66 protein-coding genes are annotated in these 101067 nt (G+C 36.0%); 27 read left to right on the top strand and 39 right to left on the bottom strand.

Annotated features, from left to right (window positions below):
- Positions 1-472: 472 nt before the first annotated feature.
- From JML65_RS07060 to JML65_RS07045, 4 genes are all read right to left on the bottom strand, one after another.
- Positions 473-1615 carry a 1-acyl-sn-glycerol-3-phosphate acyltransferase gene (locus JML65_RS07060; protein ID WP_202270363.1) on the bottom strand — a complete coding sequence of 381 codons (1143 nt, stop codon included), beginning with the start codon at positions 1613-1615 and terminating at the stop codon, positions 473-475.
- Positions 1616-1875: 260 nt separating this feature from the next.
- The gene (locus JML65_RS07055; RefSeq protein WP_202270362.1) at positions 1876-2724 is read right to left on the bottom strand and encodes a GIY-YIG nuclease family protein; all 849 of its coding nucleotides are present in this window, start codon (positions 2722-2724) and stop codon (positions 1876-1878) included.
- Between the two features lie 15 nt (positions 2725-2739).
- Positions 2740-3882, bottom strand: a complete 1143-nt coding sequence (locus tag JML65_RS07050) for a hypothetical protein (protein WP_202270361.1) — start codon at positions 3880-3882, stop codon at positions 2740-2742.
- Positions 3879-5972: a restriction endonuclease subunit S gene (locus JML65_RS07045; protein WP_202270360.1), complete on the bottom strand. Its 2094-nt coding sequence runs from the start codon at positions 5970-5972 to the stop codon at positions 3879-3881. Before JML65_RS07045 ends, JML65_RS07050 begins: the two co-directional genes overlap by 4 nt.
- Positions 5973-6299: 327 nt before the next feature.
- On the opposite strand from JML65_RS07045, the gene JML65_RS07040 reads away from it, so the two are divergent.
- Positions 6300-6662, top strand: a complete 363-nt coding sequence (locus JML65_RS07040) for an XRE family transcriptional regulator (protein ID WP_237390804.1) — start codon at positions 6300-6302, stop codon at positions 6660-6662.
- Positions 6663-6710: 48 nt separating this feature from the next.
- Here JML65_RS07040 and JML65_RS07035 read toward each other — a convergent pair whose 3' ends face one another.
- The 12 genes from JML65_RS07035 to glsA form a co-directional block, all read right to left on the bottom strand.
- Positions 6711-8015 carry a restriction endonuclease subunit S gene (locus JML65_RS07035; protein ID WP_202270359.1) on the bottom strand — a complete coding sequence of 435 codons (1305 nt, stop codon included), beginning with the start codon at positions 8013-8015 and terminating at the stop codon, positions 6711-6713.
- On the bottom strand, positions 8015-9475 hold the full coding sequence (locus tag JML65_RS07030) for an N-6 DNA methylase (RefSeq protein WP_202270358.1): 1461 nt from the start codon (positions 9473-9475) through the stop codon (positions 8015-8017). The genes JML65_RS07035 and JML65_RS07030 overlap by 1 nt, the downstream gene beginning before the upstream one ends.
- Before the next feature lie 9 nt (positions 9476-9484).
- Positions 9485-12703: a type I restriction-modification system endonuclease gene (gene hsdR, locus JML65_RS07025; RefSeq protein ID WP_202270357.1), complete on the bottom strand. Its 3219-nt coding sequence runs from the start codon at positions 12701-12703 to the stop codon at positions 9485-9487.
- A gap of 186 nt (positions 12704-12889) precedes the next feature.
- Positions 12890-13423, bottom strand: coding sequence for a hypothetical protein (locus tag JML65_RS07020; RefSeq protein WP_202270356.1), 534 nt, complete (start codon positions 13421-13423; stop codon positions 12890-12892).
- Complete coding sequence (locus JML65_RS07015; protein ID WP_202270355.1) at positions 13420-14670, bottom strand: condensation domain-containing protein; 1251 nt, start codon at positions 14668-14670, stop codon at positions 13420-13422. Before JML65_RS07015 ends, JML65_RS07020 begins: the two co-directional genes overlap by 4 nt.
- Entirely contained in the window at positions 14667-15950 is a 1284-nt protein-coding gene (locus JML65_RS07010; protein WP_202270354.1) for a condensation domain-containing protein, read from the bottom strand. Before JML65_RS07010 ends, JML65_RS07015 begins: the two co-directional genes overlap by 4 nt.
- A gap of 3 nt (positions 15951-15953) precedes the next feature.
- Positions 15954-18356, bottom strand: coding sequence for a glycosyltransferase (locus JML65_RS07005; RefSeq protein ID WP_202270353.1), 2403 nt, complete (start codon positions 18354-18356; stop codon positions 15954-15956).
- Positions 18349-19131 carry an alpha/beta fold hydrolase gene (locus JML65_RS07000; RefSeq protein ID WP_084087197.1) on the bottom strand — a complete coding sequence of 261 codons (783 nt, stop codon included), beginning with the start codon at positions 19129-19131 and terminating at the stop codon, positions 18349-18351. The genes JML65_RS07005 and JML65_RS07000 overlap by 8 nt, the downstream gene beginning before the upstream one ends.
- On the bottom strand, positions 19122-19421 hold the full coding sequence (locus JML65_RS06995) for an acyl carrier protein (protein ID WP_047486771.1): 300 nt from the start codon (positions 19419-19421) through the stop codon (positions 19122-19124). Before JML65_RS06995 ends, JML65_RS07000 begins: the two co-directional genes overlap by 10 nt.
- Entirely contained in the window at positions 19409-23647 is a 4239-nt protein-coding gene (locus tag JML65_RS06990) for a type I polyketide synthase (protein ID WP_202270352.1), read from the bottom strand. Before JML65_RS06990 ends, JML65_RS06995 begins: the two co-directional genes overlap by 13 nt.
- Positions 23648-23666: 19 nt before the next feature.
- The gene (locus JML65_RS06985) at positions 23667-30731 is read right to left on the bottom strand and encodes a type I polyketide synthase (RefSeq protein WP_237390803.1); all 7065 of its coding nucleotides are present in this window, start codon (positions 30729-30731) and stop codon (positions 23667-23669) included.
- Between the two features lie 983 nt (positions 30732-31714).
- Positions 31715-32728: a glutaminase A gene (gene glsA / locus JML65_RS06980; RefSeq protein ID WP_202270351.1), complete on the bottom strand. Its 1014-nt coding sequence runs from the start codon at positions 32726-32728 to the stop codon at positions 31715-31717.
- Between the two features lie 755 nt (positions 32729-33483).
- On the opposite strand from glsA, the gene JML65_RS06975 reads away from it, so the two are divergent.
- The 5 genes from JML65_RS06975 to JML65_RS06955 all read left to right on the top strand — a co-directional run bounded on the left by JML65_RS06975 (position 33484) and on the right by JML65_RS06955 (position 42642).
- On the top strand, positions 33484-35571 hold the full coding sequence (locus JML65_RS06975; RefSeq protein ID WP_410668994.1) for a type VI secretion system Vgr family protein: 2088 nt from the start codon (positions 33484-33486) through the stop codon (positions 35569-35571).
- Position 35572: 1 nt separating this feature from the next.
- Complete coding sequence (locus tag JML65_RS06970; protein WP_202270350.1) at positions 35573-36964, top strand: hypothetical protein; 1392 nt, start codon at positions 35573-35575, stop codon at positions 36962-36964.
- A 3-nt stretch (positions 36965-36967) separates the two neighbouring features.
- Positions 36968-41359: a DUF6531 domain-containing protein gene (locus tag JML65_RS06965; RefSeq protein ID WP_202270349.1), complete on the top strand. Its 4392-nt coding sequence runs from the start codon at positions 36968-36970 to the stop codon at positions 41357-41359.
- 15 nt (positions 41360-41374) lie between these two features.
- Complete coding sequence (locus tag JML65_RS06960) at positions 41375-41743, top strand: DUF4240 domain-containing protein (RefSeq protein ID WP_047486761.1); 369 nt, start codon at positions 41375-41377, stop codon at positions 41741-41743.
- Positions 41744-41943: 200 nt separating this feature from the next.
- Entirely contained in the window at positions 41944-42642 is a 699-nt protein-coding gene (locus JML65_RS06955; protein ID WP_202270348.1) for a DUF1826 domain-containing protein, read from the top strand.
- Between the two features lie 132 nt (positions 42643-42774).
- On the opposite strand, the gene JML65_RS06950 is transcribed toward JML65_RS06955, so the two are convergent.
- Positions 42775-43479, bottom strand: coding sequence for an NADPH-dependent F420 reductase (locus JML65_RS06950; RefSeq protein ID WP_202270347.1), 705 nt, complete (start codon positions 43477-43479; stop codon positions 42775-42777).
- A 113-nt stretch (positions 43480-43592) separates the two neighbouring features.
- Here JML65_RS06950 and JML65_RS06945 point away from each other — a divergent pair, with 113 nt between their 5' ends.
- From JML65_RS06945 to JML65_RS06930, 4 genes are all read left to right on the top strand, one after another.
- Positions 43593-43949, top strand: a complete 357-nt coding sequence (locus JML65_RS06945) for a winged helix-turn-helix transcriptional regulator (protein ID WP_202270346.1) — start codon at positions 43593-43595, stop codon at positions 43947-43949.
- Between the two features lie 135 nt (positions 43950-44084).
- Entirely contained in the window at positions 44085-44552 is a 468-nt protein-coding gene (locus JML65_RS06940; protein WP_202270345.1) for a cupin domain-containing protein, read from the top strand.
- Between the two features lie 120 nt (positions 44553-44672).
- On the top strand, positions 44673-45275 hold the full coding sequence (locus tag JML65_RS06935; protein ID WP_202270344.1) for a hypothetical protein: 603 nt from the start codon (positions 44673-44675) through the stop codon (positions 45273-45275).
- A gap of 609 nt (positions 45276-45884) precedes the next feature.
- Entirely contained in the window at positions 45885-46514 is a 630-nt protein-coding gene (locus tag JML65_RS06930) for a DUF6134 family protein (RefSeq protein ID WP_202270343.1), read from the top strand.
- A 752-nt stretch (positions 46515-47266) separates the two neighbouring features.
- Here JML65_RS06930 and JML65_RS06925 read toward each other — a convergent pair.
- From JML65_RS06925 to JML65_RS06890, 8 genes are all read right to left on the bottom strand, one after another.
- Complete coding sequence (locus JML65_RS06925; protein WP_202270342.1) at positions 47267-48175, bottom strand: carbohydrate kinase family protein; 909 nt, start codon at positions 48173-48175, stop codon at positions 47267-47269.
- A gap of 6 nt (positions 48176-48181) precedes the next feature.
- Positions 48182-49702 (bottom strand): glycoside hydrolase family 32 protein, encoded by a 1521-nt coding sequence (locus JML65_RS06920; protein ID WP_202270341.1) that lies wholly within the window; start codon positions 49700-49702, stop codon positions 48182-48184.
- Positions 49703-49730: 28 nt separating this feature from the next.
- Positions 49731-51122: a DUF4960 domain-containing protein gene (locus JML65_RS06915; RefSeq protein ID WP_202270340.1), complete on the bottom strand. Its 1392-nt coding sequence runs from the start codon at positions 51120-51122 to the stop codon at positions 49731-49733.
- Positions 51123-51132: 10 nt separating this feature from the next.
- Entirely contained in the window at positions 51133-52833 is a 1701-nt protein-coding gene (locus JML65_RS06910) for a RagB/SusD family nutrient uptake outer membrane protein (RefSeq protein ID WP_202270339.1), read from the bottom strand.
- 16 nt (positions 52834-52849) lie between these two features.
- Positions 52850-55945, bottom strand: coding sequence for a SusC/RagA family TonB-linked outer membrane protein (locus tag JML65_RS06905; protein ID WP_202270338.1), 3096 nt, complete (start codon positions 55943-55945; stop codon positions 52850-52852).
- A 10-nt stretch (positions 55946-55955) separates the two neighbouring features.
- Positions 55956-57518 (bottom strand): glycoside hydrolase family 32 protein, encoded by a 1563-nt coding sequence (locus JML65_RS06900; RefSeq protein ID WP_202270337.1) that lies wholly within the window; start codon positions 57516-57518, stop codon positions 55956-55958.
- A gap of 5 nt (positions 57519-57523) precedes the next feature.
- Positions 57524-58834 (bottom strand): sugar porter family MFS transporter, encoded by a 1311-nt coding sequence (locus tag JML65_RS06895; protein WP_202270336.1) that lies wholly within the window; start codon positions 58832-58834, stop codon positions 57524-57526.
- Between the two features lie 240 nt (positions 58835-59074).
- A complete protein-coding gene (locus JML65_RS06890) occupies positions 59075-61795 on the bottom strand; it encodes a substrate-binding domain-containing protein (protein WP_202270335.1) in 2721 nt (906 codons plus the stop codon).
- A 1004-nt stretch (positions 61796-62799) separates the two neighbouring features.
- On the opposite strand from JML65_RS06890, the gene JML65_RS06885 reads away from it, so the two are divergent.
- On the top strand, positions 62800-63600 hold the full coding sequence (locus JML65_RS06885; RefSeq protein WP_202270334.1) for a hypothetical protein: 801 nt from the start codon (positions 62800-62802) through the stop codon (positions 63598-63600).
- A 546-nt stretch (positions 63601-64146) separates the two neighbouring features.
- On the top strand, positions 64147-64479 hold the full coding sequence (locus JML65_RS06880) for a helix-turn-helix domain-containing protein (protein ID WP_202270333.1): 333 nt from the start codon (positions 64147-64149) through the stop codon (positions 64477-64479).
- A 205-nt stretch (positions 64480-64684) separates the two neighbouring features.
- Here the strand turns inward: JML65_RS06880 and JML65_RS06875 are convergent, their stop codons facing one another.
- Positions 64685-65602, bottom strand: a complete 918-nt coding sequence (locus JML65_RS06875) for a helix-turn-helix domain-containing protein (RefSeq protein WP_237390801.1) — start codon at positions 65600-65602, stop codon at positions 64685-64687.
- A 695-nt stretch (positions 65603-66297) separates the two neighbouring features.
- Between JML65_RS06875 and cas13b the strand changes: the two genes are divergently transcribed.
- Positions 66298-69756, top strand: coding sequence for a type VI-B CRISPR-associated RNA-guided ribonuclease Cas13b (gene cas13b / locus JML65_RS06870; RefSeq protein WP_202270331.1), 3459 nt, complete (start codon positions 66298-66300; stop codon positions 69754-69756).
- 433 nt (positions 69757-70189) lie between these two features.
- Here cas13b and JML65_RS24100 read toward each other — a convergent pair whose 3' ends face one another.
- Complete coding sequence (locus JML65_RS24100; RefSeq protein ID WP_410668986.1) at positions 70190-70321, bottom strand: hypothetical protein; 132 nt, start codon at positions 70319-70321, stop codon at positions 70190-70192.
- A gap of 432 nt (positions 70322-70753) precedes the next feature.
- Here JML65_RS24100 and JML65_RS23990 point away from each other — a divergent pair, with 432 nt between their 5' ends.
- The gene (locus tag JML65_RS23990) at positions 70754-70957 is read left to right on the top strand and encodes a low affinity iron permease family protein (protein WP_262896490.1); all 204 of its coding nucleotides are present in this window, start codon (positions 70754-70756) and stop codon (positions 70955-70957) included.
- A gap of 37 nt (positions 70958-70994) precedes the next feature.
- Positions 70995-71192 (top strand): low affinity iron permease family protein, encoded by a 198-nt coding sequence (locus tag JML65_RS23985; protein WP_317194038.1) that lies wholly within the window; start codon positions 70995-70997, stop codon positions 71190-71192.
- 1952 nt (positions 71193-73144) lie between these two features.
- On the opposite strand, the gene JML65_RS06860 is transcribed toward JML65_RS23985, so the two are convergent.
- The 6 genes from JML65_RS06860 to JML65_RS06835 all read right to left on the bottom strand — a co-directional run bounded on the left by JML65_RS06860 (position 73145) and on the right by JML65_RS06835 (position 79059).
- Positions 73145-73993, bottom strand: coding sequence for a nuclear transport factor 2 family protein (locus JML65_RS06860; protein WP_202270330.1), 849 nt, complete (start codon positions 73991-73993; stop codon positions 73145-73147).
- A 128-nt stretch (positions 73994-74121) separates the two neighbouring features.
- A complete protein-coding gene (locus JML65_RS06855; protein WP_202270329.1) occupies positions 74122-74697 on the bottom strand; it encodes a TetR/AcrR family transcriptional regulator in 576 nt (191 codons plus the stop codon).
- A gap of 652 nt (positions 74698-75349) precedes the next feature.
- Positions 75350-76225, bottom strand: a complete 876-nt coding sequence (locus JML65_RS06850; RefSeq protein ID WP_202270328.1) for a helix-turn-helix domain-containing protein — start codon at positions 76223-76225, stop codon at positions 75350-75352.
- Positions 76226-76493: 268 nt separating this feature from the next.
- Positions 76494-77396, bottom strand: coding sequence for a helix-turn-helix domain-containing protein (locus tag JML65_RS06845; protein ID WP_202270327.1), 903 nt, complete (start codon positions 77394-77396; stop codon positions 76494-76496).
- A 208-nt stretch (positions 77397-77604) separates the two neighbouring features.
- Positions 77605-78072 (bottom strand): VOC family protein, encoded by a 468-nt coding sequence (locus JML65_RS06840; protein ID WP_202270326.1) that lies wholly within the window; start codon positions 78070-78072, stop codon positions 77605-77607.
- A 60-nt stretch (positions 78073-78132) separates the two neighbouring features.
- Positions 78133-79059, bottom strand: a complete 927-nt coding sequence (locus JML65_RS06835) for a Dyp-type peroxidase (RefSeq protein ID WP_202270325.1) — start codon at positions 79057-79059, stop codon at positions 78133-78135.
- 303 nt (positions 79060-79362) lie between these two features.
- Here JML65_RS06835 and JML65_RS06830 point away from each other — a divergent pair, with 303 nt between their 5' ends.
- On the top strand, positions 79363-79515 hold the full coding sequence (locus tag JML65_RS06830) for a winged helix-turn-helix transcriptional regulator (protein ID WP_202270324.1): 153 nt from the start codon (positions 79363-79365) through the stop codon (positions 79513-79515).
- 66 nt (positions 79516-79581) lie between these two features.
- Here JML65_RS06830 and JML65_RS06825 read toward each other — a convergent pair whose 3' ends face one another.
- Complete coding sequence (locus tag JML65_RS06825; RefSeq protein ID WP_202270323.1) at positions 79582-79953, bottom strand: winged helix-turn-helix transcriptional regulator; 372 nt, start codon at positions 79951-79953, stop codon at positions 79582-79584.
- 95 nt (positions 79954-80048) lie between these two features.
- Between JML65_RS06825 and JML65_RS06820 the strand changes: the two genes are divergently transcribed.
- Positions 80049-80873: an alpha/beta hydrolase gene (locus tag JML65_RS06820; RefSeq protein ID WP_202270322.1), complete on the top strand. Its 825-nt coding sequence runs from the start codon at positions 80049-80051 to the stop codon at positions 80871-80873.
- Between the two features lie 2061 nt (positions 80874-82934).
- Here JML65_RS06820 and JML65_RS06815 read toward each other — a convergent pair.
- On the bottom strand, positions 82935-83747 hold the full coding sequence (locus JML65_RS06815; protein WP_202270321.1) for a hypothetical protein: 813 nt from the start codon (positions 83745-83747) through the stop codon (positions 82935-82937).
- 1008 nt (positions 83748-84755) lie between these two features.
- Here JML65_RS06815 and JML65_RS06810 point away from each other — a divergent pair.
- Complete coding sequence (locus tag JML65_RS06810; RefSeq protein ID WP_202270320.1) at positions 84756-85343, top strand: NAD(P)H-binding protein; 588 nt, start codon at positions 84756-84758, stop codon at positions 85341-85343.
- Positions 85344-85442: 99 nt separating this feature from the next.
- Here the strand turns inward: JML65_RS06810 and JML65_RS06805 are convergent, their stop codons facing one another.
- Positions 85443-86969, bottom strand: a complete 1527-nt coding sequence (locus JML65_RS06805; RefSeq protein WP_202270319.1) for an AraC family transcriptional regulator — start codon at positions 86967-86969, stop codon at positions 85443-85445.
- A gap of 279 nt (positions 86970-87248) precedes the next feature.
- On the opposite strand from JML65_RS06805, the gene JML65_RS06800 reads away from it, so the two are divergent.
- From JML65_RS06800 to JML65_RS06765, 8 genes are all read left to right on the top strand, one after another.
- On the top strand, positions 87249-88052 hold the full coding sequence (locus JML65_RS06800; RefSeq protein WP_202270318.1) for a T9SS type A sorting domain-containing protein: 804 nt from the start codon (positions 87249-87251) through the stop codon (positions 88050-88052).
- Positions 88053-88172: 120 nt separating this feature from the next.
- Positions 88173-88433: a SemiSWEET family transporter gene (locus JML65_RS06795; RefSeq protein ID WP_202270317.1), complete on the top strand. Its 261-nt coding sequence runs from the start codon at positions 88173-88175 to the stop codon at positions 88431-88433.
- Between the two features lie 137 nt (positions 88434-88570).
- Positions 88571-89440, top strand: a complete 870-nt coding sequence (locus tag JML65_RS06790; RefSeq protein WP_202270316.1) for a 3-hydroxyacyl-CoA dehydrogenase family protein — start codon at positions 88571-88573, stop codon at positions 89438-89440.
- 4 nt (positions 89441-89444) lie between these two features.
- The gene (locus tag JML65_RS06785; protein ID WP_202270315.1) at positions 89445-90323 is read left to right on the top strand and encodes a hypothetical protein; all 879 of its coding nucleotides are present in this window, start codon (positions 89445-89447) and stop codon (positions 90321-90323) included.
- Positions 90324-90493: 170 nt separating this feature from the next.
- On the top strand, positions 90494-91045 hold the full coding sequence (locus tag JML65_RS06780; RefSeq protein ID WP_202270314.1) for a hypothetical protein: 552 nt from the start codon (positions 90494-90496) through the stop codon (positions 91043-91045).
- A 6-nt stretch (positions 91046-91051) separates the two neighbouring features.
- Entirely contained in the window at positions 91052-92407 is a 1356-nt protein-coding gene (locus JML65_RS06775; RefSeq protein ID WP_202270313.1) for a Dyp-type peroxidase, read from the top strand.
- Positions 92408-92721: 314 nt separating this feature from the next.
- A complete protein-coding gene (locus JML65_RS06770; RefSeq protein ID WP_202270312.1) occupies positions 92722-93552 on the top strand; it encodes an AraC family transcriptional regulator in 831 nt (276 codons plus the stop codon).
- A gap of 675 nt (positions 93553-94227) precedes the next feature.
- The gene (locus JML65_RS06765; RefSeq protein ID WP_202270311.1) at positions 94228-94614 is read left to right on the top strand and encodes a DUF3060 domain-containing protein; all 387 of its coding nucleotides are present in this window, start codon (positions 94228-94230) and stop codon (positions 94612-94614) included.
- A 361-nt stretch (positions 94615-94975) separates the two neighbouring features.
- On the opposite strand, the gene JML65_RS06760 is transcribed toward JML65_RS06765, so the two are convergent.
- Complete coding sequence (locus JML65_RS06760) at positions 94976-95515, bottom strand: hypothetical protein (RefSeq protein WP_202270310.1); 540 nt, start codon at positions 95513-95515, stop codon at positions 94976-94978.
- Positions 95516-95532: 17 nt separating this feature from the next.
- Positions 95533-97017, bottom strand: coding sequence for a DUF11 domain-containing protein (locus tag JML65_RS06755; protein WP_202270309.1), 1485 nt, complete (start codon positions 97015-97017; stop codon positions 95533-95535).
- 411 nt (positions 97018-97428) lie between these two features.
- On the opposite strand from JML65_RS06755, the gene JML65_RS06750 reads away from it, so the two are divergent.
- Positions 97429-98271 (top strand): hypothetical protein, encoded by an 843-nt coding sequence (locus JML65_RS06750; protein ID WP_202270308.1) that lies wholly within the window; start codon positions 97429-97431, stop codon positions 98269-98271.
- Between the two features lie 1769 nt (positions 98272-100040).
- On the opposite strand, the gene JML65_RS06745 is transcribed toward JML65_RS06750, so the two are convergent.
- Positions 100041-100232 carry a cold-shock protein gene (locus JML65_RS06745; protein WP_202270307.1) on the bottom strand — a complete coding sequence of 64 codons (192 nt, stop codon included), beginning with the start codon at positions 100230-100232 and terminating at the stop codon, positions 100041-100043.
- Between the last annotated feature and the right edge of the window lie 835 nt (positions 100233-101067).

The raw sequence follows: 101067 nt of genomic DNA, 5'->3' as shown, positions 1-101067 counted from the left end.
AAAATCGATTGGAAATCGATTTACTCTTAGCTCACTTAACAGTAAGCGCAATAAAATTAAAGCTTTGCGTTAAAAAAAATTATGTATTCAATTAGAGTTGGATGGATTTTTAAACGCAAAGGAATAGTGATTCGAGTGCTTTATTTTAAGAATGCAAAGTAGGGCGACTTTGTCGCTGAATAAGCTGTATGAAAAAACATCAGTTCCATTAAAATCGAGTGGTATAAAGTCAATTTACCTGAGTTGCCGGGAGAAAACTATAACAACAAAAGTCACAAAAGTTTTAGGAACACTTTAGGAGAATGGAGTTACAAATAAACTGCTGAGAAGTTCACATAAGTTTTTTTGAAACCCTCTGATTTTCTTTTGAAATGAAGGGGTATGTTTTAAAAATGGCAAAAAAATATGCTAAATCTATGGTTTAAAAAAGATTTTCAAATTGACAAAATAAACAATGCCCTACTAAAGTCTGTTATCCTGAAAAGCTTTCTTCAATCTTTATTTTATTGATTAACGGATTGGCATACATCGATAGGAAATATTCTTTAGAAACGGGATCAGAAGGATCAATACGCATTTCCAGTCTTCGGATAAACAGCTGTTTTTCCTGTTCGGTATACTGTGAAGTATAGGTCTGGGTATTATGAAGCAGATCATAGGCTATAAATTTCGTTGGCCATAGCTTATAATTCCTGATAATGGAATCATCAACGATCTGAGCAACAGCTTGCAGCTGCTTATTTTTATTCTCAATGGTAGCTGCAATATCATCCAGTTCTTTGTCAATGACATGACCGGCATGCAGATGAATTCTCTTCTTTTGACCCAATATACCACTAAGCATGGTGGTAAAATCTTCATTTTTACCTTTTATGTATTCCTCTTCTCTGTGTTTGGCCAGCAGTTGGGGCATTTTTAAAGAATCGGTAGGGTCATATTCATAAGAGATGGAGATGGGAACAATCTTTAAGGATTTAAAATAATCCGTCAGGGATTGATCTCCAGCTGCCATTGCCAGCATTTTTAAAACGCCTTGCTGAGTAGCATCATTACCGTCTTTAGCGCGGCCTTCACGCTGAGCAATCCATACGGAACGCTTTTCCTGGTGTAATTGCTGCTCAATATACTCGGACATGATTTGTGAGCTTTTAAGCTGGTCACGCAGCGACAGCCCTCTCTGAACTAAAAAGTTACGGTTCAGCTTGGCCAATACATTCAGGAACTTTCTCCCAACAAGGTTGTCACCAATGGCCGAAGCGGTCATAATGTGGCCGCTCTCCAGTAAAGCAAGGTTAAGTAGGGAAGTGTCCAACACAATATCCCTGTGATTCGAAATGAAAAGGTAAGGGGTATTTTTATCCAGCTGATCGAAACCTGAGGTCGTCAAACCGTCAGAACTTTTTGTAAGGATCTGACGAACGGTCTGTGCTATAAAATGCCTCTGAAAATCACTGATGGAATGAATATTTTTAAACTGTTCCAGCCAAATTTGCTCATCCGTATCTGGAAAAGTAAAATTCATCAGCGCTTTCATCATAGGGTCGCGGGATACACTCCCTAACGCTTCATTCACCTCCTGATCATGGAAATACCGGATTTCATCAAACTTCGACATGCAATTATTTAAAATTTAAAACCTTTTTGCAAAAGAACAAAAATTATATGAGAATGCCGTAGAATGTAGATGAAAGTATTATGATTGGCTTAGAAGTTAGATAAATAATATGATATTGAGGAGTTAATTCACCCGACGTAAGCTATATCAGTGAAATTGATTAGAGGTTTTATGCTTAGATTCCTGCGGAATGACAAAAAAATGGAAAGATTAAGCGTGCTATTTGTCATTCCGTGGGAATCCCAACTGTATTATTCAAATTATATTTCTAAATACTTGAGTTGAGTTCCCGCCTCTGTTTTCCATTCTAAGGGACCACTTGCTGATCTGGCCAATGTAGCAGATGCAGCTCTTGAAGATGAGGTGAAAATATAGTCTTTTGTCAACTTATAAAATCCATCTTCAATTTGTAGTATTCCTTCTGATATCATTTTTCTTCGCTCTGTCACGATACCATCTGCTAATGATGGTTGTTCTGTTATCATAAAAAGAGAATCTTTATATACAATAAAACCCTCAGTGGAAGGACTTCCTTTACTGTTTGCTCCGGCTCCATTTTTACAGAATAAAATCAGTTGACTAGTTTCATCTTGCTCAATAGTTTCTTCCAGCGATTCAAATATTTTATGGCCTAATGATGCAGTCAATATTTTGATATTGGATAAAAATTCCTCTAGTTCAGCTTGTTCAGCTTCAGAAAGTTCCGGTCGAGTAGGGATGTTTTGATTGATAGCATAACGACCTGCGTTTACAGCTAGTTCATACAGCCCATTTTCTAAATATTTAACACCAGCCTTATTCAGGTATTGATCTTTGCTCCCAAAGAATAAGACTTCGTTCCAAAAGTCTCTGTTAGCAATATGGTGGGCAATGCGGTCAGCAATGACTTCTGCTTCCCCAATATAGGCCATATCCTCATTGTTATCTCCTTTACCAATCAAAATATATACACCAGGTTTTCTAAACTCAGGGCGGATGCTGTATTCTCTTACTTTAATACGGGGAACTCTGATGCCTATTCCCGTCCAGTTGCTGAGTTCTGCGGTGGTGAGACTGTTTGGGGTGCCATCTACGAAGAATAGGCGTATGGTTTTTCCGAAGGTGTTCATGTTGATTTTATTTTTTTATAGTGTTCTGTCTGCAATTCTATTATATAGCATATTAATTGAGTTACCAATAGTACATACAGCATCAAAAACTCGATTTCTATCAATTAAGAATTCTTTTAATGTAATATCGTTTCCTACAGTATCCTGTTGGACAACTTCTGACATCGAATTGCCCGATAAGTGAATTAAATTATTTCTTACTGCCTGTATTGGTCTATCTAAATCTTCTGGAATATCTATAGGGGTTATAATTCCTAATAAATTTCTTCCAATGTTTATTGCTGCTCCAAGACCACTAACTTGTGCGGTTCCTGTCGTAGTAATTTGATCCGATGACCAATAATCAAATAAATCACCTATATTTTTAATTTCAAGAATAAAATTTCCATCAGGCTGTTTTACTCGTTTAATTCTAACTCTTTTATAAGTAGGGTCTCCGGGGTTAGACAAATAATCACTGTGTACTCTAGGCATTGAATGGGGAAACGTTACTTTATAACCCGTAGGGTCTTTATGAATATCCATATTAACTCTTTCATAAACATCTTGTGAAGGAGTTCCATATTGATAACTATATCCTTTTGTTTCCAATGCATCTCGAAGAGTACCTTCTAAACCTATTGTCATTAATGCCATTGCAACTGCAGGCTTGCCTGACTTAAAGGCTGCCACACCTTGTTGTATGTATTGTAGGATATACTCAGGTACAATTTCTCCAGGAGTATTATTACCGATTCTTATATCCAGATCAACTAAGCCAGGGTTACCGTCCACTTCCAGATTCCATACCCAATGCCATTTTTTTACTGCTTTATATTGTAACTGACTTCCATCTTGAAGAGTGATTTTGCTACAAGCTAAGAAATCAGTATTTGTTACTCCAATTGCACCGTTTATTTGTAAATCCTCATACAAGCATTCTATAATTTTTATCAGCAGTTTTTGTCCATAACTGTCTGCTATTCTTTTAATTCTCGTTTCGATTATATCAATCTGTTGATTTGTATCACCTGGACCCACAACAAAAGCTGATCGTTCACCTAACGTGGCTGTTTGTGCTGCTTGTAACAATTTTATTAAATCATTGCTATAAAGTGTTCGAAGTTTGAAAAAGCAAGCAGCAATCAAATCGTTTGTAATTTTAGGAAAAGAATTCATAGCTTATCTCCTTCTTTACTGAGGTTAGACAATCTTTTAGTTATTTCTCCTTTGAGGATTGCAGCCTTTGTTTGAATGGCAGCTAATTCATCTAGCTGTAGAGCAAATTCTTGATAAATTTTTTGCTGTATTTCCAGGCTTGGAACAGGTATGATTATGTGATCAAAACTTGATAGATTTAAAGCAGGTATAACTGTACCAGAAGTTTGGTCATGAAATTGTGCCTGAACAAATTGACTATTTAATGCTATGGCCAAATAGCCAGGTAAAATAAACTCATGATTGGGCTTAATAATAGCTATATGTCGATTTACAAGCATTTCTTCGAAATCTTTGGATACCAATGCAGCTTTTCCACGATACGGCCCAATTATATTGACCAATATATCATTTGCAACAACTCTGTATATTTTGCCATGAGGTAATTTTTCTTTAGAAGTAAAAGATAACTCTTCTTTGTTTAATTGCAGCTCTCTGATAACAGCAGGATTGATACAAGGAATATCACCGTCTATATCGTTCACAATTGTATTACCACGAGATATACTCTTCATAAGTTCCTTTAAAGGGAGTATGGAAAAATCTGATTTTACATTATCTGAAGGTTGGGCATGCTGATCAAGCCAATATTTGGTTACGTGAAAATTTTCTGCATTTAATTTTTCTACTGTGAACCCATTTTGTGAAGAAATAATCTTTTTTTCTGTTCTGTATAAAGCAAGATTTTGTAAAATAGCTTCCATGGAAGAATCATATTCTTTGTACAAAGGATTACAAACAGGTACTTTATCGAGAGCGGCCATAAAAACTTTTTCTTGTTTTTTTGAATCGCTTTTTCTTAATAATACCAAGCTGGTTTTTACCAAAGAATAAGGTTTAAAAGCATCATCTGGTAAACTAATAATAGCTTCAATTTGAGACTGAAAATAGCTCCTGGCTTTTTTATATTGTGCTGATAAAAGAAAACCATCAGGTACAATAGCTATAACCTGTCCATTCTGATTAGTTGTATTTAATGCGGCTTCCAGAAATAATGTATTACCATCTTTAAGACCTTGTCTCCCGAGATAACTATCGATATGTTTTTCAAATTTTAGATTAAAAGGAGGAGCCAATAAAACAGCATCCATACTATTTTGAGATAATACTTCGAAATTACCTTGTAATAAGCCAGGCTCAAACTTCACCTCAGATTCTTTCTTTCTTCCTAAAATTTGCTGAATTTTTATCCAATATAACTCGTTGTGAGAAGTATAATAGGCCGTAATGTTTTGGAATTCTCTTAAATAAGCTGAAGATATGAATATACCATTTCTGGAAAATAAATCCAGTAGATTAGTTTGTTTATCTTTGTTAATTAAGGCTACCATTAAATCGGCCATCCATCTGGGTACATTCCATTCTTTTCGTGAGGCTTCAAAAAAAGAATCAATAAATTCAAATACTGTAATTCGATTTTCTAACAAATCGATATCTTTCAAACGTTCTAAAGCTTCTTTCAATATGGCATCCGGAGAATAACTGCTAGGTGATTTTTCGTGAATATGATGTGTTCCAATGAGATTCTGAAAATTAATAGCATTATGTTTTTCTCCGTCGAGATCCTGTATTAGTTTAGCATACAGTACTATTGATACATCATATAAATGGTCTCCAGTTAAAGGAAAATTTCGGATGTATTCTGTAATGTGTATTAAAAGTTCTTTAGTAAATTCAAATTCAGACAGTGTATGGGTATGGAATTGATTATACTGTACAGCTATTGTTTTTTCCGGTCGCCCATTTTGCCCTGTTTTAAGCCATAAATGTTGTTTTCCATCAGACAGTAAATAATATTTTGCGTTTAGTTCAATAGCTACCTTTTGTAAGCTTCGGGTAATAGGATGATATCCTATTTCATCCGTAGCGATTGATTTTATAGCAGCATTTTTTTTTATTTCAATAGCAATTAGAATCCTATCTTTAGATCTAACGACTGCATCAATTTTTGAATTCAGCAAATCATACTCTGGGAAAATTGATGAATGGGGATAGCCTAAGCTTTCCAAATATTTTTTGAGGCTGTTATACGCTTGTGTCTCAAACTCCATATCAAATTTGTTTTTTCACATTAGTTTTTTATCTGGTATTCCATTTAAAAGTTATTCCAACCAAGTTACTTGATTTAGTAATAATTCTTCTAAATGCTCTGAATTTAAAATTTCAGAGTATGTTTGCTGTAAATATAGGTAAAATGGTAACTTTAGTCAATATAACAACCCGTAAAGATTATTTTTATTAAAAAAATATAGATTTAATTATTTGGTTTTAAATGTTATTAGTAGAAGTGTTTTTTATAATTTAGCACTTCATAAAGTTTTGGATTTATTATTTAACACAAAATATCTTAGGGACGCAATGTAAAACGATTCAGGGAAATGCTGGGCATCAAGCAGGAAGCATTGGCTCTTGACCTTGGGGACGAATGGAACCAGAAGAAAATTTCTCTGCTGGAACAGAAAGAAATTATTGAAGACCCTTTACTGAAAAGAATTTCTGAAGTATTGAAAATTCCGGTGGAAGCGTTTCAGAATTTTGATGAGGAGCAGGCAGTGAATATTATTTCTAATACGTTTGGGGAGAATGCTTTCAGTAATTCATTTAATTACGGTACAATTAATTTTCACCCTATTGAAAAAATAGTGCAGTTGCATGATGATAAGATTGCTCTTTATGAGAGGATGCTGAAGGAGAAGGATGAGATGATGGGAAGATTGGAGAGGTTGATTGAGAAGAGATAAGTTAAGATATAGAAAAAGGTTCAGCATCTGCTGAACCTTTTTAATGTTTTATTTCTTCTTTATTTCTTTTTTCAGTTTTAGAATTTCTTCTAACAGGTCTTTTGCATCTCCATCACTAGGGAGTTGAGGAACTAATTCTCCTTTAAAAGCTTTATGTAGAATGGCTTGTGGAAGACTATCTATTTTTTCTTTTAAAGTTTTGTACCGCTCTTCTATAATATCTGCTTTGGCAAAGAGATTTTCTACTCGATTAGTAATCTTCTCTTGTTCTATAATTAATTTCGGAATAGTAATTTCCCAATTTTTAATTTTTGAAAGATTTAAATTTGGCTGGTTTCCACCTTCAGCTTTAGCCCTAATTTCATTATATTGACTTAAACAATATAAATAGATATATTTTCTTGTTATTAACTCTAAATTTTCATTAACTAATGCAGCGATAGCTTGATTCGTTGCGGCTTCAATTTTCATCCATCCAATTTGTCCCCTTGTTTTACCTTCCCCATACATTGCAATTAAGATAGTATCTTTCGGAAAAATTTTTGCATTTGTTGTCTTTACAGCTAGTTCAGTAATGAGTTCTTCAGTTTTATATATGTATGAATTTTTTACTTCGCCAGATTTAATCCAATATATATTTGCATTTTCATAAAATTTCTTTTCTCCTTTTTTCGGAGTAGCTCCTGTTTTAACATCAAAAAAATCACTCATTAATCTCATTTGCATATCAGGTACGTTAGTCAATTTTCCGGTAATAGCTTGTGTTAAAACTTGCTGACGAAAATCTTTAAGCAACTGAGGAATACGCCCCAAAGCTTTTTTCATTGTTTCATGTTGTGCAAATAAAGAATCTAACTTTGCTACAATACGCTCTTGTTCTGGTAATGGAGGAAGAGGAAAAGGTATTTCATTTATACTTTTTGATGATAGATGTTTTACTGTTGTTGATGAAGTATTTTCATTTATTATTTTAAGGAATTCACCAATGCCATAAAAAATAAATTTTTTCAATATAAAATTCTCATTGGGTTTGATCCTGCAAACCCTTTGATTTAATAAAGTAGGTTTGTTTTTCCAGAGGGCATGATTAAAATCTCCATCCATACCAATAATTAAATCATCAGCATTAACTATATATTCTTCGGAGAAATCACCTGAATAGTATGTTTCAATTTTACTTTCTAAAATATCTCTAATTCTAAGCAGTGGAAATCCTTCTGTTGAATTAAACAATCTTGATTTAAAAGCATATCCATTTTGAATAGTTGCAACTGTATTTAATGTTGTAATTTGCCATCTTTCTGGATACTTTTTATCTTTAAATAAATCTTCAACTCTATGGACTAAACTCATTATTTCAATTCTTTAATTAAGTTTTCCAATTCAGTTTGTATAAGTAAAAGTTCTTTTAAAGCATCATTAGCAATATCTAATGGCTCACCTATATCAGAGGACTTTGTTAAACTTTCATCAGCAATCAATCCTAAATCTAAAGAATCATTTTTCTTTGCAATTTCTTCACGGGAAATGCATTGCCAACGTTCGTCTTTTATTTGCTTTCTTTTTTCTTCATCTATTGCTCCTTCATACTCTTTTACTACATTTTCTGCGGTTAATCCTCCGGTATAAGCTGTGATAAAATCTTCAAATGCTTTTTCTGTAAAAGGTGTTCTTTTCCCAAAACTTGGCATATTGGTTCTCATATCGTAGAACCATACATTTTTGGTATTTCCTTCTTCTTTTTTACCCCTTGTAAAGAAAAGAACATTGGTTTTTACCCCTGCTGCATAGAAAATACCTGTTGGTAAACGTAAAATAGTATGCAGATTGCATTTTTCCATCAAATCTTTTCGGATGCGTTGTCCGTCACCATCTTCAAACAGAACGTTATCTGGTAATACTACAGCAGCACGACCTGTTCCGTCAGTAATAATGCTTCTGTAAATATGCTGTAAGAAATTAAGCTGTTTGTTGCTGGATATATGTTTTAAATCTGTTCTGGTAGGTTTTTCTCCTCCCTTTTTTGTACCAAAAGGAGGATTGGCTAATACACCATTAAAGCCTTTTAGATTTTCACCTAAACTTGTTAATGTATCACCTAAAAGAATGTTACTCTCCATTTGATGCAACCTGGCATTCATTAGAGCTAAACGATGGGCATCAGCAACAAGTTCTACTCCAGAAAACGCTTCTTCTTCCTGAAATTTGATTTTTTCAGAAGAGAGAACGTAACGGTAATCGTATTTTTCTTTCAGATAATGATCTGCAGAAATCATAAAACCAAAGGTTCCACAGGCAGGATCATTCCACTTTTCACCTAATTTGGGAGCCATTAGTTTTACCATTACATTAATTAATGGACGTGGAGTAAAATATTGCCCTGCACCACTTTTTTTCTCACCTGCATTTTTCTCCAATAAACTTTCGTAGATATCTCCCATGACATCACGGTCAGATTCCTCATACCAATCCAGCTTATCAATAGCCTGAACCAAAGTATTAAAGTTTACAGGCTTAGTAAGTGTAGTAGAAGCATTAGTATAGATGTCTTTGATAGATGGACTGTCTGTTTTGCTGCTTACATTAGCTAAAAAATCACGATATAATCTAAAAGCTTCTACATTATCTGTTTCCTCTACAAATTTATTCCATCTGTACTCTTCAGGAATTTGATCTGAAAATCCTTTTACCTCAGATAATTTAAGGAAAAGGATGAAAGTAAGTTCGTTAAGATATTGGTGGTACGTTACGCCGTCATCGCGCAACACATTACATAAATTCCAAAGTTTATTGGCTATTTCCTGTGCGCTCATTTTACATTTCTATGCTGAATAGAGTTCATTATTCAGCTCTGTTATCAATTCTTCTAATTCGTTATTAAATATCTTATTTAGCCTTGTAAAACCTCCTTCATCTACAAAAGGTCTTAAATCTAAGTCCTGTTTTGTAAGAATGGTTTCTGCCATCAATTGTTTTTCAAAACGGTCTATCCATCTTAATTGCACAGCAGTCCATTGATGTTTTGATTTTAACTTGCTAATGGTTTTCTGAACACGTTCCTGAGGGGTTATTAGATCAATTCCCATAGAAAGTGTCCTGATATAAGCTATAATATCGGCCGCAATATCCACATTTTTTGTGGATTTCCAAGCGGTATTCAGAGAAGTTTCATTAAAACCTTTTTCATCTAAAAGTAACTTTAATTCTTTTAATGACTTACGGTCTAGCTCCTGAGGTTTATTACAAATAATATTGATTGCTGTAATCGTATTGCTGTTTTCCTGAAGAAATTTTTTGAAACCTTCTATATAATCTTCAGGCTTATCTGCATTTCCATATCCACGGGTAACTTCCATTACAGAATCTTCATGTGTAGAAACAAATTGAGAATATTTCTTGTATACTTTTGTATCAAGATAATTCCAAAGTGAGCTTAATTGCTCTACTGTATTTTTTATTTCAGAGCCGGTTGTATTCTTCAAAGACTGTATTAATCCTTCAATGGTATTTCCATCTGTATAATAAGAAATATGTTCTTTTTGTTCAGCCGTTAGGTTTCTTGACTTTCGTTGCAATTTTGCAATGATTTGCTCAACCTGTTTATATAAGCGCTGCTCATCAGAAATTCTCTCAGTTTCTTCTACCAATTGTTGGAAGCTATAAGAAGGATTTCCTACTGTTTGTATCTGGGTGTAATCTTTTAATGCTTCATATAAACGAACTGCATCAAATATTTTAAAAGATTCTTTTCCTATTTCAGGGCAAAGACGTGTGGCTCTTCCCAGCATTTGTTCGTACAATATACGGGAACGTACACGACGCATAAATACAACATTACATATAGAAGGAACATCAATTCCGGTAGTTAATAAGTCTACCGTAACAACAATATTGGGATATCTTTCATTCTTAAAATCTCTGGTTAATTGTGCATTATCATAAACACTACCCGTAATTTTCTGAATAGCTTTTTCATGAACATCAACGCCAATTTTTTCGAACTCTTCACCCAGCATGTTGATTATGGTATCTGCATGACTATCTCTTGCAGCGAAGATGATTGTTTTTTCATTGCCTTCGGGATCTAGGTTTTTAACAAGTTCCTGAACTACAGCCCTGTTGAAATTATCATTAAGAACTTGTTTGTTAAAATGTTCTACACCAAATTTTAATTCATCTTCCAGTTCATCCAAATCTGTTATTTCTCCAGTTTCGCCATCATATACCTGAGGTTTTTCTCCCTTTTCCCATGTAATTCCTTCGGTATTAAGATAAGTTTTAATATTAAATGGAGGTTCATGATCTACCAAATTGCCGTCTATTACAGCTCTTCGATAAGAGTAATTATAAACAGATTCTCCAAAAATTTCTGTTGTGTGAAGGGCAGGTGTAGCTGTCATCCCTATTTTAAAAGCATCAAAATAATCAAGAACTTTACGGTACTGTGCTACATAGTCATCTTCATTTCGGATACCAAAATCATCTTCATTCATTTCTTTATCCAACTGGTAACCACGGTGTGCTTCATCAACAATAATACAATCATAAGTGTCAACAGTTAATGGTTCTCCTTCATTATAGAAGAGTCTTTTTACCATACTCTGAACGGTGGCAAAATGGAGACGGGATTCTGAGTCCGGAATGGTTGTTCCAAGATCATCAAATTGATATATTCCACCAAAAGACTGTTGAGCTTCAACTTTATTTTCTTTAATACTATCACGTGCCTGTGTTGCAAGAAGCTTTCTGTCTGTTAAAAATAGAATTCGTTTAAATCTGTTGGCTTTTATCAATCTATATATTAACCCGTTAATGGTTCTGGTTTTTCCTGTTCCGGTAGCCATAACAAGTAGAGCTCTTTTATCAAAAGGAGCTTCAGCTAGTTTATTTTCAACGGATTGTATAGCTTCTATCTGATAATCACGAAGACTTAATCCGCTTGGAGAAGCCAAATAGTCATAATCACTTTCTAAGAGTTTTTCTTTGGCTGCATCCGAGTCTCTATTGTATAGTTCTTTTAAACCTTCTGGTGAGTACCAGCCTTTTAATGCATACGGACGATTGGTGGATTTTCTTATATCCTGAAACCAAATACCACTTTTGGTTTTCAGTTGTTCTAAATATTTTTTTCCGTTTGTAGAATATAAGAATGGAACCTTATAAGTATCCCATTGTCCTAGTAAAATAATTTCATCCTGTGGATGGATATTTTCTGAATATACCTTAGACTGCCGAAGGTTGGTAGAAATATCAGTATTATATTTCTTAGCCTCAACTAAACCGTAAAGTTCAGTACCAATAAATAAAGCATAATCTGCATACTTCCCTCCGCATGGCCATTCTGCAATTGCTTTATTTTTTCCTTTTTCGGGTAATGTTTTTTTATTCTTATAATTAATATTTTCTGTATCACATTCCCATCCGGCAGCTCTCAACTGAACGTCTATCAGTTGGATTCTTGTATCATATTCATTGAGATTAATTTTATCTGCATAGAATTGAGCTTTTTCTCTTCTTTTCTTTATGCCACTTTCTGAAACATTCAGTGATTGAATTTTTAATTCATAGTTTTTTAATTGAATGGTTAATTCATCCACTTTATCTGTTAAGGAGGCTATTTCCTCATCAGATTTATTGGGTGGTAATTCATAGACAAGGTTTTCAATAGTATCTTCTTCGTAAGTTTCAAAAAACCACTTAGCAAGACTAAATATTTTTTTTAAAATAAATAAAGCTTCATCAGATTTATTAGAACCATCATGAGAGGCTCTGTTACCTGATTTTCTAACTACATGGAAAATATCAGTTATTGTATCGGGTAAGATCTCGTGATTATTTAGATACTGTATAGCATCGTGTTGATTTAAATGAGAAATGTCTTCTGATTCAAAACCAGCAATTAAACCAACTAATTTTTCGCAAAATAATCTTGATTTTGATATTGATGAACTGGCATCTATATAATACAAATTTTCTGCTAATCTTGCACAATTAAAAAGCTCAGGATAAAGATCCTTTAGAAATAAAAATTTTGATGGCATTAGGTGTTTTTAATAGTATAGGTTATTGTCTTTTAAAAAAATCACTAATAAAAGACAAACTTACTAAAAACCTACTATAAATAAAAGAATCTTGGCTTTAAAACATAAGTAGAAACTTCTTTTCTAAAGTTCATTAAAAATGCTTAGAACCAAGATTATAATGATGACTTTTCTAAAAAGTATATTTCATATAGCTATATTCCTCCTACACATCCATCTCCTCAATCTCCACACCGGTAAATACACAAACACCACAGACAAAATCCCAGCCAGTGTTCCCACCACCACAGCCATAGCCGTAGCATCCAGCTTATAATCCTTAGAAAAATTATACTGTCCTAAGAAAAGCATAGCTAATACCAAAGAACAGGTAATCACCCCATGCAAAATACTCAGCTTGGTCATTAACTTTTTAATATTCAACTGTTCATCTACGGTAAACTCAATGGCGCCTTGTCCGGCGGCATCAGTTACTCTTTTGAGGATGTCTATGGTGAGGACAACGGGGAGAAATAAAGCCATGGGTAGGGTAAGGCGGGCCAGATTTTGTTCACCTGAGAAAAAATGGGTATAGCCTAATTCTTTGAAGCTGGCATAGGCGATGATGAAATTGAAAAATACATTGGGAAGGACATAATAAATCGTACGCTTTATGAGAAAGCGTTTGAGGGTGGTTTTTTTGAGCTTTTTAGGCGGCTTCGGCTTAAATTTCAATTTCATGAGGTGATCATTAGCGCGATGGCTTTCTCTTTTATTTTGGTGGCTTCCACTTTGGGAAGGAAGTCTTCGTTGGACAAAAATATAAAATCCATCTGATGATTGTACGTACTCGCTACCAAAGTGTTTGAGTTCAGCCATGGGAAGGCGACTGTAGGGCTGAAAATGGTTTCAATGCTGAAGTTCTTGTACTCGTTCGGGATGTTGATCCTGCCCATATTGGATAAGGTTACATCATGACCACCATTGCTTGATTTAAGCATGGAGATCATACGGTCAACAATCGGGTGCATCTGTTCACCCATCCACAGCAGTTCGCGGGCTTCCATTTTTCCTATTTTCTGAACAAGGTCTTCTTTAATTTGTTTGGCGTTGTTCAGCAGATCGGAACTTCCTTTTTTAATAGCAAGGTCAACGGTTGGAGCAAAGGCAAATAAATGATCCTCTTTGATCTCCGGAATAAAATGACGCACATCCACCGGGCTGATCACTTTTCCTTTGGCTTCTTTCCCTTTTACTTCCTGGAATGCCTGCATAAACGCAGAACAAAGCAAAGCATGTACGGAAACTCCATTGGCTTTACATCTTTCAGTAATTTGAGCCGTAGTTGTCGGATCCAGTTTTTGGTGAAGAACATAGTCTTTTCCAAGGTTTCTTTTTTTACTTTTTTGCTGTAGCATAAAGAAGAACCTGGCAAAGGTCAGATAAAGTTTGGCTTTGAATTTCTTGCTTTTTACATTAAAGTTGGAAGGGAGAAATTCATCTACTGAAGTGAAAGCCTCATAAGGTTCTAATTCCAAAGCAGGATTGTCCAAAAGCTGAAGAAGCTCCTTCATTAAAGTTACTCCGGTGGTTCCGTCTGAAATGCAATGGGGGATGGCCCAAAAGACTTCAGAAACATCCTGTCCTCTTACCCAGACGACACGGGCTAGTGGTGTTTTTTCTTCCTCAAATAAGATTTTCCATTCTTTTTGAGACTCTGTCAGCCAGTCCTGGTCTGTTTTTCTTTCTACGATGCGGAGCGGGATAGGAGCAATCTCTTTTTCTTCTATAAAAAATGGGTATTTCTCACTTTTAGAGTCTATCACCACTCTTAATAACGCATGTTTCTGCTGGATTTTTTCCAGAGCAGTTTTAAAATTCTGCTCCAGAAGTTCTCCTTTTATTTTGGCTGCAAATATACAGTTTACGGGGGTTTCGGGATCCACATACATGATCCTTTCCACCATCATTAGTTTTCTTCTGATCATGATACGGCGATATATTCCAGTTGTACTTTGATGATCTGCATCACTTCATCACGGATGGCCAATGCTTCGGTATAAGGGAGATATCCTTCACTTCCTACAAAGGAAAAGTCCATTTTTCCACGGTAGGTAGAAACCACCATCGTCGTCGTATTCCCTAATGGTCCGATTACTGATGGACTGAAAATAGTATCTACCGAAAACTCTTTATACTCATGAGGGATCTGAATGCGTCCCAGATTGGAAAACATACAGTCGTTGGAGGATTTTCCGTTCTTTAGAAGCTTGGTGAAATTATTCAAAGCATCATGTCCGGATTCCATTACCATCATGGTAATATAAGGATTGAGCTTGGACGTTTTACGCTCTACAGAGGACTGCATGGAACGTAGGTTTTCCAGAAAACTCATCTTTTCATTGGAGGAAACCACAATCATCAGCCCAAAAGCGAAGATATGGTCATTTTTGATCTGGGTGGCAAAACGTCTGATGTCTACGGGGCAGGAAATCTTGTTAAAGGCTGCTGATCCTTTTACTTTTCTGAATGCCTGAAGCAATGCCGCACTTAAGAATGTATTGACGGTAACTTCATTGGATTTGCAATAGGAAATCAGTTGCTGGCTTACCGCTTCATCCACTTTCCAGTTAATCAGATAATCGTCCTGCCGGTCAATAGCTTTTTTACCTACAGGGATAAACCTGATGGCCGTTGCTGCCAGTCTGCCGATAAATTTAGCCTTCAGCTGCTGCTTACGGCTGTTTAAAATATGGGCGGGAACGACATCCTGAATTCCCAATATAGGGTTTTCTGTCCCAATATCAGTGGACGGATTATCGAGTGTTTTTAAAAATTCATCTAAAAAAGCCATTGCAGAGCCACCATCACATAAACAGTGATGGAATGCAAAAAGCATATCTGAAACTTCTTCCCCTTTGATCCATACAAACCGGATCAGGGGAAGTTTTTCGTAATTAAACAGGGTATGCCATTCTTTCGTGGATTCTTCCTGCCATTGGTTTTCATGCTGGCGGGGTATGATTCGCACCGGAATGGATATAGAGGTTTCCTGTACATCAAACCATGGAATATTTTTTTCATCATGGGTGATGAGTGCCCTCAGCCATGGATGTTTTTTTTGAATCTGAGCCAGGGCCCGTTGGATGTCTGCAAGCTTAAAGGTTCCTCTCAGCCTGAAAGGGATCACCGCATTGAACGGTTCTGTTCCGTCTCCCAGTAACATTCGCTCACCAAATAATAATCTTCTTTTAATAGGTTGGTTCATAGGCTATACGGACGCTAATGTGGAATGTTCCTGTACAAAGTTTTCCAGCAATTCTACCGCTTTATCATTACCTCCGGCAAGATTAAACGTATTTTGAACTTCCTGAGCGGCAGCTCTGTATTTAGGGTTTTCCAGTAATTCAAAAACAGTTTCACGAAGAGCTTCTACACGCAGTCTCTTGTATCGGATGCTGATTCCGCAGCCTGCCTGCTCAATTAATTTCGCAATATGGAAATGATCATAAGCGATAGGCGTGATCAACATCGGTAATCCGTTACGGAAAGTATCGTTTACTGTGTTGAAACCTCCGTGACAAATGACCATATCCATTCTCTGCATCACTGCAGATTGAGGCACGAAGCTGTTCACGATAAAGTTCTCCGGCCATTCTTCAAAGATTTCCGGTGGAGTAGCCGCAATTACGGTTACTGGCTGATCTTTAAATGCAGCAATAATCTTTTCAAAGAAAGCTTTTCTGATGTCTACCAACAACGTTCCCAGGGATACAAAGATCTTTGGAGTGGTAGAAGTATTTAATTTATCCCAGTCAAAAGGAGCGTCGTTCGGACGGCCTTTTACAGGGCCTACAAATTTCATGTGAGAGGGTACAGTATCAAAACCGGCAAAGGCTTGTGAGGTAAATACCATATTCAGTTTATGTGAATGGATGTAAATACCTTCCTCATGAATACCTACTTCTTTTTGCAGATCTTTGATGAGGTTTTGCTGCCATTCCCAGATTTTAGGGGCACTTTTTTTAGTGTCTCCCATCACATCCGGTGGAACAGGTGTTGTGGTGACACAGGGGATATTATGTTTATGAGCGAAAAGAGCTCCTCCAAAACTAATACAGTCGTTCACGATGACATCAGGTTTCCAGCTTTCTGTAAGGCGGGTTAATCCCGGCATCATCATCTTGGCAAACGGGACATAGGTTTCTTCCAGTGCCAGTTTCATCACTTCAGGTCCGGAACATGCCGGTCCGTCGTCCTGTCTTTTTAAAATACGGGCGATTTCATCCTGATACGGAATAAGGTCTTCTTCAGGATAATAATAAGAACCTCCTTCCGGAATATGTTTGCTGTCTAAAGGGGTAATCCCAAACCATTTTACTTCATGACCACGCGCAATCAGACTCGCTCCTACACTTAAAGTAGGGCTGACATGTCCGAAAAATGGGGGGACAACAAATAAGAATTTAGAAGGTTTCTCAGGTTTTGAAGCCCTTAATATAGCTTTTTCCAATAAATCTGCTGCAGTCGCTGAACCTCCCGCTTCCACAAAAGATTGTCCCACTTTTTGGGCGGCTTCCCGGTAGCCTGGATTATGTAAAATCTGATGGACGGCATCTCTCAGGTGGTTGGCTTTGAATCGGTTGAAGTTAAGACGTTCCCCTGCTTCCGTACGCACAACGCGTCCTGCCACATGTGACTGGTCGTAAGCAATAGGAATGACTACCAAAGGAATACCATTGGATAGCGTTTCGGAAACGGTATTGTGACCGCCATGGCAAACCACACCATCCAGATGAGGTAAGAGATCCAATTGAGGAACCTGCTGATACACCATAAAGTTTTCAGGCCACTGCTCGAAAAGTTGCGGATCGGAAACCACTACAACCGTTAAATCTTCATCTTTAAAAGCATCAATAACCTTTTGGAAGAATGCTTTTTTATGATCGTGATCGAAAGTAGTTCCGATGCTTACTAAAATCTTTTTGTTGGTAGCGCTTTTTAATCTGTCCCAATCGAATTCACAAGAGATACGGCGCTCTGTAAGAACCGGACCTGTAAATTGATATTGAGAAGGCAGATCTTCCATGTCACCAAAGAAATAAGTGGAGGTCAAAACAAGGGTCAACAGGTCAGAAGTAGCCAGAGAACGCTCTTCATTAACGCCAAGTTCTTTCTGTAGATCGATGATCTGATTCACTTCCCATTCGTGTACCTTGGGCAGCTCATTCATGATTTTAATGGCAGCCGGAGCAGTAACAGAAGTGGCATAAGGAATTCCCAGTGCCTTTGCGGCAATAGGTGCCGCAAAAAGCTGATGGTCTCCGATAATCAAATCAGGTTGGTATGTTTTAAGTAGGGCAACGATACCTTTATAACAATGTCTGTTCAGAGGAATAAGGACATCTTCGTAAAGGAACTTGATGCTGTCTATTCCGTAGACTACTTTTTTTGAAATAATATCAAGATATTGTTCGCTCTCTTTCTTTTCTTCGTCAGACTGATCGTATTGGATCAGTAATAATTCTCCTCCTGGAGGAAGCTTAGCCTCCAAACTAGGGTCAAGGCTGATCCAGGCTACCTCATGTCCTCTTTCCAGCAGCGTAGCCCCGATGCTTAGGGTTGGATTGACGTGTCCTGTCAATGGTGGAACTATAAATGCAAATTTAGCCATGGTTTTGTGTTAAAATTTTAGATAAAAAATGAACGATAGTTTCTGCGATGAGATGAGGTTCCTGTATCGGGATATTATGATCACCGGGAATCAATTCAAGCTCTGAAGTGCTGATCTGTGTCTGCAACCATTCTCCTGTAGGCCTGCAGTTGGACTCCGCACCATACACTAATAAGGTGGGAACTGCCAGTTCGGTAAGAGGCGCCTCACCAAGAAAATGTTTTTCCTTGATCATATCTGCCTTAATGCTGGTCTGGTTAAACAGAAACTCATACATACGATGGTTTTTTTCCATCTGTCTTTTCCCCATCTGCACTTTGGTGGTATCCGTAAAATTGGCTACATAATGCTCAAGAAACTCTTTGCTGTACTCATCAATAATATTACGTGCCTTTTCGTCCTGAGGATCCGGTGCTTCCATAACAGCCAGCTGGTTGATGCGATTCGGATATTCTAATGCTGTTTTCAAAGCGATAAGACCACCGAAACTGTAGCCTACTAAATGTACTTTTTCCAACTGAAGATGATCTATTAAACTAATCAGATCGGATGACATGGTATCGAGATCATATCCGTTGAGAAAACGCTCACTCATGCCGTGGCTTTTCAAATCGTACATCACTACATGGAAGTGCTTTGCCAGGATAGGGGCAATATTAAAATAATAAATGGACAGGTTGCTGAACATCCCGTGGATCAGTACCACGGTTTGTTCGGCATCTTTGTTGAGTTCCTGTATATGAACTTGCCTGTTATTGACAGTGATTATTGGCATTCGTAGATATAATTGATGATCATACTAAGGTCAAGATTGATCAGCTGGTCTAAGTCCATAGAAGACAGCCAACCGGTAAAATCAATCTGATCGCCAAAATGCGCTTTGATTTTTTCAGAAAAAGAGACAATTTCTATGCTGTCCATTTCCAAATCCTTGGTGAATGAACTTTCAGGAGTGATGTCCATTTCTTCTACAAATTCTGCGCCTATCACTTCAGTAATAAAACCTTTTAAAAGAGTAAATAGTTCTTCGTGGTTCAATTTTAATGTTGGGTTTACAGTGTCCATCCGATAATATAATTTTGATGTTTAATAGTTTTGATTTCAATAGTGTTGATCCACAAGTGATCATCTTTTATAAGTTCGACTTCGAAGGCCTTAGGATTTCCTTTCAGTCCTGTACCCAGGAACTTTCCGTATGCTTCCTTGGCTACCCAGAAACGGGTCGTCCATTCTGCCTGATCTCTGTCTTTTAATAATGCTAATTCCTTTTCGGTAAATACCATGTCGTAGAATCCGGAGCTGCGCTCTTCAATGAGCTCCATATCAATTCCTACAGATTTTCCATAACGTGCTATTCCTACCGCATCTTTTCCTTTATGAGCCAGTGAAATATGAATGTTTTCTGTAAAATCACTGATGAGGTAAGGTTTCCCCACTTCATCAGAACGGATTTCAAAGGTAATCGGGAAGCAGGCATGATCTTTTTCCTTGCGAAGAAGATTTCTTACGGCATCTTTTACTGCTACGCGGCTTACCATCCAGTTTTTCTTTTTGTTAGGCAATAGCTGTTGCTGAAATTGTTTTTCCGTTTGGTTGAAATATCTTTTGAGGATAAAATCCCACGAAGCCACTCTGGTATACGCCTGGTGGAAAAAGAATACTTCAGGGGCAATTTCCTCCGAAAGACGGTTATGCAGTGGTGACATGGAAACATTCCATAACGCAGCATCGATTTCCAATCTTCTGTTTTGCCAGCCGGTGATGGCACACCAAACTTTTCCGTCTCTTGTAAGGACGATATTGGCTGTTGCAAATTCATCATTAAGCTCGGTAAGCATACAGGTACATTCGAAAATACCTTCCTGGTCATGCATATCGCCAAAGAATTCAATATCTCTGATCTTCACCGGGAATGCAATACGGTCTTTCACTAATGTAAGCTGCAGCCAAAGCCCGAATAGCTGTCCTGCATTGTCCAGTAAAGAGCCTTTACCACCATTTCCTTTGATCTTTCCTACGATACCTTTAGTTCCTACTGATGAAATTTCAGTAATTCCCTGATATTTTTCTCCGTGGAACATATGCATATCATAAATTTCTTCAGGAGTTCTTTCGATAGGTAAAAGATCACCTACGGAAAGGTTGAAGTCAGGGGTAGGTACCGGAGATGATTTTAAAATCACTTCTGCATTCGCAAAATTCTCGATATCCAGGTAAGCGTGGTGAGATGAGCGCCATTCTCCCTGTACTGTTTTTTCAAAAGGCTTGGCTACATTCATCCACTGGAAAACACTTACATTCATAATTTTATGAACCAGTGTTCCCGGAATTTCTGCTTCAGCAATTTCTGCCAGCTGCTCAAAAATCATGGTCATCGGGATGACCGGTTCCATATCAGCGACATGAGCCCATCCTTTAGGCTGTCTCAATAAACTGTGATCGATAAGATAAGGATGACTTTCCAGGGTAACATACAGATCTTTTGAGAAATGGGTACTTCTCGGTGCTTTAGCAGCTACAGGAGCTGGACGCTGGATAGTAATTTCCGGGCGGTTCTGGAAAAGGGTTAGCACTTCTTCCTGCATACGGATCATATCTGCAACATTGTCCTGGAAGGCCTGTACAAGTGGATGACCGCTTTTTGTAGCAATAGGTGAAGCAGTATATTGTTTGGAAGCTTCAAAAGAAGGAACCAGGCTTTTAATTTCTTTGAAATTACGGATAATAGGTGACCCCAATTCCAGTTTGATTCCTTTTCCTGATGGTTTTTTTGTATGATTCTGAATCTCCAGAAAGTCAAGGGCAATCGTCTTTCCTTCCACAAATAATGAAGCTACTACACGCTGCAGCTGAGCCAGTGCAGATCGGGTAGGAACACTGGAAGCGATGGTACTGAATGCTTTTCCTTTTAAGGTATCATCAATGAAACCGATCAGTCCTCCGGTACCCACCTGGATAAAGAATCTTGCTCCTTCCTCGTAGAGTCTGTCTGTCAGTTCGCGGAAACGAACCGGCTGAACAAGATGCTCAGCGCTCAGCTTTCTGATGGCTGCCTGATCTGCCGGATAAGGTTCCAGCGTCGTTGCAGACCATAACGGGATCTTGGTCTGTTGGAACTCTGCTTTTTCCATTCCGGCAAGGATCACATCCAGTTTATCAGCGATAAAAGGAGAGTGGAATCCAGACTGGAACGGCAGGATCTGGTGGAAGATCTGTTTTGATTTTAATACCGGAACCAACTCATCCAGTGCTGCATTGCTGCCGCAAAGGATCACCTGATTAGGGCAGTTGTCATTGGATACGTATAGATTCTGGATTTGCTCAATAAGAGGTGAAACGGTATCAATACCGGCTCCGATAGCAATGAATTTAGAATCTTTTAATTCAAAAGTTTCAGGATTCAATACATCGATTAGAGCTTTTACAGAATTGGCTTCTGCTAATTCTGAGGAATAACCTGCCAGCCATTCTCCCAAGCTGTGTCCTGCATTCATATCCGGGATGATTCCCAGCTTTTTCAATGAATGATCAAGGATACTGCAGTTGTTGAAGATGTTTAAGGCATCGGTTAAAAGACCTTCCCCTTCGGTTTCTATAGGAGCTGATAAACCGAAATAACGGCTTACAGTATCTACTTCACCTTTGGCCAGACCATCTAAGCCCGGGAATACAAAGGCCACTTTTCCGCCATCTTTTAATAATGGGGCCGAGGTATACCAAATATCCTGTTTATTTCTCCAGGTGATGTTCTTGGAGACTATTTTAAGTGCTTTTTCTATTCTTGCAGGGGTTGGATCGAATATCGCCACCCTGAAATTTCCTTCGCCTACTGTGCTGTCATTATTTTGTAATGCAGCAAGTAATTCTTCGTGGGTAGGTCTTGCCAATAGCAGTACATTGTCTTTCTTCGGCATATCATAGCCTTCAAGAACAACATGTGCATTGATTCCTCCGAATCCGAAAGCATTCACTGCGGCTACTTTTGGCAGCCCTGTTTTTGACCAGTTTTTTGCTTCCTGAACAGGTTCGAATCTTGTGTTCTGCATATCTGCAGTCGGATTCTCACAATATAATGTAGGAGGCAGAGTATCATGATGTAATGCAAGGCAGGTTTTAATCAGTCCTGCGATTCCTGCAGCCGGCATGGCATGTCCGATATTGGACTTTACAGATCCTATACCTGCCATAGGAGCAGTCTCTTCTTTTCCAAAGAACTGCGCTAAGGTCTGAAGCTCTGTTTTGTCTCCAAGTGGAGTTCCTGTACCATGGGCTTCAAGGTAACCAATCTGCTTTTCATCCAGTTCTGCGTGGTTCCATGCCTGTTCCAGTGCTTTCAGCTGACCTTTCACAGAAGGACTCATCACACTGGTTCCGTTACCGTCACTGCTTACGCCTACTCCTTTAATGACCGCATAGATTTTATCCTGATCACGTACCGCATCTTCCAGTCTTTTTAAGACAACGAAACCACAGCCTTCACCGATCAGTAAACCGTCAGCATCACTACTGAACGGTTTGATCTGCTGTTGATGCGACATGGCTCCCAGCTGGGCAAAAATACTCCAGAAAGCAGCATTTTGTCCGGTGTGTACTCCTCCTGCGATCATCATATCCGAACGTCCCCGCTGAAGTTCCTGTACGGCATGATCCACCGCAATTAAAGCGCTGGCACAGGCAGCATCCACCGTAAAGGCAGCCCCGCCCAAATTGAAGCGGTTGGCCACCAGTGAAGCGACAAGGTTGGGGATTAATCCCATGGCGGTATCCGCCGCAAAACGTCCTTTGCGTTCCTGGAAAGCATGTTTTACTTTTTCAATATCCGCAGAAGATACCTGAGGCAATAGCTCCTGCAGTAACGAAGAGATTTGTTCTCCGGTTCTTACAATTTCGATGGCACGGGTAGCTCCAGGACCGGTATAGTTTCCTTTACCGATGATAATTCCCGTTTTTTCAAGGGAAGTCTTTTTTTGAAAGACCCCGGCATCCTGCAATGCTTTCTGAACCAAATCAAGGGTTAACAAATGATCAGGTTCTGTTCCTTCCACAGCCAATGGCAAAATACCAAATGCCGTAGGATCGAATTCATAGTCAGGAATAAATCCCCCACGCTGACAATAAAAGCGGTCAACAGGGCTTGTGGCATCATTAAAGTGAACCGGATCTATCCTATCAGCCGGAGCCAATTGGGTAGAGTCTACTTTATTGACAATATTCTGCCAAAAAGTGTTGGCGTCCTGTGCCCCCGGAAAGACACAAGACAGACCAATTACAGCAACATCCGTTTTTTTCATACTTAGTTTATACAGAGGGTTACCAATTATTTCCCGACATGATCAGCACCTGGCTTTCAGTTCCGTATTTTATTTCATTAAGGAAGATCTCCTTACCTTCATCCAATGGGATTAAAGAAATACCGCGACGTTCATATTCTGTTTCCAGTGTTGATGAAACCATTCCGGCACCTTTCCATGGTCCCCAGTTGATGGAAATTACTTTTCCTTTTAATCTTTTATTCAAAGCATTGGCGTAATCATCCAATACACTGTTGGCAGCAGCATAATCTGTCTGACCTTTGTTTCCGTATACGGAAGCGATACTGGAGAATAAAACAACAAACTGGCAGTCTGTACGAAGTTGTTCAGCTAATACACGAAGTGGTTTTACTTTGGTATCGAATACACGTCCGAAAGAGCTGGTTGTTTTTTGCTTGAATAATTTATCTTCTAAAAGACCTGCTCCATGAATCACTCCATCCAAACGGTCATATTTTTCATAAATACCGTTAATCAGGTTGCTTAATCCGTCTTCATCACAAAGATCTAAGGACTGGTAAACTATGGTATTTCCAAGCAGTTCCATATCGCGGATGGTACGAAGGATCTGATTGTTTTTGAATATTCTTACGGTCTCTTTTTCTACTTGTGCAGGAGAAGTGAATGCTGCAGATTTAATAAGATGGGCTCTTATTTCCTCTTTTGTTTTCATTGCTTCAAATTCTTTCAGATCTGAAGCTTCCTCTCTTGGGTCAGCGGATCTTCCCACCAGAATATAGGTACAAGGATAGGCCTGTGACATGTGTTTGGCAAGTTCGGCTGTGATTCCCTGTGCCCCTCCGAGAACTAAAACAACAGACTTTTGATCCAGTTGAATATGCGCTTCTTCCAGGCTGGTGGACAATGGGGATGGGATGATATCTACTTTGTGTCGTTGTTCATCTTTGTAAATAACTTCCGCAGGTTTATCATTGGTCAGGATTTCCTTTAAAGTGATCTCTGCAATCTGATTGACTGCCTGAGGAGTGCTCAGACTGATCAGTCTGCAGGTCGTATGATCAAATTCACGGGCTAAACTTTTGAACAGACCCGGATATCCCTGATGATGACGTAATATACGGGCATCATTGATTTCCTGAAGGTGTGCCGGAATATCTGAGATAAGATACACCCACTTAGCTTTATCGAAATCCAGTTTTTTGATAAGATCTACATGATCAATAATGCTGTGCTTCACTTCAGCAGAGAACATATCCAGCATGATCAGTCCGTCAAAGCCGGAAAGGTCTTTTTCTGTATCTACTAATTCTGCAATCGCACCATGTTTTTCTAATGCTTCTTTGATTGCTGAGGTCTGTTGGCTGTTGTCCTGAGTAATTGCAAAACGTTTTCCCTGCAATACTTCTGTATTCTGCAATAAAGAAGCATCCGTTGGGGTGATATCAAAACGAAGACGGGATAATATATTTTGTGCCGGCTCAGAAGCGACGGCCTCCTTAGCTTCAGCTTTGGTCTCATGGGTATCACCACTCATATCGCTGATCCAGCTTGCCAACCCGCGAAGTGTTTTAATCGCGGCTAATTTTTCCATAAGATCATCAGCCTGCTCAAGATTTTGACCAAATCCGATTTTGGTTTTAAGGTCTCCGATAATTTCCATACGCTTAATGGAGTCAATACTAAGGTCTGCTTCCAGATCTAAGTCTAATCCCAGCATTTCTTTTGGATATCCGGTTTTCTCACTGACAATCGTCAGAATGGCATTTTGAAGATCTTCAAGAGATAATGCAGACTGAGCCTGAGGTTTTGAAGCCGGAGCTTCCGTTGCTGCTCCGTTTTTTTCGGAAACAGATGCTGCTCCCGCTCCTGAGTATTCGGTAAGCCATGAAACCAAACCACTCAGGGTTTTTATTCCTGCTAATTGCTCCATTACGGTATCTTCGTTGGTATTGCCATTAGACAGGGTACCCAGTTCATTACGAAGTGTTCCTATGATTTCAACTCTTTTGATTGAATCAATACTTAAATCCGCTTCCAGGTCCATTTCCATTCCCAGCATTTCCTGTGGATATCCTGTTTTATCGCTTACTACCTGTAGTAATAAAGATTTGATATCTCTTACAGGAGCCTGTTTTACCTGCGCCACGGCTGCCGGAACCTCCTGACGAACAGGCTGGACAGGGATTGCTGCCATCTGTTGACCGGCAGGAGCCTGAATCGGTGAAGTATAAACAGGGGCCGGGTGTACCTGAGGATTCTGTCCCATAAAGGAAAGCATCACATCCCGTTGCGCCTGTATCATTAGTTTCATGCTATTTAAATATTCCTGCAGCATACGTTCAGCTGTTGATAAGCTTTCAGTGGCAGGAGCTTGCTGATTATTCGTAAAATTATTCATGGCAATAGGAGTTAAAATTGGTAGTGCACCATTGGAAGGCAGTGTGCCTGTAGTTGGATGTGCAGCTTGTCCATTAACCCTCCAAATGGCAGGGTTTTTCTTATAAAGTTCAGGCTGATCAATGTCGATAAGTTTAACGTTACGACCATCGAAAAGCTTAGTGATATTAAAGTTACGTCCTGTACCCAAGTATTGGGCAAGCATGCAAAGCAGGTGGGTGAATTTATTGCGGCTGCTGTCTTCAACATATAAGGTCAACTGATCTTTTTCAAGACATGATTTTGCCAATCCAGTAAGTACTTTTCCTGGGCCTACCTCGATGAAGATCCTTGCTCCATCATTATACATCGCTTGCATCTGCTCGACAAATCTTACAGGCTGTACCAAATGTTCAGTCAATCTTTCTTTAATGTCTGACGGATTCGGTGGATATACTTCTGCTGTCGTATTGGACCATACAGGGATCTGCATTTCCTGGAAAGGAACGTCTTTTAATACGTCAGCATATAAACCTTTAGATTTTGCCAATAATGGACTGTGGAATGCACATGCCACTTCTAATTTTTTAGCAGAAATACCTTCCTGTTTTAGGACTTCCAGTAATGTATTGATCGCTGGCGTACTTCCTGCGATAACACACTGGGTAGGTGCATTGAAGTTAACCGGATAACATCCTTCCACTTTAGCGATGATTGGCTGTAAGCGTTCGTGAGTGCTGCTTGCTGCTAACATGGAACCGGGATCTCCACCTTCTACTGAGTCCAGAATAGACTGAGCTCTCCGGATACTTAAGTCAACCAATTGATCTTCTGCAAATACACCTGAGAAACATAAAGCCGGTAATTCACCATAGCTGTGACCAGCCAGCATATCAGGAATGATTCCCAAGGATTCTAAGAATTTGGCCAATGCAAGATCAACAATTCCTAAAAGCGGCTGTGCTAAACGGGTGTCTTTAATGGTTTCTTTCTGTTGTTTTAAATCCGCTTCGTTAAATGTTGTAGAAGGGAAAACCACTTTTTCAAGCTCCGGATAGCTGTCGATAATCTTACGCATTGCCGGGAAGACTACGAATAAGTCACGAGCCATATTGATTCTCTGGCTTCCTTGTCCGGGGAATGTAAAGGCTACCTTACCTTCTTTTTTATTAACGGTGAAAGTATCTTTAGTTTCAATTCCTAATAAGACCAATTCAAGCTTCATCATTAGATCTTCAGCTGTATCTGCAACGATACTGAACTGAATAGGTTTTTCTGAACCGATGCTTAAGCTGTAAGCAATATCTTTTAATGGAATTCCATCATTGATTTCCAATAAGGTTTTGATCTGGCTAGATTGTCCTTTAGCTTCTTCATACGTATTCCCGCGGAATACAAATAGTTCTGAAGGCCACGACTGCATTGCGATAGAGTCATCTTGTTTTGGATGATTAGCAATTACCGTGTGGAAGTTCGTTCCTCCAAATCCAAAAGCACTGATTCCTGCATATCGGTTTTTCTCAGTCCATAATCCTGTTTCAGCATGGAAAGAGAACGGGCTGGTTTGTGCATTATAATAGGCATTGGGTTGCTTAAGATGAAGGGTAGGAGGTTTCACCCCATGGTAAACAGCAAGGGAAGCTTTGATTAAACCAGCTAATCCTGCAGCACACTTGGTGTGGCCAATTTGTGTCTTCACAGAACCTAAATGAGTCTGTCCCGGTAATGCACCCGAACGGCTGAATAAGTTTGTTAAGGCACTTAATTCTGTTTTGTCACCCACAACAGTTCCTGTACCGTGAGCTTCTACCAATCCTACAGATGCGGCACTGATTCCAGCCTGAGTGTAAGCACGTTCTAATGCTCTTACCTGACCTACTTTTCTAGGAGCAGTTAAGCCAAGGGCTTTACCATCACTGGATCCACCAACACCTTTGATTACAGAGTAAATACGGTCTCCGTCATTGATGGCATCTTCATATCTTTTCAAAACAAGGATTGCAATTCCTTCTCCAAGGGCAATTCCGTCTGCTTCACCGTCAAATGTTGCACATCTTCCTTTTCTGGAAAGGGCGTGGGTACTTGAGAACATCAGGTAATCGTTGATTCCATTGTGTAAATCTGCACCTCCGGCAAGAACCATATCGGATTTTCCTAATACAAGTTCCTGGCAAGCCAAATCTAAAGCTGCCAAAGAAGAAGCACAGGCGGCATCTACGGTGAAGTTTCTTCCACCCAGATCCAAACGGTTGGTAATCCTACCTGCGATTACATTGGCCAAAATACCCGGGAAAGAGTCCTCTGTGGTATGAGGGAAGGCTTCTTTTACTTCTTCATGAAGTTCCCCGAAAACCTGTTTGTAAAATCCTCTGAAACTGTAGCTGTTGGCAAGGTCATTACCTCCTTCAGCTCCAATAATTACAGAAATATTTTCTCTGTTAATATGTTTTTCTCCATATCCGGCATCTTCCATTGCTCGTTTGGCTACCAACAGGGTGAGTAACTGGGTAGGCTCAATAGCGGCAAGAGATTGTGGCGGAATTCCGAATGAAAGGGGATCAAAGTCGATTTTCGGAATAAAACCACCCCATTTGGAATGAGATACATCCGGTCCGTCAGAATCCGGCTGGTAATAAAGTTCTTTATTCCATCTTTCATCCGGTACTTCTGTGACACTGTCTTTTCCTAAAATGATATTTCTCCAGTATTCTTCCAGGTTTTTGGCACCCGGGAAAATACATTCCATACCAACGATAGCAATGTCCAGTGGTTTTTCGCTGGATATTGGCGCTTCCGGTAATGCTGCAGATTGAATGTGTTCGTAATTGTCAATGACATTTTGATGAAGGGCAGCAAGTGAAATAACACGGTTATGCATGGTGGCAATCTGTCCGATCATATACATCCCCAAATCCAGCTGTTCGCTTTTAGGAATCGTAACCAACTGGTCTCCCTGACGCTCTATGCCTTTGGCGGCAATTCTGAGGCGACCTACATTTAGTTTTTCAAGCTGTTCCCAGACTTGCTTTTTATCCATTCCTGCTGCCAGAAGTTTGGTTTTTTCTGTATTAAAATGGTGTGCAAATGCCGTATTTAGACAACGGGTTTCGTGTCCGGGAGCGGTTTCCAACAGGACAGTGTCTTTTGCCTGCATAGCCTGCAACTGGAATTCTTCCTGGATAGCTCCGGTAAGTACTGCTTCCTGAGTATAGAGATAAGCCGTTCCCATCAATACACCAATTTTTACACCTCTTGCAGCAAGTGGTGCGGCCATGATGGAAACGAATGCTGTTGAAAATGAATTGTGGATTCCTCCTGCAAAAAACACACTGATGTTTTCAGGATGTTCTTCTTTTAAGATACGTTCAATTTGTTTTTCCCAAAGGACCATGCTTGAAAGCGGTCCCACGTGGCCTCCACATTCACGTCCTTCAAATATAAAATTCTTTGCTCCTTCTTTCAGGAAAATATCCAGTAGGGCAGGAGAAGGAACGTGTAGGAAACTTTTTATTCCTGCTTTTTCAAATACTTTAGCTTGGGCGGGTCTTCCACCGGCAATAAGAACTACAGGAGGTTGGGCCTCCAATATATAAGCGGTTTGCTCTTCTCTTAATTCTGGTGGGGCAAATCCTAAAATCCCTACACCCCATGTTTTTTCACCCGCCAGTTTTTTGGTTTCCATTACCAAAGCCTTTGCCGACTCACCTTTCAGTAATGATAAAGCCACAAAAGGTAAGGCTCCGGCTTCCGCTACAGCATTGGCAAATAAAGGAACATCACTCACACGGGTCATAGGTCCCTGAGCGATAGGATAACGTAAGCCAAGTTCCTGAGCCAGTGGATTGTCCTTATCGATAACCTGAAGAGCTTTTGCCTGTTTCAAATGGCCGTACATGGCTTCTTTGAACCCGAAAACCATTTTTTTAAGTGTTTTAAAATCCTCATAGAGATCTGTTGCCAGCGAAATATCCTGTCCCATGGGGATGTAGCTCTTGCTGAGGTCAAAATCTATAAAATATTTTCTAAGATCTTCGGCGGTAATATTTTCCGGTAATACCGGGGAGTTGGGCCTCACCAATACACGGTGGTTGGCTATAATTCTTGTTTCTGTTCCGTTCAGTTTTGAACAGACCTCTTTGATATCCTGAGGTACCGAGCTTTCAGGGAAAAGGGCAAGCTGGCTATCCAGTATAACACCTGTGGCTCCCAGTGCTTTTACAGCTGCTGCGGTGTGGAGGCCAATTCCTCCCTGTACCCATACCGGGATGTCCGTGATTTCTTTAATAACACGCTGAAATAATACAAAAGTAGATTCATAACCTACCTGGCCAGCAGCTTCATTTCCTTTGACGATAATTCCTTTTGCTCCTGATTGCTGAGCTTGTAGTGCTTCTTCCAAACTGCTTACCTGATACACGACAGGCAGTTCTGAAGAGAAATTGATGGTGGTTCCGAATGGAAGAATGGCAAAGCTCACTTTTTCCGGAATTCTGAGAGAAGTAAAAGTAGTATTAGAAATGTAAATACCATAAGAAGGTATGTGGGTCTGCTCAAGCTGGTTCAATGCTTCCTGGGCGGTGATTAATTCATGCCCTAAACTTAGGACAGGAAATGCGCCTGCGTTATGCAATTTAGGCATAAGGCTAACATCCGGTTTTTCAAAAGGAGTTAGTCCAATAATGGTTAAGTTTTTCATTGCTTTGATGATATTAGCATGAAATTCCATAACAAATTTGCTATAAACCTATTGGTATACAAGTAGTTGTTTGTTATAGTGGAATTTAAAGTAGTTAGTTTTTGTAATATTTTTAATTATAATAGTGATCTAATGATAATTTACTAATATTGAGTGAGTTAGTCATCCGGAGACTGCCAACCAAAGATTGGGTCGATGTAAGATTGTTGGTGTCCAGCTTTGCGAGGGGCTTCCGCCCAAAAATAGTCAAGTTTTTCATAGCATTTATGGTATTGAAATATGGATATAGATTTTCATAACAAAACACTAAAACATATTGGCATAATGAGTGTTTGTTTATTATGAGGGAATAAAAGTAATAAATTTATATTATATCTCTAACCATAAATACAATTTGATAATAATTTTTTAACAAAAAAATATTAATTGTTCAAATGCTATTAAAGTATACAATTTATTTTTTTATTCTCGAAAACAGGCTGGTACAATCTGAGAATACACAATTATAATCATTTATAATTGTAATAATGTCAGGCAAAGATAGCAATAAAAAATAAAATATTTCAATAATAAGAGATTTGTTTTTTTTATATTACGAAAAGATAATATAAATAATAAGCCCGTAAAATCCACGAAAATTTGATGTTTCAAAAGAGAGAATGAAACAGTATATTTTGGTCGAAAATGAATTTTATGGCTCTATCTTCTTATTTCAGAATGCTTTGGGTAATTGGTTAAATAATTATATTATGATATGATAGAAATTAAAAGATAATGCAATTTTGTGATATAATAATGAAACTAGTCTTGGGATAGGAATAGTATATATAAAAAAAGCGGCCAAATGCCGCTTGATTTATAAAAAATATTGAATGATTATAGTCTTGTAAGGTGATCTGAATTATTGCTTTTTCTGTTACCTATTTACTTGTTATTCAGGATGTAAGTGTTACGCTAAGGTTATTTAAATTTTAACGTATGAGGAACTGATTGAGTAAAAAATTAAAATAACCTTAAAATATACTTAAACCATATTGTTTCACCAGATCCAGGATCATATGATATCCTGCCAATGAATTTCCATGTTGGTCCAGTGCAGGGCTGAAAACACCAATTCCCATTTTTCCGGGAACACTTACCGTGATTCCGCCACCAACACCTGATTTACTCGGCAAACCTACCATACGGGAATACTCTCCACTGAATTCATACATGCCGGCAGTGAGCATTTGGGATTCTATTAATTTTGAAATTTCAGCATTTTTATGAGTGGAGTCACCATCAAAGCGGACACATTGGTTGGCAAAGAAATAACCGATCTTAGCCAGGTCTTCTGCAGTAAGCTCAATGGAACACTGTTTAAAATAATTATCAAGCTGATCTTCATTCCCTGAAATCAGGCCGCTGTTTTTCATGATATAGAACATTCCGCGATTACGGTGTCCTGTAGATTTTTCGGATTCATACACAGATTTACTGTAATCAATGTTTTGATTTTTAGTAATATACCTTACCATATCCAAAATTTTAAGAAAAGGCTTCTCACCGTCACCTGAAATTAAAGAAGTAGTAAGAATTGCTCCTGCATTCATCATGGGATTAAGAGGTTTCCCTGTTGTTTCCAGATTGGAAAAATGGTTGAAAGGTCTGTCGGATCCGAAATATCCCATCTTATCAAAAACATTGGCTTCCCCTTTTTCATTGACAGCAACCATTAATGCTATGATTTTAGAAATGCTCTGCATGGTGAATTTCTTTTGGGTGTCTCCTGCATTAAATATCTTCCCATTTTTCTCTACCACAGAAAAAGCAATTGCTTTGGCATCCATTTTTCCTAATTCAGGAATATAATCAGCAACTTTCCCCTGTGTATAATAGGGTCTGTTTTTTTCAAGGATACTGCTTAGTGTTTTTTCCGAAATGGTTGAGATATCTGCTGTTTTTTGAGCGTAAACTGCTGTATGTAAAGAAAGAAGTGTTGCTGTAAAAATTCCTTTTGCAGAAAATAAAAAGCTATTTTTTTTCATAGAGAATAAATGTTTAGATAAGTCTTGAAAAACAAAGATAAAGTATTTCATCTTCGTTGGCAATTCTTCTGAAAGTATAGTCTTTCCGTTAAGCAGGGAAAAAATACGCCTTAGTTTTGTTTCCGGAATTCAATATTTATAATAAGCCCTGGTGACCCATAAGACTTATAGAGGGCATCCTGGAATGGAATATCTTTGGTGAACCCGGCTATCTATTTTCTGCCTGCAAATTCAACGGTGGTTTTTTGAAAAGTTTTCTGCAATATAAACAATAGAAACAGGGTTACATTATAATCTGATTTTTTAGTCTTTTTTCGGGACAATAATCTGTTGCCAGCTCGTAGATGCGGATTAGTGATCATATTGCAATTATTGTTAATATATGATTATTAGTTAAATAGATATAATTGTTTATATTATTCATAAATAATGAAAAAATAATGAATGTCGTAGTTTTACGACAATTTTTAAAATACTGCCTATTTCATTTTGAAGTGAATCTTTAAGGTGATAAATTGCAGTACCAAAATCAATAAAAAAACTTATGAAAAAATTCAAAACCACTGTGAAAAACTGTGGCTGTTAATCGCAGGAAAAAGAGTTTGAGTTCTCATTAAACTCTGAAAAAGACATCTCAAAGCGGTCTGAAGATAAGCTGCTAAAAGACCAATGCAACTTGTTGACTGTCATTTGAGGCGATTGGTCTTTTCTTGATATGGAAGAAATTCCCATGTAACCTATTACAATTCATTATCATGTTTAAACCAGAAGAAAACTTTCCCAAAAAGGGAATAGATTCACCCCATAAAGATATTCTAAGTAAAGTAAAAGAATCCGTAGATATTTCTGATCCCCAGAAAATGGTTTCTGAGGTAAAAAATTTCACCCATTCGGGGAATCAGCTCCTAAACAAAACTATTTTACCCAATACTCCGTCAATTGTTGAAGAAAAACTTTGGGTAAAACAACCTACATCCAAAATATTCAATGCCCAGAACATTCCTGAAAATGCCATTGCAGGGATCAACAGGGTGGTGAAACTGGAAATATTTATTGAAGGTAAAGAAATCAAATTTTTTAAACATTTCAAACTTAACCAAAGTGCAGTAAAACATCATCAGTTTGATTTGACCTTAGCCCATGATACATTGGGAAGTACGGAAAACCATAATTTGGAACAGGCTCAAAGCTTCCTTGGAAAAAGGATTACCATTGTTTTCAAGTATAAAGATGTTGATAATGGTCCGGAAAGAAATTTTGTAGGAGTGATCACCGAAGTAGGTTTTGAGCAGGATAAAGGAAGTCTGGGAAATATTATTCTTACAGGATATAGCCCTACTATTTTATTAGATTCCGCGCCCCATACCCAAAGCTTTGGAGGAAAGCAGGAAATAAGTCTCAATAATGTTGCCGATCAGGTGATAAAAGAAGGCCTGGGAACAAGTAGATTTGATATCAGGGTAGATGCTCAATACGGAAATGTCTCTTATAGCTCTCAATATAATGAAACGCATTACAATTACCTGGCAAGGATTGCTGAAGCTTATGGAGAGCAGTTTTTTTATGATGGTGAAGTTCTGCATTTTGGAAAATTACCACCCCAGGAAAAACCGATAAAACTTACTTACGGAAGCAACGTTGCAGATGTGAAAATTAAGATGAAAGCCCAGCATGTGAATCCTTCTTTCTATGGATACAACAGCAGTAAAAATGAAAAACTGACTGCTGGAAATTCAAAAATTAACCATACTTCGGATATTGCTAAACGTGCTTATGAAATTTCTGAAAAAACGTTTATCACTCCCTCGCTGAGTATAGCTCCTATAAAAGCTTCAAAGATCATGGATATAGATGCTTCCCAAAAAGGGGCGGCAGGAAGTAATTCTGTAGATGTATTTACCACTTCAGGATCTACTTCTGTTCCGTTTTTATATCCGGGCTGTACTGCAGATATTGAAATGCGAAAACCGGATACTAATGAAACCTCTTATTTTACAAAACTGATGATGACGGAGGTAAGACATGAAGTGGATGCAAGAGGACATTATACAGGTTTTTTTGATGCCATTGCAGCTGACACCGGATTTATGCCAAGACCGGAATTTCATTATCCTAAAGCAGAGCCGCAGTTTGCAAAAGTAATTTCCAATACAGATCCTTTAAACCAGGGGCGTGTTCAGGTACAGTTTGACTGGCAGAACGGTCCTGATACTACTGAATTTGTTCGTGTCATGACTCCTGATGGGGGAAGCAGCGATAAAGTAAGTAAAAACAGAGGGTTTATGGCTATCCCTGAGGTAGATGACCAAATCATGGTCAATTTTGTTCACCAGCATCCTGACCGTCCATTCGTCATGGGAGGAATGTTTCATGGGGGAGCCGGAGGAGGAGGCGGCCAGGGGAATAATGTGAAGAGCCTTAGCAGTAAAAGCGGTCATATTATAAGCCTTGATGATGGAGGAGGAATCACCATCAAAGATAAGACAGGCGGAAATACAATTACAGTAGATGGTAAGGATACCATTTCCGGAGTGGCCAGTAAAAAAATCTCATTGAATAATGGAAAATCATCTATTGTTATTGAAGATGAAACTATTACCATTCACGCTAAAAATATTAAGATCACAGGGGATACCATTATTTCTATGGGAAGTGGTAAAGCTGGTGTAGAGCTGAGCTCGGAAGCCAATGTGGCTGCTGTAAGCGGTGTTACTGTAACGGCTTCCGGCAGTAAAGAAGTTCAGGTGACCGGAAAAGAAACAAGTATCAGTGGCAGTAAGGTCTCTATGAATGGAGAAGGGGAAACAATAATTACAGGAGGTTTAGTTAAACTGAATTCATAATATGGAAACATCCTCAATAGCACAGGAATATTATAAACTTAAAGAGTTATGGTCTGTTGCTGAAAAAAAGGAATCCTGGAAGCTGGCTGTTTGGGTAGCACAGTATCCGGATGTTGAGATGATTGATAAATTCATGCAGATCGAGCAGTCTCCTGTTGGAGAATCTAATGACATCTTTTTCCGTTTTGAAGCCGAATATCATGGTGATCAACAATTATTTGAAGAGCAGTTATGGAATGAATTCGTAACTTGGTTTACTCCTCATCCTAAAAAAGATAAAGATCTGCACCGGGCACTTTGGGAGAATAATATCATTAAAGAAGCTTTTGTTCCTGATGACAGCCTGCTGCCCAGTGCAGCCAGTCTGTTTAGTGAGCTGGAACGCTTTAAAAGAAGCATTACAGATCAGGGGGAGCATTTTTACTTCTGTCTGTATTTCCCTCTGGTAGCCCATGCGAAACAAAATATAGTCCACTGGTTTCAAGAGGTTATTGAAACGGTTCCCGATTCCTTACGTCTGGTAACGATGGATCTGGCAGAGGAAAGACGTATAAAGCTGCAAGGGAAAAAAGATAATGAAGCTCTTTATCATTATATATATCCAAAGCTTAAAATGGCAGAGGCGATTAAAAATGAGATGTATAAAGCAAGTGATAATTATAATATGGTAGATGCTGATGCCAGATTCCGGAAGCAGGTGATTGTAGTGATGGATTCTACGACTCAGAAAATAAAAAACAGGACTGAAGTAGAAGTGAAACGTCTTATAACGATTACCGAGGAAATAGGCTCTGTATCTTCAAAAATAGCAGGTTTGCTGGTGGCGTCACAAGCCTTCTTTGCTGTACAGAATACTAAAAAAAGTGAAGAATATACCGATAAAGCACTGGAAGAATCATCAAAAGCAATGGTAGATGATGATGATACAGGTTATCCGGTTTGGAAATCCTGTATGCTTCTAAAAGCAGCTTTATTATATGGTAACAAAAACAGGGATGCTGCCTTGTTGGTCTATCAGGAATTATCAGAAAAAGCATCCAAACGCCAGGATGTCTACTATATTATGGAGACTAACAGGCTTATAGCACATATTTATTATGAAAAAAATAACCTTCAGAAGGCCTTTGAAAGCATTCTTTTTTCTTTGGCTGCCGGAGCGTATTTAGATATCAGGGTCAGAAGGCAGTCTACTTTTCTGCATGCCGCTTTTATGGGGCTTTATTTAGGAAAGCAGATCAAGACAAAAGAAGAAGTCAATGAAATAGAACTACAGTTGGCAGACTGGTTAGGTGATGATTGGGAAAGTTTATTAGCGCAGGCAGGTGTTGATTCTGCTTCGTTAAAAATGGAACAGTCAGTTTGGAAAGATCAATTATCAAAACTTAAAAACTAGCCTATGTCAGATATTATTGGAAAAGTAGTAACATCACCGGCTCCGCGAAAAGGTTTTGGTGAACTTTTTGGAGAGGCTAAAAATAAACTGGACCATTTGCAGAAAGATATGGCCAGTATTTTACCGGCTATGCCCGGAATGCCTGTAGGGAAGTATTTTGATCTGGCTATTGGTATAGATTTCCATGAAACCATTTTTCCGCCCATGCCTTTATTGCCGGTTCCTCACATCGGAATGGTTTTCGATATTATGAGTGCCATCATGAATGCTATTTCCAGCGTTTTGCCGGAACCCCCTGCTCCTCCTGCTGACGGATCTGAACCTCCAACAAGTTTAGCTTCGGTATGTACAGCAATTGTAAACGGTATGAAACCTTCTGTACAGGTTCATGGGCAGTGGGTGGCGAATGCGGGAACAGGAATTCAGCATTTACCGGGAATTTTCTTACATATTCCGTTTCCTATAGTAAAACCTATTGCAAGCTCAGAAATGTTTCTGGGAAGCAGTACTGTTTTAGCAGATGGCGGGCCATGCAGTACGCAGTTCCACCTTGCTTTGTCATGTAATTTAATAGGAATCCCTGCGCCATTTCGTATTACAAAACCCAAACCGAAAGTAGCATTAATGGCTCCTACTTCCATGCTGCTGATCATGACATCAGCAGGGAAGCCTGTTTTGGCAGGAGGTCCCCCTACCATCGACCTTTTTCAGCTGGCGATGAGCCTGGGGCTGAAAGGAATGGGGAAATTATGGAAAAAAGCAGGAAACAAATTACAGGACGCTATTGACGGTATTAAACCCAACAAACCTAAGCTGGCAAAAGTTTTACAGCCTGTAAAATGCCGTTTGTTTGGTGAACCTGTGGATGCTGCTACAGGAAGAGTGTACTCCACAAATACAGATATCGAGCTGCCGGGACCTATCCCTTTTGTATGGCAGCGAACCTACTACAGTGATGCCGAGGTAAATGGGCCGTTAGGTTTTAACTGGCATCACAGCTATCATATGGGATTGTTTGATCTGGGAAATAATTTTGCTTCCTTACGCCTGTCAGATGGCCGTGAGGTGGTTGTTCCACTGGTTAGCCATGGTGAAAAATATTTTAGCAGAAAAGAACAGCTGACCTTTAGTAACGATGAAAAAGGATATCTGCTGACAGATTCCAATAACCTTCGTTACAGGTTTAATGGAGCTTTGAATAAGGAAGGTTACAGGATGCTTTCTTCAATTTCCAGAGCAGACGGTTTTATCATGGAATTTCAATATCATCCCAATGGATGTTTAAAACAGATTACAGACAGTACAGGTAAAATAATAAAGGTCGAAAGTGATGCTGATCAACGCATTACCCGTTTATATACCATTTCAGAAAATAGAGAGATCACCTATATTCAATATAAATATGATGAATTGGGAAATATGATCTACAACAAAGATGTTATAGGAGCGGAAAAACACTTTTATTATAACCATCATTTACTCATACAGCTCACCAACCAGACAGGACAGAATTTTTATTGGGAATATGAAGGCAAAGGGGATGATGCAAAATGTATTCATACCTGGGGTGACGGTGGGGTATTGGAATACTTTACAGAATATAATCCGGGGCAGACGATTACGCGGAATAGTTTAGGCTTTACCACAGAATATTTTTATGATGATGATAAGCTGATCTATAAAATAATAGATGAAAACGGAGGGGTTACCCATCAAAAATACAATCAGTATCAGGAGCTTGAATTAACCGTAAATGCCGAAGGTCTTACGAAGAAATACCTCTATACTGAAAATGGGCTGTTGAAAACTGTTGAAAATGAGAATAATGAAACAACTCAGTTTCAATATGATGATGTTTTTAACCTGACTAAAGTCACAACGCCCGGAGGGACGGAAATAGAATGGAGCTACGATGATCTTCACAGGATTATAAAAAAGAAACTTCCTTCCGGTGAAAAACTGTTTTATCAGTATGAAAACAGGCATCTTAGAAAAATCACCGATAGTAATAACCGTTCTGTGCATTTTTTCTATGATAAATTCCACCGCATGGTACAGGTGATCTATCCCAACGAAACCTATAACAAATGGGATTATGATGAGGTGGGAAATGTAATTTGTGAACGTGACGTGCGTGGCAATCTGACGTATTACAAATATGATGATGCAGGAAATACGGTGTATATAAAAGAGCCGGATGGAAATGAGCATTATTTTGAATATGATACTTCCTATAACATCATCCACGCGAAAGATGATTTACATGAAGTCCGTTTTCGGTATGGAAGCCTGGGAGTTTTACTAAGCCGCACACAAAATAACCGTACCGTAAAATTTGCTTATGATACAGAGTTACAGCTGAAAAATATCAGCAATGAAAAAGGAGAAGTATATCGGTTTGCATTGGATGGAGTGGGAAATGTAATCAATGAATGGGGATTTGACGGGTTGCACCGGCAGTATGAACGTGATGCAGTAGGCAGGGTGAAAAGGGTGATACGACCTGATAACCGCTGGACCGAATATGATTATGATGGCACAGGGAATGTTATCATGGAGCAGCATAGTGACCTTTCATTTACAGGATATCATTATAATAAAGATGGATTCTTATCGGGAGCACTCAACCAGGATATCACCATAAAAATACAACGTGCTAAAGATGGCCGTATTCTTAAAGAGCAGCAAGGCCAGCATTGGGTGAGTACCTTATTGGATGAGGAGAATAATTCCTTACAGACCCAGAGTTCTTTAGGGGCTGATATTACCAGCCAATATGACCATTTCGGGCAGGTAAGGGAAATGGAAAGTGGAAACTGGAAAGCTCAGTGGCAGTATGATGCTACAGGGCTGGAGATCCAAAGAGAGCTCACGGGAGGAATCAGCCAGCTTACGGAAAGGGACCAGCAGGGCCGTGTGATACGAAGCAGTATTCATAGCCATAATGTAGAACAAAACCGGACCCGTTATTTCTGGGGTACTGCCAACCGCCTGCTGAAAACGGTTAACGAAATTACAGGTGCCAGTGCCTCTTTTAATTATGACTCATGGGATAATCTGGTAAGCGGCAATTACCAGAGCCGTCAGCAAACCGAAACCATTTATAAAGCACCTGATGCTATAGGAAATTTGTTTGAAACTCCGGAGCAGTCGGATCGTACGTATGGAGCCGGAGGAAGGCTTTTAAAAGATATCCGCTATAATTATTACTATGATGCCGAAGGAAACCTGATCTTTAAGGAATTCAGAAAGAGCAGCCAGCGTGCAGCAGTATCTGCTTCCACAATAGAACATAAATACGGAATCAGCCTTACGGGAAGCGGTATCGGCTGGCAATACGAATGGAAAGGAAATGGAATGCTGGCCAGGGTAATCCTACCTAAAGGCAATGAGGTCGTCTTTTTTTACGATCCTTTAGGACGGCGTATTGCAAAACAATATAAAAATAAAGTGACCCGTTGGGTCTGGGATGGGAATGTTCCTCTGCATGAATGGCAATATGAAGGTAGTTTTCCGCCGGAGCTAACGATTGATGCCGAAAATAATGTAGAAGAGACTGTAGAATCTGCAGAAAATGTAATAACTTGGCTGTATAAGGAGGGAAGTTTTACCCCTTGTGGTAAAATTACAGGAGAGCAACAGTTTAGTATAATCAGTGATTATTTAGGAACCCCAACCCATGCGTATAATCGTGAGGGTATTTTAATCTGGGAACGGGAACTGGATATCTATGGTTCTTTGAGGAAAGGTGATCATACATTTGTTCCTTTTTTATACCAGGGACAATATATAGATGAGGAAACCGGACTGGCTTATAATCGTTTTCGTTATTATGATAATGAAAGTGGTAATTATATCAGCCAGGATCCGATCGGACTGATGTCTGGCGAACCTAATTTATATGCTTATGTAAAAAATGTAAACTCGTTTATTGATATTTTTGGGTGGAATACTATCATTCCTTCCGAAAACCTAAAATCAATTGATCTTACTGATCCTAATTGGAGGAATCTGAGCTTTGATGGTAATCAAAAAGGGATTGTATATATTTTAAAGGATGCAGATACAGGCGAGTTTTTAAAAATAGGTAAAAGTGAGGTGGGTACTTTTAAAGGAAGATTTGAAAAGTATGCAACAGCCGGAAATAAAACCGGAAGAAATTTATCTTTAGATGTATTTACCGTAGATAAAACAGCGTTAAGCAGTGTGGAAAGCATTGAAAAATCTATGAGAGAAGGGTTGGAAAAAATGGGCTACTCATTACCTTGGGACAATACTCTTAACAGACTTGGAAGATCAGGCCCGGGAACTCCGTTTACAAGATTAAATAAAAAGCTGAGGGCAACGCATGAATGGGACGCTAAAGGGAATTTAAAACCGAAACATGTACATTAAATAAATTATATAAAAATGGAAAATATTGAAACATCCGAATGGTTTTGGTCTATCATAGGAAGAGCAGATCTTAATAGGGATAAGCTTAAAGAAATTCTGACTGGTTTTTCTAAAGAAGAAATCATCAAATTTCAGGAAGAATTCGTTGATGCATCAGTTGAATTGCAGGATGAGCCTTTTATTGATTATATGGAAGAATCTGAGGATGGGGTAGAAGATATAGCCAATTGGGTGGTGAGTAACGGTAAGGAGCTTTATTTTCAGATTATGGATAATCCTGAAGAAATACCACACAGCGTCAATGATGTAACTGAACAAATCCTCTATGGAGTAGCAGACGAAGTTTGTGTGGAAAAATATGGGGAATCAACAGGTGTTTACTAGTTGCTTTAGACTATACAGCTCTACATAAAGAATAATACATTGGCTTTCCCAAACATGGAGAAAGCCAATTTTAGTTTTTATATCAGCGAGGATATGTCAATCAGTTGTGGTCATAAAAACAAGTCTGATCTTAGCGTGATCTTCTTATGTATTGTTTATTTTTGCAAAGAATTAAACGGCTAAATTGTTTACTTTAAACTATGGACAAGACATTTTCTGACAACAGTCAAATTGGAGTAGTCTCTACTTTTTCCGAACTTATCAATACTGATTTTCACGGAGCTATGAATGCTATCTGCTGGAATAGAAATTTGAATGGGGATTTTAAAGAAATTGTTTCTAAACTTCAGCTCAAGGAGAACGTGACAGAAGTATCTGCCGAAGACCTTTTAGCCCTGACACTTTCTGAAAAGGGGAGTATTGCAAGAGAAACGATCTTAAGTGATCTGCAATTATTAACCGATTTCGGGGCATTGCCCTCTCTCAATTTACTGCAATGCTATGACCGTGATGACGAGCTGGATTTCTTCTCCACAGACGTATATTCTTATCATGTAGATCGTTCACCCATTGGAACAGATACTTTTTTGTGTACCTATCATGGAGCTGCCAGTGAGATCTTACCTAATGATCAGGCTGTACAGAAAATCCTGATTCCTGAAATCCGTGAAAAACTTAAAGAACTCCATGACGGTCCGGAAACCACATTTGAAAGCTTTCTGGAAGAATATTTCTTCGATCTGCATTATCAGCCTAAACCAGGAGCGGAACCTACCAATCTGGGAGTAGGTCATCTTTGGCGTCTGGCAGTAGATCACCCTGCGCAAGAGGTTTTACCCTGTGTTCATAGAGCCCCAGTTGAAAATGATGGTGAATACAGATTGCTGTTAATCTGCTAATAAATTAGGATAGACATCCAAAAATTCGAAATCAAAATTGTGGATTTTGGTTGTGAATACTATCATGCAGGTCTATGTTTGTATAATTTTTAAATTACCCTTACCCACGTAGGATAATAAACTTCTACATAACTATTTATTCTTCAAGAAATCTGTTTTTCCATGTAAATTAGAGGCCGTTCTTCCGCCTAATTGTAAATCTTTGATTTCGGGCAATTGGGTTAGGGAAAATGACAGCCACGGATTATTTTTTATGCGGATCAATATCCTCATAAGACTTCCTGCCTGTTCTAGTAAAATGGCCTGTTTCGTTTCACCACAATCAATTGGGGTAAATCCTAAATCACTTGCGAGAACTGAAACTTCTGCTTTTGCATCAGAAAAATCAGAAGCCATAAAACAGGTAATATGATAGGGCTTTAAATCCTTGATTGAATGCTCAAATATTTCCTGAAGAACGGTGTTAAAGGCTTTGACTACTTTTGAATTGGGGAGCTGCTGTTGCAGGATTTCAGTTTTTGAAACACTTATTTTTTCTGCATCCAATTCATCAGATATATTCCAGTTCCCTGATTCTATGACAATTTTCCCATCCAAAACACTCAAATCTTCCAATACTTCTTTAGGGTGGATGTCACGGGGCGAATAGTAAATAATATCCCCAAATTCTGCTGCCTGTTGATTGGTTCCGAATTTTGAACTGTTATTAAATTGTGAAGCAAATTGGGCTTTTGAAACATCCCGAGCCCCAAAGAACACTTCATAACCTTTATGGGCAAGAGCTAATCCTATCACCCTGCCCATATTTCCTGTACCTATAATACCAATCTTTCTCATCGTATAAATTTTATTATTTGAACAAAGGTATTTTAATAGAGTATAATTGACAAGTATGTACTTTTTTGTATCTTACATACCAAATAGTTTCTATTGTTGAAAAACAGAAGGTTATGAATGAAATAAATAATCAGGAGAATGACGAAGCCCGGGTATGCGCCGTGGATTTTGCATTTAAAAGAATTGGTGGAAAGTATAAAGGACGTATCCTATGGCATTTGAATAAAGCATCCATACTGCGTTATGGAGAATTAAAAAGGACGATGAAAGATATTACTACCAAAATGCTCACCCAAACTTTAAGAGAATTGGAGAACGATGGTTTAATTCGCCGAAAGCTCTTTCATGAGGTTCCACCCAAAGTGGAATACTCATTAAGTGAAGTAGGACAAGACCTAATTCCTTTTATCCATTATTTAGAGAAATGGGGTAAAAAGCAATTAGAAAAAGAGGAAAATAAAATAGAATAAAACAACAATGGAGCGGACCGATTGTATTTTAGGCAGACTTAGCAGAAAACAAATTAATGAAAGCTGTTTTTGTTGTCTTTTTATATATTTTTTGGTACATTGATCTTCATTATTATAAATTAATAGATAACCCACATGGCTGATACAGTTATATTATCTGAAGGAGCAGAATTTGATCACGTTATACAGGAAGTTTCAAAACACATCCACCTGTATGTCATGGCATTTGAAAAAAGCGAGCGTACCATTATCCGTATAGATAAACGTGAAAATATGTATGGCGGAAAAGGAATTGTATACATGATCCAAATGTTTGATCATAAGGAGCTGGCTAATAACCGTCTGGCTGCTTATATGGTTTTATTGAATAACGGTGACGAATCCGGATTCCATACCCATAATGCAAAGAATGAAGAAGAATTATATGTGGTTGTACACGGAACAGGAGAGTATCGTGAAAGAACCGGAACGGAAGGAGCTGTACGTCAAAAAACACTTCAAAAAGGAGATATTACCGCTATCAGTTCCATCGGATATCATTCCATTGAAAATACAGGAAATGAACCCCTGATTATGTTTGTCATTACTACTAATAATCCATAATACCCGGTAACGGTATATAAAGTGCCAATATGTAGCTGAATGCATGTAGATTTAGTATTATTTTGAGACTGTAGTTTTCTTTTAGAAATTATCTTATCTAACCAACGTTTTTGGACACTTATGAAGACTTATCAATTTCGTTTTAATAACAGCAGTAAAACCTTAACTATTCTGATTTGGTTTTTTACGACGTTGGTGACTATTGCATTAACGGGTACTATTTTAGTGATACCATCGGGATCCTATTTCCCGACCTGGCTATTGCTGATCTCTTTGCCATTAATGCTGATGGCTATTTATAAGCTGTTTAAAGTAGCATCCAAAAGACAGTCGGTAGAAGTCATTACCTTAAGTGAACTAGGGTTTACCAGTTCCTGTTTCGGTGCTGTTTTATTTTCCGATATAAGCTCTATCAAAATTCCTGCCCGGGAAATATCATTATTGGGAGGACACAAGTACGATTATTACAAACAATCCGAAGCCAATATTCCTAATCCTGTAGTTTCAGTCACGCTTGACAATGGCCATATATTACGTTGGGTTTTGGGTGAGTGGGGTGGACTTTACAACTCAAAGGAAGATTTTTCAGTTTTCTTTGCCTTCCTTACAGCGCTAACCGATCAGCTGTATCAACTTTACCATTCTGATGAACCACCTAACAGCTATTTACAAATTCTCGATGAAAATGGTTCCTGGGAAAAGAAAAATCAATACGAAATATGATAATTTGTAAGTGATTACTTGCCGATACAAGCTAATTTTTTCAAAAATACTGACTGCTTTTACTTTAAAAACTCTTGTCAATACAGGAATGTTTTTAAAGGGTTTTTCAATGTCTATACCGGGATGACGATTGCATTTCGTAACATATTTATTTTTTTGTTTAATGGTGTTAACAGCATAATATTGGATATATCAGCTTTCCAATTTTTCAAAAAAGTATAGGTTACCATATTCAGTGTACACCCAGTAAATTGGATGCATTTCAAACTGTTCTAAAATTGGGAACAGGGAATTATGAAATGAGAATACTATACTTTATTCATCATCAGTTAGTTACTGCTTCAAAAAAGAACTATCATCTTACACCTCTGGAATTTTAAAAAACAAGGTTCAGAATTATAAATCAGAACGTAGTCTTGTGTTTAAATATCTTATTTTCAATTGATTGATTTGTAGTTCGTATTTATCTTACGGAACATTCTAAACCTTTCCCAGTCCTAATTTTGCATCATAAATATTTTTATTATGAATGCACCTTTCGGCCTTTCAGTATACACCAATAGAAAACCCTAATAAAAGAAGTCATTATTATTTAAAAAATAAAAAACAATGAAAACAATAAAAGCATTTCTGTTTTTTTCGATAATGTTCCATAATTATCTTCAAGCAAACATTACAACATCAACTACCAGAGAATATCTGAATTATTCTATTGTAAAAGACGATAGAACCATTGGCAATATCCGTGTGGAACGTTCTTTGAAAAACGATATCACGGAATATCTTTTTGAATCCCGCGCTAAAGTTAAAATCCTTTACAGTATTGAGATTTATGACAAAATGGGTGTTACTTTTAAGCAGAATATTCTACAGCAGGCCAAACTTTACCGAACAATGAACGGGAAACTAAAAGTGAACAACACGGCTACCTGGAACGGAAATTTTTATACTCTTTCGGACAAAGATGGAGCTAATGGTTCTCTAAAACAGTCCATTTTCAGCTCTACTGCAAGTCTGTATTTTAATGAACCTGGAAATATAAAATCTGTTTTTTCGGAGAAATTCCAAAAAATGATTCCTATTCAGAAGATTACTTCCCAAAAATACAGGATCAATCTGCCGAACGGAAACACTACTACTTACACATACAGCGGCGGAATTTGCACTTTAGTTGAAGCCAATACGGATTTTGCAAACCTAAAGTTTGTTCTTGATACAACCTCAAGTAAAACCCATTAAGTATTATACTCCCCAATAATAGGGCAATACAATAGGCTAATGCTGTATTTTTTTATCTTCTTGTGAGAAAAACAAACCTGTTTAAGGTATATTAAGTAACAATAAGATACGTTAAGTGAAGTAATTGCTCGCTGGTTTTAAAAATTAAAGTACTACCAGTTTGGGAGACAACTAGGAACAAAAAAACCAACTTATGATAAACTGTTACAAAAACATATGGTTTGTAAATGGTTAAATATCAATAAGTTGTTTTTTTTTAATTGTTCTATTTCCCGATACAAAACTTTTGAAGGCTTTATTATCAGGTATTTACCACTGTTGAGGGGTAAATAGGAGGTAGACTCTCACAAACCAATAATATATTATACAAAGTTACGAATATTGTAAAAACTAACAAAAAATAATAGAAGTAAGTATTGATTTTCCTCACTATGATTGTAATGAATTTTGAATAGTTTTTTGGAAATAAATTTTAATAAAATTAATGATTTTTTTTAAAACGTTTATTTGAGCAACCAAGCTATCCAATAAGGCTATTTTAAGGAGATTAGCTGGCTGTCAGGTCCCAACACAAAGAAGATTCAAATTATTGTAAATAATAGAATAAACTTACACTTGAATATGTGAAAACAAGAATAAGATAATGTTGTATAAACGTTATTTGTAAACTATTACTCAGAAAATAAAATGGCATCATCGTAAAAACGGATGATGCCAGATACTTGAAAGGTTAGGGCTGGAGCCTTACATATTTACTGTTCGTTGCCTAAAAATCTTTCTATTTCGATAGTGTCGATCTCTGGATTAGCTCCTGGATGGCTTGCAACGATAGCACCCACCGCACTGGCGAAATCCAATGCTTTTTGAGGTTCTTTATCACTGATGAGTTTTGCAATAAGGGCGGCGAGATAAGAATCTCCGGCACCTACCGTATCCACAACTTTCACCACGAATCCCTCATGGTAGTAAAAAGAACCTTCCCAAAGCAATATTGAACCATGTTTTCCTCTGGTTACACAGATTGATTTTGTATTGGTGTTTTCTGCAATAAAAAGGATATTTTCCTCCAGAGAATCTGACTGGAATCCAAGTTCCAAAGCAATCTCAAGAATTTCATCATCATTGAATTTAATGAAATCTGAAAGGTCCATCAGTTCTTTTAATACTTCAACCGTATAATGAGGAGCTCTGAGATTTACATCAAAAACCTTATACATGTCTGGATTACTTTTAAGAAGCTCAAAAAGTGTATTTTTAGAAACTGTATTTCTACATGCCAGACTGCCAAAAAAGAAAATATCAGCCTGCCAGACCGCTTTTTTTATCTCGGCATTGATTTCAATAAAATCCCATGCTGAAGGAAATTTGATCTCGTACGTTGCAGAACCTCTTTCATTAAGGCTGACTTGTACTATACCAGTTTCATGATACAGATGGGTAAGAATAGTAGCTATATTTACTCCGTTTTTTGCGATATAGTTTTTCAGTTCCTGTCCATTGTCGTCATTTCCTACAGCACTGATCATTGTTACCGGGAATCCAAATGAATGCGTTCTTAAAGCTAGATTAAGTGGGGCTCCACCTACTTTTTTATCCTCTCCAAAAACATCGAACAGGACTTCTCCGAAACTTACTGCATTCAGATTATTATTTTTAAACATTTTTAATTAAGATTTTTTTATTACAATATTAGAGTACACCGTCTGAGCATTATCTCCGAATAGAGTCCATTTTTTTCCGTTTACATTATAAACTCTGTTGGTAAAGGCTATTCTATCATCAACATACACTGTACAGATATCATTAGAAATCGTCACACTGACTTTATAGGAATGTCCTGCATCAAAAACCATTGGAAGTTGGTTGGTCAGATCTGCCGCACCGTTATTCATCAGATAAGCCGCTAGCCTGTTATTCTGAGGCTCAAAACTAATCTTTACACCATTACCTCCTGAAATATCATGAGCAAAGATCATCCCAGAAGAGGAATTTCCGGTTTTCAGATCAAAGCTGATATGGTTAGCTACATTTAAACTGGCAAGCGTTGCTGTAGAATTGCTTCCTAATGTCAACGTATTTCCATTTTGCGTTACCGTTCCAGAGTTTTGCTCAAGGGTCAAAGATGTATTTTGGGTAAAAACTGCAGAAACAGATTGGGGCTGTTTTACGCCAAGACTGCCGTCTGTATGTTGTACCAACTGGTGAGTTACCAGATTACCGGCCCATTCTTTCCCTCCCGTGTTGCTTTCAGGAACCCTTCTGGCTGACCAGCCGAACAGGTATCGATTATTGCCGTCAGAAGCTGTTTTGGCAGCGTACAGATAACTTCCGTCAAAACGGTCATTGGCTGGTTTTATCCATGGCCCGTTCGGGGATGAAGACATCCTGTAATGGGTTCCTGAATTATCACTCCAGTTTTCTGAGAATATAAGATACCAGTAGTTTCCCATTTGAAAAATATCCGGACATTCCAGCATAATATAATTTTCTGAAGCAGGAGAAGTGTAAACAGGGCCTTCTGAAACCCAGTTTCCTGATGCAGGATCTGTTGTTGTCATTTTAAGAACCACTGCTTTTCTGTCAGTTTCATTCTGAGCCGAAATCAGCATCCAGTATTTAGCTTCACCTTGATTATAGAATACATGAGGATCACGGAACTCGAAATCATAATACCCTGTAGGGGCTGTTATTTTAAAATTATTGGCTTTTGTCCAGTTTTTCATATCCGTACTGGTGGCAAGCAGGATGCTTTCTCTTGGATTATTCTGGAGGAAAGCTGCCGAAGCATTGTGACCGGTATAGTAATAGTAATATGTACTTCCTATTTTAATCATTGATCCAGTTCCTATGGCAAAATCCGGTTCAGTGGTCATACCATAAGGGATCATTCTTCCGTTATATGAAAAATCTGTAAGATTGGCTGTTTCAAAGCTGTGAATGTCATGAAATCCTTCTCCGGCAGGCTTTGTTTTGGCATCATGCAAGAAGAATAAATGAAATTTTCCATTCTCATAGTAAGGCATTACGTCTCCCACATATCCTGCTGTGAAATAAGGATTATTTCCTCCCAGCCATTGTTCTGGGGGAACAGGATAAATATTTGTTTTGGCATAAATATCTTCCGTATTGATATGGATATCGGAAGCATCATTCTGGCAGGAGGCAAGAGACAATGTAAATACCGACATTAAAAATATTTTTTTGATAAGCATGAGATTAATGAGTTGTTAGATAGTTTAAACTGTTGGAAGTCAGAGTTCTTATATTGTCAATGAAATCGTTGGGTGGACTTGGGTTTCCGTTAGAGGTTTCATTATACCAGTCGTAGGCTCCCATAGAAATTACGATACATGTTTTATTGGAAGTAGCCCCTCCCGGAAATTCTGCAATCGCAACCCTTCCGTCCAGTGCATTATCCCATGCTTCACTGGCCAGATTATTTCCTCCTGTTTGTGATCTCCATCCTACCCCGTTAGTATAACCTCCCCAGTCAGGAAGGAACCACCATGCTGTATGATTAAGTCTAAAGGTATTCTTTTTCAGAAGATTGGCCTTACCTGTTTCATACGTCTGAAGACCTGCAAAAACAGGATGATTCTCATTTCCTATGAACGAAATTCCCCAATCACTTCCATCTGCAAAGCCATTAGGAATGAAATCTCCAAAAACATTATTAGGTCCTTTTCCGGCAGGAACAATTCCTAGGGCATCTACATATTGTGATGCAAAAGAGGTAAGCAATATATTGCCTCCGCTGTTAAGATAGGTCTTAATCTTTCCTGTAACATTTGGGGTAACAGCTTCTGAAGGCAGAGCAGTTGTAGAATCATAATGCCACCATAAAACATCTATAGTATTTAAAGATACTCCTGCTGCAACATCAGCAAAAGACAGATATACAGCTCCTGAATATTTGGAAAATAACCAGTCTGACGCAGCAATCTCATCCGGATTGGTAAGGGAATTCCTACTGGAAGCTGTTCCTATAAAGGCAATGGAAGGTCCGTTCACTGGAGCCGATACTTTAGCAGTATATACCTCTGTTAGATTGGCATTGGAAACCGTGAATTGTACTGGATTGGTAAAATCAATTGTATCTCCTGACGAAGGAGTAATACTGACACCGGGAGCCGTTTCTATAACAGGCTGTAAAGTTGTAAGATCAGTTCCTTCAGGTACTATGAGAGATATTGTTTTATTGATTTGATTCACAGTGGCATACAAACCGTTGATCTTAAAACTGATAATAGGGTTCTGTGCTTTTACACTGACTTCATAGTCTTTATAAATATTCCCATTTTTTACGCGGAATTTTACAGCTTGGGTAAAATTGACAATGCTCCCTGAAGCCGGACTGACGCTGGCTCCTTCGGGAATGGCGATTTGTGGGCTAAGTGCTGTGACTTTACTGCCATAGGGTAGAGTAATGTCTATTTTATCGGCTTCATTGTCTATTTTTCCGGAAACACCAGTGACTGAAAATGCATTGATGTGGACGGATACACGGGTCATAAAATCATCTTCATGACGTGTATCACATGCAAATAAGGTGATGAAAAGCATCATCCATAAAGGTAAAACCTGTAGGGTATTTGATATTTTCTTCATGCTGTTTATTTTAATAACCGTTATTTTGTTTATATAATCCCTGGCTGAAATTGACTTGAGCTAGTGGAATAGGACAGTATTCTTCCTTCCCGTGGTCAAAACCGGCTTGGGAATAGTATGTTCTTTTTGTTTTTTCTACAGCATAATAACTGTTCATGGTTTCTGCAGTGGTTCCCCATCTAACAAGGTCGAAGAACCTGCTTCCTTCCATAGCAAACTCCAGCCTTCTTTCCCAACGTAATGCTTTTCTGGCAAAATCCTGATTCCAGGTACAATTTACCCCTGGTTCGTACTGATGTATAAAGTTATTGTTGGTATAGCTACCTGTAAAATGAGTACTTGCAGCCGCCCTTGCCCTTACCTGATTGATCAACGGTAACGCAGCCTGATACTGACCCATTTCAATTAAAGCTTCCGCTTTGATCAGCAATACGTCAGAATATCTGATAAGAATCCTGTTTTTTGAATTCCCGTAGAAGGGATCAATATTTATGCTACATCCACATCCTGGCGGAACGTTTTCCTTTAGAGAAGCATAATAGCCATAAGTTCCAGGGCTTCTGTTCCAGCTTTCCTGATAAATTTTATCCTGATCATATTTCCAAGGTAATCCAGGTATGGCAACGGTGTGATATAACCTTGGGTCTACGTTATAATTATCAAGGTGATGATAATCAAGATCAGTTTGATTGTAGCTGTCAAACATCGGTAGCCCCTGAGTGTCTGTCTTAAAGGCGTTGACAAGGTTCTGGCTTGGTTTGTGGAAATCACAGCATCCCAATCCTTGCGGAAGCGAAAGCACATCACCGTAATTTAACCTTCCGAAAAGAGTGCCGTCATTATCTGAATACTGAATTGAAAAAACAGATTCCGGTCCATTTTCATAGGTTCCAGGCATAAAATTATTCCCGAAATCAGATTCCAATGAATAGTTTCCTATCACCTGATTAGCTGCATCAACAGCTTTTTGCAATGTTACCTTATTAATGGAAGTTACCGTATAACTATCATCCTGCTCGTAAGCCTGATATAATCTTACCTTAGCCAGATAGGCATATGCTGCATTTTTCTTCGGTCTTCCTACCTCTTGTTGTGCTGCTGGAAGATATTGAGCAGCATATTCAAAATTAGAAGCAATGGCTTCCCAAAGCTGTTGGTCAGATAATGCCCTATTGGAAATGTTTTTATATTCTTCCATCGGGGTGTTTTCATCCACATAGGGAACATATTTGTAGAGGATTTTCAGCATAAAATAGAAATGTCCTCTTACAAACTTCATTTCGGCAATTCTTTTCTGTTTGTTGGGATATTCTGCTTCTGTTAACTTATTAAGGGCCGCAATTGCCTTATTGGCTCTTGAAATTCCTACATAGCTGATATACCACAACCTATCCAATTCTCCAAAATCAGAACGGATATTATTGGAAATTTCAAAAAAATGGAAGGTCTGAATATCATTTGTTCCGCTACCGCCCTTGTAGGCATCGTCAGACCTTACATTTCCGTAAGGCCATAAACTGAAAGGGGTATCATAATGATCATTACCTAACGAGGCATAGGCTGCATTCACAAATCCATCTACATTTTTAGGTGTTACAACATCCGATTCGGATAAAACACCTCTTGGCTCGTAATCAAGAAAATCATTGCACGATATGGAAGTTCCAAGTAAAAAAGCACACGAGATAACTAAAAGTATATTCTTTTTCATTGTATACGTATTAAGGTTATAAGGAGATATTAACTCCGAAATTAAAGGTAAGTGGAAGAGGATAGCCGAAAGCTGGCGTCTCCGGATCTACCCCGGTAAAGCTTTTGGATTTTATCGTCCACAGGTTTTGTACACTGGCATATAACCTGAAATTACTGATGCTATAAGCCTCTATAACTGATTTTGGTAGGGTATATCCCACTTGTAAAACGCGCAATTTCAGATAGCTCCCGCTTTCAACGTAATAGCTTGAAAACCTAGATTCAGCGTTGCTATCAACGGTGGTTAGGGCAGGGATATCCGAATTGGGATTCTGTGGAGACCAGGCATTGAGCAATCGCGTTCCTTTATTAGATCCCACATCATCCACGCTCCAGAAATCAGTCTGGTATTTTTTGGTATTGATTACATCCACATCGCCCACACCCTGCCAAAATGTAGATAGATCAAAGTTTTTGAAGCTGAGGTTGATATTTACCCCATAAGTAAACCCGGGGTTAGGATTACCGATCCATGTTCTGTCCTGATCATTGATAATGCCATCCCCATTGAGATCGGCATAACGTATTCTTCCCAAACCTTTTCCTGACTGTTCAGCAGAATTATCCAGTTCATTCTGGGTACGGAAAAGACCGTCTGCAAGATATCCGTACATAGAGTTAATTGGTCTTCCCAGAATATTATCTGTTGTTCCGTTACCACCATAGTTGTTTTTAACCTCGTCAGGAAGTTTGGTAATTTTGTTTCTGTTCATGGAAATATTTCCAGACACTTCATATTTAAGCCCAAAACCGGTAGTGTTCTGATAGGCTAATGAAAACTCGATTCCTTTGTTTTCCATAGAAGCACCATTGATCCATCGGTTCCCCCCCTCACCGATAATAGCGAGATAAGGAGGCAGGACAAGAATGTCGTCCGTTGCCTTTTTGTAAATATCAACGCTTCCGGTAAGCTTTTGTCCAAAGAAACCAAAATCGAGCCCTAAGTTGGTTTGAGTAGTAGTTTCCCACTTAAGGTTATCATTTTTGCTTTGTATGGCAATAAATCCGGAATTGAGAAGCCCGCGACCCGCACCTGATAGATCATAAGCCGTCCCAAAAGAGGTGTTCCATGTAGGATTATCTCCTGCATAGCTTGCTAAATACAGAGCGTATACTGCTTCATTGCTGATCTCCTGATTTCCGGTTTGTCCCCAGCCAGCTCTTAGTTTTAAGTCAGAAAAGAAAGAAAGGCTCTTTTTTAAAAACTCTTCCTTATTGATTCTCCATCCTGCTGAAAATGCAGGAAAAGTTCCGAAACGGTTGTTTTTTCCGAATCTGGATGAACCATCATACCTTATAGTGGCTGAGAATAAATATTTCTGATTGTAATCATAAGAAAATTTACCAAAATAGGAGAGAAGGCTATAACGGGTAGAGGTGCCTCCATTATAGGCCTCGCCAGTGCCCGCACCGGGATACATATAATCCGGGTCTTCAATAAGAAATCCTTCTTTTCTCAACCATGTGTTGTTATAGGTTTCCTGGTACATTTCCATACCACCCAGAACATCAAAACTATGATTGCCTGCCTTTGCAGTGTATTGCGCCGTATTGCTCCATGTCCATTTTTCATTGGTAGACTGGTCTATATTGACTGCATTTTTATCATTTTTAAGATATCCGGAAACATAGCTTCGTTGAAGGGTCCGTTTGTTATAATCAGAATAGTCAATTCCAAAGCTGGATCTGAGGCTGAGATTTTTCACCGGCTGTAGCTCAGCATACATATTTCCGAAAAGTCTTAGATATTTGTAGCCATTATCTTTATTGTATTCCAGAAGTCTCACTGGGTTCTGGCGGTCGTTCATTCCTCCCACGGGACCTCCCCAGCCAATACCATCAACAGTATGTACGGGGATGATAGGTAATGCCCTTAGTGCAGGATCCAGTACGCCGGGATCATTCACTTCCCCGGTTTTATTGATCGTGAAATTTTCTCCAATCTTCAGTTTTCCGTCGAAGAAATTATATGAGGTATTGATACGTGCCGATACCCTTTTAAAGTCTGTGAACTTTACAATTCCTTCATTATTATAATAAGCGGCTGAAAAAAAATAAGATCCTTTATCTGAACTGCTTGATACGGCAACATCTACTGAATTGGCCTGACCTGTCCTCGATACCTCATCATACCAATTGGTATTGGCAGACTTCAGTGTTTTTGCAGCATCCAGGTATTCAGGAACATGAATATTATATAAAACAGGAACTCCATTTTGGGAACCCCAATCAAAATTATAGCTTACATTATTAATATTAGGATTAATGCCATCATTGATATTGGCCTGCCATAAGACTTGCCCAAACTGCTTGGCATTAAGAACTTCTGTTTTTTTTGCATATTGGGAAAAGGTAGTATAATAGTTAAGGTCTATCCTCATTTTTCCCTTTTTTCCTTTCTTGGTAGTAATAATAATGACACCATTGGCAGCTCTGGAACCATAGATGCTGGCAGATGAAGCATCCTTCAGTACTTGCATGGATTCTATATCATTGGGATTGAGCTCATGCATACCAGCTTTTGTTGGCATACCATCGATAACATACAGAGGATCCGTATTATTGAGAGTCCCGACACCCCGGATAAGAACCTTGGTATTTCCTCCTGAAGGGGAACCGTCGGCCGTAATATTAACGCCTGCAATTCGGCCCTGCATAGATTTGATGGGATTAGGTTCTGCCTGTTTGTTAAGGTCTTTCATATCAACTACCGAAACAGCTCCTGTGATATCCGCTTTTTTCTGGCGGGTATAACCTGTAACTATAATTTCATCTATTTTTTTTGTTGAAGAAAGTGTTACATTGATCTGCGGATCATCCATTACCTTAAGTTCAACCCCTTCATAATCCGTTAGACTGAATATAAGGGTGTTGCCCTTTTCAGTGTCTTTGATCTCAAATTCTCCATTCTTGTTGGTTTTTGTTACAGTTCCTGTTTCTGAAACAGTAATGGTAACACCCTGTAAAGGTTTTTTGTCTGCAGAAATAACTTTACCTTTTACTACTTCTTGTGCCAGAGCAAAAGAAAATGGTAGCATACAGAAAGCGATGGCTATTTTGTATTTTTTCATGATCAATCGTTTATTTAGTAGTTAGCTGATGGGCTTGCATGGAAACTGAAGAACCTTTAGCTTCAGTAGTGACAGTAAGCTCTGAGTAAGGTTCGTTAGGAAAGAATATTTCGGTCATTACTTTCTCTCCATCGTTAAAGAAAATTTCCAGGGATGTTTTGTCCAGTAATATTTTGAAAGAACCTTCTGAATACAGTCTGGATATCTGGGCTTTTGAGATTTTGTTGGCAAAATTATTCCCGAAATTAGTCTTCCCTGACTTGCTTCTGTCAACAAATAGGAAATGATCTTTATTGTTAATCCCGAAAGACACTTTCTCTCCCAAAGAATTATTTACTGTAAAAGTATAGGTGTCGGATCCCATATTTTTCAGATTAATTTCCAGAAGAGCTTTGGTAAGGTCCAGCTCACCTTTTTTAACCAGTTGCACCTCCTTATCCAGTATTATGCTTTTGTTGATATTTTTACCCTGATATTTTGATAGTTGTTGAACCGGAATACTTCTTAACAGGTAACCATTGTCTTCTTTTGTCAGAATTACCTCCCTGGCTACGGTGCTGGCACTTCTCCATTTTTCGGTAGGTACATCCTGGGAGTAATCCCAATTGGACATCCATCCGATCATTAATCTCTTACCGTCCGGTGCATTATCCCAGGTTACCGGAGCGTAATTGTCTTTTCCCCAATCCAGCCATACAGCAGATTCCTGATTCAGTTGTCTACTAAAGTGAGGATCCATCGTAAAAGATTTTCCGTCAAAATCTCCTACAAAATATTGGGCTACAGATCCACCGTTGGGACCTCCGGGATTAATGCTGATGATTAGTACCCACTTTTCTTCATTTGTCCCTTTTATCTTTACCGGGAAAAGATCAGGACATTCCCAGACTCCTCCGTGAGCTCCTATACCTTTTCCGAACTCAGATAAAAAAGTCCAATCTTTTAAATTTTTTGAACCGTAAAAATGAGCTCTGTCCTGTGCAGCCAATGCCATAATCCATTGCTGGCTTTTCTGGTCCCAAAATACTTTAGGATCACGGAAGTCTCTGATGCCTGGATTTTTAAGCACAGGATTACTGCTGTATTTTATCCATGTTTTTCCCTTATCCAAGGAATAAGCTATTCCTTGACTTTCTACATCCGTCTGATTGGCTTTCTCTTTGACCATATTGTGATAGGTAAATATGGCAACAACAGGAGGAGTTTTCCCGTCACCAAAACCTGATGTATTATTTTTATCCACTACGGCACTTCCTGAGAAAATATATCCAAGTTCATCAGGATACAATGCTACAGGCTGATGGTCCCACTTTATAAGGTCTTTACTGGTAGCATGCCCCCAGTGCATAGGGCCCCATTTACTTTTTTCAGGATAATGCTGATAAAATAAATGATAAGTTCCGTCTAAGTAAAACATACCGTTCGGATCATTCATCCAGCCACTTTTGGGTGTGAAATGGTAGTTTGGTCTGTAAAGTTCTTCTTCTTTTGATAAGGTTTGTACATTCTGTCCTTTACAGTTATACATAAAAGTTACTGCAATAGCCAGAATACTAAAGTTTATAATCTTCATTTTGTTTATTTTGATAATTTTTGACTTAATTTTTCTAAAGAGATCCCTTTGGTTTCCGGCATCATAAAAATGACAAACAGAAGCTGAAAGATCATGGCTATTGTAAATATGAGAAACACAGTACCTGCGCCGATGGTAGAAAACAGAGTGGGGATCAGGGAAGGGATTACTGCTGCCAGAACCCAGTGGGTAGAACTTCCGAATGCCTGTCCCGAAGCACGAAGGTGATTGGGAAATACTTCCGAAATGAAGACCCAGATTACCGTTCCCTGTCCAATTGCATGGGCTGCAATAAAAAGAAAAAGAAAAATAGGAATACTGATGCCTGACCAGTGGAGATAAAATGCCATTGTTACTAATCCCAAAGAAATAATATATCCAATAGAGCCAATGTACATTAAAGTTCTGCGTCCCACTTTATCAATAAGGGATACACCTAAAAGGGTAAAGATCATATTGGTGATCCCGATTCCGATACTGCTTAATAATGCCGTCTTTTCTCCAAGTCCAGCTTCTCCGAAAATCCTTGGAGCATAATAAAGAAATGCATTGATTCCGGACATTTGATTGAAGAATGCAACTAAAAAAGCTAGAATGAGAGGAAAACGATATTTTTTCATGAATATGTTTTCCTTTGGAGTTTCTGCGTTGGTATCCCGAATCTGAGAAATCAGAATTTCAGGGTCTTCATCCGGGTTGATTACTTTTAATACACTTTTGGCCTCATCAATTCGTAGTTTGGAAATAAGCCACCTAGGACTTCTGGGAATTGAAAGTACAAAGAGTGTATAAATAGCTGCCGGTATTGCCTGTATGCCCAACATCCATCTCCAGTCATTTTCACTGGTTCCGCTGATGAGGTAATTGGATAAAAAAGCAACCAGAATTCCCAGTACAATATTAAATTGATATAAAGAGACCAATCTTCCACGGTCTTTTGCCGGAGCTATTTCCGAAATATAAGTAGGGGCAGCTATGGTGGAGGCACCTACACCTAATCCTCCCATAAACCTGAAAAATGCAAAGGTATACGGATCGTTGGATAAGGCCGTTCCTATGGCTGAAATAGCATAAAGAATCCCAATAAAAAACAGTGTATTTTTTCTTCCGAATTTATTAGTAGGGAAGCCTCCGAAGATGGCACCAATTACGGTTCCCCATAACGCCATTCCCATGACTACCACCCCATGAAAGGCATCTGAACTGTGCCACAACAATTGTAATTTTTTATCAGCTCCAGAAATGACGACAACGTCAAACCCGAAAAGAAATCCTGCCAGAGCAGCAGTAATAGACCAGATTGCAATTTTATTCATTTTAAGACAATGTTTAATTGCTCCTAAAATATTCTGAGAATACGATCTACGCTTCTAGTATTGTTTCAATTTGCTCATCAATATGAACTGAATGTTAATATTAATTTATTTTACTGTAAATCAATTCGTTAAAATTAAATCAAATGTAATTATTATGAAAATATTACAAAATTGTTACACCTTTATTTAAAAATGTTACACGAAATGCGGGATTTTTTCGGGTTGCATAGCTTATGTTTCTTACAACGATTTCCTAAATGCATTAGGCGAAAGCCCATATTTATTTTTGAAGACCGTTGAGAAATAATTTGGAGATGAAAATCCGTTTTTATAGGCTATTTCTGAAATGGTCAGCGTAGTGTTCTGTAGCATGGTTTTGGATTGCTCCAGGCGGAAATTATTGATATAGTCACTGATGTTTTCATTGAAAATAGCTTTAACTTTTCTGTATAGTTGCACCCTTGAGACATGTAAAGATTCCGCAAGATGCTCAACTGAGAAATCAGTATTGTCAAGATTTTCACTGATATTTTTATTAAGGTTGCTTACAAACTGCTGTTCAAGATTACCAAAAGATTGGGCTTCAGAAATTCTGTTGATATTATTGGTATAGTAATATCTTAGTTTTTCCCTATTGTATAGAAGGGATTTTAAAGACTGCATCAGAATAGGATAACTGAAGGGTTTGGTGAGATAAAGATCAACTCCTGATTTCAGCCCCTGTAAATAAGATTCTTCATTATCCATTGCTGTTAAAATAATAGTCGGGATATGAGAAGTTCTCAGATCATTTTTAAGAATTTCACAGATTTCAAAACCATTTTTGTCAGGAAGGTTCACATCGCATATAATAATATCGGGGACGGAATATAAAGCCTTTTCAACAGCATCAGTGCCATCAGATAGCTGAATATCGAATTCATGCTGTAACTTATTCTTCAGAAACTGTGATAGGTCCCTGTTATCCTCAATGAGCAATAAAGTGTACTGGGATTCTTTAGATATAAAACCTTCAGGTTCCATCGTCATAAATTCCGTCTCTTTTTCCAGCAGTGAAGCTTCTGTAATCTGTAGTTCTTTGATTATCTGATCCTCGTTGAAATGTTTATTTCCTTTAAACAGACTAATGATGAATTCTGTTCCTTGGAATGAGCTTACTTCTATGGTCGCTAAATGTAGCTTTATGAACTCTTTGGAAAGATGAAGCCCAATTCCGGAGCTATTTTTGCGGTTATTAGAACCTTTGAAGTAGGGCTGAAAGACATGCTGTAGTTCATCCGCAGGAATTCCTATTCCGTTATCTTTGAAATGAAGGGTAACCTGATTGCCTTTTTCGATGATATTAATTTCGATTTTGCCATTATCAGGGGTGAATTTAAACGCATTGGAAAGTAGGTTAAAATATACTTTGTCCATAAGATCCCTGTCAATAAAAAGCTCCTGGTTTTTGTTGTTACACTGAATATTGAACTGGATATTTCTTTTTTTTGCTTCACTTTCAAAATCACGGAATATAGCATAGGAAAAATTATAAATATTGGTTTGTGATACTCTGAGATTAAAATTTTTATCTTCAACCTTTCTGAAATCTAAAAGGTTATCGATCAACCGGAGAAGCCTTTTTGAATTCTTACTGATCAGTTCCAGTTCATAAGGAGACTTTTTTCCTTTTGATTTATCATCATCTTTTAAAGAGTCAATGGAACTTAAAATTAGGGTAATAGGGGTTTTAAACTCATGGGAAATACCAGTGAAAAAACTGACACGCATCTCATTGCTTGCCTTCAATTCTTCAGCAATATGTTCAATCTGGTTTCTTTGAATCGTAATTTTTTCATTGGTAAGGGTGAGCTGTTTGTTCTTAAATTTTATAGTGTATATCAGGTAAATACAGTAAGCGACTGAACACAACATAGTAGTAAGCAGGACAATAGACCATTGCAACAGAATATTTTGGGAAGAGTATAGCTTAGTTGTTTTTTTGATGGCTGTCACCTGGCTTTCTATTGTACCTTGTTGTTCAAGGATACGGTCAAATTGATTTTTCATGATTGCTGCATTGAATCTGTCAATGATGGTAGTTCCGAGCTCTATCCTTTTAGAGACAGTATGTCCTTTATGGATTTTAATTGCTGTTTCTATGGCTTCAGCACCGCCTGAAGGGTAGAGAAGGGTAGCATTAAGTTTTCCGTCCATTACCATTTGAATTCCGCCATCACGCGTATTAAGACCGTCAACTCCCACAAATTTGATATTGTTTTCCACTCCCAGATTTCGGGCAACCAACCATGCATGAGAAGCCAGTTCGTCATTGAAGGCAAAAACATACAAATTCTGGTTCCCCATTACTTCCAATGTATTCTTGAATTTTTCAGCAGGAAATCCCTTAAAACTCTCCAAGAGATGTGCATTGGGTTGGTTTTTTATAATTTCCTGAAATCCTTGGCTTCTTTCGAGGGAAGGAGACGAATTATCATCACCCCTTATTTCCAGAATATTCTTGTCAGATTTAGAGTCTGCTATGATGTACTTGGCTGCTTCCTTGCCAATTTCGATATTATCGGCACCAATATAGGTAGTGTATTTGTCAGAATCAATTTTCCTGTCCAATAAAATTACCGGAATTCCTTTGCTGTAAGCTTTTTCTACAACAGGAACCAATGAGCGCGAATCAATAGGAGAAATAATTATGATATTGATTTTTTGATCTATCATTTTCTGAATGTCGGAAATCTGCTTCTGCACAGACCCATTTGCTTTTTCTATATCAAGGTCTACTTCAGAATATAATGAAGCCTGGATTTCCATGGAATGATTCATTGCCTCTCGCCAAGGATGATTTCCCAGGCCCTGAGAGAAGCCTATTTTTAGTTTATCACCTTCAGTATCTTGACTACAACCTGAAAATAGATTCAGAAATAATACGAGTAATACATAAAAGATTGTAGTTTGTAATTTCATAGAGTCCGGCTTGAATTTATCGTGAAACAATATTAATAAACTTATTTTTTATATGAAATTTTTATCATATAGATTATGGAGTTATATTGATAGTTTACTATTTGTATTTCGAAAATAAAGAAGATGTCTTAATTTACTTATCGGAGATGACATAATCTGGAGAATGGTTACTTTTTATCCACAAGATACTCTTTTAATGGTTTTTGTAATATTGAAATGGCCATCAAAATTATTTAACACTTTATGGATTGACTGTCCTTCAAAGAATATATAGTATTTTTTAGTATGTGATATGTTATTAATTACTTTCGTTTACCTGAAAGACAAAAGGAGAGTTGTAAAATCAATACTTGCATTTTTGTTGATTTTTTTCTTTAAAAATGTCATATTAATAGATGAGAAATAACGGTAAGAAATGCAATAAGACTGAATATAATACCAGGTAATTGGGAATATCAACAGCCACATTTAGGTTTCTTAATGAGTCTGTAGGTAAGCAAAAGATAAGTTGATTGTAGCAACAAGTGGTTATATCTAGTCTCTTTTGTCTCCTTTCGGATTGCTGGTGAAGTGATAATAAATGCATCGCAACAGTACTAATAGTCTCTATTCATCCCAAAATAGTGTAAAAGCGATTGCTCATAATAATTCATTTTAATACATAATATAATTAAAGTGTTGCACAGATTTACATATGTTTTTCATTTTTACCTTGGAACAAGTAGCTCCTGCCTTGATTATTTGAGCAAAATTAAATAGTAGATATGTGAAATCTTCTGATTCATTTTCGATTTACTGTTTTTTACTCCAATTGAATGATTATCAAGGTGAATATGAGTGTCCATTTTCGGAAATAAGATGGCTTATATTTCGGAAACTAGTGAGTATCGTGTTTGTGTAGCTTCAAATTTGTGATGACTTTTACATTAATGAAGTAGATACTTTTAATGGCAAAAGTTAATAGAAAGCTACTTTTTAATTACTAATAATAAAAAACTGTTATCATGAAAAAACGATTATTTCTAGCATACTCATTAGGAGTGTCATCCATACTTTATGCGCAGGTTGGAATCAATACTCCAACTCCTTATTCAACATTAGATATTGTAGGAAAACCTGAAATCACGACATCAATGGATGGGCTATTGCCTCCGCGCCTTACAGGTGATCAGTTAAAAGCAAAAGATGCAATTTACGGGATCAATCAAAATGGCGTTATTGTATATGTGACTTCAGCCGTGGGGATTTCAACACCAAAGACAATGAATGTTACAATGCCCGGCTATTACTATTATAATGCTCCAAATAATACCTGGACCGCTTTTAGTTCGGGAGGAACAGGAACAGCACTATATGCAAGTAGAAGTGGAGCCTGGTCATTGGTAAGTCTTGGTATTTCTGGTACTAACTGGAATAAAATAAGCCTTACATCAACAGATACCAAAACAGGAATTTCAACACTCATCAATAATGGGGTGTATACAGCTCCTAAATCAGGGTTATATGCCGTTAAATATGAAGTCCAGTTGGAAGGTGGTGTTGATCTAGGTATATTGGGTGGGAAAAGTTTGGGTATTCTGAAGAATGGAAACTCAATATTTGAAAGGAAAGTTTTTGATGCTGTTCGGGTTTCTATTCTTGGTGTAACACTGGCATCAGTACCTGTCACATCCACGACACTCGAAACAATGATCCAGTTGAATGCTGGTGAGACCATTACATTTGCTGTGGAAACAGGAGGTGTTAATCTAACATTACTCACTGACAGTAAGGTTTCTGTTTCTGTTCACAAAGTCTCGGAATAAACTGATTATCTTTATTATAAATTAGTATTCTTTCAATTATATTATCTAATAATGTCTTGATTAATGTATCACTTTAAACATTGCAATATAGAATGAATTATAAAAATATTCACATAGGGAGTTTAATTAGTCAAAAAGTTCAAGAATCCTCTATTAAGGTCGACAGAATTGTTAATTTTTTTAAATGCGATATCCAGGAAATTCAAAAAATGTATGAGGCAGAGAGCTTGGATACAAAGGCTATGCTAAGCTGGTGCAAGCTCCTGAAATGTGATTTTTTCAGAATATATTCACATCATCTGATATTGTATGCCCCTCCACAAAAAATCTTGCTTAAAACTAATAGTCACAAAGAGAAATCGGTATCGGAATTTAGAAAAAATGTGTACACAGTGGAAATAATAGAATTTATAGTCGAAAAGATTACTTCAGGCAAAATGACAAAATTACAGGTAATCAATAGATATAATATTCCAAAGACTACACTTTATAAGTGGGTACATAAATATAATAATAAAGTGGTAAGATCAAAAGAATGAAATTTTTATGAAAAAAAAAACAATACCAAACTACAAACTAATCTTTCTTGATATTTTAGAGGAAAAGTTTCCTGAAAAAAAAGAATCTTGTATGAGTCTATTAAATAAAAAAGAAATATCTCAATTAGATGTAATGGCATTGAAGAAAAAGATATTTGGAAATACAGATCCCAGTAAGGATAATTTAAGTCAAAAGCATAGGGCCTATAATAAAAAAGATATTTTGGAAATTTTATCTTATCAGAAGGAAAATAGATTAAGCATTGTACAGACAGCCTCACATTTTAAAATGAGTAGAAATACAATTTCTAAATGGAAGAAACATTATAAAATACTTTAGTGTTGGAAATAAGACGCTGTTATTGAAAAATCAATTGTAAGTAAAAAAACAGGTTCACGAGAGTAGAAGATCACATAATTTTTGATCTTCTATTTTTTTAGTATAATAAATGCCATGAGTTTTTAAAGATCATTAGTAATATTTCATAATATAGATTGTAATAGAATGAAAAATCGCTGGTGGTAAAATAAATAGAAAAGATTGGCTAGACACCTGTATACATGGGATTAGTTTCTTTATCCTTCTCCTTCTCTAAAAAATATAAAGAAGGGGTTTCCCCAATAATATCCTTGAATGTTTTAGTAAACGAAGAAGCGGTTGGGAAACCAGCTATTTGTGCAAGATAACTTAATTTATACTTTTTGAATGATGGATCATTTTCCATCTTATCAATAATATAGTTTATTCTTAGATTATTAATATATGATTTAAAATTCTCAGCCTTATGCTCTTTAATAATTACAGATAAATACTTTACGTTTGTTTGAAATTCTGTAGCAAGATTTCCTAGCGTAATCCCTTTTTTAGTAAACATATAATTATCTTCAAACCTGGCAAGTTCTGCCAAAATTGTTAATTCAGTATCATCATTTATAGAATCAGTCAACTTAATACAGGTTTTACGGACTGTTTTTATATTAGTGTATTCTGGAGCTGGAGAAACTTTAGTACTATTAAATGAAATCATTTTTTTATTAAATGTGTGTTTTTGATAGATTATAATAATTCCCAATATTGAGACTGTAGAAGCAAAAAAAAGTCCGAATAATATTTTAGACTCCTTCAGTATTTCTCCCATTTTCAAACAATTACTACAAGTTGTTGTTGATAGGTTGGAATTTTCTGGGCCCAAACTACATTGACAGATCGTATTTATTCTTGTTTCTGCTTGAATATTATTATTCCCTTGTCCAAAATAGATAGAAAAATTCATTAAACCTACATGGGTTAAAATATGATAGATGGGCTGTCTTAATGAAACACTGAGATCCAGAGCCTTCTTTAGGTTTTCACTTTTGGAATAGTTTTGAAAAGAATCTTCAAAATATATTTCTTTATCCACCCAAGCCATGGAATAGATCGAGCTGACAAAAAAGAAAAAAGGAAAAATGAAATTAATCATAAAAAAATTAAAGTACTATTAATCGGTTTTGGTAGAGTAGTTTTTTACTACTTTAATTATCTGGAATATTGGCAAAATAAAAATATTTAATACTACAATAATCCTGTCGAGTGTATTGTATAAAGACAGTTCGGAAAAGCATATTACTAGCTTAATGAGGGTGTTTTAAATTCCTATTTTAAGCATAATGTTTTCCAAACCTAATAGGATATTAAATAAAATAAAAATAGTAAGGATTCCTTTTTCAAGAAAAAGGGAATTGTAAAATAAGGGTTACATCAATGATTAATAGATTATTAATGGGGTTGGAATTGTTAAAATGAAAGATTGTAGTATAAACCTGGTCTAAGACACTTATTGCCTATTTTGTACTGTCTACTGAAAATAATTAAAATTTAGTTTCATGATATAAGGAAAATGATTTCAATAGCTTGATTTAATCTGGTAGTGCGATTTAAGATTATTTCCTGAAAACGGGAATATCTATTCTTTGGTTTAACTGAAAAAGACCAGCTACTTTAGTAGTTGGTCTTCGTTATTAACGTATCGAACATCATATACACAAAATACTTCTAAAGACCATTCCTATTTTGATCCATCAAAAATTGTATTAGCTATTTTATTTCCTGTGTTTATGTGTTCCCGTTTTTACATTTAACCATAAATTAATATATTGTCAATATATTAACTAACCTATGGAAACACAGATATTGGGGCAAGGAATCTCTTATGACCATACTAAAATTGAGGATAAACACTTTTTCGGAGGTTTTCTAAACTCTGCAAGAAATAATGTCGATTTATTAATCACTGCTTTTGGTGCTAAATTTGGATTCAGCAATAAGTTGAGTTTAACACAATTTGTTGAAGTCTGTTTTAAAACTGAAGACTCAGATGGAGACTTTCAGAATAAACTACGGTTTGTCAGAATGCATTTGCCAGTGGTACAATACCTCCGTTTTCAGGGCGACAGGACTGTATTAAGACAAAAGTTTGCGTTGTTATTACAAGCAATTGATGGCTTAAGAAATTTCTACACACATTACTATCATAAACCACTCCATCTCTCCAATGAACTATTTGTTTTGTTAGACGATATTTTTGCGGCTGTTGCAGATGATGTCAAGAAAAATAAGATGAAAGATGATAAGACGAGACATCTACTTAAAAAGAATCTTAAAGAAGAGTTAGATATCCGCTACAAGCAGCAGGTTGAAAAACTTAAAAAGTTGAAGAGTGAGGGAAAAAAGGTGAACCTCAATGATACGGAAGCTATTAAAAATGGGGTGCTAAACGGTGCGTTTAATCATTTGATATTCAAAGACGAGGAAGTAATTAAACCAACAGTTTCCTACAGCTCCTATTACTATGGTTCTGATACTGCTGAAAATGGTATTTGTATTTCGCAAAGTGGCTTACTTTTCTTACTGAGTATGTTTCTTGGGAGAAAGGAGACAGAGCATTTAAAGAGTAGAATTAAGGGGTTTAAGGCGAGGATAATAAAAGATGAAGAAGAACATATTAGTGGTTTAAAGTTTATGGCTACCCACTGGGTATTTTCACAGCTATGTTTTAAAGGTGTGAAACCAAAATTAAATACGGAATTTCATGAGGAGACTTTACTGATCCAGATTATTGATGAATTAAGTAAGGTTCCGGATGAGCTATACACATCATTTGACAAAGAAACAAAGACTAAATTTATTGAAGATATCAATGAATACATCAGAGAGGGGAAAGTAGATTTGAGCCTTGAAGAATCAAAAATTGTACACCCAGTCATTCGAAAGAGGTATGAAAGCAAATTTAATTATTTTGCCATACGATTTTTGGATGAGTTTTTCGATTTTCCATCACTGAGATTTCAGGTACATGTGGGTAATTTTGTGCATGACCGTAGAATAAAACATATTGCGGGAACAGACTTTCAGACAGAAAGACTAGTGAAAGACCGGATCAAAGTTTTTGGTAAACTTTCTACAATTAGCCGTCTTAAAGCAGAACATTTAACAGAAATAATTGGATTGACTAATAACACAGGTTGGGAACTTTTACCCAACCCATCGTATGTATTTATTGAAAATAATATTCCAATCCATATTTCAGCTGACAAATCATTTAAAAATGGTATAAAGGAGTTTAAAGAAAAAAGAAAAGCGGAGAAGCCTGAGGAGATGAAGAAACGAGAGCAAGGGAAAATGCAAAAATTTGAAATCTCAAAGTTGATCGGTGTTAAAAATGATATAAATCCCGAAAGCCCAATTGCGCTTTTATCAATGAATGAAATCCCGGCACTTCTCTATGAAATACTTGTAAATAATGTCAGCCCTGAAGAAATTGAAGAGAAACTAAAAAATAAACTAAATATAGGTTTTGAGCGGATTAGGGATTATGATCCAATGACTCCGCTACCGGCATCAATGATCAGTAAAAGGCTTCGAAATAATACAGAAGGAAAATCTGTTAATACTGAAAAATTAATAAGCCTTATTGAAAGGGAAATAGAAAAAACAGATGAAAAACTTATACTAATCGCTAAAAATAGACGGGAGTGTCGTGAAAGATTTAGGGGGAAACCTATAAGGCAGCAAGTATTCCGAAATTCAGAATTGGGTGTAGAGGCGACTTGGTTGGCTGATGATATCAAAAGATTTATGCCTGCAGTACAAAAGAAAAATTGGAAAGGTTATCAGCACAGTCAGCTTCAGCAGTCATTAGCTTTTTTCGAAAAAAGGCCACATGAAGCCAGGTCGATTTTACAGGCTGGTTGGGATTTTTCAGATGGGAGTTCATTCTGGAATGGTTGGATAATGAATAGCTTCACAAAAGATAAAACATTTAATGGTTTTTATGAAACTTACCTTTACGGAAGACAGAAGTACTTCACACGTCTTTCGGAGAATATTTCTCAGCACAGTACAAATGCGAAAAATTTGCGGAAGTTCATGGATCAACAGATGCCCAAAGGGTTGTTTGAAAATCGTCTATATATGCTGGAAGATCTCAATACTGAAAAACGCAAGATATTATCAAAACCACTTATTTTTTCTCGGGGAATTTTTGATGAAAAACCCACATTTATCAAAGGTGTTAAGGTAACAGAGAACCCAGAAGGTTTTGCTGACTGGTATAAGTACGGATATGCTCCTAAACATAAATTCCAAAATTATTATTTGTTGGAAAGAAATTATGATGATCTCCTTGAGGAAGAACTTGCGAAAGATACCGATTTTGCGAAAAATAGTTTTAAGTATGATCGAAAAAGTCAGATCGAGCTTCTAGCTAAGAAACAGGATTTAAAAATAAAGAATATTAAAATACAGGACTTATTCCTTAAGCTGATGGCAGAATTCTTATTTCAGAAAGTATTTGACCATTCTGTAGAATTGTCCCTGGATCAACTTTTCCTCAGTCAAGAAGAACGGCTGGAGAAAGAGCGAATGGCACACTTGCAGAGCCAACGAATGGAAGGTGATGATAGCCCCAATATTCTGAAAGAAGATTTTATATGGAGTAAAACTTTGGCTTACGAGGATGGACAGATTTATGAACCTCGTGTAAAATTAAAAGATTTAGGAAAACTCAAGGCTCTCCTTCTGGATGACAAGGTAAAAACTTTGCTTTCCTATGATAGTGATAAAAAATGGAATAGACTGGCTATTGATAATGAAATATCAATAGGAAGTGAATCCTACGAGTCAATACGACGGGAGCTCCTATTTAAGGAAATCCAGCAGATGGAAAAAACAATATTGGAGAATTGGCCTTGGGATGGTATCACTCATCCCGCAGAATTTGAATTTGCTGATAAAACTGGAGCAAGGCACCCTAACTTTAAGCATTATATCGTTAATGGTATTTTACGCAAGAAACCTGGGCTTGTAGAAGAACAGGAGGTAAAATGGATCGAAGATTGCGATGAAGAAACATTTAAAAACCTATCCGAGAATGATCTTGCAAAAAAAACAGAACCTATACAGTTGGCTTTTCTTGTAATAATGATCAGGAATCAATTTGCCCATAACCATTTGCCTGCCGGACAATTTTATGAATTTATTAAGCAAACTTATCCGGAGATTCAGGGTACAACGGTTTCGGAATTTTATCTTCAATTTATGAGATTTGCTATACAGAGAATGCTAAATCTTAATTAAATATACTTTTAGAATGGTATTCAGAACTGACAGTTTACGCTTTTTTTTTCGATAAATGTTGGGAAGTATCACAGTTTGAAGGGTATTCACAACCAACGTTTCGTCAGTAATTTCACTTTGACGGTTGGGAAGTATCACAGTTTGAAGGGTATTCACAACGTTTAATCCAACCGTATTGTATCATAGTCTGTTGGGAAGTATCACAGTTTGAAGGGTATTCACAACTTACATCTTACGCTTTTTTTGATAAAATGTTGAGAAGTATCTCAGTTTGATGGGTATTCACAACACAATCATTGTTCACTTATTAGCAATAAAAGTTGGGACATATCACAATTTGAAGGGTATTCACAGCGTAATTTTTAACGGAGTTACCTCGATTTGAGTTGGGAAGTATCACAATTTGAAGGGTATTCACAACTTTTAAGATCATCTATCCTATATTGTAATCGTTGGGAAGTATCACAGTTTGAAGGGTATTCACAACTACAGGCACTTCTTTGTTGAATGAACTTAAGTTGGGAAGTATCACAATTTGAAGGGTATTCACAACTTTTAAGATCATCTATCCTATATTGTAATCGTTGGGAAGTATCACAGTTTGAAGGGTATTCACAACAATTGAATGAGCATCGATTTTACGTCTCCGGTTGGGAAGTATCACAGTTTGAAGGGTATTATTGTTGGCTTTCCGATTGGTAGGTTCGAGGGATATATCGTAGGTTCTGAGGATGAAAATAATTTAGATTTTGAGGAATTTTAGGGGGAAGATTGCTATAAACCTAAAGTTGATCTACCTCTGGTGTTCTTTGATAGGATTCGGAAAGACGATGAAATTTTAGTAGATAAAATTAGCTTAAAGTTTGCAGGCTATTTAGCCTTACATTTTATCTATGATTACACTCATAAATAATCATCAGATAGTTGGCTACCTTAGAGTTTCTAATACTAAAAGAGTTTTCTGGTATTAACCTTATCTAAAGTGTTAATTAAAAAAATGATCCTATTATCGAAAAAGAATCTTTTTAACCTATTTTCCGGCTGGGCGGTCTGCTTCAATGCAGGAGCTTTTATAGGTGCGGCCCTACTGGTCGTTGTCTGGGTAACGACAAAACCTTTTTTTAAATTTTCAGAAGTCTGGCAGATGTTCATCAGCAGGGGTATGACCATTATCACTTTTCTGATGGTATTTTTAATATAGTTTAATATAAAAGGCATAGAATAAAGATTCAAAAGCCATCCAGATTAAGTTAAAGGAGCTTGTTACATCTCATGAACCGACTAGTAACGAAATTGTCGATATAGAGGATTTAAGTGAAGAAGAGCTGGATGAACTCCATAAGTTTTATAAAAGGATAGGGAAACGACCTAGAGAAGTACCTTTACCAACAACAGAAAGTGAGGATGGAAATTATAGCGGAAAGCACTATAAATAATTTTGTAAAATAGGGCGATGACCATGGCGAAACAAAAGGAATAATGCGTTATGATATTGAAAATAGTAGATATATTTATAATTTATTAACACATGTAATAGAGACTAATTTTTTATTTTCGCAGTTCGAAAAATAATTTTTTTCATCATTTGTGTTTTTTTATCTCCGGAAGTTTCCGGAGATTTTGTTTTTTGTGTAAATAGAGAGTATATTGAAAGCTATCGATTATTTAGATTCCTGTTGTTACTAAAATTTCATCGTCTGACCTATTAAATATGCAGACGATAATATTCAAAGTAGATAAGAAAGTGGATGGAGTTCTTTCACTTTCTTATTTAACCATCCTGCAAAATTTCCTTTTCTTTATTCCAGTGGAATTAAGCTTTCTCCGATTACAGATGAGTAGAACATATTTGGGAATTGTTCAAAAATCCAAACTAACTTGATTAAGCTCTGTGGCTTCAAATAAACCATAATTTAATCATTATTGGTTCTCATAATCCGACATACCAAGTTAAATTGTAAAACGTAATTCAGAACTATTCAGATTCATCAGAATTATAGGAATAAGAAAAGATATTAGAGAAAATAAAGCTGTGAGCATTTGCCCACAGCTTTTAAAGTAAGTATAAATTATAGAGATTCGATACTATACAAAATAACGTAAAAATTCATTGGTTGATAATACATTTATTATTCAAAAGCTTGTTTGTTTTATATTAAATAGGATTGTTGTTTATGATTGAGTAAATCCTAAAATTGTTGCTTCAAGAATAATAATTAAAGTCTTAACGGCTACTTGGAAGACATGTTATAAAAAAAACATAATTAGTTGTAGCCGTCAGACTTGTATAAAAATTAAAACAAACTATATATGACAAAACAAATGTAGTACGGATATATTTATTTACATTAATCTTTTTATTCAAACAATAGGAGAAATTATATAATGAATAACCATATTTTGTATGTAAACTATGTTGATTGTCCTTTCATGTATGTACTCATTGCAGTTAAAAGAGAGTAGAGTTGAATATAGCTAATATTAATTAGTAAATTTCAAAAGTCAAAGTGGCTGGTTTTCACTATGAATCATTAGCAAGGCAATTGGAAAGATTGAAAAAACTGAAACAGCTACCTGGTACAATCACCTCGTCCACTTATAGTAGCTGTTCAGTCATCTTTAAAAACTCAAAAAAAAATTTGATTCAATACAAAAATAGTAACGATAGTTTTTTTGGAGAGTAGTCCTTTTATTCAATTGCTTATTGAATTTATTACTATAAACTGTGATCATAAAAAAGCCACAGTTGTTCAGCAATTAGAAAATCATCAAAATTTTATGCTGACAACTGGGCTTAGGCGAAAACTAATTAAAATTCGATTGTTTACAAAATTACCAACCAATTGGTATATAAATATGTCTCAATTATTCTATTGCTTATATATTTTATAATAGATTATAGGAGAATATTAGGTAAAATAAAGCTAAAAGCAAATGCTAATGAGTTTGAAATCATCAGTAATGCATAGAAATGTCCAGTTCCTTTTAAAAATATAAGTAATGTCGTTTTGATCCGGACAAAATTAGCTAAGAGCTAATAAAAATATTGTCGCTGAGTGAAAAGTATAAAAAAGTCGTAATGGCTACCTGGAAGATGGGCTATGAAAACCATTAATGGTAGCCATTAGACTTAAGAGATTTAAAACGAATTATATGAATAGGCAAATATAGCTAGGTTAAAATTTGTTTATATTACCTTTTTTATTCAATAATTTTCCAAATTCATTCCAAAAATAATCTATACCCACTAAAGCATATCCCGGATGATGATATAGTGATTGTATATTTTTTTCAAATTCAAAAATATATATCTAAAAAAGATCTAAAATAAGTTGTTCTTTAACCAAATTAAACTTCATAAGAATGTTATATTGCTTATCAATTTGAATCAGCTCATCTCTTTATCCAATTTATAGCTATCTTCCATAAAATGATATTTTATAATTTTACCATTGCGAACTTTAAAAATATTCGTGATTTCCGAGCTGAACACTTTCTGATATGCAAGGATAGTTGAAGATAGGCTACCCACTCCAACAGCATTTTCTCCTTCTATAGCGATGAAATCAATCTTAAATTCTTCCGATTTTATATTTCGTTTCAATTGCTGGAAGAATTCTGAAACTTCCTTTTTGTTTTTTCGTTTTCCTACCCATTCAAATTTTTCAGTATTACCTGGTAAATCCCAGTCCACCTCGTCTGCGAAAAGGTCCGCAATTCTTTCTGTATTACCACTGCTAAGTAAGTGGTAAAAAGTATCAACTACTTCTTTTGTGACCTCTTCAATTGATTTCATGTTAATATCCATATTGTTGCCGCTTAATCTAGATATGCCCAACTTATCTTCTGAGGCGACATCTGGATCAGCATATATATGCATCCTTTTGATCAGATCTCCGTCGAATTCAAAGACGTTACAAAATTTTCCGAATGAATTTTGGTTATCAGGCCATGATCGCCCATCCAATAAAGTTCCATTTTCAGTTCCTTCAACCGCAATTAAATTTTCGGATTGTATATAGGTGAAATTTTCAACATCATGGCTGAGTGATTCTAAAAAGCCTGACATCTTTACACCGAATTTTCTAAGGCCTTCTGTGCCATAGCCAAAACCAAATTTTGGAAAGTATAGTTCCACATCTTCTGTAAATAGCGCATAATATTCTGCATCGAATTCTCGTGAATCTACTTTTTTGAAGTAGGTCTGTACAACTAGTTTTTGTCTATTTTCTGACATAGTTACTGTTATTTTAATAATTATATTTTTATTTAAATTCTATCTATTTCGATTTTGAATAACGATACTGATTACCCCCTTTTTTGATTCATTTTGAAACGATCGTTTCAAAATGAATCAAAAAAATTTTATCGCATTGAGCTTAACATAAAATCGATCATCTGTTGTACCTCTACTTTTTTACCAGAAACAATATAATGTCTATAAAATCCGCTAAAAGAAGAAAGTATGTATCTTGCTGCTACTTCTGGTACGATTTCTTTCTTAATCTCATTATCTAATATAGATTTTTTTATCAGTGTTCTGAATATTTCTTCAAGTACTTTGGCATTGTCTGCGATCAAATTATTCACAAGTGGATCACTGTCACCCAGTTCAAAGATAGTACGGATAATAAGGCAGGCTTTTTTGTCCTGAATAGTTTGGTTCATTACATCGTGTACCGTATGGGAAAGAACTTCGAATGATGAACCGTTATAAGAAGTAGCCTTCCTATATTGAGCTGTTTTCATTTTAGCGTAATTCTTCAAACATTCTAGGAAAAGAGTATGTTTATTTCCATAAGTATTATAAATACTGCTTCTGTTCAGTTGTAAAGCATCTACAATATCATTCATAGAAGTTGCATGATAACCCTTTTCCCAAAATAGGTTACGCACTATCTCCAGTTTCTCAATGTAATCAAATTCTTTACTTCTTGACATATTGAAGACAAATGTAATAAATTTAATTTAATTTGAACCAATCGTTCCAGTATTAATTAATCTTCTAAATAGTATACTGATTATAGATTATCTCAACTTCACATTTACAATAAACGATGATAAATTGACTAGACCGAGAGTAAATTAGGAGGCTGATTATTTTGAAAATAGTTGGAATACTTGCGGCCTTTTGATAGAGAAGTAAATTCCAATTTATTTTAATCTATAAAATCAACAATTAAAAACATAAATAGGTATAATGTAAAACTGATTATATTGGATAAATTTACTTGATGCTTACATCCTATTGTAAAGAAGTTACTGTACAATAGGTATCTTACAAAGTTGTGGTTTTATCTAGTATCTAGTTCTTGTGTTGACTGATGGAAATGATGCTAATTGCGTTTTACCAGAATGTTCAACAAAAGATCTTTAAAATTGCTATACATACTGTTTCAGTAGTATATTAAGTAAAACAGAGAATAGAATATTGTCAATGAAATTCACTGTAAGAAGGATTTTTTATATTTTATATTATTTGATTTAAATCGCCTTGAAAAGCAATGAGTAATTATAGTTTTTCAAGGTTTTTTGTGTCAGTAAAGTAGTAAGTATATTTTTTATTAACCAATTAGTTATAAGTCACTTTGTTTCATTTTCTATATTTTTCTCTAAAGCTGCGAGGAGTGATTCCAACATTTTTTTTGAAAATTTCACTGAAATAGGCATGACTTTTAAAACCAAAATCAAAGGCGATATCTCTAATATTGTCATTGGAATCTATAAGTTGGAATTTAATCATTTCAATTATTTTACAATGAATAACTTCTATGGCTGTTTTATTAAAATGTTTTCGACAGAGAATATTGAGGTAATTGGGAGATATGCCTAGTTCTTTTGCGTATGATCCTACCATTATGTTTTTGCGGCATTCTTTTTTGATTAATTGTAAAAATTCAAACAATAGAGGGTGAAGGTAGTATGCAGACAGATCTTCAAAATTTGTTTTAATTTCCTGACTAATGTAGTCGATAATTATTTTCGTCTTCAAATTTACGATATGGTTCATTACACAAGATGGAGCATCAAATTCAGTTTTTATATCCATAAATTCATGACGTAATAGTTCTCCTATAGGATGAGAGATACTTATAACAGGGTATTTCTTATAGATTCTTTTTGGCAGGGAAAGCTGTCCATTTATAAAGTTATCAAAAGATCTTTTTGAAATAATTAGTTGATGAACTTTTGACGACCCTAAAATATTCCAGGAATGAACAGAATTCGGAAAAATAATGTGGATTTGAGAAGCGTTGATACTATATTTTTTCTCATTTATCCGAAGTGTTCCAAATCCAGTTTCAAAAAAGATAATTGAAATGAAATCTAGTTTCAGGTGCTGATTGCCAGAGTATAGCTTTTCTGGCGAAATCGAAGAATAGAGTATATCGTTCGAATCCTTGTGTTTTTGCTGTATGTCATAAAGAGATACCGTAAGGACATTGTTTGTATTTTCAACCATATTCATTCACATATAATTTTGTTAATTTATATAATGAACTAGTTGCCAGCAGCAGATATTTGGTATATCCTGTTATAAAAATAGCAACTAACAATAAAGTTACTTCTTTGGTAGTTTTATACCTTAATCAAAATATTTAATTACTTGTTTGAATTATAATATTTAAAAAATTGCTATATAAAAATATACTATAAGATAGGATGAAAATAACTCTCTTAAAGTTTTTCTTTTACGAGATATGATCAAAAACTAGCCTATATAAAACGAATTTTGGCTATTTTTTATGAGAGACGTAGGTCTGAGGAAATTCTGTGATTAGAGAAATTTTGTATTTTGATTCAGCGTCATGAAAGCTTTTTGGAGATTGTCCGGTATGCTTTTTAAAGAAGCTTGAAAATGAGGATATGCTCTGGAAATTAAATTCATAGGCGAGTTCTTTTATCGATTTGTCGGATGTCATTAGACTTCTTTTAAGTTCGAGTAAGACTTCATTAATGATGATGGATGTTGCGGTTTTACCAAATTGCTTTTTGCATAGGATATTAAGATAATTGGGAGATATAAAAAGCTTTTTAGCATAGAATTTCACCCCTCTTTCCTGTTTGTAATGACTCAGCATCAATGTAATAAATTTTGCCATCAGTTCGGAAGTCGAATTATTGTTTTTTAACATGTATAAACGACAAGCTTCTTTACTGATCATTAATGTAATAATCCTTATTCTCTCGTAGATAATCTCCCAGAAGTCAACATTGCTTTTCAATGCTTTTTCGATGCTTGTTAATTCATAGAAAAGTCTTTGGAAATTATCCTTATGTAGATTAAATACCGGATTTTCCCGATAAAATGAAAAAGGAAACATCATGTAACTACTGAACTTATCAATGATATCTTCATTGATATTAAGTGGAAAAACTTTGTAATCTCCCACAATATTTAATTGGTGCACTACATTCGGAAATATAAAATGAAGTTGGTAATTATTAATAGGAAATTCATGCTCATCAATTAAGTGACTTCCATTGCCTTTTTCTAAAAGTATTAGCTGAAAAGATGAGTGAGATACTTTTTTAGAGCTGCATATATCTTCAGTGGAAAATACCACATCTTTTAATTCGGTATTCAAACCGAAAAGAGTCGAAACTTTTTGATTTTTTGTATTGTTTTTAGTATCCATTTTATGTTGTATGGTTTTGGGAAAACAAGACATGAAAAATAGTATGTAATATAAAGTCGCTGTTTTCTTCGTTACTGAATGTTAGAGAAGCAGTTTTAACTTTTCAAAATTATTTAAAAGGTCATCAAATAATTTCTCTGCGGATAAGTTTTTACAATTATATTTTGATCATTTTTGCACTTGAAACTTTTTAATTTGATCATATTGATTAATTTGGTGAAAATAAATCAAATGAAACATGTCGTTTTTTCAGTTTCTTATCATAAATAATTATCCAGTTGACTCCAAAAGGATCAATAACCATTCCCAGATAATCATTCCAGGAAGTATACGCAGGGGGAATCAATATTTTACCTTTTTCAGCAAGTTTATCAAATAATTTTTTAGTACCAGATATTGTTGACTCGGAGATCGAAACAGAAAAATTATTACCCTTAATCAGGGGATTTACCCATTTGTCATGAATATCACAGCCAATAAGTACCGAACTACCGATGAATAATGAAATGAACACGATTTTATCTAAATTACTACTGGGATCTGGATTTGATGTATTACTTTTAATATCTCTGAGACGTATGATCTGGCTAAAGTTTCCGCCGAAGATAGATTTGTAATAATTAAATGCCTGTTCACAATTACCATCAAAACTCAGATAGATACCTGCTGTTCTCATTTATGTAGCTTTTAGGGATTATATTTTTCTACAGGTTTATAAATTATAATGAAGATTACACTAGCTTGAAAAGCTATCAAGCATGTCCAGTGAGGGAACAAAAAATAGTGTTCCTGTTTTTGCAGTACTAAAATCAAGGATCCGATCATAATTTCCCGGTGGATTTCCTATAAACATATTTTCAAGCATTTTTTCAATAGTTGAAAACGTACTGGCGTAAGCTAGAAAATATGTACCCATTTCATTAGTTGCTGTATTTCCAAAAGGCATATTGTCCCTTACAATCTTAAAGTCATCTCCAATATTGGCTAGAGCGATATGTGAGTTAGAGGGCTTAACATCATCATCCATTTCGATATCATTGTCTTTTGACCGGCCAATCACATTTTCTTGTTCCTTCACAGAGAGGCTTTTCCAGGCATTCATATTGTGAACATATTTTTGAACAAAAAGATAACTGCCGCCTCTATAAACAGGATCGGTATCGCCTATTACAGAAAAATAGGCTCGGTCATTTCCGTGGGGATTTTCGGTTCCATCGACAAAACCAAGGATAGATCTACCATCCCAGTATCGAAAACCGTGTACTTCAACGATGCACTCTGCGTAGGCTCCTAGAAAATCTGAAATAATGGCCGATATGTCATAGGCATAGCTTTTTCTATCAGAACGAATGTGGAAATGGAGATCACCGACGGTAGCTGGTGCAGTATGTTTAGCACCTTTGATCTCACTAAATGGTTTTAATTCTTTTGGTAGAGGCTTCAGTAAGTCTAATTTTAGCCAGGCACTGTAACTTATACCTAAAATGCAGCTTGAACTTGAATCAGGGAAACGGTCGAGAGCAGAGTTATTAATATTGGCTATAAGGGCACATATCCTTTTAAATATTTTTGCTATATCAACATTTGGCTTAAAACTCCATACCAAGAAATAAGTATTGTCATTAGGGTAGTCTGCAACATTCTGTGATTGATAATCATTCATTTTATTGTATAATTAAATAGTAGATTTTATGTGGTTTGTCAATAAAGTATTGTAGCAATATCGATTTGTTTTTGATTTTAAATCATATATTATATTGATAAATCATATATTATATTGATAATACCTAAAGCAATGGGATAGGTTAAAGCTCAAATTTACTAAATGATCATGAAGTAATTTATTTAAAACTTGAATAGTTATAAAATGAATAAGTATAATCACGGTTTGTTATATAAATTCACATTTTTTGTCAATTCATTTTCTGAGTGATAATGGTGGAACATACGAAAGTCTTTAGCCCTATTGGAATCGACCCTTGAATGTAAAGCAAATGTATTTGATACAGAATATAAACTGACAAGAACAGGAAAGGAATTGATTCCGTTTATCGGTTATTTAAATGAATGGGTGGAAATTCAGATGGACAAAGAAAATCTTTTACAAAAAGAATGTTAATTCCTAGGAATCAGCAGCAGTATAAAATCCTAAATTAATGATCAGCGCGTAGAGGAAACGCTATATTCATAACAATGTAGTTATTTCCTTTCCCTCTGCATATACCTTTCCCCAGCCGCATAAACTTTCCAATATGGGTATGAGATCCAAACCTTTGCTGGTTAAAATATAGGCCACACCAGGTGGAACAGTACCTTGAATATCTGTTTTTACCAAAATAGAGTGTGTTTCCAATTCTTTTAGCTGCCTGGCTAAAACCTGTTCGGAAATATTGGGTAGCTCCTTCTGAAGCAAATGGAATCTATTGTTCCCCTGACTGATTGAATAAACAATCTGGGATTTCCACCGTCCACTGATCATAGCGATCGCAGAATTGAGCTCACAGACCTGAAATAGGAATTTCTCATTAATGGCGTTGGTCGAATTATTCTTACGCATACCTGTTGAATTAAAACCTAACAATTTTGTTAGTCATTGACTGCAGTAAAATATCAGCTGATATTTGTAGTACAAAGTTAAGAAATCCAAACAAAATGAAATATCTTATCACAGTTATCGTACTTCTTTACTCTTGGGGTCTTAGAGCTCAGGAACAGTTTGTTATTCAATCAAAATATCTTCAGAAACGAGATACGGTCCTCGTTTTTAAGCCCAAGACTTATAATAACGATACCAAATATCCATTAGTTTATTTATTGCATGGCTATAGCCAAAATTACAGGCAATGGAGCCATACAGTCGACCTTCAACAGATGGCTGATCAATATGGTTTTATTGTTGTCACTCCTGATGGTTATACCTCTTTTTACCTTAATAGTCCATTGGAGAATGAAATGCAATATGATGACTTTTTCTTCAAGGAGCTCAGGCCTACAATACATCAGGCTTACAATATTGACAGAAATAACGTATTTATCAGTGGATTGAGTATGGGGGGATATGGCGCATTAAGACTCTTTGTACTGCATGAGGACTATTTTAATACCGCTGGTTGCAGCAGTGGCGCACTCAAAATAGATTATAACATTTTTCAAAATGTCAGTCAACATTTTTGGAAAAATAACAGATTGGTAGATGACACAAAAACCCTTCTGGGTGGGACAGAAAACAATTATATAAACTGGAATGCCTACAGCATATTGGAGATCATCAGTAAAAGATCCAACTTTAAACGGAATTTTATCTTTGATTGTGGCACCGAAGATATTTTATACCCTGCCAGCATGGAATTAAAGCAGCTGGTGGATAGTACTGGTATTCCAGCGACATTCATCAGTCGGCCCGGCGATCATAATACAGCGTATTGGAACAGTGCTATTGCCTATCATTTTGTCTATTTTAAACAGCACATAAAGTAAGAGATTTTGGACGGGCTTCAGTAATATTATTGTAACAATAAGTGCCTAAATATAAATGCAGGAGCCACCACATAAAAATCCTAATTTTATATTTCAAGATAAAGCAACTTTTGTTCAGAACTCGAAATGAAAAGATTACTCATGATAATTTGCGGGCATTCAGAACTGAAGCAGCTGTTAACGAATTTATATAAATATTTCAGAACAGCTGTTCAGTATCTTTAAAAACCAAGTATAAATGATAGAAATGTTATTTAAACAAAAATAGCTACTTATTGATAAGGTAAGGATGCATATATTATTCTACAATTTGGCTATTTTATATTAGATGAAGTGTATTTATTTTATATCGAATGTCTTTTATTCTTTTACAATTTAATTGTATTAGGTAATCACTTACTAAAGCTAGTCTGAATTTAGTGATGTTTTTCCTTTGTCATTGAATCAATCAAATTAACAAATAAAAAGGCCTTGAAAGCTACCAATTATATAACAATCGGACGATAATTCTTAATGGTAGCTTCTTGGCCTTAAACATTAAGGATAACTATAAGAATGCGAATATGCATCTATACAAATGTAATGATGATTTCTCTTTTAAACTTTACTTAATTATTCAATATGTTGTTTTAATTACAGCTTTTATTTTTAATGGGGATTAAGTCTTTTATTTTTTTAAAAAAATATTTGTTCTTAGCAGAATACTTACGAATGCTAAGTGGACATTTTTAATTGTATTCTAATTTTTTAGTTGATGACTCCGATAAATTATGCTGATATAATTCCGCTATAGTATTTCTATTTTGGTGATTTTAAATATGACTAAGTATATATTTTTTAAGATATATTTATTATATTAATGGTATCACAAATGTAAAATAAGAGTATTTAGACAAGTGAAAGGATAAATTGTATAAACATTTTCTATTTCAGAGATGCTATTTTTGTTAAGTCAATAATCGGTTCTAATAACCGGATGAATAGAAAAAAAATCATTTAGTTCAATTAGCCGGCGAATAAATATTCATTTCACTTGTTAAGATAGAATATTTTTTCTGCCGGTTTTTTGTCTTTTTCTAGATAAAGGATTATAAATGAACTTGACTTTTCTTCAGACTATGAATGACTTTGTCGTTTAATAGGTATAAAATAAGACATATTATGGTTTGAAGTTATTTACAATTAATTCGATTACTACTATCATCCGAGGTTGGGAAATCACACATTTTGAAGTTGTATAAAACTTATTGTTAATTTTTCGAGAGTATATATCCATTAAAATAAAAGGTACCAGACTTATGGACGAGACGATGTTCGATCTGGGGAGGGTCAGCAAGATAATTCTATCATTTTTTTATTTATGTTATTTACGTTTATGATTATTTGCTGGGAGAAAAGAAATTCGATGCTGCATTTAAAGATGAATCAACGAGTGAGAGGTTGATGCTACATATTATTATCAATGTAAAAATCCCGGCGAAAAATAATAATAAGCTTAACCATATTATATCGCCGGAATAATATCAAAAACAGATCCTCACTCTGTTTCAAAGAATATTAATCCAAGTTAATATTCTCCATTTGATTGAAGTATATTCAAATCATTCAGAGTGTTATTGTATTTATTCTATTTATTTTAATACTAGAAACTTTTTAGACTCATTAATATAGCTTTGACTTTTAGGAGTTCAAATTATGTAAAGAAAGTTGCTGGCGCAGACAGGAAATTGGTATTTGGCACTGTGCTCCTTGAATCATAGAAATATCAAGGAAAATTAAGAGCGGCTATATATGTCTTTGACCATATAATTACAGCTGAACATAACTTATGTAACTCTTCATTTAAAGTATTTACTTAAAAAGTGAATATCCTCGTCCATATAAATTAGTCAGAATAAAAATGAAAAAGCTTCAACGAAATATTTACTTGCAAATAATAAATATAAGATAACGTATTGATAGCTAGTAAAACACCGACATAAGCCGGTGTTTTACTATAATTTGTATTGTTAATATTTTTCGTACAATCTGAGAATGCTTGATGGGTACATCTATATGGAATTAGTCACCAATTCGGTAGACCAGTACTTGGGTAGATCTTGCAATTAGCTGCATACCTGCTCCAGAGCAGTTTCCTGATTGCCCTCTCCCCAGAGCTATTTTCCAGGTTCTATTGGCAGGAATGGTTGTAGCATATGTAATTGTTCCCCCATGATTAGATGCTACTCCTTGTGAATGTGCAGCTGTATTATGAACTCTTGAATTTGTATTATTGAGAGGAAAGTCGACAAAATATGAACTGATAGTACATCCTGTAGCGTTATGGGTTGCTTCATATACAAAAGTAATCTGATATGTTCCCGCAGGGAATGTAATTGTATTAGCGCCAGCATTATAACTCATCCCGGGAATAGTATTTTTTACAACGGACATAGGAACTGCTTGCGAGCCTCCCGCACCCTGCGATTGTAAAAAATTAGATTGGTCATTTTCTAATCGGAAAACTGCTGGGTTAGGGATAGATAATCCCCCCAATGTACCAATGTTTTTTATAACACCAGTAGAGTCGATTACCACAAGATGATCCGTGGTTGTATTTCCTGTAGAAACTCCCTGTAAACGTAATGGATCAGTTCCATTGATGTGGAGTTTATTGGTAGGTTCTGTGATACCTATTCCCATATTCCCACTAAATGTAACTGCCACATCATTGGCTTGCTGTGCAGCTGAAGGCACTCCTGTTGCTGGGTTGTCTTTGGCCGCGTCAATGTTAAACACTCCTTGTGGATTAGTAGTCTGAATTCCAACTTGGCTGAATAAAAAAGTGCAATTGCTTAGTAAAAGGACTAAGGTGCAAATGAATTTCTGTTTCATAATGAAATTTTTTTGTTAGTATTAAAAAAATTCTTTGAAAATTGAAAATGAGGATCAGTCTTAACATTCTTTCAACAAAAGTTGAAAGAATCACTTTATGTTGAGTCAAATATCATAAAATTCCTCAACAAATAACTAAATGTAAAAAATGATATATTTATAGAGATATGGGGCAATTATATAATTAGCGAGCTCTGTAATTTATGATACAGGCTGAGTCATATCTGAAGTAGTCAAAACCCACTCTCAAAAAGAATGATACAGAAACGAAATCAACTTTTAATTTCAGATCACTCTAGCAAAACCTTCTAGCGAAATGAATGAATAAAGTATATCATTCGAATCTTTATGTTTTAGCTTTATGCCAAAATGAGATACCATACGTACATTATTTTTATTTGTATTTTTCTACCATATTCAACTGCATATAATTTGTTAATATTTTGACTGTTTTTTATCAGTTGCTATTGATATGTATTATTTATACTTGATCGATAGCTGGTAACAATTAATAATAAAATTACTTTTTTTTGATATGTTCTACCTTACTAAAATATTTAATTACTTATGTAAATTATAACAAACAGACTTATTTGATATAAAAATATTATGTAAGGATAGAGGTTATTACAATACTTAATTTCTGATATATTTTTTAGGGTAATTGAGCAATATAGAATGATTTTCAATATATAGTCTTTTTATTCAATTTATAATTATAATGAACATTATCAATCTTGTATGTTGGAGTAATTATGGAGCCAGCCCATAAAAGGTTCATATTTTGTGCAGTACTTATTATTTCCTTTTTCTTGAAAAAGGAAAGTCAATACCTTGATTATATTTCGATATTATAATAAGTTTACTACTCATACCAAACAACTTACTAAGGATGCTTTCCTAATTGACTTTTCAGATGCTAATCTATTTAACTTAGTGCAGTTCTATAGTAATCAGAATGAAAATACTAATAAAGCTGTTGATTGAAAATAAAAGCCAAAACTATTTATGAATATCATGATATTAGGATTCAGTAAGGAAATTGAAATATTGCTGACTACTGAACTTATTGCACGAACTCCACATAATCTTACCTTGTATACAGAGGCAGATCATCATCAACTGGAGAGGATGGGCAAGGGGAAGTTAAAGGTTCTGAAAGGAGAGGTTATAGATAAAGAGGCTATTTATAAGGCAATGAACGGGATAGATATTGTTTATGTCAATAGTGTTAATGATGACTATTCATTAGATATAATCATTGAATCATTGTATGAATGTGGTGTGAAACGGATAATTGCCGTTTCTATTCTTGAGATCAGTAGTAAGACTCCTATAGGGTTAAAAGGAAATCAAATTATGAGCGGACATGCAAAATTTGCTAAAGGTATTCGGGATTTGAGAAAAGACTATACCTTAGTTTGTTTGTCTAAATTATCTACTAAGGAAAATGCTTATCTGCTTACCCATGAGAGAACTCCCTTTAGGGGTGTTGAAATGACAACGAAAATGATCATTCAATTTCTCGTTAATATTGTTTCTATGGCATTTGAGCGTGAATCTTTTATAAAAAAGAGTTTACAAGATAAAACTTAAAAAATACATATCCGTGTGAAGTAGCACCTCCGGGTAATCAAAAATATGGATCATTTTCCAAGCCTTTTAAGATAATCTCTGGGGATTGGTGTTGTCTGCTTATTCCTCATTAGAAGAGTTTGGAGCTTGATCTTCAATACTCTTTATGAATAAAGAAGGAGTAACTGACATTTCTTTTTTAAATGCCTCTATAAATTTACTTTGTGTTGAGAAGCCTGCCAATTCTGCCAAACTCACTATTTTGTATTTCAGATATTGGGGTTCTGTTTTGATTTTATAAACAAGATATTTAATTCTAAGCTCGTTAATGTAATTATTAAAGTCTTTTTGTTTATGAGAATTTATAACTATTGAAAGGTACTTGGTATTGGTATTACAATATATAGACAGCACAGACAGGGAAATGTTTTTCTGAACAAACATGTTCGAATTTTCAAAAGCCTCCAGCTTTTTTAGAATTTTTTCCTCAACCTCAGGCTTTATCATTTTAATATTTTCGGTAGTCTTATGGTTTGCTTTTGTTCTGCTTTTTAAAGCGTCTTCCAGCAAAGAAAGTTTTGCTTTTAAAAGGCTATCTTTCCTATAATAAAAGAAAAACATAATACCCAGGATGGTGAGGCTGCCACAGGAAGCCAGGATTAAAAGAAGATTATTCTGATAGAGTGCATTATTTTTATCTAGTAATTTGGTCTGTTCGTTATTGATAAAGGTATTTTTTTTCTCCGAAATAACTTCGCTAATAGCGTCTTCCTTCCTTTTTAGCTGGCTAAATTTTTCAATATTTTTCTCTAAAACATAATATTCCTGTGAGGTTTTGTAAATTTCTTTTTTTAAGTCCAGATATTGTGTTTTATCCGCAATCTTTTGGGCAAGGTCAACATAGGTCTTAGCATATTTTACATTTCTTTTTTTTATGTAGATAGCAGATATTCCGTTGTATATGAATCCTTTCAGGAAATTATCAGGAAATTTTCCCAACAATTCCAAAGCGATGGTATAATGGGAGAGTGATTGATCATATTCTCCCAGATCATAGAAGCTGTCGGCTAAAAGCCGTTCATTACTGGCTAAAAAAAGTTCTTTGTTGGTTTTATTTTCCCTGAAATAAACCTGGGATTTTTCAATTAAAAGAATTGCTTTTTTATAATTCTTTTGATCAATTTCATAACTGGCGTGTTCCTGGATTATTAAGCCTAAAATTGTACTTTTGACCGTTGTATTTTCAATTTGTTCTGCCTGTTCCCCTGCTTTACGGATATATGAAATGGATTGGTTATAAAGCTTTAATTTTCGGAATTGGGTCGCCAAAAAACCGTAGATTTCAGCAGTTTGTACATGATCTTTTGATTTTTCACATATTTCTTCAGCCTTTATCGCATAATCTACCGCTTTTTTTACGTCTCCGGCTTCTTGCAGAAGCGTAGCAGAGAGCATCAGGCTTTTAGCTTTAAAATAAGGTTCTTCAGAAGCTGAATATAAAGAATCAGCTATATTCATTGCCTTTTTGAAGTCTTCATGTGAAGTCTTTATATAAGTTTTTGTATAAACCTTATTAAAATCGCTTTTGTTTTGAGCAGGTAATGCTAGTGATAATAAAAAGAGAAGAATAAAAAGAATAGACTTCATGTTGCTTTATAGGTAAGTTTTTTTAAATAAACGGTTTATAGGGTTAACAAAGGTAGTGAATTAAATTGTCTGTAGGTTTAATAAATGCCGGGACGAACTGCTCGCTTGAGATCTTATTACAGGTTTTAAAACTGTTTTTGTGTAAATCATCTGTTTTTTGCTCTGTTTTATTCATCCCTTTTTCAGGAAAAAGGGATGTTTATTGCTTTTATTTGATTCAATATCCTATTAGGTTTGAGGTAACATTATATAGTAACAGAATTTAGATATAAGTATATTATGAAAAAATTATTATTCCCTTGTTTTTTATTATTAGGAACTATCGCAAATGCACAAGAATACAATACAAGTCAAAATTTTGACAATGCTCTTACAGGAGTATATTATTTTGGCGGTGGCGGTGTTACTACCAATACAAATTCATGTAGTGGTACTTTGTCCTATGCAAAAACTTACACTAACAGTGCCCCGGAAGGAGGTGTTTATATTTCTCCTTCAGATTTAAATCAGATAAATAATGGAAAAGCTGTTACAGTTACATTCAGAGTGAAAAAAACAGGAGCAATGAGTGGTAAACTTTTGCTTTTTACAAGAGTAAAAACAGGAAATACCTGGGAGAATGCAGTTTATTATGCAATAAATGGCTCAGATATAAATCCATTGAATCCGAATGTAACCTCCAGTACTTTGGATTGTGTGACTTTTGCGGGGACAATTCCTGAAGGAGCATTGGCGGTAGGTACAGAGTATGGTATTGGCATTGATTTTTATAAAACAAGTTCAGGAAGTGGTGGGCTTACTATTGATGATGTAAATATTGTTCAAAATACTTCTAATTTATCTGTTTCTGAGGTAACTAAAGAGCAGTCATTATTATATCCTACACCATTTCATGATGTCATTAAAATTTCTAATTTGAAAAATGTAAAATCTGTCACGGTTAATGATGCTGTTGGAAGGCAGATGAAATCTTTTTTACCTAACAATGAGCTTAGTCTAACTAATCTTAAAGATGGTGTTTACTTCGTAAATCTTCATATGGAGGATGGAAGTATCAAGACTTATAAAACCTTTAAAAAATAACCCATATCTTTTGAATATTACTGTGAAAAGAGAGGAAACTCTTGTTCAAATCGAACCCATAGATTTTTTTGATATGGGTTTGTGTTTAAGTTTAGTAAATTGTATTAATATTTAGCCATTATGAACAATCATTTTTATACAATTTTAGGATGGGTGGCAACTGTGACAGCAGTAGCGATGTATGTTTCCTATATTCCTCAGATCAGTAATAACCTTAAAGGAGATAAAGGAGACTGGATACAGCCTTTAGTTGCTGCGATAAATTGCAGTTTTTGGGTGACCTACGGTCTTCTTAAAAAGCCGAAACGGGATTGGCCTGTTGCGATAGCAAATTTACCGGGTATTGTATTTGGACTTACGGCAGCCATTACTGCCTTATAACTACTCGTTTTTTTTGTGTATGTAAATCCTTAAAAAATCTGACTTAAAATATTTTATTTAAAGTCTTAAACCAAGAATTTTTCACGTAACTTGGTGTAAGTTCTTTTGATATTAAGCCGTAATTTAAAAATGTGTTTATGAATAATAATTTAGAAGTTAATTCGCTAAACCGGCCAATAACTATTTTTGGAGCAGGTACTTTGGGCCGCCGTATTGCCCTTATGTTTTCTACACAGGGCGGAGAAGTCCGTATCTACGATAAAAACAATGAGGCATTGGCCGCCGCGAAATCATTTGTAGAAGAAAGTCTTCCGGAAGTTGTTAAAACTGTTCCTAATGGAAAAGCCGGTTCTCTGACAACTTTTACAGATTTTGATCAGGCAATCGATGGAGCATGGCTCGTGGTTGAAAGCCTTCCTGAAATTCCAGAACTTAAAATTGAGGTTTTGGGACAGCTGGATCACGCAGTAGCGGAGGATACAATTATTGCTACAAATTCCTCTTCTTACCGTTCTAGCGATCTGGCTGGTAAAGTGATACATAAAAACAGACTTCTCAACATGCACTTTATGATGCCACCTATTGCCAGAGCTGTGGAGCTGATGACATGTGGGGAAACAGACAGAGCTATTATCGATTTTCTCGCTCATAAATTAAAAGATTATGGACTTTCTCCGTATGTTGCAGAAAAAGAAAGTATAGGATTTATTTATAACCGGATTTGGGCTGCCATCAAAAGAGAATCATTGTATGTTGTTGCGCAGGGGGTAGCTTCGCCACAAACTGTAGATGACATCTTTAAAGAAACCTTGGGTGCTAAACAAGGACCGTTCCGTTCTATGGATCAGGTAGGCCTGGATGTGGTACTGGATATTGAGGAACATTATGCCCAGGAACGTCAGGGTATTCCGGAAGAACCAAGGGAGCTCTTAAGAAAGATGATTGCCGAAGGGAAACTAGGGGTGAAATCAGGTGAAGGGTTCTATAATGATTACAAAAAGCAATAATGCTATGAAATTCTTGCTATGCCTGGAAGTATATCCTGCGCAAATTGTGAAAATATCGCTGGAGGATGGAACGAAAGAAACGCTTCTGGAAATTACCAATGGTACTCCGGATGGAATATGGATTGATAGAATTAACCAAAAGATCTATTGGACTGTTATGGGGAAAATGACCGATCCTCCAGAGGGTTATTTTGCAAAAGACGGTTCCATAGAATGCTGTAATCTTGATGGAACAGAACATACTTTACTTGTAGGGAATGGTGTTATTACGACGCCAAAACAGATTGTTGGTAATGAAGAAACAGCTCGTTTATATTGGTGTGACAGAGAAGGAATGGCCTTGATGTCCTCCTCAACAGATGGATCAGGTTTTGAAATTTTGATGCAGCATGAGAAAGGGGATTCTGATCTTAAAGAAGTAGAAAAACAGTGCGTAGGCATTGCATTGGATCTTCAGAAGGAATTCTTATACTGGACGCAGAAAGGACCTGCCAAAGGAGGAAGGGGTAGGATTTTTCGCCTCAAATTGTCCCAGGAATACCCGGTAAACGAGTTAAATATAGAGTTGTTGTTGAATCATTTGCCCGAACCAATTGATCTTGAATTTGGTCATAGAACAGGGAAGTTATATTGGACAGATCGGGGAGCAGCTCCTTATGGGAACAGCCTTAATTGCGCAGAAGTTTCCGAAAATGGAGAACTTGTCAATCATCGAATTATAGCGAAAGGCCTAAAAGAAGGTATTGGACTGGCTCTCGATGAAGATGAAAATGTAGCTTATACTTCTGATCTGGGTGGTTACATCAGAAAGATAAATCTGACAGACGGTTCAGAAAATATTATTTTACAGCAAGGCCCTATGACGGGGATTACGCTATTATAAAAACAATTACTTTATGAAATTTCCAGTCATATAAGTAAAATAATAGAGTCTTTCCCAATGGCCAGTATTTTTTCAGGTTGGTTTAATATATAATTCAATATTAATTTGATATAAAGTAATGCTATATTAAAACACAGACTTGTAATTTTTAACTAAATATAAATACAATTATGGACTTTCTAGATGATATCAAACTAAAAAAAGATTTAATCATTGCTAATCTCAAAGAAGCGTCAAATGATGGTTATGACCATTCTATTACTTCTGCTGGAGAAAAAGGGTTAAAATCAGGTAAAGTATCCGAACTGACAGCTATTGCCGATCTCAAACCCGGTGGAGCAGAACGTCTAAAGAAAATATTGGAAATAGCCAACGGTAATCTCGGTGGTGCTACCAATGTAGGGACATTACATGACCTGAGAATTGTATTATTGGATAATGATACCAGAATTCTTTTCTGTACAGCATATGATGGTGACTGGGATCCATATATTAATGATTTTGCTGCCAAAATTCCTGAATTAATGGATATTATTTTTGGTAATGTAGAGGGATGGCCGGGTATCAAAAGTCCAGATGTCAAACAGTTTATCTTGGATCATCAGGTCACTGCCACAGGATGGTATGTTGGAGTTCCACATCTCACTGTCAATGATATCCGCCGACAGGATAAAATAGTGAACGGAATCAATAAAGCGATCGATGATGCTAATAAATTGTAATGGCATATGGCATTCGATTTTATAAAAAGAATTTTCAATCCCGAAAAGGTTGAAATAGCCCTAAGCGATATCCAATCACTCATCCTCCGAAGTAGACCAATTCCTTATTATGGTACTGTAGCACTAATTGAGATAAGAGAGGCATCAGCAGGAAAGGCATTGATAAAAGCAATGCTACCCTTAATCTCTTCAGCAGAGAACTGGCATCTGGATTTATCAGCTTCAGTCTTTATATCCTTTACCTATAAAGGGCTACAGGCACTTGGCTTACCCGAAAATTCCTTGGCTTCTTTTCCTGAGTCTTTTAAGCAGGGTATGGTGGCCCGTTCGTCATACCTATATGATATTGGAGATAATGACCCGAAAAATTGGGAACGAGCTTTTTTGCGGGGCAATATTCATATTACTGCTGCTATTATTGCAAATACGGAGGAAGAATGGCTGCAAAAGCTAAAAGAATTTAAAGAGGCTTTTGGTGGCAATTCAAATATTCATTTAATAGAAAGCTTAGATTTTGGAGCGACTGAAGAGATGAAGAATGTTTTTGGATTCAGGGATGGAATTAGTAATCCGGAGATTGAAGGTAGTGGTATAGATAACCCACCGGGCTATGATAAGCCAATTAAAACAGGCGAATTTATATTGGGATACCCTGGGGAATCGGGTATTATAAAGCAATTTCCTCAACCGGAGATATTAGGAAAAAATGGATCATTCCTCATTTTTAGAAAATATCAAAGCCAGGTAGCTGAATTTAACAAATTTATAAAAGACAATAGCAATACAGCTGAGGAAGGGGAACTACTGGCTGCTAAATTGGTAGGTCGTTGGCGAAGTGGTGCACCACTGGTACTTGCACCGGAAAAGGATGATATAGATTTGGGAACGAATGCACAAAGAAATAATAATTTCTCTTATAAAGATGATCAACTGGGGAAAAAATGTCCATTTGGTGCACATGCAAGAAGAATGAATCCCCGTAATTCCAAAAGTTTTATTCTAGAGGATGAACGTCTACACCGTATTATTCGCAGGGCCGTATCATTCGGTGATATTGTGCCGCCGGAGGAAACCAGAGATGATGGTAAGGAGAGAGGTCAGTTTTTTATTGGAATCAGCGCTGATGCTATGGGTACACTTGAGTTTCTTCAAAAACAGTGGGCTAATAATGGAAATTCTGTAAATCTAGGTGATGAAAAAGATCCCATGATAGGTGTACAGAGAAATGGATTATTTACCTGCCCTGGAAATCCATTAGTTAAGAGATACCATAATCTGCAAACTTTTAACATTGTAAAAGGCGGAGAATATTGTTTTATTCCTAGTATTTCAGCGCTTAAATGGATAAGTGAATTGAGCTAATTTTTATACAGTGTATTAGTTTTCAAGATAAAATAGTTACTGTTAACAGATAAATGTGGTCATTTTTATTCATGTTTGTGGGCTGGTTACGGAATTCATAGTATTAAATATTAACAAAAAATAGGGCATCTCGTTTGTCAATAAAACATGCGTTATTTATTGAGTCACCAAACGGTACATAAATGGACTTGCCATTCATGTTGCCCGTTTATATCTTAAAATATTCAAATAGTTTCGGATTTTATTGTTTTTTTTGTGGTAATTATTGAAAGGTACGAATGTTGAATTGCCAATAGCAAACAAAAATGTACCGAATGAACAGAGAGTTTATTGAGAAAGATTTGGAGTTTGAAGCTCAGATTAAAGACTATATTGTGTATATTCCTTTAGCTGGAGAAAGTGAGATTTCTAATTTTAGAGCACCGGATAGCTATGTTTTTATTTTTTTTGAAAAAGCTCAGGGTAAGCATTTTATTGACTTTGTAGAGTATCAGGAAAAAGATCATCAGGTTCATATCTCTTTTCCTGGACAAATTCATTCTTGGAAAACGGAGAAAGGAGCTAAAGGTCATAAGTTAATTTTATCCAAAGAGTTTATAGAGAGAAAGTTATACACTTCAAGATTTTCATCTTTACTTCCCAATAAATTTCCTGTTATTGATATTCCGTTATTAATCAGTAAAAGGCTCTCTCGAGAGTTTGAAATGATCAGGGAAGAATTTTCAGAAGAGACTATTAACTGGGATGTAATGAGCTTCAGGGTGAAAATTATTCTCTCATTTATTAATAATTGTATTGATGATGCCGAACAGAATCTATTATTGATGAGCAAAAGAAGTCCAATTATCTTAAATTTTATTGAATTGATTGAAGCAAATTTCACTGAATCAAAAGCCGTAGCGTTCTATGCAGACAAGCTTGCCGTAACACCTAATTACCTAAATATTCTTACAAAAAGTACACTGGGAGTTACTGCTAAGGAACTTATTGATGCAAGAATAGTTCTGGAAGCAAAACGGCTTCTGAAGGGCTCTGACCGGACAGTTAAAGATATTGCTTTCAATCTGGGATTTTATAACATTTCAGCATTTTCTTCATACCTTCAGGGAAGAACAGGCTTATATCCCAGCAAATTCCGTGAATAAGAACTTACAGTTGTCACAATAAGCTCGACTTGGTTCTATGCCTATAAAATTTATGTGTCGAAGATATCATATTTCTTAATAGTTCAAATTGAGAAGTATTTCCTATATTTTGCCCTGTTTCAGAAGCTATATGATGAGTAACAGTATTTTTGAAATCAGATCTCTTTTGACATCTTAATTTTATACTCAAAATCCTTAATTCTATTTTTAGAAGAGAAAGAAAATAGTATCTTTTTAAAATATGACGATAATAAAGATACAATATATTTCATGTTGAAATAAATGTTCTAATTATTTAAATAAAATATATAATAGGATAAATTGGAGGAAATTCAAAACTTATAAGATAATTCTGTATCTGTTTCAATTTGTAAAATACAATAATTTTGCAGTATGTAAGTAACAATGATGAGGTGTATGATCTCATCTAAGATTGTGTAAGATGGCCGACAAAACAGTGTCGGCTTTTTTATTTGGAGAAAAGAAGCAGGGATTTATTTTAAGATTTAAAAAAGCAAGTAGTAAGTGTCCAAAACAACACCGATAAGGATGAATCTGTAAAATTGAGTATGAACATCTTTAAAGTTTTGGATGGAAAGAGTCTGGAACATTGGGGTGTACAGGAAAATATACTAGAAAGTTCGGTTAACATTTAACGCTCTTAAAACAATTAAAATGATTATGATAAGAAATTGGTTTATTACCACTGTTTTTACTTTAGCTGTAGGAATTGGGACTATTCTGACACAAAGTAGTGGCCCTGAAAGAAAAAGCAAACATAATGGAACAAAAATCGAAGTTAATGGGGTTGGACACAGGCAAAACCTCATCTCGAATGGAGGAAATGCTGTAATATCGGGATCTGATAATATTATTACGATTAAGGGATCTATTACAACAATCCAAGTGTCAGGGGCAAGTAATACAGTCTATATTGATAAAATAAATAACATATCCATTGAAGGCTCGGGAAACATTGTTTTCTATAAATCTTCGGGAAGGAAAAGTGGAAAAGCCCTTGTTTCCTTAACAGGAATAGAAAATTATGCACAAAAGAATTAGCTGCTTTGAAAAATGTCAGTTGTAAAAGGCTTTTAACTAAACAAGACTGTCCTTTTTAAATAGTTTTGTTTTTTTAATGAAGAATATATTGCAGCCATTTCAAATCAAAAAACGATTAATTAGCCAAACATATTCCATAATTTTTTATGGATTTATTATAAGTTAGGTATAATTTCGAAAGTCCAATTCTCCAAATTAAAAGTTAGACCTTAATCAAGGAGTACAAATAAAATTTCATGGATTTTCATAACGAAAAGACTATCAGAGTATGATAGTCTTTTTTACAACTAATAGTTATCAAGTAATTTAGGTAGCCTGGAAAAAGCTATAAAAATATATAATTAATTTGTGTTCGAAATTGCTAAGGCATCCAATAAGCCCATTTATTACCATTAAAGACAGCAAGTCTTTTTGCCCCTGTTTTTTTAATATAAACTAACATACCAGGTGATGGATTGATGATATCATCTGTATTTTCAATTGTTGGTAAAACCATTGCTTTAGTTTGTGATTCCAGAATAAGTACACCATCTGCTTGTGAAGAACTATTTCCGATAATTGATTTAGCATTACTGTCTTCGGCGGTCTGGGATGATGTAGGTTGGATCAAAAGGGAACTAGTAATATCAGCATCCTGACCACTTAAGTCTACCCATGTTCCATTATATAACTTTACTCTTGCTGCAGAAGATGTACTAGCATCCAATATAAGTGTACCCTCAGTAGGTGAGGAGGGAAGAGTTCTTGTATAGGGTAGTATAATCCCCTTGTTTTGTCCTTCGAACTCTAAAAGAACTGAAGTTTTATTTGAAGCGGTTCCTGTTGTCCCTCCAATAATAACTTGAGAGAAAAGTAACTGATTAAGCAATATTACTGGGAGTGAAACTATAATTTTTTTCATATGTATTTGATTTTGAATTAAGGACAAGCTGGTTGAGAAAAACAGCTCCATTGGTTATCTGAATATACTTTTAAACATTTATCAGTAGTATCATATACCATCATACCTTCAATTGGAACGACGATATTATTCAAATCAGATTTTGCAATCCGTGAAATAACAAAACCTTTGCTATTTGATTCAAGTACTATATGCGCTGATTTTCTTGCCATGGGCCAATTATCTCCTCCGATTCCAGCTCTTTGTAGAAGGGTAATCCCGAATTTCGAATCTGATCCCACTGAGCTTCTATTAGGATCGTTATAACAGGCGCAAGGTTGAGGATTTACAGAAGGAGTAATCGATGCTGTATTATTGTTCATTGCAGGATCTGAATTATTTCCCGAGATAACGGCTGTATTAGTATAGTTTCCTGTACAGTTTACTTTGGCTGTAACAGTTAATGAAGCTGTTGTACCGGCATTCATATTTCCAATGGTCCATTTCCCTGTCGAGTTATTATATGATCCTATACTTGCAGATGAACTTAGATAAGTATAACCGTTTGGAAGAAGGTCGTCAACGGAAACGTTAGTATTATTTGACAATCCATTGTTTATGGCATTTACAGTAAAAATTACAGTGGACTGCTTATCTGGATTAGAATTATTAATAGTCTTGGTTACAGCTAGATCACTTTCCAATGTTGAAATACCCATTGTCACAACATCTCCGCTCTGGGTTCCCCAAGGGGTCCCATTACCATCACCTCTGACAATCATTCTAAGTACGATAGTAGTAATTTTTTTTCCGGTAACTAAAACTGAACCGGAAGCTGAATTATTTCCGGTAGACGTAGGATTAGCAGCTGTATTTTTAATTGAGGTTTGAGTTACAGTAAAACTATTAGAGTTACCGGAAAGTCGTGAAAAACTAATGGGCACATTTGATGAGATGAATTCAAACCCGCCAGTTAGCCCCAGATTACCTTGAAACCCACCCATACCACCAATATGTAATATAGGATTATCGACGGGACGATTAAATGTTATAGTAAGATCGGCCATTTGGTAGGTTGCATTGGTAGATTGTCCATTTAATGCTGCTGTATTGAAAAATAAACCTACTCCATGGTTGGTAGCAGTATTAATACCTGTACCGATAGCTGCTCCTGATGCTGTAAAACTATTGTTTGGAGGTGTCCCAGCTGAATTCAGAAGTGGGAAAATAGGTGCTGCTGTATTATTAGTGTTTCCCCCAATCCTTGCTGCATTGTTATACTTTTGGTTTGAAATTGAAAATGTAGCGCTCAGCGTAGGGGTATAGGTTTGAAAAGTATTTCCAGATGGGTTATCGGGATTTTGTACAAAGTTAATCACTGTACTGGTGACAGGGCCATTTCCTGTTGGGTTATTGGTTCCCTGTGCTGTTGCGAATTCTAGATCTGGTGAATTTTGTGCTGCCATTTTGGTTATTCCGCACATAATTACAATGGGTATTAAAGCCCGTGTTAGTTTCTTCATTTTAATGCTTTAAAAATCAAGGCAAAATTAGATGTAAAGCATTTCTTAAATATTATCAAAATCATTCATTCGCTTATTGAATTTATTAGTGATTTAGTGATTTGATGGGTATGAAGAATAAAATGTGAAAGTAAAAGAATAAAATAGGAAAGTAAACGAATGAATTAGTATACAATGAAGGTGATGATATTTGGTAAATTTACATTATCAATTGCTATTGTTGAATTCCATCAGTATCTTTTTGCAATTATTAGTCATATTTATTTATATAAATAAACTTCAGATGACATATCTGCTATTTATTATTTATTAAAAAAGTTGATGATTCATTTTGTTAAAATAATAAGATAAGCTAGTGGCAAAGAGTATATATAGGAATTTAAAGATGTTTAACCTAAATCAATATATATTATGCTAACTAGAACTATTACATTTGCTTTATTGACTATTTTTTTTATGGAAAATGGTTTTTATATTAACGCACAGGTAGGTGTCAATACGACGACTCCGAAAGCAACTATGGATATTAGTGGAAAACCTGGTGATACCAATGTAACAGATGGGGTTATAGCTCCAAGAATTACAGGCACTGAACTTAAAAATAAAGATGATAGATATTTGGCTGAGCAGAACGGAACCATAGTATATGTTACCCAAGAACTTGCAGGTTCTGCAGTGACTGCCAAAACTAGAAATGTCTTGAGGAAAGGGTATTATAATTTTGACTCTTCAAAAGGAACAGGTGGTGAATGGGTACGTATGTTTGATAATGCCCCAACAATTTTTGCAGGTGCAGATGGTAATAATGCACATACAGCTGCTGCAGTAACGGTAAGTGCGGTAAATGATAATACTGGGGTAGCAAATCTGATTACACGGACATTTACAGTAACAGAGAGATCCCTTGTAACGATTACGGCATCGGTTCCAGTATCTGAAATATTAAACGCTAACGGAAATAATCTTACTGATGGAGCATCAAAAAATTATGGATTTAATTTAATATTAAATGGTGGAAATTTTAATAATCATATTTTTACCAGACAGGGGGCTGCCTTTGCAAATAGTGCTAATTTCTATGCTACAGGAATATATCAACTAAATTCAGCTAGGGCTGTGATATTAGAGCCAGGAACTTATACTGCTACTATTCGGGTTTTTGTATATGCCAGAGATTCAACGGGAATCAGAGCTTCATTTGGGGGGCCTTCAATAGATTCCGTTTTAGATATTATTGGAAATTCGATGCTATAAAAAAGAAGGATTTATTTCTTTATGAATTAAACACGAAAGTTTTTAATTATGTTCTAATTTATAGAAGTAGCTGAATAAAATAGTTTACTTTAAAGCCGCAGTTATAACTATTTTTGTTTTAATCGAATTTTTCACTTAGCTTTTTTAGGCAAAGCAGGCAACTGTCACACAAATATTTGTTGTGGCAGTTGTCATTTTATCTTATGGGGGTATTCTATTTTTATTGTTCTAAAATCAAACCTTTGTATTCAACACTCAAAATTTACTATATCATAGCGATAAACAAGGATCGTAAAAACCAAAAGCCAGCTTAAAAAAGTAGAGATGATTATTATTGAATAGTTAGTTTTTTTGGTTCTAAAATAACACCTGAAATATTATGTAATTTTCTTATAGTTCAAGCTTTGCAATACAACTGCTATCACTTATAAAGAAGGTTTCCGAACACAATAAAAGAAAATTATTCTATACAAAATCAAGAAACAAATGAAATAAATATAACTTGATAAAGGACTTCAATTAATAATATTTATTCTGTTTATTCATCTATGTCATTTCAATTTAGATTTTGACTTAAGAATATAAATATATTAGAATATTTGTGTAATTAGCTGATTTAATGCGATTGCGGCTCCGGTGTTATGAAATTCATTAACAAAAAGATGATTTTGACTAATATGGTACAATACATATCGTTTAAATTTGTGTATCCAAATATAAAATAGTGGTAATATTTGGTATGGAGGTTAAGCAGGCATTGTTTCAATGCCTGCTTTTTAATTCAAATCTTTTTTTCGATATGAATTTAAAGATGGTTTAACCAATTTATTGAATGATACGTAAGTTAATATGTGTACTATAGTATTTTTATTGACGGTATACGATACTATTTATAAATGTTTAAAAGTATATTCAGATAACCAATGGGGATGCTTTTCAACAACAGGTGTCCACAAAAAACTTGTTAAAATTACGATGAATTAGCAAGAAAGTTCCTTGCTTAATAAAAAAATAACCCGAGACTTTACAATTAATATGTTTAGTGCTCGGGTTGACTGCAAAAAAAATAAGCGATATTTATTCTAGTTACTATTATATGATAATTTGGTGTTTCTTTTCATCGCTTTATTAACATCATTAAACCGAGGTATTCTGATGATTTTAAAACAGAATACTCAGATTATTTATCAACTCAATTAATATATCCTACTGGACAGAAATTGTTTTCTCTTTTAAAGAACAGTGAAAATGCTCATACATTGCTTATTACTATGAAATTATTTTATAGCATTTGAATTTATAAAGAAAACTGAAGCAGCTGCTTACAAGATATGTACCTTTTACTTAAAGCAGCTGTTCAGCCATTTCTAAAAACAACTTTTAAAAAAAAGTATCTGATCAAAATTAGATAAAATAGCCATCGTAAAGTGGTCTTATTTATTTAATCACTTACTTGTTTTATAATCAAAAAAAATAATGAATAATCATACCAATTCGAAGTTCTCAAATATTATGGGAGCTCTTATCCTTATGACTGCTGCTGTGATTGTACTCATTTATTTCTTTTTTTAGATGTCAGCTTCTAGCATTGTTGCTTGAATTTCTTTTTGAAGTCTAAGCAGTTCTTTTCTTATGGGATCAGAGGAAATTTGGTTTTCTTTGGGAATCAGTCTCGGTCATCTTTCCATATTAGTGTATCAAAAAAAGCAGATAACATAATGCTATCTGCTGAACTTAACTTAAAGAAAGTTTTGAAACTTTCTACTTAATTATGCTACTCGCACATTAACTGCGTTAATGCCCTTTTTACCGTTTTCTAAATCGAATGTTACAGTGTCGTTTTCGCGTATATCATTGATTAAACCTGATGAATGTACGAAAATATCTTGACCTCCATTTGATGGTGTAATAAAACCAAAACCTTTGGCGTCATTAAAGAATTTTACTGTTCCTTGTTGCATTGTATATATTATAAAATTATGTATTTATTAAAACTTCTTTGGCATGTGCCATTGTTATAATGATACGCATGTCATTATAGCAATAAATCGATCTGTAAACAAAAAATGAAGTTGGTATTTTTATCGTATTGAAATATCAATTTGAAAAAAGGAACTTTACCCTATATGTTGATGACAAAAATAGCGGCTGAAAAGGCGAAGACTGAGAAGAAAGAGTGAACTCAAAAGTTTCAGAAAAAGCGATGGCAGAAGCCTGATTATTTTACAAATGTAAGCATAAATTATTGGAAAACAAAATGTTTTACAATAATTACATATTCCCTCATTACAATATTCAAGAGAAAATTATAGTCAGTCTCCAATTTTTTTTCCTAAAATTTGCTTTAACTACCTATATAGCGGGTATAAAAAAGATCTTTCTATGATCAATCTATCAGTAATATCTATCAGGGATTCAGTAGCTTGATCCAGTGAGATATGTGCCTCGTAACCCCCTTTTCCGGTTATGGACCAGAGGGTTAATTTTAATGGGTTTCTGAATAAGATCATTTTTCCTAAGAAGTCAGCGATCTCTTGCTTTGTTTTCGATTGTTTTGTCGCCATGATTATCCGCTTTTTTTATGTGGATTTGCGGACAAAAGTTATTAAATACTATATTATTATACATTGGCTTTTAAGCTGTAAATTTATTTTATGCGTGCTTTATCCATCTGTAGGAATTTTTAATAATATAATATATATGGTTAAATAAATATGTAGATTAAAGTAATATTTAGTAAATTTTTTGGTTGACAACCAATTTCGATTAGGGAACTGCATTTTGGGGTATTTCGTT

Source organism: Chryseobacterium sp. KMC2, assembly GCF_016756935.1.
In the GTDB taxonomy this organism is placed as follows: domain Bacteria; phylum Bacteroidota; class Bacteroidia; order Flavobacteriales; family Weeksellaceae; genus Chryseobacterium; species Chryseobacterium rhizosphaerae.
Note: the sequence above shows the minus strand (reverse complement) of the source record. Positions and strands in the feature narration are given on the sequence as shown.

What these genes read in the sequence shown, in the direction of transcription:
- JML65_RS07040 (WP_237390804.1), top strand. Translation starts at nt 6,300, where the DNA reads ATGCTGGGCATCAAGCAGGAAGCATTGGCTCTTGACCTTGGGGACGAA.
- JML65_RS06840 (WP_202270326.1), bottom strand. Translation starts at nt 78,072, where the DNA reads ATGAGAACAGCAGGTATCTATCTGAGTTTTGATGGTAATTGTGAACAG.
- JML65_RS06810 (WP_202270320.1), top strand. Translation starts at nt 84,756, where the DNA reads ATGAATATCATGATATTAGGATTCAGTAAGGAAATTGAAATATTGCTG.
- JML65_RS06820 (WP_202270322.1), top strand. Translation starts at nt 80,049, where the DNA reads ATGAAATATCTTATCACAGTTATCGTACTTCTTTACTCTTGGGGTCTT.
- JML65_RS06765 (WP_202270311.1), top strand. Translation starts at nt 94,228, where the DNA reads ATGATTATGATAAGAAATTGGTTTATTACCACTGTTTTTACTTTAGCT.
- JML65_RS06855 (WP_202270329.1), bottom strand. Translation starts at nt 74,697, where the DNA reads ATGTCAAGAAGTAAAGAATTTGATTACATTGAGAAACTGGAGATAGTG.
- JML65_RS06770 (WP_202270312.1), top strand. Translation starts at nt 92,722, where the DNA reads ATGAACAGAGAGTTTATTGAGAAAGATTTGGAGTTTGAAGCTCAGATT.
- JML65_RS06920 (WP_202270341.1), bottom strand. Translation starts at nt 49,702, where the DNA reads ATGTCGGTATTTACATTGTCTCTTGCCTCCTGCCAGAATGATGCTTCC.
- JML65_RS06935 (WP_202270344.1), top strand. Translation starts at nt 44,673, where the DNA reads ATGAAGACTTATCAATTTCGTTTTAATAACAGCAGTAAAACCTTAACT.
- JML65_RS06760 (WP_202270310.1), bottom strand. Translation starts at nt 95,515, where the DNA reads ATGAAAAAAATTATAGTTTCACTCCCAGTAATATTGCTTAATCAGTTA.
- glsA (WP_202270351.1), bottom strand. Translation starts at nt 32,728, where the DNA reads ATGAAAAAAAATAGCTTTTTATTTTCTGCAAAAGGAATTTTTACAGCA.
- JML65_RS06850 (WP_202270328.1), bottom strand. Translation starts at nt 76,225, where the DNA reads ATGAATATGGTTGAAAATACAAACAATGTCCTTACGGTATCTCTTTAT.
- JML65_RS06745 (WP_202270307.1), bottom strand. Translation starts at nt 100,232, where the DNA reads ATGCAACAAGGAACAGTAAAATTCTTTAATGACGCCAAAGGTTTTGGT.
- JML65_RS06925 (WP_202270342.1), bottom strand. Translation starts at nt 48,175, where the DNA reads ATGTTTAAAAATAATAATCTGAATGCAGTAAGTTTCGGAGAAGTCCTG.
- JML65_RS06875 (WP_237390801.1), bottom strand. Translation starts at nt 65,602, where the DNA reads ATGATTAATTTCATTTTTCCTTTTTTCTTTTTTGTCAGCTCGATCTAT.
- JML65_RS06825 (WP_202270323.1), bottom strand. Translation starts at nt 79,953, where the DNA reads ATGCGTAAGAATAATTCGACCAACGCCATTAATGAGAAATTCCTATTT.
- JML65_RS06860 (WP_202270330.1), bottom strand. Translation starts at nt 73,993, where the DNA reads ATGTCAGAAAATAGACAAAAACTAGTTGTACAGACCTACTTCAAAAAA.
- JML65_RS06780 (WP_202270314.1), top strand. Translation starts at nt 90,494, where the DNA reads ATGGACTTTCTAGATGATATCAAACTAAAAAAAGATTTAATCATTGCT.
- JML65_RS24100 (WP_410668986.1), bottom strand. Translation starts at nt 70,321, where the DNA reads ATGATCTTAAAAGTTGTGAATACCCTTCAAATTGTGATACTTCCCAAC.
- JML65_RS06785 (WP_202270315.1), top strand. Translation starts at nt 89,445, where the DNA reads ATGAAATTCTTGCTATGCCTGGAAGTATATCCTGCGCAAATTGTGAAA.
- JML65_RS07020 (WP_202270356.1), bottom strand. Translation starts at nt 13,423, where the DNA reads ATGAAATTGAAATTTAAGCCGAAGCCGCCTAAAAAGCTCAAAAAAACC.
- JML65_RS07055 (WP_202270362.1), bottom strand. Translation starts at nt 2,724, where the DNA reads ATGAACACCTTCGGAAAAACCATACGCCTATTCTTCGTAGATGGCACC.
- JML65_RS06940 (WP_202270345.1), top strand. Translation starts at nt 44,085, where the DNA reads ATGGCTGATACAGTTATATTATCTGAAGGAGCAGAATTTGATCACGTT.
- JML65_RS06900 (WP_202270337.1), bottom strand. Translation starts at nt 57,518, where the DNA reads ATGAAGATTATAAACTTTAGTATTCTGGCTATTGCAGTAACTTTTATG.
- JML65_RS07030 (WP_202270358.1), bottom strand. Translation starts at nt 9,475, where the DNA reads ATGAGCGCACAGGAAATAGCCAATAAACTTTGGAATTTATGTAATGTG.
- JML65_RS06995 (WP_047486771.1), bottom strand. Translation starts at nt 19,421, where the DNA reads ATGGACACTGTAAACCCAACATTAAAATTGAACCACGAAGAACTATTT.
- JML65_RS07015 (WP_202270355.1), bottom strand. Translation starts at nt 14,670, where the DNA reads ATGATCAGAAGAAAACTAATGATGGTGGAAAGGATCATGTATGTGGAT.
- cas13b (WP_202270331.1), top strand. Translation starts at nt 66,298, where the DNA reads ATGGAAACACAGATATTGGGGCAAGGAATCTCTTATGACCATACTAAA.
- JML65_RS23990 (WP_262896490.1), top strand. Translation starts at nt 70,754, where the DNA reads ATGATCCTATTATCGAAAAAGAATCTTTTTAACCTATTTTCCGGCTGG.
- JML65_RS07010 (WP_202270354.1), bottom strand. Translation starts at nt 15,950, where the DNA reads ATGAACCAACCTATTAAAAGAAGATTATTATTTGGTGAGCGAATGTTA.
- JML65_RS07035 (WP_202270359.1), bottom strand. Translation starts at nt 8,015, where the DNA reads ATGAGTTTAGTCCATAGAGTTGAAGATTTATTTAAAGATAAAAAGTAT.
- JML65_RS07000 (WP_084087197.1), bottom strand. Translation starts at nt 19,131, where the DNA reads ATGCCAATAATCACTGTCAATAACAGGCAAGTTCATATACAGGAACTC.
- JML65_RS06885 (WP_202270334.1), top strand. Translation starts at nt 62,800, where the DNA reads ATGAAAAAACGATTATTTCTAGCATACTCATTAGGAGTGTCATCCATA.
- JML65_RS07005 (WP_202270353.1), bottom strand. Translation starts at nt 18,356, where the DNA reads ATGGCTAAATTTGCATTTATAGTTCCACCATTGACAGGACACGTCAAT.
- JML65_RS06880 (WP_202270333.1), top strand. Translation starts at nt 64,147, where the DNA reads ATGAAAAAAAAAACAATACCAAACTACAAACTAATCTTTCTTGATATT.
- JML65_RS06960 (WP_047486761.1), top strand. Translation starts at nt 41,375, where the DNA reads ATGGAAAATATTGAAACATCCGAATGGTTTTGGTCTATCATAGGAAGA.
- JML65_RS07060 (WP_202270363.1), bottom strand. Translation starts at nt 1,615, where the DNA reads ATGTCGAAGTTTGATGAAATCCGGTATTTCCATGATCAGGAGGTGAAT.
- JML65_RS06970 (WP_202270350.1), top strand. Translation starts at nt 35,573, where the DNA reads ATGGAAACATCCTCAATAGCACAGGAATATTATAAACTTAAAGAGTTA.
- JML65_RS06890 (WP_202270335.1), bottom strand. Translation starts at nt 61,795, where the DNA reads ATGAAATTACAAACTACAATCTTTTATGTATTACTCGTATTATTTCTG.
- JML65_RS06950 (WP_202270347.1), bottom strand. Translation starts at nt 43,479, where the DNA reads ATGAGAAAGATTGGTATTATAGGTACAGGAAATATGGGCAGGGTGATA.
- JML65_RS06905 (WP_202270338.1), bottom strand. Translation starts at nt 55,945, where the DNA reads ATGAAAAAATACAAAATAGCCATCGCTTTCTGTATGCTACCATTTTCT.
- JML65_RS06790 (WP_202270316.1), top strand. Translation starts at nt 88,571, where the DNA reads ATGAATAATAATTTAGAAGTTAATTCGCTAAACCGGCCAATAACTATT.
- JML65_RS06975 (WP_410668994.1), top strand. Translation starts at nt 33,484, where the DNA reads ATGTTTAAACCAGAAGAAAACTTTCCCAAAAAGGGAATAGATTCACCC.
- JML65_RS06895 (WP_202270336.1), bottom strand. Translation starts at nt 58,834, where the DNA reads ATGAATAAAATTGCAATCTGGTCTATTACTGCTGCTCTGGCAGGATTT.
- JML65_RS06915 (WP_202270340.1), bottom strand. Translation starts at nt 51,122, where the DNA reads ATGAAGAAAATATCAAATACCCTACAGGTTTTACCTTTATGGATGATG.
- JML65_RS06775 (WP_202270313.1), top strand. Translation starts at nt 91,052, where the DNA reads ATGGCATTCGATTTTATAAAAAGAATTTTCAATCCCGAAAAGGTTGAA.
- JML65_RS06800 (WP_202270318.1), top strand. Translation starts at nt 87,249, where the DNA reads ATGAAAAAATTATTATTCCCTTGTTTTTTATTATTAGGAACTATCGCA.
- JML65_RS06955 (WP_202270348.1), top strand. Translation starts at nt 41,944, where the DNA reads ATGGACAAGACATTTTCTGACAACAGTCAAATTGGAGTAGTCTCTACT.
- JML65_RS07045 (WP_202270360.1), bottom strand. Translation starts at nt 5,972, where the DNA reads ATGGAGTTTGAGACACAAGCGTATAACAGCCTCAAAAAATATTTGGAA.
- JML65_RS06990 (WP_202270352.1), bottom strand. Translation starts at nt 23,647, where the DNA reads ATGAAAAAAACGGATGTTGCTGTAATTGGTCTGTCTTGTGTCTTTCCG.
- JML65_RS06805 (WP_202270319.1), bottom strand. Translation starts at nt 86,969, where the DNA reads ATGAAGTCTATTCTTTTTATTCTTCTCTTTTTATTATCACTAGCATTA.
- JML65_RS06845 (WP_202270327.1), bottom strand. Translation starts at nt 77,396, where the DNA reads ATGGATACTAAAAACAATACAAAAAATCAAAAAGTTTCGACTCTTTTC.
- JML65_RS06835 (WP_202270325.1), bottom strand. Translation starts at nt 79,059, where the DNA reads ATGAATGATTATCAATCACAGAATGTTGCAGACTACCCTAATGACAAT.
- JML65_RS06965 (WP_202270349.1), top strand. Translation starts at nt 36,968, where the DNA reads ATGTCAGATATTATTGGAAAAGTAGTAACATCACCGGCTCCGCGAAAA.
- JML65_RS06750 (WP_202270308.1), top strand. Translation starts at nt 97,429, where the DNA reads ATGCTAACTAGAACTATTACATTTGCTTTATTGACTATTTTTTTTATG.
- JML65_RS06795 (WP_202270317.1), top strand. Translation starts at nt 88,173, where the DNA reads ATGAACAATCATTTTTATACAATTTTAGGATGGGTGGCAACTGTGACA.
- JML65_RS06945 (WP_202270346.1), top strand. Translation starts at nt 43,593, where the DNA reads ATGAATGAAATAAATAATCAGGAGAATGACGAAGCCCGGGTATGCGCC.
- JML65_RS07050 (WP_202270361.1), bottom strand. Translation starts at nt 3,882, where the DNA reads ATGAATTCTTTTCCTAAAATTACAAACGATTTGATTGCTGCTTGCTTT.
- JML65_RS06930 (WP_202270343.1), top strand. Translation starts at nt 45,885, where the DNA reads ATGAAAACAATAAAAGCATTTCTGTTTTTTTCGATAATGTTCCATAAT.
- JML65_RS06755 (WP_202270309.1), bottom strand. Translation starts at nt 97,017, where the DNA reads ATGAAGAAACTAACACGGGCTTTAATACCCATTGTAATTATGTGCGGA.
- JML65_RS06910 (WP_202270339.1), bottom strand. Translation starts at nt 52,833, where the DNA reads ATGAAAAAGAATATACTTTTAGTTATCTCGTGTGCTTTTTTACTTGGA.
- JML65_RS06985 (WP_237390803.1), bottom strand. Translation starts at nt 30,731, where the DNA reads ATGGAATTTCATGCTAATATCATCAAAGCAATGAAAAACTTAACCATT.
- JML65_RS06815 (WP_202270321.1), bottom strand. Translation starts at nt 83,747, where the DNA reads ATGAAACAGAAATTCATTTGCACCTTAGTCCTTTTACTAAGCAATTGC.
- hsdR (WP_202270357.1), bottom strand. Translation starts at nt 12,703, where the DNA reads ATGCCATCAAAATTTTTATTTCTAAAGGATCTTTATCCTGAGCTTTTT.